Below are 115,343 nucleotides of genomic sequence, written 5' to 3'. Positions count from 1 at the left end.
TCGCCCGTATTAAAAACGCCAAACCTGCTTCTGAATACACATACCGATCAATACCTTTTGAATACCGTAAAGAAATTGATCCATCCAAACTGGTAACAGGTAAGTATTATACAGCAATTGTATTTTCGTCCAGTCTGGAAGGAGCATATTTCAGAGGTGCTATCGGAAGTACCCTTATCATTGATGAGGCTACAATTGAACTCGAAGACATAGAAAACATAGAAGACCATCTTAATTAAAACTATCAATGAACAAGAAAATAACCTTTATACTTCTGTGCCTGATTATAGCTACTGTTGCTCAAGCTCAGGAAGATCGCAACAAGAATATTCTTAAATCACTGACAATAGGACTTGAATATCGTTTAAAAGCCGGATTTAACATAGGTGGGACATCTCCTATCCCCCTACCTGTTGAAATAAGAAAAATCAATAGTTATAAGCCTACAACAGCCTTCTCTATAGAAGGAGATGTAGTAAAAACGTTCGATAATAAGTGGGGAGTTAGCGCAGGGATCCGTTTAGAGACAAAAGGTATGGAAACGGATGCTACTGTGAAAAACTATCACATGAAAATGATTGCCAGTGACGGCGGCGAAATGGAAGGACAATGGACAGGAGGTGTAACAACAACCGTTAAACAATCGCTGTTAACTGTCCCTGTTTTAGCTCTTTACAAAGTGAGTAAGCGTTGGGAATTAGAGTTAGGCCCCTGGTTTTCTTACGTTCTATCAGGTGAGTTCTTTGGAGAAGCCTACGACGGTTATCTCAGAGACGGTGATCCGACAGGAGAAAAAGCAAATGTAAGTTCTGCTACCTACAACTTTAATGATGATTTAAGACGTTTCCAATGTGGTATGCAATTAGGTGCGCAATGGAGGGCCTTTTCTCACCTAAATGTAACTGCCAGCCTTACCTGGGGAGTAGTACCTATTTTCAAAAAAGATTTTGACACCGTTACATTTAATATGTTTCCTATTTACGGAAACATTGGTTTCGGTTATGTGTTCTAAAGAATAAACGATAAAAGAAAAAGATTATGAAGAAAAAATTACTTACAGCAATTATTGCGTTCATAGCAATCACAATGTCCTCATCAGCTTACGCACAAGTAAGTCAGGAAGCAGCAGGAACTTACAACGGTACGCTGACAGTTTCGCAAGATGGAAATACAATGGGAAAACCCAGTACAGAAAATGTATACCTCACGGCAACAGACGATTCTCACGTTACGTTAGAAATAAGGAATTTCTCATTTAACATGGGAACAGTTCTTGAGTTAGGAGATATAGTAATCCCGGAAGTGGAAATACAGAAAGAAGGAAATGTAATTACTATTCTTCCTAAAGAATTAAAAATGACGCTGAACATAGTAGGTGAAGTTACTGTACACCTTAATACATCAACAATTGTTGATAAAAAGATAGTATTATCTTTAAATGTAGAAACCATTTTCCCTGTTGAATTATTCATTGATGTGGATTTTGAAGGAACAATGACTGCAACTGGTATCTCAGACGTAACTATAAATAAACCTACAGTTTATTATAATCCTTCAATAGATGCTTTAATGGTGCAAGGTGCAGAAAATCAAAAGTATGATATATATAATGTCACTGGTATGCAAATCCTATCAGGAGTTTTAAATACAGAAGAAGTTAGTGTATCTACTCTATCCAGAGGTTTGTATCTTATAAAGATTGGTAATACTACGGTAAAGTTTATAAAAAAATAAACTCAAAATATCTCTAAAATAAAAGCTCCCTACAGATTTAGAAAAATAATCTGTAGGGAGCTTTTATTTTGGTTCATTACTTCTCATTGCGTTAACACCGTTAACGAAGTTTTTAACATTCAAATTCTTACCTTACAAGATTGTACATTTTAGCACCACAAGAATGTACAACCTTATATGGCAAAAGTGTACATTTAACACTAACATAAGTGTACACTCTTATAGGACTAAAAATATAGGATCATAACTATCTGACAAACAAAATATTAAATCAACAAACATATTCTATTCCGGATTTTCTTCCTCCAATGTCTATAATTGCTTTTTGAACAACTATCCATATATCGAAGGGATTAGAATGAACACCTTCTTTCACTATCTGCTTTAGATAAAACTACGGTATTACACAAAAAACACAAGTTATATAGAATAGCGTAGTCCTTTTATCTATTTGAACCACCGCACTACTCTATATAACTTGTGCCAAAGTTAGATAGCAGCCAGCTCTTTTATCGCGCCAGCTGCTATTTCAATTATCTAACAACTATTTTAGCTACATAAGATCCAACACGTACCACATACATAACATCTTTATCGATATTAGTAGAAATCACGTTATCTGTTCCTTCGTAAACCTTCACACCTTGTGTTGTATACACTTCAATTGTTTCAGTAGCTTCATTATTAGCTACACAAATCGCTCCGTTTTCACTATATACGCGAACATCAGAAAGCGAATTGTTATCAATTCCGGTAGGAGCCGTTATCTTCAGTACACCATTTACATAAGTAACTTCATAATTGGCAGCTGTACCTTTGGTTATAGCAATTGCAAACTCGTCACCAACTTTCGCATCAGATAGAATTTCCTTTTCAAGAGCAGCAACAGGAACTTTTGTACCAAATGCTTTTGCTACATCTTCATCGTAAACAAATCCATCGTATGTCAACTCAAAGGTTTCAGGTGCCGGACTTCCAATAAGTAAAGCCACATCTTTAGCTGTAACTGTAAGCGGAGCTTTAGCAATAGGAATGTCTACACGTTTTGACAGAGCCATATATTCATCATTAGCAGCAACCTTAATGGTTACATAAGTAGATGCATATGCAGATTTAATAGTCAAAGTTTTACCAGACACAGTAAGTCGGCTGGTACTTGAAGGAGTAATGGTATAATCAACAGATTCACCCTTATCATTCTTCACGATAAAAGGAGCTTCAAAAGGAGCATCACCATATACTTTCTCTATCTTTTCCGCGTTTTCTACTGTATATGCCTTCAAAGCTTTTACAGTCAATCCTGTATAAGTCTTGAATTCATAATTATCCAATACCTTTTGAGGGAATTTCACTGTCAGAGGAACAACTTCTCCAACTGCTGCAGTTTTAGGTGCTTTGTCAAATACTACATTAACCGTATCATTACCTAATGCTTCCATCACAGCAGCATCCTCTTTATATACAAATCCACTATAAGTAATTCTATAGTCAATATCAGACCCATATACGAAAAGCCCCTGAGCATCATTCTTGTTCAAATTAACTTTCGTACCATCCAAGTCATAATAAGGATAGACTGTCAGGAATGTTTTCCGGATTTCGGCACCATTATTGACAAAAGTTACATTATAGTTATTAGTTGAAACGGTTGTCAATGGATCACTTGAACCGGTAAATGAGAAGACAATGGGACGATAGTTTCCTATAACCTCATCCGTTGCCTCTTTTCCGGCAGCACCACTTGATATATAAATATTCTTTGTATCAAATATCTTATGTACCACATCGACTATCGTACCCTCACCATCATCATTTTTCAGTCCTTCATATTCAAATTCAACCCCATAGTCCGTACCATTGGCAGCTACTGACGAAGAAGTATTGAAGCTTATCGTCTTACCACGCTGACACCATGCCTTCAAAGTCATAGTCAATGATGCTTTTTCAATGGTCACCGTCACTGGGTCAGAAACAGCAGGTAATGCACCTTCTTTCTCCTGATGTGCCACTACAGTAGTAGTACCTGCACCAATAGCATAGAATTTCTTCGTTTCGGAATCATACTTCAGCACTTTGTCACTTCCAATTGTATAAGTGAACGGCACCTCTGTATTGGTTGATGTAAATGGTATTTCAAATCCATCACCATATACTTGAGACATATCAGCAGGAGCGGTTATATCGCCCACATAACTTCCTTTAAAGGTCAACGTATAGACATACGTCTTATTCACATCAGAAGTAGCATTGTCAGCACAAGTCACAGTCAGAGTCTTTATTACTTCATTAGCATCTTCCTTTGTTGTAGCTTCAGTTACCACTGCATCTTTACCAAAGGCTTTAGCTACAATCACTTTATTGTGCTCGTTATAAGCCAGGTTATATTCAAACTTATCCGGATCGAATCCCGTAAGTTCTTCGCCACCCAACGTTACCGAACTCAATTTAGCATTATAAACAAGTGCAGCATCGTCTACCCACAATGTATTTTCTTTACCGATATCAGCACGTACCCAATAGTTACCTCCTGAGAATACTATATTCATCTTTTCAGGAACCAATTTTCCGTTTTCACCCTCTACATAGTTGACCGGAATAGAAAGACGTACCCAACCGTCTCCTTCAGTTTCTTTAGTAATGGTGTATTCAGTACTGGCAATCAAGACACCATCACCTTTTGTTTCGGCAGGGATAATTTCTTTTCCCAATATAGCCCGATCCTGATCATCCACCTCTACATAGGTAACATCATTGCCACTATGAGAATTAATTATTTTAGATTTAAAAGTTCCCTTCCACAAGTATACCAATATCTTAGCTGTCTCATTGGGCTTTTCTGTACCTAATTTACGTTTATAGTACACAGTCAGAGAATCCGGACGATAAGTGAAATCAATACCACCGTTTACTCCACCATTACTCATATCATTGCCCCCCAGCATACCGGACATATCAGCAAAAACCCACATTTTGCCTAAAGTGACAAAAGCAGGAGCATTAGCACCCAGTGTTCCAAGACCAACAAAATCATTCATGATTTTAGCACCGGTTCCTGTACGGCCTGCATCAGGAAATACAAACTCCTTACCTACTATCACCTGGTATACATTTGAAGCGGTCCACCCTACAGGTTGTTTACCTACCAACTTTCCCTCAGCAGGATAGCAATCCTCCCACTCTTCAAAATCTCCTTTAATTTGCTGTGCCAACGCACTTCCTGCGTACAACACAACACACATCATTAAAGTAATAAATTTCTTCATACACTTCTCTTTTTAATATAAATACAATCTTTCGTGAACCATAAACCGGAAATCCCCTATTGATTCACATCATTCATAAAAACGTTGCAAAGTAACAACCGTTTTTGTTTTCAGTCAAGGTCTATTTCTATAATCTTATATCCCATTACTAAGGTATTTTATCATTTTACCCTATAAATCACCCAAATAAGGGTATCTATTACCACTTTTTCATGTCCTATAACTAAAATAAAAATACCTATTCATAAAATACTTGTATATTTGGGCGTTGAAAAAAGAGAATACACATGAAAAAGGAATTACCCAAAATAGACATCAGTGAAGATTTTGTAATAGGCAGTAATGCTGATATAGATCCTAATATACTAAATCTCTATACCAGCTATCCATGCCGACTTAAAGCCGAAGTCTTTGTACTCTGTATGGGAGGGAGTATTGAAGCCAGCATAAACCTTTCGGACTATACCATAAAGAAATATGATTTCGTAACGCTCTCTCCGGCGAGTATTATTCAGATTAATAAGATAGAAGGTGATTTAAAACTCTATTTCATGGTATTTTCTTCCGATTTTATTAACGGGATAAGTAAAACCAAAGCTATTATTGACCTTATTTATATAACTAAAAATCACCCGGTATTATCGCTGCCTCAGGAGTTTGCCAATATTTATGAAGAGTTCTTTCTACTCATGATGAAAGTATATTATAAGAAGCGGTCTCCTTATAATCCAGAGATACTAAAATGTATGCTGTTATCTATTCTGTACAGACTGAGTGATATGTATCATGAACGCCCTGTTCGAAACAAAAGCAGTTTAAACAGAGGTGAAGATATATGTAAAGCATTTGGAAATTTGGTAATTCAGCACTACACACAGGAAAGAAATATTTCATATTATGCACAACAACTAAACATAACGCCTTCCCACCTGAGCAATACCGTAAAACATATCACAGGGAAGACCGTCATGGATATCATTTCAGAAGTGGTCATTGTTGATGCACAAGCACAGCTAAAGTCAACCAACACACCTATACACGAAATTGCAGATTCATTAAATTTTCCGAATGTATCTTTCTTTGGGAAGTATTTCAAACGACTCACAGGAATGAGTCCTCAGCAGTACCGAAACAGTGATAAATAGAAGTAAATATCCCGGAGATATTCATTTACAATAATTCAAGACATTTGGTTACCTGAAGATAAAAAAAGAGTATTTACACAACAGAAACACTCAACAAAATCAAAAGTATAATAAACTAAAAACCAATAAAGGTCCCTCTTCCTACTAATAAGAAAAGCCAGCTAATCCGATCAGCTGGCTTTTCGTTCATATTTATTTCAGGTTTACTTTGTCATTACGCGTGTTACATAAGAACCTATTTTTACAAGATAAATTGTATTTGAAGATAATCCATGGATAGTCATCGTACCATTAACAGTAGATTGTGCAACCAACATTCCTTGTACGGAATATACTTCAATAAGCTCTTCCAACTGTGCTCCTTCAATAACTACACCACTTTCTATACCTTTTATGCTCAATGAGTTATATGTATTTTGTTCAACACCTACACCGCCTTTGAATGTTAAAGTATAAGTATGATAGTTTGCAGCGTTATCAGCAATATCATTACCTTTCACTGTTATAGTTAGCACTTTGCCAGCAGCAGTAACTTCTACTGTAGCACCTTTACCATCTGCTTCTGCAACAACATCTGCCACAACAGGCATAGCACCATCTACTGCATATTCATAAGTATCTTTGTCGAAACCAGTTAATGCAGTACCACTAATAGTTATTGATTTGAGTTTAGAGTTATAAACGAAAGCTACATTGTCAGCACTCAGCGTATTGCCATTACCAATTCTGGTACGATTGAAATAATCCGCACTAGATATGATCACATTAGCCTTCTCCGGTTTCTCATCACTTACATAGTTCAATGGAACGGATATACGTGTCCAGTCAGCCAATTCCTTAACGGTTTCTTCGGCAGATGCAATTAAAGTAATGCCTCCTGCAGCCTCTCCGCCATTCTTTGTTCCGAGAATGTCGATATCGCGATCAATTAGCAACTGCCAGGACGAGCCTGTTGATGTAAATAGATCTCCTGTAGCCGGAGCCATGGAAGTAGATGTACCTTTCCATAAATAAGCAATAATTTTTGCTTCTTCATTAAGATTCGTACCTGCAAGTTTACTCCCTGCATCTGCATAAGTACGCTTGTAATAACCTATAATAGAGTCTGGCTGATAAGAGAAGTTAACCCCTCCGATAGTTCCACCGTCACTATCATCTGTATCCGGTATTCCACCTGGATAAATTGATGACATTAAACCTATCATATCTGCATACACCCAAGGCCTACCTAATGCAATATATCCCGGTGCATTAGATTCAATCCCCATTGCTCCCGGACGTCCATTAATCATCTTCACAGCCAATTTATCATCACCTACAACATGAGATTCTTTTTCAACCATGACAAAATTCATACTTCCCATCTGAGTTACATTGGATGAATACCAGCCATCTGCTACTGTGCCCCATCTTTCCTCATTCAGAGCATCGGGTCCCCACTGTACCTGCTTTTCAAAATCACCTTTGATCTGAGAACCATTCATTATTTTATCCGAAGGAGTGAATTTCAGTGTATATGTATGATCTGCCCCATTCACTTTATCTGTCACCACAATTGTAACAGTGTGTTCTGAAGTGCTCAGTTGCATGTCTACTGATGTCAAGTTAGGATCAGAATTAACCGATACCACCGGATAAACTCCATTAGTCATTTCAAGACCGTCATAAGAAGTGACAGCAGGATCAAAATCTTCAAGTTTAACATCATTCAATGCAATAGCAGTAGCACCAAAAGTAGTACCTTTTCTAACCAATGAATAGACATGCTGATTAGAAGCACCATCATTGCCGGTAACTACAATCTTCATAATATTATCACCTTCCTGAATGTCGACTTTAGCACCTTTACCATCAGAAATCGCTACGATATCATCCTTAGCAGGAAACTCGCCTTGAAGTACATACATATAGGTATCTTTATTAAACCCCTCTAAAGGTGTACCATTAATAGTAATTGATTTTAGTTTTGAGTTATAAATAAATTTAAAATCATCAGCCCATAAAGTATTACCTTTACCAATAGTTTTGTCATTAAAATATTCTGCACTGGAAATAATTACATTTGCTTTTTCCGGCACTCCATCTGTTAAATAATTCACAGGAAGACTAACATAAGTCCAATCTTCATAATCTCCTTCAATAAATTTATCAACAGTAGCGACTAATGAAAAATCTTCACTTTTAGTAACACCTTCTGTGATCATACCTAAAACATCCTTATCACGGTCAACCATTTCCTGAGGTTCTACATCCTCTTTCTCTTTTAAGCTCAATCCACTTTTTACTTGCGATTTAGTAGTTCCTGTCCAGAAATAAGCTAAAATTTGAGCTTTTTCATTCAAATTTTGTTCACCCTCCTTCTTTCCTGTATCCACACCGTGTTGTCTTTTAATATAACCCACAATAGAGTCTGGCTGAGAAGTGAATTCTACACCTCCATGAGTTCCTCCATCGCTAGCCAAAATCTTACTACCACTACCAAATAGGACTAATTTACACCATGCATAACTCCAAAACTCTCCTAAGCTAACAAAAGCAGGAGCATTTGCTCCCAACCCCATTGCACCGCAAAAATCGTTCACCATCTTTATACTTTTACCACCTGTAGTAGTACGATCTGCATCTCCAAAAACAATAGGAAATTTTAGCACGCGATCTACATTAGATGCATACCACCCTTCTGGATAGATACCATCTGTTTTCTCCCAAGTATTTTGAATATCAAAATCTCCTTTGATCTGTGACGATACATTTCCTTGTGCCGAAGCCCATGAACAACTTACTGCTGCACAAAGCACCATAAGTAACTGTTTCTTCATACTTTTTTTGTTTTTTAAATTAACTATTCCAATTCCATCTTTATTTCAAAAAAGACATTGCAAAATACGGTATTTTTGAATCTCCTCACAAGGTCTATTCCTTCTAATTTATGTTCTATTACTTAATTCTTTTATTTATCTCTCTATATATTACACAAATACAATAAATATATTCTTTTTTCATGTTCTATAACTTAAACGCCCATGTCTATTCATTAATTATTTCTATATTTGAACACACATTAAACATTTAAACAATTATGGAAAAGATATTGCCCAAAATTGATATAACCGAAGATTTCGTGATTGGAAGTAATGCGGACATAGACAATAGTATACTAAGCCTTTATACCCAATATCCTTGCCGCCTTAAAGCCGAAATATTTGTGCTTTGTATGGGAGGAACTCTGGAAGCCACAATCAACTTATCAGACTATACCATCCGGGAAAATGATTTTATCACACTCTCTCCCGGAAGTATTATCCAGATAAATAAGATTGAAGGTGATTTAAAACTCTACTTCATGGTATTCTCTTCCAAATTTATCGAAGGAATAAGCAAAACAAAATCAATTATTGACCTTATCTATATAACCAAAAACCATCCGATACTATCGTTACCAAAGGAATTCGCCTGCATTTACGAAGAATTTTTCACACTCATGATGAAAGTATATTATAAAGAACATTCTCCTTATAATCCTGAAATATTGAAGTGTATGCTTCTTTCAATTCTATACAGACTGAGCGATATGTATCACGAACGTCCCATACGGAGTGAAACAGCATTAAGCAGAAGTGAAGAGATATGTAAAACATTCAGTCATCTGGTAATTCAACATTATACCACAGAAAGAAATATCTTATATTATGCAAAGCAGATGAATATAACACCTACTCATCTGAGTAACACTGTAAAACATGTTACCGGAAAGACTGTCATGGATATTATATCAGAGGTTGTAATAGTAGATGCCAAAGCACAACTAAAATCAACCAATATACCCATACATGAAATTTCAGACTCCCTGAACTTCCCTAATGTGTCTTTCTTTGGAAAATATTTTAAGCGCCTTACCGGTATGAGCCCTCAACAATATCGAAACAGCGATAAATAAAAGTAAAGTTATCAACTATAGTGTTAGATAAATTGTTATATTTGCAATATACAATCTCTTAAATTACACAACATCATGTTCAATTCATTCGGAAACATATTCAGACTCACCAGCTTTGGAGAATCTCACGGGAAAGGCATCGGAGGCGTTATTGACGGCTTTCCGGCAGGTATCAGGATTGACGAAGAGTTCGTTCAAAAAGAACTCAGTCGTCGTCGTCCGGGACAATCGGCCATTACCACCTCACGCAAAGAAGAAGATAAAGTAGAGTTTCTTTCAGGAATCTTCGAAGGAAAATCTACCGGTTGCCCTATCGGATTTATTGTATGGAATCAGAATCAGCATTCCAACGATTACAATAATTTGGAGTATGTATATCGTCCATCGCATGCCGATTATACCTATAAAGTTAAATATGGCATTCGCGATCATCGTGGTGGTGGACGATCTTCTGCACGAGAAACTATTTCACGTGTTGTTGCAGGTGCATTAGCAAAATTAGCACTAAAGCAATTGGGCATTCATATCACAGCTTACACATCACAAGTGGGCCCTATCAAGCTGGAAGGAAATTATACTGATTATGATCTGGATCTGATTGAAAGTAATCCCGTACGTTGTCCTGACCCGGAAAAAGCAAAAGAGATGCAAGACCTTATATACAAGATAAAGGGAGAAGGGGATACCATTGGCGGAGTATTGACTTGTGTAATCAAGGGCTGTCCCATCGGATTGGGACAACCGGTATTCGGAAAGCTACATGCTGCACTTGGAAACGCCATGCTGAGTATCAATGCTGCCAAAGCTTTTGAGTACGGTGATGGATTTAAAGGTTTAAAGCAAAAAGGTTCGGAACAGAATGATGTGTTTTACAATAACAACGGACGTATTGAGACACGTACGAACCATTCGGGAGGTATCCAGGGCGGTATCAGTAACGGACAGGATATCTTCTTCCGCGTTGCGTTCAAACCGGTAGCGACAGTATTGATGCAGCAGGAAACCGTGAATATAGACGGTATCGATACTACTTTAAAGGCACGCGGACGCCATGATCCTTGTGTATTACCCCGTGCAGTACCTATCGTAGAAGCAATGGCTGCTATGACAATACTCGACTATTATTTACTGGATAGAATGACACAGCTATAGTTTAGCAGTCAGCAGTTAGTAGTCAGTAGCTGGAATCCTTTCGGGCATATCAACACTTACATGCTGCATAGATTCTATCTACTAACTATTAAATTCCAACTTCTTATTCTATCTACTAACTACTAAATTCTAACTTCTTATTCATTATGAGTTATATTAAAGACTATATTGCGGCTAATGAATCGAAAATGATGGAAGATTTGTTCAGCCTCATCCGTATCCCAAGTATCAGCGCTTTGCCGGAACATCATGATGATATGTTGGCCTGTGCACAACGCTGGAGTCAACTATTGCTGGAAGCCGGAGCAGACGAAGCTATCGTTATGCCTTCAAAAGGAAATCCAATGGTGTTCGGACAGAAAATTGTAGATCCGAATGCCAAAACAGTACTTGTGTATGCGCACTACGACGTAATGCCTGCTGAGCCACTGGAGCTTTGGAAGAGTGCTCCCTTTGAACCGGAAATACGTGACGGTCACATTTGGGCACGAGGTGCAGACGATGACAAAGGACAAGCATTCATTCAGGTGAAAGCCTTCGAGTATCTGGTCAAAAATGAGTTATTGAAAACGAATGTAAAATTCATTTTTGAAGGAGAAGAAGAGATTGGTTCACCAAGCCTTGAAGCATTCTGTGAAGAGCATAAGGAGCTATTGAAAGCAGATGTCATATTGGTATCCGATACCAGCATGTTAGGAGCTGATCTGCCTTCACTTACTACCGGATTAAGAGGTCTTGCTTACTGGGAAATAGAGGTAACAGGCCCCAATCGTGACCTCCATTCCGGACACTTTGGGGGTGCGGTAGCCAACCCTGTCAATGTGCTTTGTGGCATGATCAGTAAAGTAATAGATGCCGACGGACGTATCACAATTCCAGGTTTCTATGATGATGTGGAAGAGGTACCTCAAGCCGAACGGGAAATGATTGCACATATTCCATTTGATGAAGAAAAATATAAAGCAGCTATCGGCGTAAAAGAATTATCCGGCGAAAAAGGATACAGCACGTTGGAACGCAACAGTTGTCGTCCTTCATTCGATGTTTGTGGTATATGGGGAGGTTATACAGGAGAAGGTTCGAAAACCGTTCTTCCTTCAAAAGCATTTGCCAAAGTATCCTGCCGACTGGTTCCACACCAGGATCATCATAAAATATCAGAACTATTTGCCAATTACATCCGTGCTACCGCCCCGGATACCGTTCAGGTGAAAGTAACTCCCATGCATGGCGGACAGGGATACGTATGTCCCATCTCTCTCCCTGCTTATAAGGCTGCCGAAAAAGGATTTGAAATCGCATTTGGAAAAAAGCCACTCGCAGTACGCCGCGGAGGAAGCATCCCCATTATCTCTACATTTGAACAAGTGCTTGGCATCAAAACAGTACTGATGGGATTCGGACTGGAATCGGATGCTATTCATTCTCCCAATGAAAACTTCTCACTGGATATCTTTAGAAAAGGTATTGAAGCAGTGGTGGAGTTTTATAAGGAATATGGGAAATAGTGATTAACGAATAGTGATAAGTGATTAATGGCTGCGCTATACTCCGCATGGTACTAATCACTTATCACTATTCGTTAATCACTATTTCTCACGGCAATCTGAACAGGAACGTAAATGCCTTACCATTCTGGAAATCTTTATAAGCATCTCCTGCATAAATCTCTCCATTGGTCAATGACAATTTCTTCACACTTGCTTTCGGACTAAAATCTACTTTCTTCAAGTCTACCCAGAAAAGATTGGGAGTCAAGGTTGATTCAAAGTAATATACTTTATCTTTCTGATCGGATACAGAACGCCAGCGAGTGGAAGAAATATGAGGTTTATCCGGAGTAGAAATACCAAAAGGAACAGATACATTTCTCATTATGCTTAATACACTGGGAACGGCAATTTTCGGATCAGCTGTTTGAGGAATGGCATGCACATAGAATGAGGCACGTACAAAACGATCACTCGAACGGTTTGTACCGGGTAACATCTGCAACCCACCCACTTCTTTCCAGTAATCATTGACAGCTAACTGAAGATCATAACGTGGAGAATTCGTCATCACCTGATATTCTTTACCTTCGTGAATGATAAGATTCCCATCAATATATTCCAGCACAGCGCTATTTCCGGTTTCATCCGTAATAGCCATATGCAAAGTAGAAGCTGAACCATTGGGCAGATTAGGTGCGTCAATACGGAAGGTTTCTTTCTTTAACTCTTCCACGGCTTCACGTACAGTAGCAAAGTTATCAAGTACATATTGTGTCCAGATGGCAATTCCCATTGCCGGACGGGTATCATTCGGGCGAATGTAGTTAGATTCCGGCAAAAATAACAAGCTAGCTACAAGCCCCTTCTCATTCATTCCATCACAGGCGCCCATATCATAGGCGGAGGCGACAATACTTCCATATTTGGAAGTCCAATTCAAGGCCTCTCCCCTATCATAGCTCACCCGCTTAATGCCACGAGGAAACAGATAAAGATTGGACATTATATCCTCCTTCCAATCCATTGTTCGTCCGGTCACAACCATATTTTCCGGGCCAATGTATACAGCACGGGTACAAGCTTCGGACTTCTGCATTCCTATTGAGAACGCAGCAACAAGTGCCGTCAAGGCAACCATTTTCTTTGTTACTTTCATCATTATTATCTTATTAAAAAGTTTATTTCTAACATAAGTCAGATATATTTCACTACAGAGTAGCACAGAGTTTCACAGAGTTTTAAGTCTTTATTGAAACGCGAATGAACGCAGATTTTCGCAAAGGGAAACAAATGTATGATAAAGAACTACAGCCTTTTAATCTGCGTTTCATCAGATAAATAAAACTCTGTGTCCTCTGTGGTGAACTCAATCTTATATCTACTTCTTCAATAAGAACAATCAATAAGAAGAACTGGTTTATCAAAAGACAGGTTTATTTATACAACCCGTAAGTAGTACGCAATACCTGGAATTCAGTACGGCGATTGATAGCATTACAAATTTCCTGCTGCTCCGGAGTAAGAGTCTTTATGAATTCCTCTGTCAGCACATTACCTTCTTTAAGGAAAGGAGCCGATTTCAATACTGATTTATTCACTACTTTCGGCTTGCTCTCTCCATATCCTTTTGCAGTAAGTCGGTCTGTAGAAATTCCTCCCTTAATTAAATAACGGACAACAGACTCCGCCCGACGCTGAGAAAGGCGTTCGTTATAAGCATCATTTCCTTTATAATCACAGTGAGCAGCCAATTCAATAGTCACATTCGGATTATCATTCAGCAGACGAATCAGTTCATCAAGTGCAGTTGCCGATGCAGGAGTAAGGTCGGCACGGTCAAATTCATAAAAGATATTTTCGATAAGTACCGGACGGGTAATAGAAGCCAATGGAAATTCAACTTCATAGTTGCGGTCTACCTGAGCAGTATCTGTGATAAGTTCCTGTTTGCCATTCAAGTATCCACGGCAAGAAGCTAACATTACATAGCGTTGTCCCGGATTAAGACGTTGGACAAACGAACCGTTTTTCTTCACATCTATTTTCAGATACGTACCATCGTCACCCACCAATGTAACTACTGCTTCGGGCAATGCATCTCCCTCCTTGTCATACACCCAGCCGGTGAGAGTATGATTAACTTCAGGGAGCTCAAAACTATAGATATGATCCCAACCACGGGCATCTCCACGATTGGAAGAGAAAAAGCCCCGCTGACGTCCCGGTTCAAAGGTCATACCAAAATCATCTCCCATGGAATTAACCGGGAAACGCATATTTTCTACTTTCCACCTACCAGATACAGAATCCAGATCGGCACGGAAAATATCAAGTCCTCCCATACCGGGATGACCATTAGAAGAGAAATACAACTCTCCTTTAGGGCCAAATGTAGGAAACATTTCGTCACCCGCTGTATTAATATCAGGTCCCAAATTGTCTACATACCCGAAACCGTCCTTAACTACATTGATCCGCCACAAATCGAGTCCGCCATACCCTCCCGGCATATCAGAAACAAAATAAAGAAAATCTCCCTGTGGAGACATAGCAGGATGAGCCACAGAAGAGAGCGAATCATTCAGGATGGCACACTTAGTAGGCGTTCCCCAATTGGCTCCGGTTCGTGAAGAGGCATATATCTCAGCATATACCGGTGCCTCTGGCGATGTGCGGCAACGAGTAAGATACATGGTTTTACCATCTGCAGAAAAGGAGCAGGCACCGTCTTCAAATTCACTGTTTACTTCTGATTCCAACGGTTCCGGCTTTTGCCAGTTCTTTTTTTCATCCCGTTTAGAATAGAATATATCTGCGCTTTTCATGCCGGTGATTCCGTTCAAATCATTTCCCTTTGCTTCGTTTCGGGTAGAAGTAAAATAGACAATATCGGCATCTTCACCCGCATACATGGGAGAATAGTCACTACGCCGGGAGAAAAAGATGGGTTCCCGTTTTACGATATGTCGCGTAGGATGCTCTTTCCACTCTTGTGCCTGTTGGCAAGAAAAAAGTCCGTTCAACGCCAATGTGTCATTAGGCCGATATTGAAGATAAGTTTCATAAGAAGAGACAGCAGGTTTATATTCTCCATTTTTACGCTGACTCTCAGCCAAATAAAAGAAAGTAACTGAATCCGGATAATGATAACGGATCGCATTCATATAGGCCCCTTTTGCCCGAACATTATAATTTATCAGGCGATAACAACCCGCCATCTTATAAGCGATCTCGCCCCGGAGTTTTCGCTGCTTGGGAGGAGTACCGGCATAAGCTTTCCGATAATATTTAGCTGCATCAAAATATTCGCCACGGGCATAACTCTGCTCGGCTTTCTTCAAGCTACGCCCTGCTCCACAGGAAGCAAGCAAGAAAAGGGCAAGTATATAGATGAGTTTACGGTACATAGACATTATATATAAACAGAATAAAGGGAGAAATATTGTATTAGTGATGAGTGATTAGTGATAAGTGATTAGCGATTAGTACCATGCGGTATATAGCACCGCCGCTAATCACTAATCACTTATCACTAATCACTCATCACTATTCCTTAATCACTACCCTATATCCACATCCATTCTTCCATTCAGAACATCCGTAAGCTGTCTTACCTTTTATTATTGTTCCTTTGCCACAAAGAGGACAAGGCTGACCGATCAAAGAATCATTGTTTGCAACATTACCGGGAGTGACTGCCGGAGTTGAAGGAACATCTATAGACACTACGGGTGGTTGCTGTACGGATGATACCCCGGTATTTGAAGCCACTTTCGGTTTCTTTTCTTTAGCAGCAGCAGGCTTACGTTCTCTTTTCTTTGGCTCTTTCTTTTTGCCCGCCTCCTCTATCTGAACTGCTTCCTGAATGGTAATACGCCGATTGGTATTGTCAGACAGCACACTCGTCACAATCTCCGAAACCATCTGTTTCAGTTCCTCCAGAAACTGACGGGCATCATAAGTTTTTTTTTCTATCTCACGAAGTTTCTTCTCCCAGATTCCGGTTAGTTCAGCCGATTTGAGAAGTTCCTCATGAATAATCTGTATCAATTCTACACCTGTAGGCGTAGCTATCAGATTCTTCTTCTCTTTACGGATATAGTTACGTTTGAACAATGTCTCAATGATGGCAGCACGGGTAGACGGACGCCCGATACCATTTTCTTTCAATGCATCCCGAAGTTCGTCGTTATCGACTAATTTACCAGCCGTCTCCATGGCACGAAGCAGAGTAGCCTCGGTGTAAGGACGAGGGGGTTGAGTCCATTTCTCATTCAAATCAGGAATATGAGGACCATTCTCACCTTTTACAAAAGCTGGAAGTACATTCTCCTCTTCTCCTTCTTTCTCTTCGGTAGGGTCTTTCACATCTTTGGCAAAAACAACCCGCCATCCAGGTTCCAGAATCTGTTTACCGGTTACCTTAAATTCAATTCCGTCTACTTCACCCATTACGGTGGTAGTAGATATTTTACAATCGGGATAAAACACGGCAATAAACCGACGAGCAATCAGATCGAACACCCGGCGTTCCATATCCGTCAGGTTCTGTGGAGGTACTCCGGTCGGGATAATAGCATGGTGATCGGTCACTTTCGAGCTATCAAACACTTTTTTAGATTTGGGTAAAGTAACACCGGCCAAAGGAGCGGTCAGTAACTCATAGTCACGAAGCCCTTTTAGAATATTAGGACACTTCGGATAAATATCATCACTCAAAAAAGTAGTGTCTACACGCGGATAGGTGGTCACTTTCTTCTCATAAAGTGATTGAATCAGTTTCAATGTTTCGTCAGCCGAATAAGCGAATTTCTTGTTACATTCTACCTGCAACGAGGTCAGGTCGAAAAGACGGGGAGCATACTCTTTCCCATCTTTTTTGACTACGGAGGTCACTGTGAAAGGCAGATTCTTAATACGTTCTACCAAGGCTTCCCCCTCTTCACGACTGGCAATGGGATCAATGCCCGGATTCTCTGTCCGCTTTACTTTCCCTCCTGATTTTTCTTCTTCTGCAACCAGTTCTTCATCACTTTTCCGGATAAGAGCCGAAAAAACAGTATCCCGATAGGTTGTTTTCAGTTCCCAATACTGTTTAGGCTGGAAGTTCTCGATCTCCAATTGACGATTCACAATCAGTGCCAATGTAGGTGTCTGTACGCGTCCTATAGATAATACTTGCTTGTTCTGACCATACTTGATCGTGTACAGGCGAGTAGCATTCATGCCCAGAAGCCAATCGCCTATAGCACGGGACATTCCGGCTTCATAGAGCGATTGAAACTCTGCCTGATCCTTTAATTTAGCAAATCCCTCCTTTATGGCCTCCTCCGTCAACGAGGAAATCCAAAGACGCTTCACCGGACAACGGGCTCCGGCTTTTTGCATCACCCAACGCTGAATAAGTTCTCCTTCTTGCCCGGCATCACCACAATTTATGATTTCATCTGCGCTTTGCATCAGCCATTCAACTGTACGAAACTGCTTTTCATAGGTAGGATTACTTATCAGTTTTATTCCAAAACGGGGGGGGATCATCGGAAGACTACCCAGACTCCATGATTTCCAGTTAGGCGTATATTCATGTGGTTCTTTCAGTGTACAAAGATGGCCAAAGGTCCATGTCACCTGATATCCGTTTCCTTCTATGTATCCGTCTTTCCGTTCTTTAGCACCTAAAATATCAGCTATATCACGTGCCACTGAGGGCTTTTCGGCAATGCAAACTATCATCCTTTTATCATTTTTAGTGATGCAAAGGTAGATAAATTTAAGGTATAGCCCAAAAGAGTGTACACTTTTGTCTGATGAGAGTGTACACCGAAGATATTATATTTTCCACTAGGGACATTCTTATCTTATCTGCTTTACTAAAAGGCGAGGGATAGTTTGACTTATTCTCCAACCGTCTATTATTAAAGATTACCTTTTCTTAAAAATAACCCGTACCATGAAGAACATCCTTTTATTTACTCTATTATTATGCTGTGTTACACTCAGGTCACAAACGTATAGTATCTATCCCATTCCTCAAAAAACAACCATGAATGGCAATAGTATAGAAATGACCCGGGAAGTAAATCTTATTAAGGAACCCGGAATAAATGAAATGATCAGTAATCGCATTCAGGAGGTTCTGACCAATGCCGGGATCAATTTTACCATCAGTGATGTATTTACTGATGACAAAACAAATATTCTTATAGGAATCAATGGCTCTAAAGGAATCGCAGACAATTATACATCCGACCATTCACTCTCTAAAGATGTTTTCACCGTTACATCCAATAAATTCGACCCCTATCTGTTACAGATAAATAAAAACCATAACAAGGGCGATATACTCATTTTAGGTGATAACAGCGGATCGGCCTATTATGGACTGGCTACATTGGAACAAATACTGGAACAAGCCGATAACAACCACTTATCAACCGCCACTTTTGAGGATTATGCCCATTCCCAATACCGGGGTATCGTTGAAGGCTTCTACGGACATCCCTATAGTGTGGAAAGCAGACTTAGCCTGTTGGATTACTGCAAACGATATAAAATGAATATGTTTGTCTATGGTCCTAAAGCAGATCCTTATCATGCAGGAAAATGGCGGGAAGACTATCCGTCGACTCTAACAGATCAGCAACGCTATATGGGATTGATCACACAAGACGATTTACGCAGCCTGGCTGCTAAAGCCAAAGCCTGTAATGTAGATTTCGTATGGTCTATTCATCCGGCTCTGGAAGGTGGAGGTATAAATTTCAGTAATTTAGATCCTGGAATCGAAGACATTATACACAAATTTGATGCTTTGTATAAGTTAGGAATACGGCACTTTGGCGTATCTATCGATGACATGAACGGCCATCCGTACAATCAATCGGAATTGGCAGACAAGACTCAGACAAAACTATATGAGAAGTTCAACAAAACCGGAGTCACTGAAGATGACAAAGTGGGGCCTTTATTATTTGTTCCTACCCAATATGCATTGAATTACGGTACCGGAACACTTTCGGCCTTCAAAAACATACATAAAGATGTGGTGGTAGCCTTCACCGGTTATGACTGCTTTTCTAATATCCGGGGCAGTGCTTGCGATCGGATGGCAGATCTGATAGGACGCAACCCTGTCATGTGGTGGAACAATCCGGTAAACGATGATTATGACGAATTTCTTTATATGCACGGACTCACTGCACGTTGGAGTATAGAGGATAAAAGCCCGGTCTCTTCTCTGCAAGGACTGATATTAAACCCCATGAATCAGGGACAAGCCTCTAAAATAGCCTTATTCGGTACAGCAGATTACTCATGGAATCCTTCAAAGTTCAACGAATCCGATAATTGGGAAGCTTCACTTGCTTCTATAGTGAAAGAACCGGAACTGCAAGATGCACTTAAAACCTTTATTAATATAGTAAGCGCATATACCACTCATGATACGCGAACACCGGAAGGTGAAAAGTTCGCACCTCTTTATACTGCCTTTCAATCATCTTATTCCAAAGGCAATGTACCTGACGCGACGGAACTAATAAACGAGATGAAAAAAGCGAATGCTGCCTGCAAATTATTAGAATCATTAAAAGAGAGTGAAAACCAGGAGTACAACCTGTTTTATGAAGATATAAAAAGCTGGCTTGCCAAGGTGAAATCAATGACAGATATTGTTGTTAAGTCAATCAGTTTTATGAAAAACGATGCAGGGCTTTCTGCATGGACAGACTTTGCTGAGATTCAGGCAAAAGCACAAAAGATACACACTGATTCTGCCTTTCTGTTGAGTGTGTTTGAAGGTAAAGGTACCAGCACATACGAAGTGTTTAAAGAGGTTCAGCCAACTCCCAAATATCTGGACCCGTTTGTAGATTTCCTGGCTGATAAAATAAAGGATTATGCTCCGCAACTTCCGGACAGATCACGCGAGATGGAAATTATCACCAATATCTACAATTTATCGGGGGTATCCATTGAAACGAATGACATGACATTATTATCCGGTCTGAACACTGTTACATTAAAACCGGAAGAATACGTAGGCATCTATTTTAATGCAATCAAAGAAGTGGCAGTCGAGTTTCTACCCACAAATCTTACGAGTACGCTATCTACAGAGTATTCTATGAATGGAAAAGAGTGGAGTACTTTTATACCGGACCATAGCATTGCTCAGGAAATGGCCTATTTCCGTATCAAAAACAAAAGTAAATCCACACATGCTATTCCAATAAATGAAATATCATTCAGAATGCCAGCATCAGAAAGTTCAATTCCTATAAACGTAACAACGAATATGGGAACTTACCAAACATACAATATAAAGAATGTAATAGACGGAAATTACGCCACAAAATTCTGGAGTGACAAAGCACAAAAGGCAGGTGAATATATCCAACTGGACTTTGGTTCGTCCGCAGCCCGTTATCAGATCACCCTGCATTTTACCGAAGGAGATACACCTACAGGAGAAGCACAGATTCAGTTCTCTGATGATACACAAAGCTGGACAACTATAAGTACATTCACTTCTTCGGATATTTCAGATAAGCTATATACCTGCAATGCCAATGGTCGGTTTGCCAGATACGTTCGCTTGTATTTGCAATCTGTGGGAGGAGGAGACTGGTTCCAATTAGCAGAATTTGAAGTGACAGGTGCCCGTATCACTCCTGTCGCGGAAGACAATGAAGGAAACCCGGTGGCTTTATTGGACGACCGTAGCCTTTCGTCGGGTTATAAAGGTAAAGGAGAAGGGCATATTATCTATCGTTTTATTGAGAACATTGCAATAAATGAAATTCAAATCTTTCATAACAGCATGTTCACGTCCGCAAGCGCTAAGCCTACCATAATGATATATGCCAATGGGAAATGGATTGCCAAAGGAGAGCTGAATGCTCCCTGTACTTCCGTTCCAGTCTCCGATTTGAAGAATATCTCGCAACTAAAGATTAGTTGGAATAAAGACAATATACCGGTTCTTTATGAAATAATGCCTATCGGAGAGCCGTATGTGGAAGAAGTATCCCCTCCTACCGGTATCCTTTCTGAAACAAGTTCTTCAAATGCTTCAATTTTTATTGAAGGAAATTATGTACGGATAGAATCCCGGATATTAATAGAGAGGATAATCATTACAGATCTATCAGGACAAAAAATAAAAGATATAAACGTAAATCAGAACTCCATAGAAATTCCGATACATGAAAAGCAGGTTTTGATAGTAAATGCATATCTTAATAATAATAAGACGGTAACAGCCAAAGTAGCACGATGAAGCACTTTTATTAATCAACTTTTATCAAAGATATATTCTTTATGCTAATCAGTAGTTGAAATTCTATTTTAACCCAATCAGCATTGAGCTTAATAACCTCTGCTGTTACCATCAGGTTCTTACACCGTATCAATAAAGTCCTGTCTTATAGAGTTTCGTAGGAGGTCTCGGTGTGTAACATTGTTTTAGATGTACATGTAAAGCAGTACGACATGCACATGTGGGACAGTACGACATGCACATGTGGGACAGCACGACATGTACATGTAAAACAAGACTGCTCACCGGGAAAAGGAACGTTCCTTCCTGAGAAAGCCAAAGTACAACACCGAGCGGTGATGTGCTTCCCGCACGGGGAGGTACGCCAGACAATGGTTTATAGAAACGCGGATGAGAACAAATTCACGCAAAGCATATCATCGCTCAAGTATAGCGCAGCCATTTAATCTGCGAAAATCTGCGATCATTTGCGTTTCAATAAAACGCTGTCACATAGTATGAACTAAATTTGAAGTAGTGCTTAGAAAAGATACGCGCTGTTAATTTATCGTTTTCAGTCAGGTCTTTTCATCTGAATATAATATTTGTAATCACCGTAGCTCCCACCTTTTGATTCAGATTACGGACTAATAATTCACGCCCCATCATCAATTCCTGACGGAGTGCAGCAGAGGTAAGATGTACATAAAGTATTTGATTACGAATGTATAACTCTTTTGTATAAGAAGCGATTGCCGGTCCCAATATCTGTGGCCAGGCATCCAATAACCGTTGTTCATTCAGAGGAGACTCCAGACTTTCCTGGCGGAGAAACTGCTGAATCAGTTTTCCGATTGGCTCGGCATTATTTCTTTTCATATTTCCCTGTCTTTCATTTCACTGATTTCACCTTGCTCTACCTGGAACATTTTATAATCACTGCCTACTTTATATAATATGCGGTCCAGATGTTCCCGGTTCGTATCCGTTATAAATATTTGTCCAAAACTGTCGCCTGCCACCAATTTTACAATCTGCTCTACGCGCGATGCATCCAACTTATCAAAGATATCATCCAGCAGCAGCAGAGGAACAGTGCTACCGGTACGTTTCAAAAAATCAAACTGTGCCAGCTTCAATGCCACAAGATACGTTTTATTCTGTCCCTGAGAACCTTCTCTTTTTATAGGAAAATCTCCCAATAACATATTAAGTTCATCTTTATGAATGCCACGCAAAGAATATCCCATAATCCGATCACGTACCCGGCTCTCTTTCAATACTTCCAGCAAAGAGGCATCACGCGCATGAGAATCGTATGACAATCCTACCCTCTCCTTATCCTGCGAAATATAAGAATAAAAAGACTGGAAAATCGGAATAAACTCCCGGATAAACTCTTCCCGCTTACGATACACTACCTCACCAGCCTGTGCCATCATTTCTTCCCACACCAGAAACAATTCCTCTTCTACCGGAAGCTCACTTTTCAATAGTGTGTTACGTTGTGCCAATGCTTTATTATAACGGATCAATGCTTCCAGATATTCCTTATCATATTGAGAGATAACCACATCCATAAAGCGGCGACGTTCATCACTCCCTCCCGCAATAAGTTCCGAATCAGCAGGCGAAACCATCACCAAAGGCAAAAAACCAATATGATCGGACAAACGGCTATATTCCTTTTTATTACGTTTAAACTGCTTTTTAGCACGACGCTTCATACCACAGTAAATTTCCTCAGGTGTACCGTCCGGTGCCTCATAAAATCCCTGTATTACGAAAAAGTCCTGTTCATGCCGTATGTTTTGCGAATCAATCGGATTACCGGCACTCTTACAGAAAGAAAGAAAATAAACAGCATCCAGCAGGTTTGTTTTCCCCATTCCGTTTAGTCCAAAAAAGCAATTCAGCTTAGCAGAGAAATTCAGTTCTACCTGCTCCAGATTCTTATAATTCAGTATGGATATACGTTTCAGTATCATGTTTACGCATTAAGTTGGTTACAAAAGTAGAAAGATTTTCGTGGTTTTAGGGTGTAAAACAAAAAAAGATGCCTCTAAATTTCGTTTGTAGATATAAAAAAACTACTTTTGCGAGTCGAAATATCAAAGTCAGAATAATAACAAAAAAGAATCATATAAAAATGGCAGAACAAAAGCACCACAATGAACAAATGAATGTGGAAGATGCACTGACACAGTCGGAAGCATTTCTTATCAAAAACAAAAAAGCAATCATCGGCGGAGTTGTTGCCGTGATTATTATCGTAGCAGGTTTCATCATGTACAAACACCTTTATGCCGAACCTCGTGAAGAAAAAGCACAAGCTGCTCTTTTCAAAGGTCAAGAACTGTTTGAACAGGATAATTTCGAGCAAGCATTAAATGGTGACAGTATCGGCTACACCGGTTTTCTGAAAGTAGCCAGTGATTTCAGCGGAACTAAAGCTGCCAACTTGGCTAAAGCCTATGCAGGCATCTGCTATGCACATCTGGGCAAATATGATGAGGCGATTAAATATCTGAATGATTTTGACGGAACAGATCAAATGGTGGGTCCTGCCGTTCTTGCTGCCGCAGGTAATTGCTACGCACAATTGGATCAGCTTGACAAAGCAGCTTCTTCTTTATTGAAAGCTGCCGACAAAGCAGATAGCAATACATTGAGTCCTATTTACCTGTTGCAAGCTGGAGAAATCCTGGTAAAACAAGGAAAAATAGAAGAAGCAATCAAAGCATATACAACCATTAAGGATAAATATTTCCAGTCTTATCAGGCAATGGATATCGATAAATACATCGAGCAAGCTAAACTTCTGAAAAAGTAAATAAAGTATCAACCAATAGTGAAGAGTGAAAAGTACTCTGTAGCCTTGTAGCGCAGTAGCTTTTCACTCTTTATTTTTAACTCATAATGATTATGGCTACAGCTTATCACAATTTATCAGACTATGATTTCAATTCTGTTCCTAATGCAGAAGAGATGAAATTTGGTATTGTTGTTTCTGAATGGAACGATAAAATTACAGGTGCATTGTTGAATGGTGCAGTAAATACATTAAAGAAACATGGTGCAAAAACAGAAAATATTCTGGTAAAAACAGTACCCGGAAGTTTTGAACTTACTTTCGGAGCTAACCAAATGATGGAAAATTGCGACGTGGATGCAATTATAATAATTGGTTGCGTAATAAAAGGAGATACCCCACATTTTGATTATGTTTGTATGGGAGTAACCCAAGGAGTTGCCCAATTAAATGCAACAGGCGATATACCAGTTATTTACGGACTTATTACCACCAATACAATGGAGCAGGCAGAAGATAGAGCCGATGGTAAGCTGGGTAATAAAGGAGACGAATGTGCAATTACTGCAATAAAAATGATCGATTTTGTTTGGAGTTTAAATAAATAGTTGTATCTTTGCACCGCAATTGAGAAACAAACCAGCTTAAGTGAAAGCAAAAGGTACTCAAAAGCAAAAAAAGGGCAAATACCAGAGTGGCCAAATGGGGCAGACTGTAAATCTGCTGTCTTTCGACTTCGGTGGTTCGAATCCATCTTTGCCCACAAAAATTGCGGAAGTAGCTCAGTTGATAGAGCATTAGCCTTCCAAGCTGAGGGTCGCGGGTTTGAGCCCCGTCTTCCGCTCTCAAGAGAAGAGAATCTGAGGTATCAGGTTCTCTTTTTTTATTTAACTTCTTACAAGTATGGCACACACTCCAGAATCTTATAAAAAAGACCAATCTAGACTGCCTCCATAACAGTTTACCATTAGATATGGATATAGTATGATACTGCAAGAATAGTCATGTATTATTGAATCAAGTGAAAAGCTCATACTAAATGGCAGTTCACCAGTAGATATTCCCAACTTCACACGAGCTAACCGACAGACATTAGGGAAACTCACATTTGCAAAATAAGTATTACCCTTCTTCCTATAGTCCCAAATACAACACAGTCTCTCCCGAGATAAAAATTACAGAACATAAAAGGTATATTGACATAGCGCGTAGCCAATCAATCACATTAGTACATTTCCCACATTGGTAGATTGGCAATTACCGTGATTTTTCTCTTATCCCGTTATTTTGTCTTAAAAGAGCAGAGAAAAGACCGTGTATAGATTTGTAACTTCCTATATTTGTATCAGCATATTTATTATTTATTTTAAATACATGGAAAACATGAAAAAGAGACTGCACTCCCCCCTTGCTGGCATTCTTTTTGGTATCTGTAGCATGCTATCTTCCGACTTGCAAGCAACGGAAATTAACCCTGACAAGCCGTACTGGCAAGATGTACAAGTAGTATCCGTGAACAAGGAATATCCCCGTTCATCATTTATGACCTATGACAATCGTACGGATGCACTTACCGGAAAATTTGAAAATAGCCGCTATTACCAATTGCTCAATGGTACATGGAAGTTCTTTTTTGTAGATTCCTATAAAGATTTACCAGCCAACATCACCTCACCGGAAACAAGTACCACATCGTGGGATGACATACAAGTGCCTGGTAACTGGGAAGTACAGGGGCATGGTGTAGCTATCTACACCAATCACGGATATGAATTCAAAGCACGTAACCCTCAACCTCCATTGTTACCGGAGGCCAACCCGGTGGGTGTTTATCGCCGGGATATCGAGATTCCTGCCGATTGGGACGGACGGGATATCTATCTGCACATCGCCGGAGCAAAATCCGGAGTCTATGTTTACATCAACGGAAAGGAAGTAGGATATAGTGAAGATTCCAAAAATCCGGCAGAATTTCTAATCAACAACTACGTACATCCGGGTAAAAATGTACTTACTCTGAAAATATTCCGCTGGAGTACCGGTTCTTATTTGGAATGTCAGGACTTCTGGCGTATCAGTGGTATCGAACGTGATGTATTCCTGTATTCGCAACCCAAAGCGGCACTCAAAGATTTCCGTATAAAATCAACTCTGGACGATACATATAAAAACGGTATCTTTGCATTAAGCACTGATCTGCGTAACCATCGTCCGGAAGGTAGCAACCTATCGGTAATATACGAACTACTGGATGCTAACGGAAAAGTGATCGCAACGGAAGAAAAAACAGCCTATGTGCCTGAAGGCGAATTCCGCACTGTAAACTTTACCCGGACACTGCCGGATATACGTACCTGGACATCAGAACAACCTAATCTGTACAAATTATTAATGACCATAAAAGAGAACGGAAAAGTAAATGAAATTATTCCCTTTAATGTAGGCTTCCGCCGGATAGAAATAAAGCAGAGCGAACAACTTGCCGGAAATGGCAAGCCTTATACTTTGCTATATATCAACGGGCAACCTCTGAAACTGAAAGGAGTTAATATTCATGAGCACAACCCCAAAACAGGACATTATGTAACGGAAGAATTGATGCGTCGTGACTTCGAACTGATGAAGCAGAACAATTTGAATACAGTCCGCCTTTGCCACTATCCTCAAAGCCGCCGTTTTTATGAACTCTGTAATGAATATGGAATTTATGTATATGACGAAGCAAATATCGAAAGCCACGGTATGTATTATGACCTGCGCAAAGGAGGATCATTAGGCAACAACCCCGAATGGCTAAAACCCCATATGGACCGGACTATCAACATGTTCGAACGTAACAAAAACTATCCTTCACTTACTTTCTGGTCATTGGGTAACGAGGCGGGAAACGGTTACAACTTCTATCAGACGTATCTATGGGTGAAAAATGCAGATAAGGAGCTGATGAATCGCCCGGTTAATTATGAACGTGCACAGTGGGAATGGAATTCTGACATGTATGTTCCGCAATATCCGGGAGCAGAATGGCTGGCTAAGATAGGCAAACAAGGAAGTGACCGTCCGGTAGTTCCCTCCGAATATTCCCACGCTATGGGTAACTCTAACGGAAATTTATGGGATCAATGGAAAGAAATATATAAATATCCCAACTTACAAGGGGGATACATCTGGGATTGGGTAGATCAGGGTATTTTAGAGACTGATAAGAACGGACGGGAATACTGGACATATGGTGGCGATTATGGTGTGAATGCCCCGAGTGACGGTAACTTCTTGTGCAACGGGCTTGTTAACCCTGACCGTGCTCCCCATCCTACTATGGCAGAGGTAAAATATGTTCATCAAAATGTAGGTTTTGAACCAATCGATTTAAACAGTGGTAAAATTCTGGTAAAGAATCGTTTCTACTTCACTAACCTGAAAAAGTACATGATATCCTATACTATATCTGCGAACGGAAAGATTGTAAAAGGCGGTAAAGTATCATTAGACATTGAGCCGCAAGCCTCCAAAGAACTGAGCATTCCAGTTAGTGGTCTGAAAGCCAAACCGGGAACGGAATATTTCGTAAACTTCGTAGTAACCACTACCCAACCGGAACCTCTTATTCCCGCAGGGCATGACATCGCCTACGAACAATTCCGCCTCCCTATCGAGCCTCTACCCCGGGAAGCATTTGTCACAAATGGTCCGGAACTGAAAACAGAAACTGAAGGCGAAAATCTAATAGTAAAATCTTCTAAAGTTAACTTCGTTTTTGATAAAGCAACCGGGCTTGTCACTTCATATAGGATAAATGGCACAGAATACTTTAAAGACAGGTTTGGAATTCAGCCTAACTTCTGGCGGGCTCCAAATGATAATGATTATGGCAATGGTGCTCCTAAACGCCTCCAGATATGGAAACAATCAAGTAAGAACTTCAAGGTAGCGGATGCAAGCATAGTTATGGATAACAAAGTTGCTGTACTAACAGCCAACTATCTATTGGCCGCCGGTAATCTTTATATAGTAACCTATAAAATCTATCCTTCGGGGGTTGTCAAAGTTGATGCACGTTTCACTTCTGCCGATATGCAAGTTGCAGAGTCAGAAGTATCCGAAGCCACCCGTACAGCTACTTTCACTCCCGGTAACGATGCTGCACGTAAGGCAGCAGCCAAGTTGAATGTTCCCCGTATCGGTGTTCGTTTCCGTCTTCCGGCCGAAATGAATGTAGTTGAGTATTTCGGACGTGGACCGGAAGAAAACTATATAGACCGGAACGCAGGTACTCTCATTGGGCTCTACAAAACTACAGCCGACAAGATGTACTATAATTATGTTCGCCCGCAAGAGAACGGTCATCATACAGATACCCGTTGGTTGTCTCTCAGCAAAAAAGGAGGTAAAGGACTAACGATTGTAGCCGATAGCATTATCGGATTCAACGCTTTACGCAATTCTATTGAAGACTTTGATTCAGAAGAAGCCCTTCCTCATCCACGTCAATGGAATAATTTCTCTCCGGAAGAAATTGCCAATCACGATGAAGAAGCAGCCCGGAATGTATTAAGAAGAATGCATCATGTGAATGACATTACTCCACGTGATTTCGTAGAAGTATGCGTAGATATGAAACAACAAGGAGTAGCAGGATACAATAGTTGGGGAGCCCGTCCGGAACCCGGTTATACAATTCCTGCTAATCAGGAATACAACTGGGGATTTACACTGATTCCTGATAAATAATGAAAGGATGTACGATTCGATGTACGATTGAAGTAACTCTTTTAAAAGCCTGTTTCAGCAATGTTAGAGACAGAGTAATCCCAATCGTACATCGTAAATCGTCTAATCGTAAATAAATTCATTCCATTAAGAAATTAATTCATCAACTTTAAAAATAAAAATCATGAAAAATCTATTCGACATCGTTTCGCACTTCGAAACAAAAGGTACTATCAGCGAAATAAAACCGCTGGGTGCCGGACTTATTAACGACACATACAAAGTGAGTACTGCTGAAGCTGACGCACCGGACTATGTACTCCAACGTATCAACCATGCCATCTTCCAGAATGTGGAGATGCTGCAAAACAATATAGCAGCTGTAACCAGTCATATCCGCCGAAAACTGCAAGAACAGGGAGAAACAGATATCAATCGTAAAGTCCTGACTTTTGTAAAAGCTGACGGAGGTAAAACATATTGGTATGATGGTGAAAACTACTGGCGTATCATGGTTTTCATCCCCCGGGCAAAAACCTATGAAACAGTTAATCCGGAATATTCTTATTACGCCGGAGTGGCTTTCGGTGATTTCCAGGCAAAGTTAGCCGATATTCCGGAAACATTGGGAGAGACAATTCCCGATTTCCACAATATGGAGTTCCGGTTGAAACAGCTTCGTGATGCCGTAGCTGCCAATGCAGCCGGCAGATTGACTGAGGTTCAATATTATATCGACGAAATAGAAAAGCGTGCCGATGAAATGTGTAAGGCAGAGCGTATGTACCGCGAAGGAACCCTTCCTAAACGTGTATGCCACTGCGATACCAAAGTGAACAACATGATGTTTGACGAAGATGGAAAAGTACTCTGTGTCATCGACCTGGATACAGTAATGCCGAGTTTTATCTTCTCCGACTATGGAGATTTTCTACGCACAGGAGCCAATACCGGTGACGAAGATGATAAAGACCTGAATCGTGTGAACTTCAACATGGAAATTTTCAAAGCATTTACCAAAGGGTATCTGGAAGGAGCACATTCATTCCTGACTCCGGTAGAGATAGAAAATTTACCTTACGCAGCCGCTTTGTTCCCCTATATGCAATGTGTACGTTTCCTTGCCGATTACATCAACGGAGATACTTACTACAAAATCAAATATCCCGAACATAATCTGGTACGCACCAAAGCCCAATTCAAGCTATTGCAAAGCGTAGAGGAACACACTCCGGAAATGGTAGCATTTATTCACGAATGCTTAAAGAGTTGAAAGTTGAAAATGGAAAGTTGAAAGTTACTATGCAGTGCAACTTATTGTTCACTGTCAATTGTCAATTATCAACTGTCAATTGAAAAACCTCCTTCTTTCCAAATATAAACAATAGGACGGCGGATAAACGGTTTCAGTTTTTCCGCTGTTTCTTTTTCCATGTATTCAGGAGTGGCCAGTGTGAAAGTAAGCGTATGATCTGTTGCCGACAAATCGGCTTTCATAAGTAACATATCAGCCTGCAAACGAGCCTCACTATATCCATAAGATGAAGTCGAATCAGGAGTATTCAGAAAATTATTCATTACAGGCAGTGCCGTAATAAAATCAGATAAAGGAAGTTCTTTCCAGTCAGTGGTATAGAACTGAATACTACTATCACATGCCGGAGCACAAGCAGTAGACACCGTACAAATAACCTGTGTAGAATCATTAACAGCCAACAGTTTCATTTGCCAAGTACTTTGCGGAGTCATCTGAATACGAATATAATCTTTGTTCAGATCCGTCATTTCTGATTCTCCCCCAAAACGATTTTCCACCTTTGCTTTCATTTTACTCTCCAGAAAATCAATAAAATCAGCACGATTCACAGCCGTAAGCAGTGGAGAAAGAGAATCAGGCATACTGACAAATACTGCCTTGGCCTCCTGTTGCGCCCGGAGCGGAGCAAACGAAAACAAACCCAAGCCTAAAAAAAACACACCCAAGCTTACTCTTTTTTTGACTAAGTCCCATTTATCTATCTTTTCCATCCTTCATCATCTATTTATATTAATCTTAATCTGAGCCATCGCCTGCCGTACCTCCCCGTGCGGGAAGCACCGGGAAGCACCTATTTTGTTCCCAAATATAGGAAGAACATTCCAATCAGCACCAGAATAAGGTCAATTGCTTTACTTTTTAAATTCTTTTCACGGAAGAACAACGCTCCGAAAAGGAAAGACACAACCACACTACCACGACGCACCATAGAAACAATAGAAATCATGGAATCTTCGTAACTCAATGCATAGAAATATACAAAATCGGCAGCACATAGAAAGACTGAAATCAAGATGATCGTCCAGTCCCAACGGAAAGGAGTGGTCGTTTTACGCTTCGGCCACCAAAGTAATGCCAGGATAGGACACATGATAAACACCTGATACACATTGTACCACGACTGTACTAACATTGGATTGAGATGTTTCATCAGGTATTTGTCATACAGACCACTAACAGCCCCCATCACAGCAGCCAATACAATAAAAAAGATCCACTTATCGTGTTTAAAGTCGATACCTTCTTTTTTTCCCGACCGGCTCAGCATAAAAAAAGAGATAATAGCCATCAGTACTCCAATCCATTGATAGAGATTCAGACGTTCTCCGAATATCAGCATCGCTCCTACCAATACCATCACCGGACGGGTGGCATTAATAGGCCCTACAATGGTCAACGGTAAATGTTTCATTCCGAAATAACCGAATATCCACGAAGAAAGAACAATAAACGACTTTACTACAATATACTTGTGCACATCCCAGCCGGCAACAGGAACTTCGAACATTGTCCCGCCCAATACATCAGGAGTATATACAGACAAGAGTATAAAAGGCAAAAAGATCAGACTCGAGAAAATCGTATTCAAAAATAACACCGGAAGCACAGCATTGTCTTTGAGAGACTGCTTTTTGAACACATCATAAAATCCTAATAAAGCAGCTGAGAGGAAGGCAAGTAATAACCACATGAGTTTATTTACAATTAGACGATTTACTATTTACGATTGAAGATACTTTTTTCATATGAGAAAGAGATGTCGAGGATATTCTACGCTGACCAGAAAGAGGGCGTTACCAGGGGCAGAAGTACCCGCTTTACAACGGTCTTGCTGTTCGATGATCTGGCGGAAGCCTTCTACAGTAAGTTTACCACGGCCCACTTCAAGCAGAGTACCCACTATCGCACGCACCATGTTGCGCAAAAAACGATCAGCCTGGATAGTAAATACCCAGGTAGTATCATCTACCTGTGTCCACTCTGCATGCATAATTCTGCAAAGATTAGTTTTCACATCCGTATGAAGTTTACTAAAACTTGTGAAATCCGAATAATCAAACAAGGTTGCAGCCGCTCTATTCATCAGTTCAAAATCCAATGTGCCATAAACCCGACAGCGATACTGACGATTGAAAGGATATTTGGTGGTAGTGACATAATATTTATAAGTACGTGCCGTTGCATCAAAACGTGCATGTGCATCCTTCTTCACCCGGCAAACTTTAAAAACCGAAATATCCGGAGGTAATAAACGATTCAGTTTATCGGTAACAATCAACGTATCGAGTTCTTCTTCATTGTCAAAGTGTGCTACCATCAACGAGGCATGTACACCTGCATCCGTTCTTCCGGCTCCTATCACTTCTACTTCCCTTCTGAGAAAAGTGGACAATGCTTTCATCAGACACTCCTGCACACTGCTTCCATTGGGTTGAATCTGCCAACCGTGGTAGTTGGTTCCGTCGTAAGCCAAATAAATGAAATATCTTTGCACGCTTTTATCCGATTATTGGTTTTCGCGTGCAAAGGTAATTATTTTAATCGAGAATCAGGAATTATCCGTTGAATTCGCATAAGTAGAGGGTGTCGAACCAAATGTATCCACAAAGTGCTTACGGAAAGTAGGTATATCATTATATCCCACCATCTCAGCCACTTCCTGAACAGCATACACCTTCTGTTTCAGCAGTCCAGCCGCTTTTTTCATACGTACCCCTCTTATCAGCTCTATAATCGTGAAGTCCGTACTCTGCTTTACTTTTCGATACAACGTAGGTTGACTCATATTCATATCTGATGCCAATCGCTTCACATTGAAATCCGCTTCACGGATATTCTCTTCTATAATTTTCACCAACGAAGCAATGAACGGATCTTCCATTTTTACCTCTTCTGTACCCTCATCTGTTTCACTATTACCATGTTCAGGCAACACCAGCAATTTGGTATACATCTGTTTCAGGTTCACACGCCCATTTATCAAATTCCGTACTTTTGCTTTCAGTATACTCGGAGTAAAAGGTTTCAGAATATAATCATCTGCACCCAGTTCAAGTCCTCTGACGATGTCTTCGTCTTCCACCTTCGCTGTCAGCATGATAAACGGAATATGACAAGTATCCAATCCTTCCTTCACCTCCTTGCAGCATTCAAATCCGTCCTTAACGGGCATCATCACATCACAAAGAATCAGGTCCGGCTGCTCCTTGATGGCCATATCCACACCTTCCTGTCCATTGGTAGCCATTATTATGTTATAATCCTTCCCAAACAGAACTTTCAGATAGAGACGGATATCTTTATGATCTTCTACAATCAATAAGTTCTTCTTTGCTCTCGCAACAGCAGGGGTTTCAACAGGTATATGCACCACAGTCTCTTCCGGTCTGGGCACTTCCCGAGGCACTTCTGCCTCAACTACCGGCACTACCGCCTCCTCTACTTCCTTCGGTTCATCCTCTTCCACGAACAAAATATTCGGATCATTTTCCAGCACTTCTTTTCCAATAGGAATATTTACAGTAACCTCCGTTCCTGTTCCTTCTTCACTGTTCAGGCTTATTGAACCATGATGAAACAGAATAACTTGTTCCATCACATCATATCCCAATTCAATCCCTGTCAGATCTGTCTGAAGTTCTTCATCCACTGTCTGCCTGACCTCCTTCACCTGGCTTTTTCCACTATCCGACACAGTAATTGTACAATAAGCTACTCCGTTGTTCACCGTCTCCTGCATTGACAAATGTACTGAACCTGACAGACGTACATGATTGAACGCATTAGAGAGCAGATTATGCAACACAAATCGGATTCTATTACTATCTACCCAGATCTCAAGTTCTTTTTTAGTCTTTTTATCATAATGAAAGTCAATCTGATTCATGCGTACCAGTTCGCTCACCGCAAAAACTACTTTGTCCAAAATCTTATCAGCAGTATTACGAGATACTTCCAGCTTTTCCGCCAAAGGGCGTTGAGTATAAATAGCTAATAACTGATTACATGCATCCAGCATCCCAAGAGAGTTTCTGTATGCCACACGTACCTTCGACAGAATTCTGGTCGACAAATCATTCTCCTGCGACATTTCCTTCAATGGCGCAATAATCAGTGAAAGTGGCGTACGCAATTCCTGTACAAACAACGTGAGCAGCTGATTGCGCATCGCTTCTATTTCTTGTTTTTGTTCTTGTTTCATCTTTGCAAGATTTAGTGTTTCTTTCAGCTCCATCTCACGAGCTTTATGCATCTCACGTTTTTTCCCCTTACGCTCCATGTAATAATATACAATGAAGAGTATCCCTAAAAACAGGGCCATATATCCCAGATAGGCCCAACCTGTTTTCCACCAATGTGTATTCACACGAATAGACATTTCAATCATTTCTCCTTCACTGGCATCCGGATAGATCAGTTTCACTTGCAGTGTATAGTCTCCTACAGGCAGATGTCTGTACGAAATACCATTTTCCAGCGTTCCTATTTTCCATGCCTCATCCGGCAATAACCGATAAGCTATTTTCCGTTGCATCATGCCAAACTGCAAATCTGAAAAATAAAAAGTGAAATCATTATTATCAGCATCAAATACAAACTTCTGCTGCAAATTGGGCGAGGTAGTCAGCAATATCTGCCCATTCCTCTTTTCTCCCACAGGTACAGATTCACCATTTACCCACAATTCCGACACCACCAACCGACTTTTATTTCGGGTACTCTTAGCCATCAATGGGTCAAAATAAATCAATTCTCCCGAATTCCCCCACAGCAACCGACCGTCCCGAAGACGGCATACTTTATCACAATCTCCAAACAAAGCATAATCATAAAATGTAGTCCGGTCATTTCTTATTGTCATAATCCCCGAATTACTTCCCAACCAGGTATTTCCATTCTGATCATCAACCATACAGAAAATATGTCCGCTACTCAAACCATTCATCAAAGTAAACACACTTTCCACTTTATCCTTTTCACGTCCGTCTATGCGAAATATTTTATCAGAGTAAGAAGCAAATATTTGATTGTAACTATTAACATAAATAAAATTTACCGGCGATACATTCAACCCGGCATCCCGTTCATAGTTTCCAAACAAAGTAATATCGGTTCCCTGTACATCAATACGCTTCAATCCAAGATTCGTACCCACCCATATATTTCCTTCTTTATCTTCTGCTACGGCACGCACATCTTTCACCTTCACGCCTTTATCTTCCAATTGTACCAGCCGACTGGTATTTCCTTTGTTATCAAAAAGAATCAGTCCCTCTGCTGTAGCAATCCACAAGCGATTTCTGGAATCCAGGCAGAACTGACGGATAGAAGCTGAAAAATTAGTCCTACCAGCAGGAGCCAACTTATAAGATTCCACCTTTTCTGTTACCGGATCAATATATAAAACTCCGGCATGCTCATCACCCAGCCATAAGCATCCATTTCTATCTTTATAAATCCTGTAGTTCTCGTTTACCTTTATCCCTTTCGTCCATGGTACAAAAGAAGTATTTTCTGAAAGAACCGTTGAAGTACTTCTCCATACTTGTCCTTTATTCGTAGCGATCCACACACAGCCTTTCATATCTTCCTCAATGGCGGTAACATCTGCATTAAACCGTTGTTGCAGACGATTGCATGCATCTTTAGTAAAATCAACTTTAAGTGCCCCACCTCCAAACGTACCTACCCACAACATTCTTTGCGAATCATCCCACAGCAAACTCGTCACTTTTTTCGCCACCTTAAAATTATATGGTTGCTCTACATAATCCATTCTATAAGCGGATTTAGTCAGATCTTTAGAATCGAATTCCAGACGAAACAACCCTGTCCAGGCAGCTACATAATAAGTATTTTCATCCAGACAGATAACATCCGTCACATACGTATCCTGCAATGGCGAATACCCACCCGCCTCATGCAAGGTATGAAATGTTTGCTGTTTGAGATTATAACATTCAATGTTGGCCCTCGACGAACAGATCCACAAATAATCTCCATGTTGATAGAGAGTTGTTATTTTGCTATACTCCGCTTTAAGCATCTCAACTTTTCCGGAGATAACATCATAAATCGCCACTTTCGAATTGTCTACGCTGACAAAAAGAGTCTCACTGCCTATTCCGCATAGTTCTGAAATGTTTCCCTTTACTATAGGCTCAACCGATAAAGTAAATGTAATACACTCCTCTCCCTCCTTTTCAGAACGGACAGCTTTCCCTATATAGAGCCCACTGCTGGTTCCGACACAAACAAAGTCTTTGCTTACTATATATAAAGAGGTGATACTTTTCGTATCAAATGACGAATCAAAGTTTACAGATAGATAAACCTCTTTATTCGTATCAAAGCAGACAATCCCCCGTAAAAGACGGAGGTAAAGCAAACCATCAGTATCTTCTGAAATAGAATAAACGGCATCCAACACCGGTTGTGAAGAAGAATCATAACGAGAAGTCAAAGGGTAATTCAACAATCGAAAACCGTCATAACGACTGAGGCCCATATCTGTAGCAAACCAAACAAATCCTCTCTTTCCGTTATGGATATCATAAATAGTATTGTTATTCAACCCACTATTCATCGTAACAGGAAGCATGTTACCATAAAATGAGAAGGAATAAGAAAAGTACGGAGCCCCCAAAAGGCAGAGTATTAGCAATGAAAATTTAATCAAATGCTGTTTCATCTGTGTGGAAATAGTGATAACTACATTATTATTTATCTGTATCAAAACACAAATATATACAAAATCCATCAGATACAAAACAAATAATAAATAAACTTATATTTATTATCCATATCGAAATGCTCAGTCAAAAAAGCAATGTCTGCATTATCATAATAAAATCCCCTGCAGGCAAAAACCTACAGGGGAATAGTTTGTTCTTGTTTTCGGTGTCCCTCAACTATTTATACAAAAAGAATCAATTGTTTGTTTCAGTGTTCCCCACCTTATTATTTTTTTATCGTACAATAAATAATTACTTGCTATATTTTAATAGTTGAAAACTATATGTTCCTTCTTCTGTCAGAAAATTGTAATTGCCTTTGAATACCACCGGTACTTTCACCAATACATTACCTTCATCTTTTACTTTGAAATACAGGTAGCTTTCTGATTCGAATCCATAGGTATTACCGTCACCACCCTTCACCGGAGAGAGTGACAAACCTTGTGCACGCCAGTCGAATAAATTGGAAGAGAAAGAATAATCAGTACCCCAATAATATACCTTATTATTATCAAAGCTGAATTTTAGCTCAACGCTCAGTGCAAAACCTTCATTCACACTGCTACGGGTAGAAGCCTGATAGTTGCCGGACATGACCACTTTCTCATAACCATTCTCCGAGGTACGTATACAATTGTGTTGAGTATTGCTGTTCTGACGCAAAGCCTCGAGAACATTACGCATATCTTCTGTTGAAACTGATGGAATATTGTCAGCACCTGTAATACTATATGTAACGTTCTCTACGCCATAAGCACTCCTTACTGATTCGAAAAGGGAAGTTTGTTCTACTATGTCATTGTCTGCACTTGTGCAAGAAGTAAAACCAAATACTAATACAATTACGATAAAAGAATAAATAGTCTTCATAATGGGGTCCTCCAATTTTTTTTTATTACTAATACTTGTTTGTTATCACCAAAGTTTGTTTTGTTTGTATTCCTCGTGGGGACCTTCATTTGTTTGTTTCTGATGCAAACGTAAAGACTTTATTTGATTAAAAAAACTTTTTTGAAGAAAAAATGAATGATTCACCCATCTTTTTTGAATGATACACACCCCATACAAGCACTTGGACAGAATATACAACTTATTAAACACCCACCATCTCTGAATTAAACACAAATGAGTACAAAAACACCACCTATAAAAATATGAATTATACACCTATTAATAAGATTAAAATACACACTATACGAAATCATCCCTCCGAAATGATATATCAATTGCAAGAATCACCTCCGAACAAAGATGAATATGCCAATTAAAGGATAAAAAGAATCCGGTTACCTTTGCACTAAAACAAAACAAAACCTACCACGCATAATGGAAAATAAAAGAAAACTGTTTTTATTCGTTTGTTTGTTCGCTTCCACCTTATTATATGGGCAGGTAGTGGGTATAAAAACAAATGTGTTAATGGACATTACCAAAACCATCAATCTCGGAGCTGAAATCGGCTTGAGTAAAAAATCTACTCTGGACCTGTATGCCAACTACAACCCCTGGGAAGACAGTAACAACAAAATGTTCAAGATGCTCGCATTCCAACCGGAATACCGCTATTGGTTCTGCGATCGTTTTAACGGGCATTTCATCGGCATACATGCACACGGAGGCATTTATCAGGTAGCCGGTATCGATATGCCCTGGGGAATCTGGAAGGGCCTGAAAGACCACCGTTACAAAGGACATTTCTATGGCGCCGGTATTTCCTATGGTTACCAATGGATCATGAGTAAACACTGGAATATCGAAGCCAACATCGGTGTAGGTTATGCCCGTGTCAAGTATGAGCAGTTCTCCTGTGTAGAGTGTGGCGGTAAACTTGGCGAAGGCTACAAGAATTATTTCGGCCCAACCAAAGCTTCGCTCAGCTTAATCTATTTATTTTAAACAAACGCTGCAAACGATATGAAAAAAGTAATATACCTCTTATTATTAGTAATATTGCCGAGGCTGAGTGCCCAGGCACAAACTGTGTACAAAGATCAGGTACGTGTTGAGAATCAATCCATCACCCGGAGTGACGACAATCGCCTTACGATTGCCATGGATATCATCATGCAGGCAAACATGAAGATTTCATCCAACCGTTCTGCCACCCTCACCCCGATACTGGAAGCCAACGGTCACACAAAGGCACTTTCTCCGATTGTAATTTACGGACGCCGCCGTGCGCTTGTCAACGAACGTGGCAACACAGTACCCAAAGACGCTTTCGTTATTCTACGTCGCAAACGCAAAACAGAGCAACGAGTTAGTTACCTCGTACAGTTTCCTTACGAAGCCTGGATGCAAAAGGCCAATCTTGTAATGGATGCCGATCTTTGCGGTTGCCGCAATATCGTTGAAGCCAATACACTCGATCCGATTACCACATTAAATATTGAACGCATTAAATTGCAACCGGCCATCGCTTACATCACGCCCAAAGCCGAAGAGGTCAAACATCGTGCTGTGGAAGGTAGTGCTTTCCTCGATTTTCCGGTCAACAAAACAATAATCTATCCGGAATACCGTCGCAATCAGGCTGAATTAGCTAAGATACGCGCCACTATTGATACCATTCGTAACGATAAGAACATCTCCATCACAGGGATTCGCCTCGAAGGATATGCCTCTCCCGAAGGTAGTTACGCCAACAATGATCGTCTGGCCAAAGGTCGTACCGCTGCTCTGCTGAATTATGTACGCAATTACTATGATTTCCCGGAAGGGCTACTCACCATGGCTTCTACTCCCGAAGACTGGGCAGGATTCCGCAAATTTATAACGAACTCTGCACTGCCACAAAAGGAAGAGATCCTACAAATGATTGATTTGGACGAAAAAGACATGGATGCCAAAGAGAAACGCATCGCCCGTCTTGTAGGCCCCGAAACATACCGCTTTTTGCTAAACGAATGCTATCCGGCTTTACGCCACTCAGACTATACAGTGGCATACACCGTACGCGGATTCAATCTTGATGAAGCAAAAGAGATTATCAATACCCATCCGCAACAGCTGAGCCTACAAGAGATATTCAATGTAGCACAAACCTACGAACAGGGTAGCGAAGAGTTTAACCATGCCTTCCAGGTAGCAGCACTTATGTTCCCGAATGACCCGACAGCTAATCTGAACGCAGCAGCTATGGAGATTCAGCGTGGTGGTGATCTTACTATCGCCAAAAAATATCTCACTAAAGCCGATGCTAACGAAGGAGCTACTCAAAACAATTTAGGGGTAATAGCACTGATAGAGGGTGATCTTGATACAGCACAACAATATTTCACTCGTGCCAAAGAAGCAGGAGTATCAGAGGCAGAAGCCAATTTACAGGAAGTAGCCAAACAACGCAACTTCCCGGTAGAATAAAGAAAAGATACTTTTTTTCTCATTTCAAATATCTCAATAAATTGTTTTTAAAGAAACCGCCGGATGAATATTCCCCCATTCATCCGGCGGTTTCTTTTAGTTGTCAAATAAGCAAGTATCCCACTCTCCGAAAAGACAGACCAAAGAACACAAAAGTAACTATCAACCCATACAACCAGCTTATTTTCAGCGATATAAAACCCATTTATATTATATACGCAAGATTGTACACTTTTGCATGTGTTAACTGTACGTTTTTGCACTATAAAAGTGTACTAACATACTTTACAAAAGTGTACAAACTTGCCGAACAGGAATCTGGCGTTAACACTTAGTGTTAATAATATTAATTCAATCCGTCGTATTTTGATACTTATTAAAATCACAACTATCTTTTCAGCACTCCTTCCACCTCCAAAGAACAAAGTCCGGACAAATTCTATTACTTAGTGCTAATACTCTTGTATTCAGCCAACAACAAAGTCTATTTCCTGATTTTAAAAAACCTATTTTAAGGACTCGTTAAATACGTACTTATTGCATAGAAAGGATGGATAGTTTAACTTCAAAAATACTATACCTTATATTCCTAAATACAAAAGCCTCAAATGGAGTGTTAAAAAGCTATTGACAAGGAGACAAGTTAACAGGTTTTGAACATATTTCACCACAGAGTAGCACAGAGTTTTATTATCCGGACAAAACGCAGATTAACGTGAATGATCGTAGATTTAAAATTCCCCCCACATACCATGTTAAATTCATCATCAGATTCTCATTGAATCCAAACAAAAAAAACAGATATAATTCAGCAAAAAAGAATCTGTTTTAGATGAAAAACATGAGTGAGAAATGCGTGAAAACACCCCTGTACCATGAGAATTAAGTCGTATTTCATTCATTTTTGACTGAAATACACACTACAAGAACCCTACTTTACATTTTGCAGAAAACATCGCACATTTTTGAAAAAAACACCAATGAGCGGACTCATGACTTCCCTCTATCTTTGCATTGTCGAAAGACAAGAAGGACATGCCTCTCCTTAAAATATAAAAGCATGAAACTTCTTTTCCTTATATAATAGAAGTTTCTGCAAAACAAAAAAGAGCATAGTTAAAGAACAAAACAATAGTAAACAATAAAACAAACAAAAAACATTTCAAAGAAAAAAGAAACTTTTATTCGGAAGCTCTCTCCTTATTAGATAAGACACTTCCAAATCTACCGAACTCCACACATGAACAGAACCCACATTATTATACTAAATAATAATGTCGCTCTCTCAAAAAAAGTAAGGACCGCACTCCTTGAAAGTGCAAAATCAAAAACAAGAATCAAAAAGTATTAATATTTAATTTTATAGATTATGAAACTAAGAAGTTTATTTTTAGCAGGATTAGCAGTAATGGCTATGGCATCTTGTAGCAATGAAGATGATGCAATCGTTAATGGTGGTGAAAATGCAGCAAAAGATGCAGCATTACAATTCTCAATTGGTTTTCCTCAAACCACAAGAGCTACAACAGCATCAGGAGACAAGTCAGATGAGGGTTTAAGTTGCGAGCAAAAAGTAAACACAATCTCCTTTGTGTTAAAATACAACGATAACACCCCTACAGCTGTTTATGACTTTGACAATAACACTGAAGCAGCTCCTGGCTTTACTCAAGAAGGCCTAATTATTAAGACCGAAAAAGTTGAAGTAAATTCAGGTATTGCAAAAATATTTGTATTCATTAATCCTGTAACAAAGATTACTACTGAAAATTACGCAAATCTTCAAGAAACTGCTACATATAGCAATATGGATGATTTAGGTGATATTGCTAATCCAAAAGATTCAAAATTCTTAATGTTTGGAGAAGGTTCATGTACAATCAAAGGTGGTCAAGACAATGAAGCCGATGTTACTGTATCCCGTATTGCTGCAAAACTTGCAGAACAAACAGCAAAAGATAAAGAGTTTACTATTGAAAATAGTACAGATAAATTCGGTTCTACAATCAAAGTAAAATTATCAGAATATTCATATGTAAATTTGAACAAAACTACTAACGTCACAAATAGTACTACCATTTTTACTCCGGCAAATACAGGATATTTCCAATATTTTAAAGAAGAACAAGCTTATCAAACATTTGATGGACTTACTACGATCAAAGAAATGAATGTTGAGGAAGCTAATAAAGTAACTTATTGCTTAGAGAACAATAATGCAGCAGCTCCTACTATGATACTTTACAAAGCTCAAATTACAGAATTCCCCAACTATACAGAGGGTAACAACTTCTACATAGATGCTGACGGTATATTGTATCCAAGTTTTGATGTTATGAATGCTAAAGACGGCAAATTCTTTGGTCAATTAACAAATAAAGAAATATATACCGGAATAGATAATCAAACAGCATTAAGCGATAACAGTTCTTACGAAGATTTCAATAAATATGGTATTCAAAAATACACAAAAGGAATTTGTTACTACAGAGCAGAAATAAAAACAGGTGCTGAAACTAAGATTGTTCATAATAACTATTACAAATTATCAGTATCAAAAATTACAGAGTTAGGTGATCCAGGTACTAATATCCCGACTCCAGGTAATCCACTTACTTATCTGAAACTTAACATAACAGTTGCACCTTGGACTGTTTGGAATAACGATATTATTCTCTAATTGCATCACACATAAACAAACTCCAAGCGGGGGAACAAGAAGTTCCCTCCTCCTTCTTTCCCCCGCTTCTCTTTTTTCTCTCAAGGTTTGATACCTAAAGATCCCAAACAAGACAATAAGCTCATAGCAAAAAATAAAGAAAGCATGAAACGAATACTCACTACCATACAAAAAGAAGCAAACAAAATACTGCTACTAACAGTATTGGCTGGTGCAATGGCATCCTGTGATTCTATCCTGGACTTCGAAGAAGGCGATTGCAGCATCGAATACCGCGTAAAGTTTGTGTATGACAGAAACATGGCTTTTGAAGATGCTTTCGCAAAAGAAGTAAAAACTGTAACACTATATGCCTTCGACGACGAAGGAAAATTCGTCTATCAGAAGACAGAAGAAGGTGAAGACAGATTAGGAACCGGAGAATACACGATGTCTGTAGACATCGAGCCGGGCGACTATCACCTCGTAACCTGGGCCGGACTGGATGACCAGTCTTTCGCCGTCCCTTTGATGACTGCCAACTCCAGAATTGAAGACCTCACCGCATTGACTTTACGTAATAAAGAATCTCAAACTCGTGCTAACGGCGAAGAAGGAAAATACATCGTAAAAGATCCGCTCTCACCCCTCTGGCACGGAGAAGTTACCAAGCAATCATTCACTCGCAGCGGCAGACAGAATATCGTTACCGTTCCTTTGACAAAAAATACCAATACCATACGTGTTGTAATTGCACAAGTCAATCAAAATCCCGATAAACCTATCACCCGTGCCAACGCTATCAGTAAAGAGCGGTTTTCATATACCCTCTATGATGACAACGGCTGGATGAACTACGATAATACACTGCTGAAAGACAACCTGCTTACCTATCTTCCCTATGTCACAGAAGATACAAGCATTAGCACACGTGCTTTCAGTGCAGATGGTACTACAGAAAGTGAATATCCTGCAGCTGTAGCCGAAATTAGTGTAGGACGTCTGCTCAAAACCCAAAAGCCGGAACTGAGAATTGTAGACCAGCAAACAAACAAGAATTTACTTGCCAATGGTTCACTGATCGGATATCTGAGCCTACTGCAACCAAGCCAACTCAATATGCCCCTCGAAGAATATCTGGATCGCGAAGATAATTTCGGAATGATTTTCTTCGTCGACGAGAACATGACACTGATCAGTACCAAAATTCAGATCAATGACTGGATCGTGAACATAAACGACTTCGAACTCTAAAAAGAACAAAGCAATGAGATATTCAAAACTAACATATTGTCTGTTGGCATTCCTCTGCCTGGCTACTACATCCTGTATACAGAATGAGCTGATAGAAGAGTACCCTATAGAACAAGAGAATCCGGTTCAGGTTCATCTCACGTTGAATATGCCACAGGCTACTTCAACAGACATTCAAGCCGGTACAGCAGGCGAACAGTATATAAATGATGTACATGTATATGTTTTCAGTCAAAATGGTTCTTTTATAGAAAAAGCCAGCAAAGTATATATCAGCGGAACAGATGGAGATGCTACCCGTACCATCATTGGAGTACTGGAAAGTGATTACCAACATCAGAGTAACGGTATAGAAATAGTAGTACTTACTAATTTGACGGCAAGAAGTATAACGGCTCCGATTTCGGTAGTAAACAAAAAAGCCCTATACAACCAATTGGAATATGCATATACCTCTGGTCAAGGTGATTGGGTATTTCCAACACAGGGCACTAATAAGAAGTATATCCCGATGTGGGGCACTTGTTCTCTTGATGCCATTCAAGAAAAGAATATCAATCAAGCAAGCTTATCACTCATAAGAGCCATCGCAAAAGTAGACGTAACACTGAATAGTGGAACCGGGTTTGATCACTTTAAATTAAAAACAGTCAAAGTATGCAATTACAATACAAAAGGATATTGTATACCTGTCAGTGATGAAACAATGACTACTCCTTCCATACCTCAGAGTGCTTTAATGCAAGGAAATATAACATTCACAGCAACCACCGATGAGCAAAAAGCTGGCATACAAAATAAAATCTACATCCCCGAGTATAAGAATAAAGGTGTAAGCGACAACCAAGTTTCCTATCTTGAGATAACAGGTGAACTGACTACATCACTCTCGGAAACAATACAGAAAACCTACAGAATAGATTTTAAGGTAAACGGCAAAGGAGATACCTTTGATATACTTCGAAACAATTGGTATAAATTCAATATCACAAGTATAAGCCAGGATGTTGATGTAGAGACTCAATGTAGCTACGAAGTAGAAAGATGGGACTATATTAATGTAGATGTACCACCATTTAATTAAAGGAGAATTTACGCATGAAAAAGCAAAACAATATATTTGCATACGCAAAACAGACATTCAGCCTTATACTGGTAATTCTTTTCTGTACAGCCTGTTCAGACGAAACCTATCAGGACGAAAACCAAGTGGAAGAAGGGATACCGGTAGAAGTTGATTTCCAATTCAACACATCGGAGATGCAGAAAATCAATACACGGCTCAGCGATGCCGGAGAATTTCAGGTAAATGACTTATATCTGTTTATTTTCAATTCTCAAGGTAAAAAAAAGCAAGGTAGCCACTATTATAATAGTGATGCACTAACCGGTTTTGGGCATACCAATGGAGATCAATCCTCTCCAACCAAGGGTACAATAACAGGCATACAAACCACCAGTGGAAAAAGTTATATTTATGGCATAGCCAATGTTGAAGGTAATGAGTTATATAGAAACGGAGAATTAAAAGCTAAACTGGATCGAGTTAATTCAGTCAATGAATTAAAAGCTATTTTTACAACATTAAATAATGATGGAAATATAAACCGCGAAACTCCCCGTTTACTAATGAGCGGAACATTTGAAAGTGCGGATAACACTATAACAAACGAAGCAAAGGTAGAAGGTACCTGTTATATACCTGTTCGTGGTGGTGCTATAAATGGAACTTTACGCCTATGCCGTTTGGACTCTCATATCCAATTTAAAATTAATTTAGGAGACAAAATAGAGAAATTTGAATTGACAAGTTGGCAAGTTTACAACATTCCTACCAGCTCTTACCTTATAGCTCATACTAACAATTATCCTGAAACAACTTATTCAAACAGTGGAGAACAAAACAGTGGCATTACTATAAATAACAATGTATATTCTTTTGGTTTCTACATGCAGGAAAATCTAAAAGAAGCCATAACACAGGATAGAGAGGGAAATATTCTCTCTAAATATACAGATAGAGAAAAAGAATATAAAAACGAAAACGGAGAAAATACAGGTGAATACAGGCATGTAGAAAAAAATGCTACCTATGTAGAGATAAAAGCCAAAATGAATATAAAAAATGCATCAAATCCGGATGGAATAAGGACTGCGGAGGTTAAATATATCATACATTTAGGAGGAGGAGCAGATGACATTGAGAACTTCAAAAGCAAACGTAACAAAAAATACACTTACAATGTTACAATCAACGACGTAGAGAGCATTATTGTTGAAGTACAAGGTGGTGAAGATAAAGAAGGTGCCAATCCGGGAGTTGAAGGCGATGTAGTAGATGCTAAGACCATTGTATACTCTTTGGATGCCCACTACAATTGCATCAATTTAGGATTTACTTACGAAGAAATCAAAGAGTTGTCATTCATCATACAATCGCCATTTGCTGATGATGCAATATATAGTGAAACAAATAAACTGCCAGGAACAGAAAAAGAAGCAGGAGATTACAAATGGATTAAACTCCAAAGAACAACAGATGCACAAACATTGGCAAAATACAGAGAAAAGGGAACAACTCCTATCTATTTGTATGATTTAAAAAAAGACATGGAATCCCGTGGAGCAAGTTCAAAATATAATCAAAAAAAGACTTATTATTACACAATCTTCATAGATGAATATTATTATGATACTCCCCCCACAGACAAAGCTGCCAAAGAATGGACGGACAAAAGTCATTACTGGAAGTATTTTGTGAATAAAGAGAACCGTAAACTACTATTATTCCTCTCACCCCAATACAGTGCAGACAAAGAAAGTAGTTATTCGGAAGCCAAATATATGTTTACCCAAAGATCAATTCAGACTTATTACAGTACTACCGACCTAAACGACGATGGAAATGCTTTGGGTATGGAACATGTGAATGAAACGGGGGCACCATCCTGGAAGTTAACAAGCAGTAACAGGCCATATGGCGACCAGGCCAGTAATACTTTTGGACACGATACATATGGTTCATGGTCTGTGGATAATGGATTTTACAATACATATAGTTACATAAAAAACAGTACGTGGGATTCATATATAACATATACTGCTGATGCCAAAGGATATACATATACCATGAAGGATATTGCAGCTATAGCCGAATGCCTCTCCAGAAATAGAGACGAAAATGGAAATGGAACTATTGACATGGATGAAGTGAAATGGTATTTGCCAGCCAGTGCACAATTAATGAGTATGTTTTTAGGTGCAAAAAGTTTACCGACTCCATTATTTGACGATAGTTCTATCACAAGTGGAGTAACCGGTGACGACTCCCGCTATCATTACATCACAAGTGACGGATTAAAAATCTGGTCAGAAGAAGGATGCTCTTTTAGTGGTTTTAGAGGAGGTACCGAAGGAAATACCAAGTTCAATTCTCCACAGCAACTAAGATGTGTCCGCAATTTGGGTTTAACCAATGCAAATGCAGATCAAAAGGCTAAGACAGTATCACCTGCCTATACAAAGAGTAACAATAATTTCAGAATGAGTTATATGACCCCTCAAAACATACGACCGGGAAAAGTAGAAACAGAATTAGAACGTCATGATAATTTTAGTGATACTAACAGGCCTTACAAAGCATTTCAAATGGCAAACAGTTTTGTAGATCAAAGAGAGGGGAGTAACGTTGTATGGAAAAGTATTTTTGATATTGACACCTATCATAATAGTAAATGCAAAAACTACACAGAAAGTGGTTATAAATGGAGAGCTCCTAATCAGCGCGAGTTAATGATCATGTTTCTCAATGATAAAACGAACGTTATTCATTCATATGATTATGATTATTATAGCGGAGGATATAAATATACTGACAGATCCTTTTCCCGTACCCATTGGAGATTCGGAGATACTAATATAGATAAAAAGAGACACTTTGGTATAGATGGAGAAGTTTTATTCTTAGACAACTATAATAAGTCTTATCAGATGACTATACGTTGTGTACGCGATATAGATTAACAATCAATAAAATACAATATTATGGAAATACTCGATATCTTAACTCGCGAATCAGAAAATACACAGCAAGTGTATCTGTACGAAGAAGAAGGTCACTGGTATGCCTATGAACGTTCTGCACAACTTATAAAACAGTTATTTAAAGGACTTGTAAAAATCAAACAATTTGTGAACACAACGTATGATATTATACTTGACCGCGTAGAAATTGACTTAGGTACACTTATTGAGAAATGTCCTATCACCTTGTGCTCCGATTCGGAAATGATGATAGAATATCCTAAATCATGATAAAGATCATCCCTTTTTAACAAGAATATATTGTTTGTTTTGTTTGTGTTCCTCATCCCACTTACCAATACCGTCTGAGAAGATAGTGGTAAGTGGGTGGGGATTTTCAACATTTATCACACAGGCAATAAGATAAGAAGTATTATCTTTGCTTAGTAATTTATACAATCCACAAATAATCAGAAGCTATGAAAGGAAAAAGCGGAAGAAGAAAAGGTTGAAACAAAGGAGCCTAAAACAAAAAAGAAAGTCAGTAAAACACTTGAAGCTGCAAGAAAACTGAAGGGAAGTCTTATTGTAAATGACACAAAGTTTTTATTATAGAACAATGAGATATTTGATAGACACAAATATTTTTGTGTATTTGGCAACCGATGTAGATTCTTTAAGTAGAGATGTATTATCTTTACTCGAAGAACCGAATACTTTATTGTATATCAGCGTAGAATCAGTGCGTGAATTGATTGTAGGATATAGAAATAAAGGACTGTGTTCCAAACGTTGAAACTCTATAGAAGAAATGGTCACTGCCATCGAGAAAGAATATTATATCAAAAATACTCCCCTTAAAAGGGAGCATATGGGTATTTATGCCCATATGGAAATCAATGAGAGCCAAGGACATAAGGATCCTTCAGATCATGTTATTATAGCACATGCATTAACTGAACATTTACCACTTATATCAAGCGACACGCGTTTTGAGCTTTACCGTAAACAAGGACTCGATCTGATCGTCAACAAGAAATGAAGATCCCCCTGACAATATCGTCGACGGATATAATGGTAAGTGGGTGGAGATTTATTATAAAATATATAGGTTCGTATCCGCTAAAGTTGTATATTTGAAAAGTAAAATAACAACAAATCACTAATACAAACGCCATGAGTAGTAATATTTTTCTAATCATCGCACTTGTCACAACAGGTATTTTCGTTGTTCAGTTCATTCTATCCATCTTTTTTGGTGATTTTGATGCTGACGCAGATATTGACACAGACATAGGCAGTGTAGTTTCTTTCAAAGGGTTAACTCATTTTGGTATCGGATTTGGATGGTATATGTATCTGCAACAAAGTACAGATGCAACAGCATATATTATTGGCATACTCGTCGGATTGCTATTCGTATTTGCTGTGTGGTATCTCTACAAAAAAGCTTATCAGCTACAACAAGACAACCACTCAGAAAAAACAGAACAGCTTGTAGGGCGGGAATGCACTATCTACTTCAGCCGGGGCGAAGGAAAATATACCGTACAGGTGAAACGTGATGGCGCAATGAGAGAAGTGGATGTCATATCTGAATCAGCCAAGAATTACCAAACAGGAGATAAAACTGTTATTGCCTCTTATAAAGAAGGAGCGCTTTATATTAGTTGACAGTGGACAATGGACAGTTGACAATGGACAGTGGACAGTGAAAATCTTAAGAACTCAGAAACTCAAATAACTTAAAAACTCAAATAACATGACTCAGGAAATGATGATTATGGCTGCTATTCTGGTGGCAGTTATTTTACTTACATTTATCGGAATTCTTTCCCGCTACCGTAAATGTAAAAGTGACGAAGTACTCGTAGTTTACGGTAAAACAGGTAAAGACAAAAAATCGGCAAAACTCTATCATGGTGGCGCGGCTTTCGTATGGCCTATCCTACAAGGATATGAATTCCTGTCGATGAAACCCATGCAGATAGACTGCAAACTGACAGGAGCACTTTCAGCACAAAACATCCGTGTAGATGTGCCAACCACTATTACTGTAGCTATCAGTACTGATCACGAAGTAATGCAGAATGCAGCAGAACGTATGCTGGGCCTTACAATGGATGATAAACAGAACTTGATTACAGATGTGGTATACGGACAGATGCGTCTGGTTATTGCCGACATGACAATTGAAGAACTGAACTCCGATCGCGATAAATTCTTGTCAAAAGTAAAAGATAACATTGATACTGAACTGCGTAAATTCGGTTTATATCTGATGAATATCAACATCAGTGATATCCGTGATGCAGCCAACTACATTGTCAATTTAGGTAAAGAGGCCGAAAGTAAAGCACTGAACGAGGCACAAGCGAACATTGAAGAACAAGAAAAATTAGGTGCTATCAAGATTGCAACTCAGATAAAAGAACGTGAAACCAAAGTTGCCGAAACTCGTAAAGACCAGGACATCGCCATTGCCGAAACAAAGAAGTTACAGGAAATTTCGGTCGCTAATGCAGACAAAGACCGTATCTCACAAGTAGCAATTGCCAATGCGGAAAAAGAGGCGCAGGTGGCAAAAGCAGAAGCAGATAAGAACATACGCATTGAGCAGGCGAATACGGAAAAGGAAAGCCGCGTGGCAGAACTAAATTCTGACATGGAAATCAAACAGGCAGAAGCTGCCAAAAAAGCAGCCATCGGGCGAAATGAGGCACAAAAAGAAGTTGCCAAATCGGACGCTGAACTGGCTGTGACACAAGCCAATGCCGATAAAGAGGCCGGAGAAGCTGCTGCAAGATCAGAAGCTGCCGTGCAAACAGCCCGTGAGACTGCACAGAAAGAGGTGGAAGAGGCCAAAGCGAAAAAGGTGGAATCCTCTTTGAAAGCAGAAAAAATAGTTCCGGCAGAAATAGCCCGACAAGAAGCTATCCTGCAAGCAGAAGCCGTAGCAGAAAAAATAACCCGCGAAGCGGAGGCGCGTGCAAAGGCTACTTTAGCGCAAGCAGAAGCAGAAGCAAAAGCTATTCAGATGAAGCTGGAAGCAGAAGCGGAAGGTAAAAAGCGTTCGTTGCTGGCAGAAGCAGAAGGCTTTGAAGCTATGGTGCGCGCAGCAGAATCCAATCCGGCTATCGCTATCCAGTATAAGATGGTAGACCAGTGGAAGGAAATTGCCGGTGAACAAGTGAAAGCATTTGAACATATGAATCTGGGAAATATCACAGTATTTGACGGAGGAAACGGTAGCACAAGCAATTTCCTTAGTTCGCTGGTAAAAACGGTAGCACCAAGTTTAGGAGTTCTTGATAAACTGCCCATTGGAGAAACTGTGAAGGGAATTATAAACCCGGAAAGTAAAGAAGAAAAAGAAGAAGAAAAGAAAAAATAATGTGCCAATATAATCAATGTGCCAATTGGCTGCGCAATGTATGTACAGCTTAATTGGCACATTATTAAATTAGAAATAGAATTTATCATGCGTTTTCATCATTATCCAGTCTATTTATTCTTATTTATAACTTTCATTAGCTTTGCCGGATGCAAGGAAAAAGACAAATCGCTCAAACTAAACGAGCCACGAAATATAAAAGGGGTTATCAGTTATAAACGTTCATTTGGCGATCTGAACGATATTCACCTTAAAGCAGCACAAAGTTTAGGAATCCGCCCGTTAACTTCACGCGAAGAAGCTGAACGCATGAAAGGAAAACTGGTACACATCAAAAACAATGATTGTTATACCGTTGATTCACTTACACATTCCATCCCCTTCCTGGTACCACGCGCCAGTGACTTACTTAACACAATAGGAAGTAATTTTCTTGACTCACTCACAGCAAAAGGATTAAATCCAAATCAAATAGTCATCACTTCTGTTCTCCGTACAGAAGATGACGTAAAACGTTTGAGGCGCAGAAATATAAACGCATCCAAAAACTCGGCCCACTTCTATGGAACAACATTCGACGTTAGCTGGAAACGCTTCAAAAAAATTGAAGAAGAGGACGGACGACCTTTACAGGATGTCAGTGCAGACACATTAAAACTCGTACTGTCGGAAGTGTTGCGCGACCTGAGAAAAGAAGACAAATGTTATATTAAATATGAGCTAAAGCAGGGTTGCTTCCATATCACAACAAGATAATGAGGCATTGCACCACAAAGATCTATTTATCTGATGAAACACGAATTAACGCAAATTGACGCGAATTAAAAAAGATGTTATTTTATCTTTTAAGTCTCTGCTTTAGCGAGAATTTGCGTTCAGCTGCGTTTTAATCAAATATCACCTGCCGAACCTCTCCGTGCGGGAAGCACTCGTAACCATACGTTGTAAATTTATTCTGCCGGAACACCTAAAGTATCCAAACCTTTTCACTAAATTTGCAGATATTTTTCTTTAATACAACTCAATGATAGAAAAACTGATTGTTCTTGAGGATATTGATCCGGTTATTTTTTATGGTGTAAACAACGCCAACATACAGTTAATTAAAGCTTTATATCCAAAGCTACGCATTGTTGCCCGCGGCAATGTTATCAAAGTTCTGGGCGATGAGGAAGAAATGTGTGCCTTTGAAGAAAACATCATTAAACTTGAGAAATATTGTGCCGAATATAATTCGCTGAAAGAAGAAGTCATTATCGACATCATTAAAGGAAATGCTCCACAGGCTGAACAGACCGGGAACGTGATTGTATTCAGTGTAACCGGAAAACCTATTATCCCCCGCAGTGAAAACCAACTGAAATTAGTACAGGGATTTGCCAAAAACGACATGGTGTTTGCCATCGGTCCTGCCGGATCGGGAAAAACTTATACAGCGATAGCGCTTGCTGTTCGTGCACTTAAAAATAAAGAAATCAAAAAAATAATCCTTAGCCGCCCTGCCGTAGAAGCCGGTGAAAAATTAGGTTTTCTTCCCGGCGACATGAAGGAGAAGATAGATCCGTATTTGCAACCTCTTTATGATGCCTTGCAAGACATGATTCCTGCTGCAAAACTAAAAGAATATATGGAGCTTAATATCATCCAGATCGCTCCGCTCGCTTTCATGCGCGGACGTACACTGAATGATGCCGTCGTAATCCTGGACGAAGCACAAAATACAACTACTCAACAAATAAAGATGTTTCTTACCCGCATGGGTATGAATACCAAAATGATCGTGACCGGAGATATGACACAGATTGATCTCCCCATTTCACAAACATCGGGTTTAGTACAGGCACTCCGCATATTGAAGGGGGTAAAAGGTATCAGTTTTGTAGAACTAAACAAAAAAGATATCGTACGCCATAAATTAGTAGAGCGTATTGTAGATGCCTATGAAAAGTTTGACAAAGAGAGAAAAACAGCTAAAGAGGGAGCAAGAGTTACCAATGAGAAAACAGAAGTTATCAATAATAAGCCTAAAGCTAACTGATAATAGAATTCTCTTGTAAATCAGTTCAACTCCTGTCGTAAATCGTCAACAGACCTATAGTCATGACCGTAGAAAACAAATTGTAAATTATATAAGATGAAAGCATTAACTAAAACTGAATTCAACTTTCCGGGACAGAAAAGCGTATATCACGGAAAAGTACGTGATGTTTATAACATCAACGGTGAAAAACTTGTTATGGTAGCTACCGACCGTATTTCGGCCTTTGATGTGGTGCTACCTGAAGGTATTCCTTACAAAGGACAAATGCTGAACCAGATTGCTGCCAAATTCCTTGATGCAACAACTGACATCTGCCCGAATTGGAAACTTGCTACCCCCGACCCAATGGTTACGGTAGGTGTACTTTGCGAAGGTTTCCCGGTTGAAATGATTGTACGTGGCTATCTTTGCGGTAGTGCATGGCGTACTTACAAAAGTGGTGTACGCGAAATCTGCGGAGTAAAACTTCCGGATGGAATGCGTGAAAATGAAAAATTCCCGGAACCAATCGTAACTCCTACTACCAAAGCAGAAATGGGATTGCATGACGAGGATATCTCCAAAGAAGAAATTCTGAAACAAGGGTTAGCTACCCCTGAAGAATACGAAATTCTTGAAAAATATACATTGTCCCTCTTCAAACGCGGAACAGAAATCGCAGCAGAACGTGGGTTGATACTCGTTGATACGAAATATGAATTTGGTAAACACAACGGCACCATCTACCTGATGGATGAAATCCACACTCCGGATTCAAGCCGCTATTTCTACTCTGAAGGTTACCAGGAGCGTTTTGAAAAAGGTGAAGCACAAAAGCAACTCTCTAAAGAATTCGTACGCGAATGGTTGATGGAAAACGGATTCCAGGGAAAAGACGGCCAGAAAGTACCTGAAATGACCCCGGAAATTGTACAAAGCATTAGTGACCGCTATATCGAACTTTTCGAAAACATCACCGGAGAAAAATTTGTTAAGGAAGATACGAGCAATATAACGGAACGTATATTTAAGAACGTTTCTACGTTCTTAAAATAGTTGAAAACTGAAAGTTGAAAGTTGAAAATTAGCTGCACTATTATACTGTATAATAACTTCCAATTCTCAACTTTCAACTTTCAATTTTTAACTTTCAATTTTCAATTAAATATGAATTACCCCCAGGAAAAAATCAAGCCTTACGCCACAGACGGCAAGAAAAGTGAACAGGTAGAACAAATGTTCGATAACATCGCTCCTGCGTATGACATGCTTAATCATACCCTCTCATTGGGTATCGACAAAAGCTGGCGACGTAAAGCGATCAACTGGTTACGTCCCTTCCGCCCACAGCGTATTATGGATGTAGCTACCGGTACTGGTGACTTTGCTATCCTCTCCTGCCGTATGCTCCAACCCAAGCAACTTATCGGGACGGATATCTCTGAAGGCATGATGAACGTGGGGCGTGAAAAAGTAAAAAAGGAAGGTCTCGCAGAAAAAATCTCTTTTGCCCGTGAAGACTGTACCTCTCTCTCGTTCGCTGATAACAGTTTTGACGCTATCACCGTTGCCTTTGGCATTCGCAATTTTGAGGATCTGGACAAAGGACTTTCCGAAATGTGCCGTGTACTCACTCCTGGCGGGCACTTGGTGATACTGGAGTTAACAACCCCTGACCGTTTCCCAATGAAACAACTATTTGCTATTTACTCCAAAATTGTCATCCCTGTTTTAGGCAAATTATTCTCTAAAGATAACAGTGCTTACCACTACCTGCCACAAACCATCAAAGTTTTTCCGCAAGGCGAAATCATGACGGGTATTATATCAAGGGCAGGATTTAGTCAGGTACAGTTTCGACGACTGACATTCGGCATCTGTACGCTTTATACAGCAACCAAATAATATACCAATGTGCGCTGTTACAGACAATAAAAAAAGATGTAACACACAGTAATTGGCATATTAAATAATTATTAATTCTATGCAAAAGTACGGCTTAATTGGTTATCCGTTGAAGCATTCGTTCTCTATCGGATATTTCAACGAAAAATTCCGCTCAGAAGGGGTTGATGCTGAGTATGTGAATTTTGAAATCCCCAGTATTAATGACTTCATGGAGGTCATTGAAGAAAACCCCAACCTATCAGGATTAAACGTAACAATTCCTTATAAAGAACAAGTGATTCCGTTTCTGGATTCTTTGGACCCGGACACAGCCAAAATCGGTGCAGTAAATGTGATCAAAATAATCCGTCAACCCAAAGGTAAGGTTAAGTTGGTTGGCTATAACTCCGATATTATTGGCTTTACACAATCAATACAACCGCTATTACTCCCTTCGCACAAGAAAGCTTTGCTTCTGGGCACAGGTGGTGCATCTAAAGCTGTATTTCACGGACTAAAAAATCTGGGTATTGAAAGCGTATTCGTTTCGCGTACACATAAACCGGGTATGTTGACTTATGAAGAGCTAACCCCCGAAGTTATGGCCGAATATACAGTTATTGTTAACTGTACTCCTGTAGGCATGTATCCCAAAGTTGATTTTTGTCCTAATATTCCTTACGAGTATCTCACACCAAACCATTTGCTCTACGATTTGTTATATAATCCAAACGTCACGCTTTTCATGAAAAAAGGAGAAGAGCGGGGCGCTATCACAAAAAACGGATTAGAAATGCTCCTTCTGCAAGCATTTGCAGCTTGGGAGATATGGCATAAGTAAGATATATGAGGAAAAGAAATAAAAAAAACTGGATAATAGGTGCAATTGTTTTTTTGCTGGTGCTCACCGGCTGTACTGTTGGTGGAAGTTATTATATGCTTAACTTCTCACTAACCCCCAATGCAAAAATACGTGCCAAAGACGCCGACTCATACGAGTATATGTATGCTAACTATCCCTTCCTGCGTCCTTGGGTGGACAGCCTCAATAAGGTAAATGCCTTGAGAGATACATTTATCCTAAATCCCGAAGGGATACGGCTACATGCATATTACATTGCCGCTCCCAAACCAACAAAGAAAACAGCTGTCATTGTACATGGTTATACCGATAATGCCATACGTATGTTCATGATTGGTTATCTGTATAATCATGACTTGCAATTTAACACTCTTCTACCGGACTTACAACACCAGGGCGAGAGTGGTGGTCCTGCCATACAGATGGGTTGGAAAGACCGGCTCGATGTAATGCAATGGATGCACGTAGCTAATCATATTTACGGTGACAGTACACAAATGGTAGTTCATGGTATTTCAATGGGTGGTGCCACCACTATGATGGTAGCCGGAGAAGAACAACCGAAGTTTGTACGATGCTTTGTTGAGGATTGTGGCTATACCAGCGTATGGGATGAATTTTCACATGAATTGAAATCATCATTCCACCTGCCCAAATTCCCTTTGATGTACACTACAAGCTGGCTTTGCGAACAAAAATACGGATGGAACTTTAAAGAAGCATCTTCACTGAAACAAGTAGAAAAAGCAAAACTTCCCATGTTCTTTATACACGGTGATAAAGATACCTATGTACCCACATGGATGGTTTATCCTCTTTATGAAGCAAAATCTGATCCTAAAGAGCTTTGGATCGTTCCGGGAGCTACCCATGCCGTCTCTTATAAAGAGAACAAAACAGAATACACGAACCGTGTAAAAAACTTCGTTGACAAATATATCGAATAAAAGAGAATAGTAGCTATATTTGTGGCAATAATAAAGACCATTATGAAGCAAATACTCACTTTTATACTTCTTACACTACTCTATCTGCCCTTACAAGCACAAGAAAAGGTATACACAGTAGATAATATCCCCAAAGTACATTTACAGAATAAGTTTCAATATGTATGCAATCCCGTCGGTATCTTGTCACAAGCCGCATGTGACAGTATTGACCGCATGCTTTACAATCTGGAAGAAACAACAGGTATAGAGACAGTAGTTGCCGTAGTACCTTCGATCGGTTCGGAAGATTGTTTTGAGTTCGCTCACCAACTACTTAATAAGTGGGGAGTCGGAAAGAAAGGAAAAAACAACGGACTGGTTATTCTTTTGGTAACCGACCAACGTTGTATTCAATTCTACACTGGCTATGGACTGGAAGGCGATTTGCCAGACGCAATCTGCAAACGAATACAAACGAAATCAATGATTCCCTATCTGAAAGTAGAAAACTGGAACGAAGGAATGGTGAATGGTTTACGCGCTGTGTGTCAACGTCTTGATGGTTCAATGGTAAATGAGGATACCTCCGACGAAAATGAGGTTTCCGGACTGGCAATCCTATTGGCAATCATAGGTTTTATTGGAGTAGCATCCGTCATCAGTATCCTGGCCATCAGGGCAAGTACCCGTTGTCCTCAGTGTGGGAAACATAAGCTACAACGCACAGGCAGTACAATGATATCCAGACGCAATGGAGTAAAAGTAGAAGATGTAACATATACTTGCCGCAACTGTGGGCACACAGTGGTACGCCGTCAGCAGTCATATGATAATGACTATCACGGAGGAGGCAGAGGTGGCGGAGGTCCGTTCATCGGCGGCTTCGGAGGCGGTAGCTTCAGTGGAGGTGGAGGTGGTTTCAGTGGAGGCAGCTTCGGTGGTGGAATGGGTGGCGGCGGCGGAGCCGGCTCACGTTTTTAAAACTTCGTTCTCCCCTTTAGAGACCAAGAGGTAGAAATAAAGAATGGAAATACAATAATAATAACAAAGAAGAAAATGAAAAAATCAATTATCATTATCATTGCAGTAGTGGCAGTTATCGTTATATGGGCTGTCAGTATGTACAACGGATTGGTTACAATGGACGAGAATGTAAATAGCCAGTGGGCAAATGTAGAAACACAGTATCAACGCCGTGCCGACCTTATCCCCAATCTGGTGAACACAGTAAAAGGATATGCTTCTCATGAGAAAGAAACGCTTGAAGGTGTAGTAGAAGCACGTAGTAAAGCTACTCAGATGCAAGTTAATGCGAGTGATCTTACTCCCGAAAAATTAGCTGCATACCAGAAAGCACAGGGAGCAGTAACTTCAGCATTAGGTAAATTACTTGCCATCACAGAGAACTATCCTGATTTGAAAGCCAATCAAAATTTCCTTGAACTTCAGGCCCAACTGGAAGGTACTGAAAATCGCATCAATGTAGCACGTACTAATTTCAATAATGCAGCACAGGAATATAATACAGCTATCCGCCGTTTCCCAAAAAGTCTGTTTGCAGGTATGTTTGGTTTCGATAAACATGTCTATTTTGAAGCAGCCGAAGGCACTGAAGCAGCTCCGGAAGTGAAATTTTGAACTAAAAAGAGTGAATTGCTGAAGGAACGGGAAGCTATAGAGTCGCTTTATTAAGTCAGACAGCAATTCGATTGAAACGCAGATTAACGCCAATTATCGCAGATTGAAAGTTTATCTTTTTTGCGAGAATCAGCATTAATCTGCGTTTTATTGTAATCTCTTATTTCTACCTGTTAACACACCCCAAACGACCTGTAAAATATGACTTATGTTCCGGTTAACTGATTAACCGGTTAACTTGTTAACTTATTAACTTGTCCGTACAAAAAAAAAGCCGTACTTTTGCCGCCGTATACAAAATCCTATAACTCATGAGTAATCAACGATACATGATGCGGGGCGTTAGCGCATCAAAAGAAGATGTGCACAATGCCATCAAAAACATTGACAAAGGTATCTTTCCTCAGGCATTCTGTAAAATTATTCCTGATATCCTGGGAGGAGACCCGGAGTATTGCAACATTATGCATGCCGACGGTGCCGGAACAAAATCTTCTCTAGCCTATATGTACTGGAAAGAGACGGGTGATCTCTCCGTATGGAAAGGCATTGCACAGGATGCACTGATTATGAATATCGACGACCTGCTTTGCGTGGGGGCTGTTGATAATATTCTCGTATCATCCACTATCGGACGCAATAAACTTCTCATTCCCGGAGAAGTGATTTCTGCCATCATCAACGGTACAGATGAGTTACTTGCCGAGCTCCGTGAAATGGGGGTAGGGGTATATGCAACAGGCGGTGAAACTGCCGATGTGGGTGATCTTGTACGTACTATCATCGTAGACAGTACTGTTACCTGCCGCATGAAACGTTCCGATGTTATTGATAATGCCAATATCCGCCCGGGTGACGTTATTGTAGGCCTCGCCTCTTACGGGCAGGCTACTTATGAAAAAGAATATAACGGAGGTATGGGTAGCAATGGATTAACCAGTGCCCGCCACGATGTATTCTCCAAATATTTAGCAGAAAAATATCCTGAGAGTTACGATGCCGGTGTTCCCGAAGAGCTTGTTTATTCAGGTGGCTTGAAGTTGACAGACGAGGTGGTAGGTTCTCCTGTTAACGCCGGAAAGTTAGTTCTTTCTCCTACCCGTACGTATGCTCCGGTTGTGAAAAAATTGTTGGATGCTTTGCGTCCTGATATCCATGGTATGGTACATTGTTCAGGTGGTGCACAAACCAAAGTGTTGCATTTTGTTGATCAGGTACGCGTAATAAAAGACAACCTATTCCCTGTTCCTCCCCTGTTTAAGACTATTCAGGAGCAAAGTGGAACAGACTGGGCAGAGATGTACAAAGTATTCAACATGGGGCATCGCCTTGAAGTATACATCTCTTCCGAACATGCCGCAGAGGTGATTGCCATCAGTGAATCATTCGGTATCCCGGCACAGATTGTAGGACGTATTGAAGAGAGTGATAAAAAAGAACTGATAATAAAGAGTGAATTCGGAGAATTCAGATATTAAATAATATGCCAATTAAGTAATGTGCCCATATGCCAGTTAATAATGGTATCAATGTATCTACGGCATATCGTTATAGCGTAGTCAATTGATACATTGACATATTGCACATTATTGAATTAGCACATTATTCCCCATTCTTATGACAGATAACAATAACATATTAGAGAAATTAGATGGCCTCGTAGCCCGTTTTGAGGAAGTATCGACCCTCATCACCGACCCGGCAGTGATTGCCGACCAGAAGCGTTATGTAAAACTAACCAAAGAATATAAAGAACTTGACGACCTGATGAAGGCCCGCAAGGAATATATACAGACCCTGGCCAATATCGACGAAGCCAAAGATATACTTTCCAACGAATCGGATACGGAGATGCGTGAAATGGCTAAAGAAGAGTTAGATAAGAGTCAGGAGCGTCTGCCCGAATTGGAGGAGGAAATCAAACTATTGCTCGTACCTGCCGATCCGCAAGACAGTAAAAATGCCATCCTTGAAATTCGTGGCGGTACAGGTGGTGACGAAGCTGCAATCTTTGCTGGTGATCTTTTCCGTATGTATGCCAAGTTCTGTGAAACTAAGGGTTGGAAATTAGAGGTATCCAGTGCCAATGAAGGAGCCGCAGGTGGATATAAAGAAATTATTTGCAGTGTCACGGGAGATAATGTATACGGAACTATGAAATACGAATCCGGTGTACACCGGGTGCAACGTGTACCTGCCACCGAAACACAAGGTCGTGTGCATACCTCTGCTGCTTCTGTAGCTGTACTTCCCGAAGCCGAAGAGTTTGATGTTGTTATCAACGAAGGAGAAATTAAATGGGACACTTTCCGTTCCGGTGGTGCCGGTGGTCAGAACGTAAATAAAGTTGAATCCGGCGTTCGCTTGCGTTATATCTGGAAAAATCCAAATACAGGCGTAGCCGAAGAAATACTTATTGAATGTACTGAAACCCGTGACCAACCCAAAAATAAAGAACGTGCCCTTGCCCGTCTGCGCACATTTATCTATGATAAAGAACACCAAAAGTATGTTGACGACATTGCCTCCAAACGTAAGACAATGGTCTCTACCGGTGACCGTTCTGCCAAAATCCGTACTTACAACTATCCGCAAGGTCGTATTACCGATCACCGTATCAACTATACCATCTATAATTTAGCTGCTTTCATGGACGGAGACATCCAGGAATGCATCGATAAATTGACGGTAGCAGAGAATACAGAACGACTTAAAGAGAGCGAACTTTAGCAAATAGTGAGTAGCGATTAGTGAGTAGTGATAAGTGGTTGCGCTATTACACTGCATAGCACTAATCACTAATCACTAATTACTAATCACTTATCATTAACCCCTAATCCCTATTTCAAAATGAATAAGTTAGAATTATTTGAGAACATTAAACGTAAGAAATCATTCCTCTGCGTTGGTCTCGACACAGATATCAAGAAAATACCTGAACATCTTCTCAAAGAAGAAGATCCTATCTTCGCTTTTAATAAAGCAATAATTGACGCAACTTCCGACCTGTGTATTGCTTACAAACCCAATTTAGCTTTCTATGAGAGCATGGGTGTAAAAGGTTGGATTGCCTTTGAGAAAACAGTAAAATACATCAAAGAAAATTATCCGGACCAATTCATCATTGCAGATGCAAAACGTGGTGATATCGGTAATACATCTGCTATGTATGCCCGTACATTTTTTGAAGAACTGAACATAGACTCTGTCACAGTAGCCCCATATATGGGTGAAGATAGCGTGACACCATTTCTCACTTACGAAGGCAAATGGGTAATCCTTCTCGCTCTTACCAGTAACAAGGGTTCACATGACTTTCAGCTGACAGAGGATACTGATGGTGAACGTCTCTTCGAAAAAGTGCTGCGTAAATCACAAGAATGGGCCAATGACGAACAAATGATGTATGTAGTAGGTGCTACTCAAGGACGTGCTTTTGAAGACATTCGCAAAATCGTTCCCAACCACTTCCTGCTTGTACCAGGCGTAGGAGCACAAGGCGGTTCACTCGAAGAAGTATGTAAATATGGTATGAACAGTAGCTGCGGGCTAATCGTAAATTCTTCCCGTGGTATTATCTATGTAGATAAAACAGAAAAATTTGCAGAAGCCGCAAGAAAAGCAGCACAGGAAGTACAAATGCAAATGGAAAAAGAGCTGAAAAGAGTGATCACTCCCTTATGACTTACGAAAGAAAGATAATAAACGATCCTGTATTTGGATTTATCAACATACCAAAGGGGCTTCTGTACGATATCGTACGGCATCCCCTTTTGCAACGTTTAACCCGTATCAAACAGGTAGGTTTGTCGTCCGTGGTATATCCCGGAGCACAGCATACCCGCTTTCAACATTCATTGGGTGCTTTCCATCTGATGAGCGAAGCTATCATGCAGCTTGCTTCCAAAGGGAACTTCATCTTTGACAGTGAGGCAGAAGCTGTACAAGCAGCTATTCTGTTACACGACATCGGTCATGGCCCTTTCTCACATGTACTCGAAGATACTATCGTGAAGGATGTATCTCACGAAGAGATTTCCCTCATGCTTATGGAACGCATGAACAAAGAAATGAACGGGCAACTCAGCCTTGCCATCCAGATATTCAAAGACGAATATCCCAAACGTTTCCTTCACCAACTCGTCAGTGGGCAACTCGACATGGACCGTCTGGACTATCTGCGACGTGACAGTTTCTATACCGGTGTCACAGAGGGGAACATCGGTTCGGCCCGTATCATCAAGATGCTTGATGTGGCCGATGATCACCTCGTTGTTGAATCCAAAGGCATCTATTCGATCGAAAACTTTCTCACAGCCCGTCGTTTGATGTACTGGCAAGTATATCTGCATAAAACCTCAGTTGCCTATGAACGGATGCTTATCAGTACCTTATTGCGTGCTAAGGAACTTGCCAGTCAAGGAGTAGAATTATTCGCCTCACCAGCGTTTCATTTCTTTCTGTATAATAATATCAGCCCCGATACATTCCGTAATGATCCTGAATGTCTGGAGAATTTTATCCAATTGGACGACAACGACATCTGGACCTCTCTTAAAGTATGGAGTAATCATCCGGACAAAGTGCTCTCCACACTCAGCCTCGGAATGATCAATCGCAATGTTTTCAAAGTTGAAATTTCTCCTGTCCCCATTAGTGAAGAACGGAAAAAAGAATTAACTTTGCAAATAAGCCAGCAACTAAACATCCCACTTTCCGAAGCGAACTATTTTGTTTCTACCCCCAGCATCGAAAAGAATATGTACGAACCGGCAGATGACAGTATTGATATCATTTATAAGGACGGCACTATTAAAAATATAGCCGAAGCATCGGATATGTTGAATATCTCATTGCTCTCTAAAAAGGTAAAGAAATACTATATCTGTTACCATCGTTTGCATAAGTAGGTATAAAATATTCATTAAAGAGTAAGGAAATATAAAAAAAAAGTCCGTTATTTGTGCTCTGATAGAGATATACGTGCAAATGTAGCCTCTATTTGCTATATTAAAAACGGAAAAAAATCATATAATAATAGAGTAAAGACATGGAGTTCTCGGCTAAGCAAATTGCAGCATTTATCCAAGGTGAAGTTATAGGAGATGAAAACGCAACCGTACATACGTTCGCTAAAATAGAAGAAGGAATACCCGGAGCGATTTCATTTCTTTCCAATCCGAAATACACATCTTATATATATGAGACACAATCCAGTATTGTACTGGTGAACAAAGATTTTGAACCGGAACATGATATAAAGACCACACTGATCAAAGTAGACAACGCCTACGAGAGTCTTGCTAAATTGCTCAATCTCTATGAAATGAGCAAACCGAAGAAGCAAGGTATAGATTCGCTGGCATTCGTATCTCCAAGTGCCAATATTGGTAAAAATGTATATATCGGAGCATTTGCTTATATCGGTGAGAATGCCATTATCGGAGACAATACTTTAATCTATCCACATACTTATATAGGTGATGGTGTGAAAATAGGCACCAATTGTACCCTCTACTCCAACGTAAACGTATACCATGATTGTCACATCGGTAATGAATGTGTTCTACACTCCGGTGCGGTTATCGGTGCAGACGGTTTCGGTTTCGCCCCTACCCCCCAAGGGTATGAAAAAATCCCTCAAATAGGAATTGTAATCCTTGAAGACAAGGTAGATATAGGTGCCAATACTTGTATAGATCGCGCCACAATGGGAGCTACCGTAGTACATAGCGGTGTTAAGCTGGACAACCTGATACAAGTGGCTCATAATGACGAAATAGGTTCTCACACTGTAATGGCAGCTCAAGTGGGTATCGCCGGATCCACTAAAATAGGAGAATGGTGTATGTTTGGCGGACAAGTCGGTATCGCAGGACACATCAAGATAGGTGACAAAGTGAATCTTGGTGCACAATCGGGCGTACCGGGAAATATCAAAGCCGGTAGTCTGCTGATAGGTACTCCTCCTGTAGAACCCAAACAATATTTCAAGTCATTCATCATACAAAAAAAACTGCCTGAACTGCAGAAAGAAGTAAATAGTCTGCGTAAAGAGCTTGACGAACTAAAACAACAACTATTAAATAAGTAACCAATGCTGAAACAAAAAACTCTGAAAGATAGCTTTTCACTGAGAGGAAAAGGTCTTCACACTGGTCTTGACCTGACTGTAACGTTTAATCCTGCCCCCGACAATCACGGGTATAAAATACAACGCATTGATTTAGAAGGACACCCCACTATCGATGCTGTAGCAGACAACGTAACAGAAACAACCCGCGGTACTGTATTGTCTAAGAATGGAGTAAAAGTAAGCACCGTTGAACATGGAATGGCAGCACTCTACGCCTTAGGCATCGACAACTGCCTCATTCAGGTAAATGGTCCGGAGTTCCCTATTCTGGACGGTAGTGCACAATATTACGTACAAGAAATTGAAAGAGTCGGAACAGAAGAACAAAGTGCTGTAAAAGACTTCTATATCATTAAATCAAAAATTGAATTCCGTGATGAAGAAACCGGATCGTCTATTATCGTATTGCCAGACGAAAACTTCAGTCTGAATGTACTGGTTTCTTACGATTCGACTATCATCCCTAATCAGTTTGCTACACTGGAAGACATGGCCAAGTTCAAAGACGAAGTGGCTGCCAGCCGTACTTTCGTATTTGTTCGCGAAATCGAACCGCTTCTCTCGGCCGGACTAATTAAAGGTGGTGATTTGGACAATGCTATCGTCATTTACGAACGCAAGATGTCACAGGAGAATTACGATAAACTGGCAGATATAATGGGAGTTCCCCATATGGATGCCGAACAATTAGGATATATCAATCACAAACCGTTGGTGTGGGCTAATGAATGTGCCCGTCACAAACTTCTGGATGTTATTGGTGATCTTGCCCTTATCGGCAAACCTATTAAAGGCCGTATCATAGCTACTCGTCCGGGGCATACCATCAACAATAAGTTCGCCCGCCAGATGCGTAAAGAAATTCGTTTGCACGAAATACAGGCTCCCATATACAATTGTAACGAAGAACCGATCATGGACGTAAACCGCATCCGCGAACTGCTTCCTCATCGTTATCCGTTCCAGTTAGTAGACAAGGTTATCGAGATCGGTGCTAACTATATCGTAGGTATCAAGAACGTTACTTCCAACGAACCATTTTTCCAAGGACACTTCCCCGAAGAACCGGTAATGCCGGGTGTTCTTCAAATAGAAGCAATGGCGCAAATTGGAGGTTTGCTTGTGCTCAACTCTGTAGACGAACCGAACCGTTACTCTACCTATTTCATGAAAATAGATGGTGTGAAATTCCGTCAGAAAGTAGTGCCCGGTGATACTCTTATCTTCCGTGTAGAATTACTCGCTCCTATTCGCCGTGGTATCTCTACAATGAAAGGGTACGCATTTGTAGGTGAAAAGGTAGTATGCGAAGCGGAATTTATGGCTCAAATAGTAAAAAACAAATAATTACTGAATTGAAAGTTAAGAGTTGAAATACTGTTTGTTTCAACTCTTAACTTTCAACTCTCAACTCTCAACTAATTATGATAAGTCCCTTAGCGTATATTCATCCCGAGGCTAAGATCGGGGAAAACGTAGAGATTGGTCCTTTTGTTTACATTGACAAAAACGTGGTTATTGGTGATAACAATACCGTTATGCCCAATGCCAACATTCTATACGGTTCTCGCATCGGCAACGGAAATACCATTTTTCCGGGTGCTGTGATTGGTGCTATCCCACAGGATCTCAAGTTTCGTGGTGAAGAAACCACAGCCGAAATTGGTGATAACAATATCATTCGTGAGAATGTAACTGTCAATCGCGGTACAGCAGCCAAAGGTAAAACAATTGTAGGTAATAATAACCTGCTGATGGAAGGAGTACATGTGGCACATGATGCTATTATTGGCAATGGCTGTATCATTGGAAACTCTACGAAAATGGCAGGAGAAATCATTATTGATGACAACGCAATTATCAGTGGTGCCGTACTAATGCATCAATTTTGCCGTGTAGGCGGATATGTAATGATACAAGGAGGAAGCCGTTTCAGTAAAGATATCCCTCCTTACATTATTGCCGGACGTGAACCAATTACTTATAGTGGCATTAATATCATCGGCTTGCGCCGTCGTGGTTTCAGCAACGAAGTAATAGAAAACATTCACAATGCCTACCGCATCATTTACCAAAGCGGACTGAATATTACAGACGCATTGGCTAAAATAGAGACGGATGTTCCAATGAGCCCGGAAATTGAATATATTGTAGGATTTATTCGCAATTCAGAACGTGGAATTATAAAATAAGTTATAAGGTTATGATGTTATAAAGTTATAGAGTTATAAAACCATTATACACTTTATACTCACTATAATAACTATAACTTTAGAACCCTATAACTTTATAACAATTATAACACTATAGCATTAAAACTCTATAACTTTATAACATTATGATATACAGATTTACAATCATATCTGATGAAGTAGATAATTTTATCAGAGAAATACAGATTGATCCGGAAGCAACGTTTTATGACCTCCATGAAGCGATACTAAAATCAACAGGTTACACTAATGACCAGATGACCTCATTCTTCCTTTGTGACGACGACTGGGAGAAAGAAAAAGAAGTCACTTTGGAGGAGATGGACGATAATCCTGAGATGGATAGTTGGGTAATGAAAGATACCACTCTGAGCGAGCTGATTGAAGATGAGAAACAAAAATTACTCTATGTATTTGACTACATGACAGAACGTTGTTTCTTTATCGAATTATCTGAAATCATCACCGGTAAAGATATGCAAGGTGCCAAATGCACCAAGAAGTCCGGAGAAGCTCCTAAACAGATTATGGACTTTGAGGAAATGGCTGCCAGCACCGGTTCACTCGATCTGGACGAGAACTTTTATGGCGATCAGGACTTTGATCTGGAAGACTTTGATGCCGATGGTTTTGACATGGGCGGCAGTGCTGCAGATGTAGGAACGTTCGAAGAAGAAAAACTTTAATTAATTGACAATTGATAGTTGACAATTGACAGTTAGCAGCTGTACGCTGCATAGTAATTGTCAATTGTCAACTATCAACTTTCAACTAAAATAATGGTAACTCTCATAGTCCTCATAGGTCCTACCGGCGTTGGAAAAACAGAACTTAGTCTCCGGTTGGCGGAACACTTCCACACGAGCATTGTTTCTGCCGACTCAAGGCAACTCTATGCCGACTTGAAAATAGGTACAGCAGCTCCTACCTCAGAGCAACTCAATCGTGCACCTCATTATCTGGTAGGCACTCTAAAACTGACAGATTATTACAGTGCTGCCCGTTATGAAGAAGAAGCATTAGCCACACTTGACAATTTATTCCGCCAACATGACACTGTTATCCTTACAGGAGGCTCTATGATGTACATAGACGCTATCTGTAAAGGTATCGATGATATCCCCACTGTAGATACGGAAACCCGCGAACTGATGTTACAGAGATATGAAACGGAAGGACTCGAAAAACTCTGTGCAGAACTAAAACTATTAGACCCCGAATATTACAGGATAGTAGACCTAAAGAATCCCAAACGCGTGATTCATGCGCTTGAGATTTGTTACATGACAGGGAAGACTTATACCTCTTTTCGTACGCAACAAAAAAAGCAACGCCCTTTTCGCATTATCAAGGTAGGACTGACCCGTGACCGTGCCGAACTTTACGACCGTATCAACCGCAGGGTAGATATCATGATAGAAGAAGGATTGCTTGAAGAAGCACGAAGCGTATATCCCTACCGTACTCTCAACTCGCTCAACACCGTGGGATACAAAGAAATGTTCAATTATCTGGATGGCACCTGGGAACTGCCTTTTGCCATCGAAAAGATAAAACAAAATTCGCGTATCTACTCGCGTAAACAAATGACATGGTTCAAGCGGGACGAAGAGATACAATGGTTTCACCCTGAACAGGAAACTGAAATACTGGATTATATCAACACAAAAATACAATAAGAAACAAGTATTCAAAAAGACTCTTAGATTCCTTTTTAACACAGACTTAAATACATTTATTATGAAGAGATTAATACTCCTTTGTCTCAATATCCTTTTGTTTTTCACCGTTCATGCACAAAATAAAGAACAACAACAGTATGATTCTATCATGACTATCATGAAAGACAAATCTATTCCTGTGTTAGAACGATATTACATGACCGGAGATATAGAGTACCTTTCGCGTGAGCACCAGATTGAAGTAATGAAGCAGCTAATTCCGGAAGCAAAAAATCTGGAAGATAAAGCTGTTGTAACGCGTTTATATTCCATTATCTCTCTCTTCAGAACCCAGTTGAGCCATATGGAAATCGCTAAAAATTATCTGGACAGTGCATTTGTTTATGACGGAAAATTTGCCAACAATAATATTTCGGGCATGATGCATTTTGTAGCAGGGAATTATTATATGGCACAAACTGATTTTGTCGAAGCTCAAAAGAATTATTACAAAGCTGCTGAATATTTTAATAAGAATGAGCAAAAGCCAAGTATCCTGACAGATGTCTATTATGATTTGTCCACGATCTATATTCTATGGAGAGATGAAAAAGGATTAGCCGAATTGATGAAAGATATGGAGCACTCTCCTGTTGATTTCCCCTTTCAGCATATTTTAAAACTAACTGTACAATCACAGTATTATTATGCGCATTACATAAACACGGAAAACACAGCTTATTTAGACTCTGCTGCTATCTACAACAATCTGGCATTTGATGTTTACAACACAACAGATAATCCGTATGATGTAGGATACCAGATTGCCGATAATTATCTCTCACAAGCACTTATTTATTGTTTGCAAGGGAAAATAGCAGAAGCACAAAAATGTTTAGCCACAGGACAAAAGCTTATAAATCCAAAGTTATTAGATTCAGATGCCCGAATCCTTTTCATTTCGGGGACCATCTCATTCTATCTGAAAGATTACCCAAAGGCAGAAAAGAACTTATTGGCAGGATTACAAAAGTTAGAGACGCTGAGTGAAGAGAAGAAAATTAATTATGATGAATCTATTAGTTCTTCCTATCAGATATTAGCTCAAATATATGAAGAACAGAAACTTTATGATAAGGCATTGGCAGCAGAACGCAAATCAATTGATTATGCCACCCGCCTAAACGATAAAAATAATCGGAAAGAAATAAACACACTACGTGTGAAGTATAACTTAGATCAGGCTGAACGTAGCGTAAAACAGCTTTCAGTGCTCAACGAACAAAGAAAACGCGTCAACCTGCTTGCAATAGGAATGATAATACTGGCATTAATCACTATTATTCTGTTAGTGATTCGTCATCGCTCACGTCAAAAACTGAATGCTCATTTATTGCAAATTGCAGAACTAAAGCAACAGGAAGCAGATTTAATGATTGAACTCCAAAAATCTAAACTGGAAGAAAAAGAAAACGAGTTTCAAACCATTCTCAATGAGTCCAAACAACGTCATGTACAATCTTATCTTGAAGGTCTGGAAGCAGAACGGGAACGGTTGGCAACCGAACTTCATGATGATGTATGTAACAATCTTATGGCGCTTGAAATACAAATACGGGCACAGTATAAAGAGCTAGAGGGTGCAACACCAACGATAGTAGAGACGCTGACAGAAATACGCAATCGGGTCCGTACAGTTTCACATGAACTGATGCCTCCTACATTCCAATATGCAACACTGGACGAAATGCTGGAAGATTTCATAACTCACCTCAATCTGCCTGAAAAAACAAAAGCTGAGTACCGGTCAACTCCGGGTACGGATTGGAACAGTATCCCTTCAGAGATTGGTTTTGAATTCTACAGAATAACTCAGGAAGCTATTAACAATGCAATAAAATACGCTTCAGCCCACAAAATATCAGTAGAGCTGAAACTTGAAGATCATCAACTCTCTATTACAATAGAAGATGACGGCAAAGGGTTCGATACAGAAAAGAAAACGAAAGGAATCGGGCTGCATACCATAGCACAACGTATTCAATCCATCAAGGGTACGTTTGAACTGATATCGCACATAAATGCCGGTACAAAAATAGTAGCAAAAATCTCACTTGCATAGATATAAATACCATTTATCTCCTTCTCAATTTTATTAATCTGTGACTTAAATTCGTAAGTCACAGACTGATAAATAAAAAAAAATCAGTAGCTTTGCTATCTCAATATGTTTAATCAAAAACCTGCAAACATGAAAAAAGGTCTGAAAATTACAGCAATCACATTAGGAGCACTCCTGCTGCTGATGCTTATTCTTCCTTTTGCTTTCCGCGGTAAAATAGAAAGCATTGTAAAAACAGAAGGAAACAAGATGCTTAATGCACAGTTTGACTTCGGTAGTCTGGATATTAGTCTGTTTCGTAACTTCCCCAAGGCATCAGTCACTCTCAATGATTTCTGGCTGCGTGGTGTAGGCGAATTTGAAAAAGACACCCTTGTACAAGCGGGTGAAGTAACAGCAGCTATCAACCTTTTCTCTCTTTTTGGAGATAGTGGTTACGACATTTCTAAAGTACAAATAACAGACACCCGGCTACATGCCATTGTACTTACAGATGGCCGGCCCAATTGGGACGTAATGAAACCCGACAGTACAGTTACCGATACTGCAGAAGAATCAAGCAGTTCTCCGTTTAAGATACAACTTCAACAGTTTGTTATCAAAAATATGAATCTCATATACGATGACCGTCAGGCAAATATGTATGCAGATATCCGTAATCTGAATGCACTTTGCTCAGGAGACCTGGGAAGCGACCGTACGACCTTACAACTGGAAGCAGAAACGGAAGCGTTAACCTATAAGATGAACGGCATCCCCTTCCTTTCTAATGCCAATATTTATGCAAAAATGGATGTAGATGCCGATCTCGCCAACAATAAATATACATTGAAAGAGAATGAATTCCGTTTGAATGCTATCAAAGCAGGTATCGATGGTTGGGTAGCACTGAAAGATCCTGCCATAGACATGGACCTCAAACTGAACACCAATGAAGTAGGGTTCAAAGAAATTCTATCTCTGATCCCTGCTATTTATGCCAAAGATTTTGAAGGATTGAAGACAGAGGGTATTGCCACACTTTCTGCTGACATAAAAGGTACGATGGTAGGTGACAGCATTGTACCTCAGTTCAATGTAGCAATGACAGTGAAAGATGCCATGTTCCGTTATCCTTCTCTTCCGGCAGGTGTAGATCAGATTAACATCAATGCAGAAATAAAAAATCCGGGAGGGGCTATTGACCTCACTACAGTGAGTATTCGCCCGTTTAGTTTCCGACTCGCCGGAAATCCGTTCAGCGTGACTGCCGAAATAAAAACACCGATCAGTGATCCGGACTTTCATGCCGAAGCAAAAGGAGTACTCAACCTGGGCATGATCAAACAGGTATATCCATTGGAGGATATGGAGTTAAACGGTACTATCAATGCAGACATGCAACTCGCCGGAAAAATGTCGTACATCGAAAAAGAACAGTATGAACGTGTACAGGCTTCCGGAACAATCGGCCTCACCTCAATGAAACTGAAGATGAAGGATATGCCGGATATAGATATCCACAAGTCACTCTTTACATTCACTCCCAAGTACCTGCAACTGAGCGAAACAACCGTCAATATCGGTAAGAACGATCTGACTGCCGATAGCCGTTTTGAAAACTATCTGGGTTATGCACTGAAAGGAACGACACTAAAAGGAACACTCAATATTCGCTCCAATCATCTCAACCTGAATGATTTCATGACAGCCACAGCAGACACCACTACACAGGTGGCAACTACTCCGGCAGATAGTATAAGTGGTATCATTGAAGTGCCCCGTAATATTGATTTCCAAATGGATGCTAATCTGAAAGAGGTACTATTTGATAAAATGGCTTTCACTAATATGAATGGAAAGTTGGTCGTTAAAGACGGGAAGGTGGATATGAAGAATCTTTCTATGAACACGATGGGTGGCAATGTGGTTATGAACGGCTATTACTCTACGGCTGATGTTAAAAAGCCGGAGATGAATGCAGGATTCAAACTCAACGGCCTGAGCTTTGCCCAGACATACAAGGAGCTTGATATGGTACAACAACTCGCCCCTATCTTCGAAAATCTAAAAGGCAACTTCTCCGGTAGTATGAAGATACAAACCATTCTGGATGCCGCAATGAGTCCTGTGCTCGAAACAATGCAGGGTAACGGAAGTCTTTCTACCAAAGACCTCAGTCTGAGCGGAGTAAAAGTGATTGACCAAATAGCTGAAGCTGTGAATAAACCGGATTTGAAGGAGATGAAAGTAAAAGATATGACGCTGGATTTCACCATCAAAGACGGGCGAGTGGCGACACAACCATTTGACATCAAACTGGGTGACTATGTAATGAACCTCTCCGGAAGCACCGGATTGGATCAGACAATAGACTATTCCGGTAAAATCAAACTACCCGCTTCTGCAGGCGACCTTGCCAAGCTGACAACACTCGACCTGAAGATTGGTGGATCGTTTACTTCACCCAAAGTGTCTATTGACACAAAGAGTATGGCAAACCAGGCGGTAGAAGCCGTAGCTGATAAAGCAATCAGTGAGTTAGGAAAGAAATTGGGACTGGACTCTGCCGCTACAAATAATAAAGAGGACCTGAAAGAGGCAGTAAAAGAAAAAGCTGCCGAAAAGGCGCTGGACTTCTTAAAGAAAAAACTAAAATAGTGGTTAGTGATTAGTGATAAGTGATTAGTGCCATGCGGTGTAGTGATATAACTCACTATTCATTTATCACTAACCACTTATCACTAACCACTTATCACTAATCGCTTATCACTAACCACTACTTATCATGCTTCTGAAACTTTACGAAAAGAATAATAATCCACAAGACCTGCAACAGGTGGTGGATATTTTGAATGATGGCGGCCTCATCATCTATCCTACCGATACGATGTATGCAATTGGTTGTCATGGATTGAAAGAGCGTGCCATTGAACGTATTTGCCGTATCAAAGAGATTGATCCGCGTAAGAATAATCTTTCTATTATCTGTTATGACCTGAGCAGTATCAGTGAATACGCGAAAGTTGATAACAATACGTTCAAACTGATGAAACGTAATTTGCCCGGACCATTCACCTTTATTCTGAACGGGACAAACCGGCTTCCCAAGATCTTTCGAAACAGGAAAGAAGTAGGTATTCGCATGCCGGATAACAATATCATTCGTGAGATAGCCCGCCTGCTTGATGCACCGATTATGACAACTACCCTACCGCACGAAGCACATGAAGACCTGGAATATGCAACAGATCCGGAACTGATAGACGAAAAGTTCGGAGAGATAGTAGACCTCGTGATTGATGGAGGGATAGGAGGAATAGAACCGTCAACAGTGGTTAGTTGTACAGAAGGAAGCCCGGAAATAGTCCGGCAGGCCAAAGGAATACTGGAAGAGAATTAAAACCGGAAGATTAAAAAAATGAAAGCTGCGCAGTGGATAAATAATTCCTACTACGCAGCTTTTAATTTTTAACTTCTAATTCTTACTTAATCAAAGACTTTGGATCCAGATGATCGGCTTCGATATCTTTGAAGTAGCGATATGTTCCTACTTTCAGTTCTTCTGTAGCAGCATCGTCACAAACGATGATACCTTTCTCATGCATCTGTAATGCACTGATTGTCCACATCTGAGTGATAGCTCCCTCTACTGCATGATACAATGCGCGAGCTTTGTTATGACCATTCACGATAATCATCACTTCTTTTGCAGACAGGACAGTCCCCACACCTACTGTCAAAGCAGTCTTAGGCACTTTGTTGATATCGTTGTCAAAGAAACGTGAATTAGCAATGATTGTATCCGTAGTCAGCGTTTTCTGACGGGTACGTGAAGTCAGTGATGATCCCGGCTCATTGAACGCAATATGTCCGTCCGGTCCGATACCACCCATAAAAAGATCTATACCACCGTATGACTTTATTTTTTCTTCATAACGGGCACATTCAGCATCCAGGTCAGCAGCGTTTCCATTAAGGATATTCGTGTTTTCCGGTTTGATGTCAATATGGCTAAAGAAGTTATTCCACATGAAAGAGTAGTAACTTTCGGGATGTTCTTTCGGCAATCCTACATATTCGTCCATGTTGAAAGTGACTACGTTCTCAAAAGAAACAATACCTTTCTTATTCAAATCGATAAGTCCTTTGTACATGCCCAGAGGAGAAGAACCTGTAGGACATCCCAATACGAATGGTTTCTCTGCTGTAGGATTGGCTGCCTTAATTTTAGCAGCAACATAGTGGGCTGCCCACGAAGATACGGACTGATAGTCCGGCTGAATAATTAATCTCATAAGTTTATATTTTTAATCGGTTAGTAATAATGTTATAGGGAGAGTTATAACCTTCCCTATAACCTTATAACTCTATAACTTTATAACTCTCCTTAATTCTTCTTTAAGCGCTCCGCCATTGCCCGTGCCAGATTTTCACACTGCGCGTAAGTTATGTCCCTCATCGCCTGTTTCATCTCTACCGGATCTCCCACTACTTCAAACTTGCTCTTTTCAGCAAATTCAGCCATACGCTTCACGGCAGCACCTGCCCAGGTGAAAGAACCAAACAATCCCAGGTAACGTCCTTTCAGCTCACGTATCAATATCTTCGAAAGTAAAGACTCTATTTCCGGAAATATCTGATTACTATACGTCGGCGAACCGATGATCAACCCTTTATATTTAAAGATATCTGCCAGGATATAAGACGCATTGGTCTTGCTTACGTTATGCATTACGATATTTTTAATACCTTGTGCCGACAGTTCCGCAGCAATAGCTTCGGCCATTTGCTCGGTATTGCCGTACATACTTCCATAGGCAATGACCACACCCTCATCGGCATCATAACGACTCAGTTTATCATAGATACCTATTACCTTCGGAATATTATCGGTCCACACCGGACCATGAGTAGAGCAAATTACAGAGATAGGCAGTCCGCCCAGTTTTTGCAAAGCCTTTTGTACGGGACTACCATATTTTCCTACTATATTAGAATAGTAACGTACCATTTCATCCCAATAGTGATCTGTATTGATACGGGTATCGAGGAAACCACCATCCAACGTGCCAAAGCAGCCAAATCCATCTCCGGAGAAAAGAATGCCATCTGTTTCGTCAAAAGTCATCATTGTCTCCGGCCAATGCACCATTGGAGTGAGATAAAAACGAAGTTTGTGTTTTCCCAATGCAAGGAAGTCACCGTCTTTCACCAGATATTGTTCACCTGTTACCCCATAGAAGCCCTCAATCATTCCAAAGGTTTGCTTGTTACCTACAATTACGATATCAGGATAATGTTGTTTGATCAGCCGGATCGAGCCCGAATGATCCGGTTCCATATGATTTATAATTAAGTAGTTGATAGGACGCTCACCAATCACTTGCTTTATCTTGTGAAGAAAAACCTCAAAATAGCAGATATCTACTGTATCGACCAAAGCTACCATTTCATCATCAATCAGATAAGAGTTATATGAAACTCCGTATGGCAGCGGCCACATCCCCTCGAAGAGATGTTTGTTACGGTCGTTTACTCCTACATAATGGACGTTTCCTTTAATTCTTGTTTTCTGTTCCATCTTAAAATTAATGTTTAATGATTAATGAATAATGTTTAAAATCAAAGTTTAATGATTAATGTTTAATGATCAATACCATGTACAATAGCACAGTCCATTGATCATTAAACATTAATCATTGATCATTATTCATTCCGTCCTGCAAAGATACTTTTTTTTTCGTAACTCCGTATCTCTTGCCTTGATATGCCCCCCTTTCTTTCATTCTTTTTTGAACTCGGGCTGTAAATTCATAATTTTTTAATCCCCAGTCGGGGGCTATTAATAATTCACGGGGAGACTGTGAGACGAAACGCTCTATGACGAGATCGGGCCGTAGATGTTCCACATAATCTATTACAAGATCTATGTATTCGTTCACATCATTAAAAAGGTAGAAATCAGAAGGGTTTTGTTCATATTCGTGAGCCATACGTGTGCCGCGGATCAACTGTAGCTGATGCATTTTCAAAGTGGTAAGCGGCAATTCTGAAAGCACGTCGGCTTGCGCCACAATAGCCTCATGAGACTCTCCCGGGAGTCCTAAAATCACATGCCCGCCAGTAAGAATACCACAACTGGCTGTACGTCGCACCGCCTCCACAGTAGCGGCATAAGTATGCCCCCGGTTGATACGCCTCAGCGTTTCATCACAAGTAGTTTCAATGCCGTATTCCACAAGAAGAAAAGTCTGGCGGTTGAGTGTTTCAAGATAACGAAGAAGATCCTCCGGCATACAATCCGGACGAGTGCCGATGACAAGACCTACTACCCCGTCAACACTCAGCGCCTCTTCATATTTCCGTTTTAAACTTTCGAGTTCCGCATAGGTGTTGGTGTATGCCTGGAAATAGGCAAGGTATTTCATCGAAGGATATTTATGGGCAAAGAACTGTTTTCCTTCTTCCAACTGTACGGAGACCGTTTTTTCGGTCCGGCAGTATTCCGGATTAAACGTTTGATTGTTGCAATACGTGCAACCTCCCTGCCCCTTGGTTCCATCCCGATTGGGGCAGGTAAAACCGGCATTCAGGGATATTTTCTGTACTTTATAAGGGAAATAACGCCTCAGAAACTGCGGGAATTCGTTGTATAAAGGTTGCTCAGTCATATGCTTCGTTGCTTAGAGAGAACAAACATAAGAAAATCCGGGGAATACTACAAGTCTAATCGTGTTTTCAGCAGCTTATAGCCGGAAAGGCTCACCCGGAGCTTGTCTCCGTTCTTTAGCAGCAATCTGTAAGTCTCTTTCCCGAAAAGTTCTACACGTAATATTTGCGCCACGTTTACGATGGTAGATCGATGTACCCGTACGAATTGGGTTACAGGCAGATGTTTTTCAAGATACTTCATTGTCAGTTCCTTTACGAATTGCCCTTCTGGAGTAAATAATGTAACATAATCTCCACACGCCTGAACATAAATTAAATCATTCGTTGCCACCAGATGAATACGCGCTCCATCCTTTACCGTGATGCGATCCAGATATTCTTCCACCGATTGAGAAGAAGCATCCGCAGCTTCTTCTTCATTTTGCCGGTCTTCAACTTCCGCTATTTCTTCGGCAGGAAGACGAAGTGCCTGCAAAGAGTAATATTTGTACCACATCATTACATTCGTCCAGCACAATGCACCAACCAGTGCCCGGAACGGCAGGGTTTCGGCAAAAGGTAAATAAGAACTTCCGGCCATCGTCTCAATCCATCCTTGCAAGGCAAATCCGCCCGCCAGCCAAAAGAGTATCGCCAATACGGATACTATTATTTCTGTTTGCACCGATGATACAAAACCGATAACAAACCATGATAAATAAGCCAAACCACAAAACAGTCCTATCGAAACCGCTCCGTCCACAAGTGCAGACAATAAGTCAACACCGGCATAAGCTGTCAACAGCCATGCCTGTACCCCTATGGCAACTAATACCATCAACAAAACAGGTATCCATCGTCGGGAAGATTCCATTATAGGATGTGCTTGCATCTTCGTTTATCAGCCTTTAATTTCTACTCCTCCGAAAGAGACATTTCCCATTACTACAAGGCTGCGGCTTTGGTCTATATTTACTCCCGGAATACGTTTATCTTCGCAACCTCCCAGAAAAGCATTGGCTTGCAAATCAACCCGCCAGTCGAGAGGCACATAAATTTCTATCCCACCAAAATTACATTCTACTTCAATGTAGGTTTCCCCTTCGGATATATTTGTACGCCGCAAGTCGAGCACAGTTCCACCAAAAGTGTTACGGATTGTTGCCCCCTTGAATACCTCATCAAGTACCACCTGCTTTACGCCCCCGAATACATTGTCCGAGCGCACAAAGCCATCGGCCGAGCTGGTCTGCTTATTACCGAAAGTCTGTTCGCCCCGCGTTTTCCACTCCTTATGACGATTGGGACGATAAAAGAAGAAGATGCCCAGGCATACCAATACAACAGGCCAAAGCACTGCACCCGCATTGACGGGCATCCAAGGCAACCACCCCAGACGAGGCATAATGAAACAAAAACCAACCACAAACAAGATCAATCCGGTGAACATCTGACGGCGAAGAATCGAATAGGCCCCCAGCACAATCAAAAGCATCGGCCAGGATACAACGATACGAAATAAATCATTGGGAATAAATCCCAGATTACGACCCAACAGCATAATTCCGCAGGCTATAAAAATGCTGGCCACCAGTTGCCTGCCCGTCAACCCCGAAGGAGATGTAGATTTCTTTTCCATAATTCTATTTTCTATTTTAATTCGATGATACGTTTCGAGTTTTACTATTTGATGTTGCAAAGATAAACTGTTCAGGGACTTTCGGGAACACTTTACCGTTTATTTCCGTGCAAAAATCGATGAATGCAGGAGTATATCCGGCGAAACAGGGAAATAAAGAAAGAAATCTGCTCCTCGTTCAGCCAATCTGTTAGGGGAGAGCGACAAGATTCACTCGTTCCGGCATACCCTCACCGACGTTCGTTGGTTAGGTCACCGGGGAAGGTTCCTTTTCTCACCGGGGAACATTGTTTTAGATGTACATGTAAAGCTGCTCCACATGCACATGTCGTACTGCTCCACATGTACATGTCGTACTGCTTTACATGTACATCTAAAACAAAGAAGCACTACGACCTTCGATACATTCGATTACGACTAACCGGACGAAGCCCCTAACAGAACACCAATATGCCTTACTATAATAAAATCTGTAAAAGGGAATTAATAAAGATAACGAGTACTGGCGAACGACAGATAAAAAAGTATCCTTTCTTTGACGAATTTCAGTTTATTACTAACTTTGCAGGAATAAGAAGCAAAAACTGAGAAATAATGAAAAAGATAACCCTTACCCTTCTACTTTTCCTTGCTTGCGTGGCAGGCATGGCACAAGGTAGTAAAAAACTCGACCTGAAGGATATAACTTCCGGTCAATACCGCCCTACAAGCATTCGGAACGTAGTCCCAATGCCCGACGGTGAGCACTACACTCAGATGAATGACGAAGGTACCCAAATCACCAAATACTCTTTCAAAACAGGAGAACCTGTGGAAGTGATCTTCGATGTGGCTAAAGCCCGCGAATGTGATTTCAAACACTTTGACAGTTATCAGTTTTCTCCGGACGGGTCCAAACTGCTGATTGCAACTAAAACAACGCCCATTTACCGGCGTTCATATACAGCCGTACATTACTTATACCCCTTAAAACGCAATGATAAAGGGGTAACGACAAACAACATTATTGAACGGCTTTCTGACGGGGGCCCTCAACAAGCCCCCGTTTTTTCTCCGGACGGAACAATGATTGCTTTTGTACGGGATAACAACATCTTCCTGGTAAAAACACTCTATGGCAACAGTGAGAGCCAGGTGACGGAAGACGGTAAACAAAATGCAGTACTCAATGGTATTCCCGATTGGGTATATGAAGAAGAGTTCGGCTTTAACCGGGCACTGGAATTCAGTGCCGACAACTCAATGCTGGCTTTTATCCGTTTTGATGAAACGGAAGTTCCTTCGTACCAGTTCCCACTCTTTGCCGGAGAATCACCGCACATCAACGGGCTGGAAGATTATCCGGGAGAATACACTTACAAATATCCGAAAGCCGGATATCCGAACTCCAAAGTAGAAGTACGTACTTTTGACATCAAATCAAAAGTTACCCGCACGATGAAGTTGCCATTGGATGCCGACGGATACATCCCTCGCATCCGTTTCACGCAAGATCCTAACAAGCTTGCCATCATGACACTAAACCGTCATCAGAATCGCTTCGACATGTACTTTGCTGATCCGCGTTCTACAGTTTGCAAGTTGGCATTACGCGATGAATCACCTTATTATATCAGCGAAAACGTATTCGACAATATTCAGTTCTACCCCGAAAACTTCAGTTTCCTTAGCGACAAAGACGGATACCCGCACCTCTACTGGTACAGCATGGGAGGAAATCTGATAAAGCAAGTGACTAAAGGTGCCCATGAAGTAGAATCGTTTTTAGGATATGACGAGGCCGATGGCAGCTTCTACTTCATCAGCAACGAAGAAAGCCCTATGCGACAAGCTGTTTACAAGATAGACCGTAAAGGTAAAAAGACCAAGCTGTCTCAGAAAGCAGGTATGAACAGTGCTTTGTTCAGCCCCACAATGAAGTATTACATCAACACATACACCAACCTTGACACTCCGGCTGTTATCACCCTGAATGACAACGAAGGCAAGACGCTGAAAACGTTGGAAGCCAACAATGCACTAAAACAAAAGTTGGCACAAGTAGCACTTCCCCAAAAAGAATTCTTCAAGTTCAAGACTTCCCAGGGAGTAGAGTTAAACGGCTGGATGATGAAACCGGCAGACTTCTCTGCATCCAAAAAGTATCCGGTACTGATGTATCAGTACAGCGGTCCGGGATCACAACAAGTGTTGGACAACTTCGCCATCAGCTGGGAAACCTATATGGCAAGTTTAGGTTACATCGTTGCCTGTGTAGATGGACGGGGTACCGGCGGACGGGGTACAGAATTTCAAAAAAGCACTTACCTGAACCTAGGTGTAAAAGAAGCCAAAGATCAGGTGGAAGCAGCCAAATATCTGGGTACATTACCTTATGTGGATAAAAACCGTATTGGCATCTGGGGATGGAGCTACGGCGGATATATGGCAATAATGAGTATGAGCGAAGGCACTCCGGTATTCAAAGCAGGTGTAGCTGTGGCTGCACCAACCGACTGGAAATTCTATGATACCATCTATACGGAGCGCTTTATGCGCACGCCAAAAGAAAATGCAGAAGGATACAAAGCTGCATCTGCTTTCACACGTGCCGATAAGCTACACGGTAACCTCCTGTTGGTACACGGTATGGCAGATGATAATGTTCATTTCCAGAATTGTGCCGAATATGCCGAGCATCTGGTACAACTGGATAAACAATTCGACATGCAGGTTTACACCAATCGTAATCATGGTATTTATGGTGGCAATACCCGCCAGCATTTATACACGAAACTGACCAATTTCTTTTTGAATAACCTATAGAGTTATGATTTATGAGGGTGTCAAAAGCCGGATCAAATTATCAATATGTAACTTTAGAAACACAGATTAACGCAAATCAGCGCAGATTAAACTTAGCGTTAATCAGCGTTCTAATAATGAGTGATTTTACTTTTGACACACCTTCCTAATTCATAAATCATAACTCTCAAACCATAAATCATACATCCAATGAGAAAGCCCGAATGGCTGAAGATAAGTATCGGCGCCAATGAACGTTACACAGAAACAAAGCGTATTGTAGAAAGTCACTGTTTGCATACCATTTGCAGCAGCGGTCGTTGTCCGAACATGGGAGAATGCTGGGGAAAAGGTACAGCAACCTTTATGATAGCCGGCGATATCTGCACCCGCAGTTGTAAGTTCTGCAATACACAAACCGGGCGCCCGCTCCCACTGGATGCCAACGAACCAACGCATGTGGCAGAGTCCATCGCACTAATGAAGTTATCGCATGCCGTAATAACCTCCGTGGATCGTGACGACCTCCCCGACCTTGGAGCTGCACACTGGGTACGTACCATCACCGAAATAAAAAGAATAAACCCGGAAACAACTCTTGAAGTACTGATACCCGATTTTCAGGGACGGATGGAATTAATAGATACTATTATTTCGGCGCATCCGGAAATCATTTCACACAATATGGAAACCGTACGACGTATCAGTCCGTTGGTGCGCAGTGCAGCCAACTATGATACCAGCCTTAAAGTTATCCACCGGATAGCCAGTAATAACATTACCGCTAAAAGTGGCATCATGGCGGGATTGGGAGAAACCCCGGCAGAAGTAGAAGAACTCATGGATGACCTTCTGGCGGCCGGATGTAAAATTCTCACCATCGGACAATACCTGCAACCCAGCCACCGGCATTATCCGGTAACAGAATACGTCACTCCCGAACAATTTGCCGCATACAAGAAGATCGGACTGGAGAAAGGCTTTGAGCAAGTAGAAAGCGCTCCGCTCGTACGTTCTTCCTATCATGCGGAGAAACATGTGAGCAAATTTTAACTTTCAACTCTCAACTTTAAGCCGTATTAGTTTGTTTTATAGGAAACAGACAAAATGTATACTAAAATGAGCCATAAAGGAATATTATCTTCCGCATTTAACATGTCATTGGGATACATCCCCGTTATCATTTCCATAGTCTTATGCGAATTTATAACGCAAGACACCGCAATCTATATCGGAACAGGTATCGGATTGCTTTATTCATATTACTCAATGCATCGTAAGGGAGTGCGGATTCCAAATTTTATCCTTTACATCTCCACAGCCATCCTGGTATTACTAACCATAGCAGCATTAATCCCTGGTGACTACGTTCCTCCCGGTGCTCTGCCGCTTACAGTGGAGGTAAGTATTCTTATTCCAATGCTGATTCTCTATCTTCATAAAAAGAGGTTTATCAATTACTTCCTGAAGAAGAAGGAGGTTTGCTCCAAGCGTCTGTTTGCCCAAGGTGCAGAATCAGCCATTGTATCTGCACACATCGTACTAATATTGGGGATATTGCATTTTATCGCGATCAGTCTGGTGATGTTTTTTGTACACCCTCTGGAAGATCCGGCAAAGTGGATCATATTCAACTTTCTTCCTCCCGCCATTTTTGTTTTAGCCATCATCTTCAACCAAATCAGTATTCACTACTTCAATAAGTTGATGGCACATACCGAGTATGTCCCCATTGTCAATACCCAGGGAGATGTAATTGGAAAAAGCCTGGCGCTGGAAGCTCTCAATAACAAAAACAGTTACATTAATCCGGTAATACGCATCGCAGTGGCTTCACACGGAAAACTATTTCTTTGCGAACGCCCCCAAACAGCCACCTTGGATAGAGGTAAAATGGATATTCCAATGGAATGTTACCTCGGCTTCGGAGAGTCGCTTGCCGAAGGATGCCGGAGAATCATGCACAACACTTTTCCCGGTATTAACGGGTTAAAGCCTACATTCAGCATCATGTATCATTTTGAAAATGCTGTGACCAACAGGCTCGTCTATCTTTTTGTTCTTGATGTAGAAGATGACTCCATCCTTTGCAATCCGCAATTTAAAGGCGGAAAGCTTTGGCAGTTTCAGCAGATAGAACATAATTTAGGGCACAACTTCTTTAGCGAATGCTTTGAAGACGAGTACGAACACCTAAAAGATATTATTGGTATAAGAGAAAAATACAGGGAATTTTAGATAGTTCAGGAACCTTTCCTTTCCATTCTTTCACCGTTTTTGTGCGAATGTATTCTCCTTCACAAGTTATATTGGCAGCAATGCAAAGCCGGGTCTGTGGACGGCAGTTCTGCAAAATATCTTCAACCATTTTGTTATTACGGTAAGGTGTCTCAATAAAAAGCTGTGTCTGGTGTTCAGCATAGACACGCTGCTCAAGCATCTTTATCTTCTTGATGCGCTCGGCTGGTTCGATAGGCAAATAACCGTGAAATGCAAAACTTTGTCCATTGAAACCGGAAGCCATCACAGAAAGTATAATAGAAGAAGGTCCTACCAACGGAACCACTTTCAGATTTTTGCGCTGGGCAATGGCAACAACATCTGCTCCCGGATCTGCGACAGCCGGACAACCTGCTTCCGAAATCACCCCCATAGAAGCTCCCCCGATCAACGGTTTCAGATAGCCGGAAATGTCTTCAGGAGAAGTATGCTTGTTCAGCGTATAAAACGTTAGAGCATCAATATCAATCTCCCGTTCTACTTTCTTTAGAAAACGACGTGCCGAACGAATATCTTCAACGATAAAATGGCGGATACCAAGAATGATTTCTTTATTATAAGAAGGTAATACGGACTCGATAGTTGTATCACCCAAAGTTACGGGAATGAGATAAAGAGCAGTTTCCATAAGAAATAATGAGTTAAATAATGTGCCAATATGCTATTATTTATAACCTGATTCTTGCAGCATACGATGATAGTCAGTAGTCTCCAGCAACTGCTGTAAGCTGACATCTTTATGCTTTTTCATATACGAAGAAACAATACATGTACCCATCCAGGTACCAATCAATGCCGGAGCATTCTCACCAAAGAAGGCAGTAAACGGTGCAGGTTTCATATACTTACGCACTATCATCGGATCACGGGCATAAAGATGCTGATTTGCCAGCATATACTCCCATACGTTCCTCTCATTCTCCTGGCACCACTTTTCTTCTGCATCGTCATAGCCCATTGCCTCACCCGTAGAACGGTATCCTAATAATTTTTGCACTACATAATTTATCTTACCGTAATGCAGCATCATATCGAGCAGGCAACTCCCTTCCTGAAAGGGGAAAGCATACTTGCTCAGCAGATAGAACACAAAACAATCAGGCACAATACGGTCAGGGCGCATAGAACGACACTGATAATCGTAATAAAAACGCTTATATAAAGGATAATCCTCCCCCATATACTTATCCAGACTAATACCGAGCAAAGTATCCGAAAGAACTACCGATTCATTGAATGCCGAGATTTGTGAATAAACATTCGGTATTTTGATATCGGGAACCTCTTTCTTCAGTCTTTTAAAACCTTTGGTCAGCCCTTTCTCCACCTCTCCCAGATCAGGGAAACGAGTTTCTACATCTGCCATCAGCCGAAGCAAAGTAGTATCCGAATAAAAAGTCCGGAGCCGCAAAGAAATGGTATCATCATTAACCTGCCCTAATCCGAGAACTTCTTCAATCAAAATTTTGGTAGGCTGGCGGTACTCCATATTCATCTTTTGCAGAGCGGAGAAACTATTGGAACGTACATACTCGTTCTGCAACTTATCATAGCGAACTATAGAAATCCCATTCTCCTCATTATGTAATAACGCATTCTCTCCCGTACCCATCCGACAGGCTACGGCAAATACACATAATATAATAAGGAGAAGAGGATTTCTTAGTTTCATCATTTTTATAACTTAGTACGCTTCTTATCCGTAAATGATATTTCCTTCTTCATCTTTATACTCATCGAGCCCCTTCTCATAAGTAGCCATTGCACGAAGACTCATACCTACACTGGAGAAACCACCATCGTGATAGAGATTCTGCATAGTCACTTTACGAGTGAGGTCGGAGAACATTACGATACAGTAGTCGGCACATTCGTCGGCAGTAGCATTCCCCAATGGAGACATACGATTAGAAAAATCGAACAGTTTATCCATTCCTTTCACACCCGAACCTGCTGTAGTGAATGTAGGTGACTGCGAAATAGTATTCACGCGCACGCTATGTTCACGTCCGTAAATATAGCCAAAACTACGGGCAATAGACTCAAGCAGTGCTTTTGCATCAGCCATGTCATTATAACCATAGAATGTACGCTGAGCAGCCACATAACTCAAAGCAAGAATTGAACCATAATCAGCAATAGCGTTCAACTTTTTAGCAGCCTGAATCATTTTATGGAAAGAAACAGCTGATATATCCAACGTTTTCTCCAGCATTCCATAATCAAGATCATCATAAGTACGTTTTTTACGTACATTAGGAGACATACCTATAGAATGAAGAACAAAATCAATCTGACCGTGCAACACATCCATAGAAGTCTTAAATACATTCTGCAAATCTTCTACACTGGTAGCATCAGCTGGGATAACTTCACAGTTCAGTTTTTCAGCCAGAGCATTTACTTCGCCCATACGTATGGCCATAGGAGTATTTGATAATGTAATAGTTGCACCTTCTTCTACGGCTTTCTCTGCTACCTTCCAGGCAATAGACTGATCGTTCAGAGCACCGAAGATAATACCTCTTTTTCCTTTCAACAAATTGTAACTCATACCTTTTAAATAGTTAAATTAGGTTGCAAATATAGGAACTTTCTGCATAAAAACACGAGAAGTGTGCAAAGAAAAGACGAAAATGACAAAAAATCCACCTAAACCAACAGATTGTACACATCTAACGGGATTATCGACTCTATATTTGCACCAGATAATTAAGAGGTTTTTTCATAATATTTATTTTAAGGTTAGAATTAGGTTAACATGAATCTTATTATCCATTCCGGTAGATCGCTCGGGAGAGTAGTCTGCCAAAGGATAATAAACCTCTTCGGTTATCAAGTGAAGACAACCCTTAGTATTAATCCATAGAAACATAATTTAAATGAACACATTAACGAAAAAGCTCTTGCTGCTAACAGCTATATGCCTTCCCTTCTCGTACGGGAATCGGACATGCGCTCAAGAAGGAAATGTAATTGACAACAGCATTTATAGTGATCTCCCTTTTGAGATGCCTATTGTAGAACAACCTGCATTTCCGGACTATACAATAAGTATTGTTGCATTTGGAGCTCAAAATGACGGAAAATTTCTAAACACAAAGGCCATCAATGAAGCGATTAAAGCCGTCCATGCCAAAGGCGGAGGTAAAGTTGTTATTCCGGAAGGATTGTGGCTAACAGGTCCTATTGAACTTCTGAGTAATGTAAACTTATACACAGAACGCAATGCAATGATTCTTTTCACAGATGATTTTGAAGCATATCCTATTATAGAAACATCCTTCGAAGGATTGGAAACACGACGTTGCCAATCCCCCATCTCAGCACGTAATGCAGAAAACATAGCTATCACGGGCTACGGAACTTTTGACGGCTCAGGAGATAGTTGGAGACCGGTTAAAAGAGACAAACTAACTGCTTCTCAATGGAGTAAGCTTGTTAAATCGGGCGGCGTAACCGATGCAGCGGGAAAGATATGGTATCCAACAGCCGGTGCATTGAAGGGCGCTTTAGCCTGCAAAGACTTCAATGTACCCGAAGGAATAAATACAGACGAGGAGTGGGATGAAATCCGGCCTTGGCTGCGTCCGGTACTACTCAATATTGTAAAGAGTAAGAAAGTGTTATTGGAAGGCGTTACGTTTAAGAATTCTCCCAGCTGGTGTCTGCATCCATTGTCATGCGAACATATTACAATCAACAATGTAAAGGTATTCAACCCCTGGTATTCTCAGAACGGGGATGCACTCGATCTGGAATCCTGTAAAAATGCATTGATCATCAACAGCCTGTTTGATGCCGGAGACGATGCTATCTGTATCAAATCCGGGAAAGATGAGGACGGTCGCCGTCGTGGAGAACCTTGTCAGAATGTATTGGTAAAAAACAATACTGTACTACACGGCCATGGTGGTTTCGTAGTAGGAAGCGAAATGTCCGGAGGTGTGAAAAATATATACGTTACAGACTGTACGTTTCTAGGTACGGATGTAGGTCTTCGTTTCAAAAGTACCCGCGGACGTGGAGGAGTAGTAGAGGGAATTTACATCAATAATATCAACATGATTAATATCCCGAATGAACCATTGCTCTTCGATTTATTCTATGGCGGCAAGGGGCCGGGAGAAGAAACAGAAGAAGAACGTGCAGCAAATACGAAAACAGATTTGCCACCCGTAACTGAAGAGACTCCTGCATTCAAAGATATCCATATTACAAATGTTAACTGTAAAGGATCCGGGCGTGCCATGTTTTTCAATGGGTTACCCGAAATGCCTATCCGGAATATAACAGTGAAAAATGTTGTAATCACAAATGCTGCCGAAGGTGCTGTTATCAGCCAGGCAGATGGTGTGACTTTGGACAACATCTACATCGAAACGCAAAGTAACGGACCTACACTCCAAATGAAAAATGCAAAGAACATTCGGATAGATGGTAAACTACATAAGCAAGTAGATGCTCAGGGAACCAATCTAACCCTAAAGTAAAATCACATTTACATAGATTAGATCAAAGCAGACAGTCCTTTTGTCATCACTAACAGGACTGTCTGCTTTTTTTAGCTTACATTTGCAGAGGAGTTCGCTACAAAAGCACAGAGTCTATTATTGACAATCAGATAATTCTCGGTACAGCTCTGTGGTGAGCAAACGACATTGACATTCACTCAACAATAAAACAATAAAGAAAGACATGAAAAGAAACCTTTTTACCGCTTTATTATTTCTGTGTTCCTGTCCGTTAGTAGTCCTGGCACAGAGCAATGAAAAAACGATCACAGTAGAAGTGAGTAACCCTTGGAAACAAGCCAAATCTGATGAACCGGTAGTAATCAACCTAAACGATATCAAACCCGGATTTCGCATTAAATCAGCAACAGTAATAGATGGTACTACAGAAATTCCATCGCAACTGGATGACCTGAACGGAGACCGTCGTGCAGACGAGCTTGCATTTGTTATCGATTTGCCTGCCAAAGGTAAGAAAACACTGAAAATCACCCTGTCATCAGAAAAAAGTAATAAACAATACGAACCACGTGTATATGCGGAAATGATGGTAAGTGATAAAAAAGGAAAGCATGTTCCTGTTCATTCCGTAACCATCCCGGGTACTGCCAACATCTATAACCAGATGCACCACCATGGTCCTGCATTTGAATCGGAACTGGTGGCCTACCGTTTATATTTTGATCACAAGCAAACTGTAGATATCTACGGAAAATTCAATAAAGGCTTTGAGATTAAAGAATCACAGTTTTATCCTACCGATGAACAATTGGCACGTGGTTTTGGTGATGATGTACTACGTGTAAGCGGTAGTTGCGGTGTAGGTGCGCTAAAGGGTTGGAATGGAAAAAAAGCACTGCACATAGAACCTGTAAGTACACTCACAGAGAGTATTATTGCTTACGGTCCTGTCCGTACTATTGCCGAAATAAAAGTAACCGATTGGCAATATCAAGGCTCTGAATTAAACATGACTACGCGTTATACCCTCTATGCCGGGCATCGCGACATGAAAGTAGAAGCCCTTTTTGAGGAACCTCTGAAAGACGAAGTGTTCTGTACAGGTGTACAAGACATTGCGGGTTCCGTATCTTATTCCGACCACAAGGGACTTATCGGTTGCTGGGGTACAGACTGGCCCGTAAATGATACTGTAAAATATGCAAAAGAGACTGTAGGATTAGCTACTTGCATTCCACAAAAATATGTAGTAAAAGAAGTGAAAGACAAACCCAACTATCTCTATACCTTAACAGCCAAAGGAGATAACTATTTTTCCTATCACACCACATTTACTTCAATGAAAGAAACATTCGGTTACAAGACTCCGGAAACATGGTTTGCCTATATTCGTGAGTGGAAAGAAGGGTTGGAACACCCTTGTGTGATCAAAATAAAGCAATAAAAACAAATATTACCCCCTATTCGAACAAATATTACCCATTGCGAGAGGCAATACTTCATACTTTTGTACAGTAATAAACAAAGAACATTATTGTATAACTTAAAAATTATTATTATGAAGAAACAATTACTTCTCGCAATGGCTTTTGTGGCTACAACTCTCACCGTTAATGCACAAACTTATGCAATTCAAGCCAATGATGCAATTACAAAAGACACAGAAATTACTTCTGTTGATGGTGTTAAGTTAACATTTGGAAATGATACATACACCATAAAGGCAAGTACTGATATTGACGGAGCTGCAATATATGGAGCTTATGCTTCCGGAAAAGCAAATCCAGTAGACGGAAATAATTTGGCTTTTGATAAAGCCGATGCAGGAGTTCCAACAGTTGGTACATTTTATAATCTGGAAGTAAGTAAAGATGGTACAATAGAAATAGCTATTGTATTAAATCCCGGTAAGAAATTCTATATCTTGGAAGATGGAGTAGCTTTGGACGGATATGACGCATTAACTGTTGTTGATAAATACTATGGTACCTATAGTTTCCCAGTAAAAGCAGGTAAAACTTATACCACATTCTGCACAGGTTCCAAATTAGGTTTTTATGGTTTTACTTTTACCGCAGGTGGTAGTTCTACCGGTATATCAGACATAGCTAATAGTAAGGAAATCGTAACTACTGAATACTATAATGTGGTAGGAATGAGATTAAACGAACCTGCTAAAGGATTGAACATTATTAAAAATATTATGAATGACGGTTCTGTAGAAACTAAAAAAGTGTATTTTGAATAATATTCATTCAAACAAAAAAACATACGAATACCCAGCTCAATATATGAGTTGGGTTTTTCTTTTTTACACAATTATTCCACATTTATGCACAATAAATCCTCCAAAGCAATCGATTATTCACCTCTAAATTTATACAGAACACCTATATTTGCAATCAAGAATTTTATAACATAACTAAATAATAAGAACAGTCTATGAAAAGATTAGCACAGACCTTAGGCCTCTGCCTATTAATGACAACCCCGGCCATAGCACAGGAAAATTATGTGTCCGAAGTATGGGTTGCAGACCAGGGAAACGGGACATATAAAAACCCAATCCTCTATGCCGATTATTCCGATCCGGATGCCTGTCGGGTAGGAGATGATTTCTATATGACCTCTTCAAGTTTTAACTGCCTCCCCGGTCTACAAATACTCCATTCAAAAGACCTTGTAAACTGGAACATCATAGGTGCTGCCGTTCCATACGCCCTCCCTCCCATCGAAACTCCCGAACGTCCGGAACATGGGAATCGAGTATGGGCACCAGCCATCCGCCATCATGACGGAGAATTCTATATCTTTTGGGGAGATCCGGACCAAGGTGCATTCATGGTGAAAGCACGTGATCCGAAAGGACCTTGGAGTGAGCCAGTACTCGTAAAAGCAGGAAAAGGTATCATCGATACTTGCCCGTTGTGGGATGAAGACGGTAAAGTATACCTTGTGCATGCTTATGCTGGAAGTCGTGCCGGGCTAAAAAGTGTCATTGCTATCTGTGAACTGAATGCGGATGCTACCAAAGCCATCTCACAGTCAAGAATTGTATTTGACGGACACGAAGCCCACGAAACCTGTGAAGGACCTAAATTCTACAAACGAGGTGATTATTATTATATCTTTCATCCGGCAGGTGGTGTACCAACAGGTTGGCAGGTTGTTCTTCGTTCTAAAAATGTCTACGGTCCATATGAGTGGAAAACAGTATTAGCACAAGGTAATACTCCGGTCAATGGTCCTCACCAAGGAGCATGGGTAGATACTCCAACAGGAGAAGACTGGTTCCTGCATTTTCAGGATGTAGGTGCATACGGTCGTATCGTACATCTGCAACCGATGAAATGGATAAACGACTGGCCTGTAATCGGTAATGATACAGACGGAGATGGTTGTGGCGAACCCGTACTAACTTATAAAAAACCAAATGTCGGTAAAACCTATCCTATCTGTACACCACAAGAAAGTGACGAATTTAATGGATACACGCTTTCTCCGCAATGGCAATGGCATGCCAATATCAATGAAAAATGGGCATATTATGCAGGTGATCATGGATATGTACGTCTCTATTCTTATCCGGTAGTGAATGAGTATAAGAACCTTTGGGACGTAGCCAACCTACTACTACAGAAAACTCCTTCAAATAACTTCACGGCAACAATGAAGTTGACTTTCAAGCCTACAACCAAATACAAAGGTGAACGTACCGGACTTGTAGTTATGGGCATGGATTATGCCGGGTTAATTCTTGAAAACACGGATAAAGGGCTTGTGCTCTCACAATTAAACTGCAAGAAAGCAGATAAAGGAACACCGGAAGAAGTAAATGAAGCTGTTGATTTACAAAACAACACAGTATATCTGAGAGTTAAATTCAGCAGTGACGGTAAGAAAATCGGCAAGAGTGAAGGCGGATATGACCTTATAGTAATGTGCGACTTCAGTTATAGCACCGATGGTAAGAAATTCCAGAAAATAGGAAAACCATTCCAAGCCAGAGAAGGCAAATGGATCGGAGCTAAAATAGGAACATTCTGTACCCGTCCTGCCTTGGTAACGAATGACGGTGGCTGGGCGGATGTTGATTGGTTCCGTATCACAAAGAAATGAAACGAGAAGCCTTAAAATATAAATAACAGCTTCAAGTAAATGAATTTATGCCTCTGCAAAAAGAAACTATTGCAGGGGCATATTTGTTTTCCTACATTTGCAGAACGATTATTAAAATAAAAAAAAATGAAGAAACTTGTTATATTCGATTTAGATGGAACACTACTAAATACAATCGCCGATCTGGCAAACAGTACGAACCATGCACTTAAAAAATTGGGATATCCTATACATAAAATAGAAGAATACAACTTCATGGTTGGTAACGGAATTAACAAGCTCTTTGAGCGTGCCCTGCCGGAAGGAGAAAAAACAGAAGAAAATGTACTCCGTGTACGTCAGGAATTCGTACCCCATTACGACAAACACAATGCAGACGAGAGCAAACCATATCCCGGAATTCCAACCTTATTAGAAGCACTACAAACCAAAGGAATACAGTTGGCGGTTGCGTCTAATAAATATCAGGCAGCTACAGAGAAGCTCGTAGCTCATTATTTTCCAAACATCCGGTTCATAGCTGTACTGGGACAACGGGATGGAGTGAAAGTAAAACCGGATCCAGCAATTGTAGAAGATATCCTGCGAATAGCAAACGTTGAAAAAAAAGAAGTTCTCTATGTCGGAGATTCGGGTGTAGATATGCAGACTGCCATCAATGCAGGAGTCACCTCTTGTGGAGTTACCTGGGGATTTCGTCCACGTACAGAATTGGAAGGCTTCCACCCGGATTACATTATAGACACAGCGGAAGTAGTGAAATCAATGATTAATGATTAATGATTAATGATTAGCGGTTAGTGATTAGTGATTAGTGATTAGTGCTATGCAGCGTGATTATAATGCCGCCCGCTAATCACTAATCACTCCCTCCAGCCATTCCTCTGCCAGTATGGGCCATTGATTAGTTGTCCCCGGATTATTACGTAAAGCGATACTATGCCCTCCTTCCGGAAAAACATGCAGAGTTGTTTTCTTTATATCCACTCGTTTCAATGCAGTATAGTAGAGAATGCTGTTGAGAGAAGAAACAGACCGATCATCAGTAGCATGTACAATAAAAGCCGGTGGAGTCTGATTTGTCACACGTTCATCACAAGAAAACTGATGCAACAATTCCGGTGACGGGTCCCTTCCCAAAAGATTATCCCGACTTCCTTTATGAGCCATTTCCCTCATTGAAATCACAGGAGAAATAAGTATCGTAAAGTCAGGACGGAAAGACTCTTTATCCAATGCATCTCCTCCTGTCCCCCAATCTTCTGAAAATGTAGAAAGACAAGCCGAAAGATGTCCTCCTGCCGAACACCCCATCACTCCCACCTTATCAATATCAATGCCATAATCTGCCGCATGAAAACGAATGTACCTCATTGCCCGTTGTGCATCTTCCAAAGGAGCCTGATAACTCACTATCACATCCGGTGATTGTGGCATACGATGATTAAGAACAAAAGCAGTAACGCCAAACGTATTAAACCATTTAGCCAACTGCCATCCACTAATTTGATAAGCCAGACGTGCATATCCCCCACCCGGAATAATTAACACGGCAGTCTTCTTATTTTCTGCTTTCGAAGGTTCAAAAACATACACTCCAGGTGTACCTACCTGGTATACCCGCTCATTAGCAATACTATCTTTCACAGTAATACCTTTACTGTTTGGCATGTTATTATTCCATATAGGATAAAAAGTCTGTGCAACACCTATTTGAAATATTCCTGCCAATAACCAAAAACATAAACTTCTTTTCATTTCATTTATACGATTAATAAACTCAGAGTGACAAAGATAGTATAGCTTTTTTATTTCAAGGTAGAATAATTGGTACATATACTCGCAAAAAGAAACATTATTTCTACAAAAAACTACGCAAACTCCATTAACTTTGTTTCAACATTTAATCATTATATCATGAACCAGAAAAGCATACTACTCATTCTTACTTTATTGTATTGTCACGTAGCATCTTTCGCTCAAAAGACAAATATCAAAGACTACGTCCATATCGAGATTACTCCCGATCACGACGATTGGACATACCGCACAGGCGAACAGGCATCATTTACTATTCGAGTTATACGTGGAAACATAATGCTCAAAAACATTCCACTCATCTATGAAATAGGTCCAGAAAAACTCCCCCCTAACCAAACAGGAAGTAGCGATCTGAAAAATGGTAGCTTCAAAGTGAAAGCCGGTACAATGAAAACACCTGGTTTCATCACTTGTCTTTGCCGTACAGAGGTAGATGGTATTACCTATTCCAACTATGTAAATATAGGTTTTAGCCCTGAAAAGCTGAAACCAACAACAACACTTCCCGAAGATTTTACCAAGTTCTGGGAACGTGCCAAAGCAGAAACAGCCAGTATACCAATGGAACCTCTAATTACTCTGTTGCCCGAACAATGTACTCCGGAAACCAATGTATACCATGTCCGTTTACAACACTATCAGAAAGGAAGTTACTTCTATGGCATTCTCTGTATACCTAAAAAGCCAGGCAGATACCCGGCTGTTCTCCGTGTACCGGGAGCCGGAGTAAAGAAGCAGCCGGCAGAAATGACACTTGCAGAAAAAGGAATGATCACCCTCGCCATCGGTATTCACGGTATTCCGCAAACACTACCGGATAACCTGTATGCCAATCTGAGTAAAGGTGTATTAAACAACTATGCCTTCTATAATCTCGATAGTAAAGATCACTATTACTATCGCCGTGTATATACCGGCTGTATACGTGCGCTCGATTTTTTGTGTAGCCTGCCCGAATATGATGGAGAGAACTTAGGTGTCATCGGTGGAAGCCAGGGCGGTGCATTGGCAATGGTTACTGCCGGATTAGACTCCCGAGTTAAGGCACTCGTAGCTTTCTATCCTGCTCTTTGTGATGTGACCGGTTATCTTCATGGGCGTGCGGGAGGATGGCCAGCCATGTTTGCCCCTCAAAATCAGTTATTGAACAATAAACCCGAAAAGATTGAAACGTCCCGTTACTATGATGTGGTCAATTTCGCACGCTTTATTCAAGCACCCGGATATTATTCGTGGGGATACAATGACCCTACCTGTCCTCCCACTTCCACTTTCTCTGCCTACAATGTCATCACTGCTCCCAAACAATTGTTTATCGCTCACGATACAGGTCACTGGCGTACAAAAGAGCAGGACATAGTGACCAATAATTGGTTCTGTAAACAGCTGATTAAGTAGTACTTTTCGTCTTAAAACAAAAAATACCACCCTAAAAACAAATATTGCACATCTCATAGTTCACATCCGTATACTTTTGTAGCGATCAATTAACACTCTACATGGGTGTAACTAAGAAAAACAATCATTTTAATAAACTAAAAGTAAACATGCAAAGAATGTCTAACCAAGTGAAAAACATGCGAATCGTGCTGCTTATGTTATTTGCAGCTCTATCGCTCAGCGTTTCCGCGCAAACGATTACTCTCAAAGGTAATGTGAAAGATGCGACCGGTGAACCTATAATCGGTGCTTCTGTCGTAGAAAAAGGAAATACTTCCAATGGTACTATTACCGACTTGGATGGTAATTTCAGCCTAAAAGTTCCTTCCAAAGCTAATGTTATCATATCTTACATAGGTATGAAAACTCAAGATGTTGCAGTCAAAGGACAAAATTCAATTAATGTGATATTGTATGATGACGCCCAATCCCTTGATGAAGTGGTAGTTATCGGCTACGGAAGTGTTAAGAAAAAAGATTTAACTGGTTCTGTCAGTACCGTACAAGGTAGTGAACTTGCCAAGATTCCTGTAAGTTCTGCAGCACAAGCATTAACCGGTCGTCTGGCTGGTGTACAAATTACAACATCAGACGGTTCTCCCGATGCAGAAATGATTATCCGCGTACGCGGTGGGGGGTCAATCACCGGAGATAACTCTCCTTTGTACATCGTAGACGGATTCCCTGTATCGAGTATTAGTGACGTAGCTCCGGGAGATATTCAAGACATCACAGTACTAAAAGATGCTTCTTCAACTGCCATCTATGGTTCACAAGGTGCAAACGGTGTAGTATTAATTACAACCAAAAGTGCAAAAGGAGGAAAGACTCAAGTTTCTTATAATGGATACATTCAAGGCAAAAAGCTATTAAGAAAAATCGATGTAATGAATCCTTACGAATTCGTAATGTTCAACTACGAAAAAGCTGCTATGAGAAACAGTATTTCAAGTTTTGAGAAACGTTTTGGAGCGTTTGGAGACCTTGACCTTTATAAATACCAAGAAGCAGCCGATTATCAAGATGAAATGTTCGGTCATCCCGACTTATCACAATCGCACAATATCAGTATAACTGGTGGCAATGACAAAACTAAATTCTCATTAAGCGGTACTTACATTAATGATGGTAGTTTGATGAAAGACAACGGTTATAACCGTTTTAATCTGAATTTCAAGTTAAATCACGAAATTACCAAAGGTTTAAAACTTGATTTCGGTACGCGTATATCTGACACTACTGTTAAAGGCGTAGGTACAGGTGGTGGTACTTATAAGATCCGTTCTTACGATGCTTTGATGAAAGCACCAGTTAACGGTTTCTATGATTTCACAGATGTAGATACAAGTGACATGAGTGACGAAGAGCTCGAACAATACCAAAATGATACAATGACTTTACAAGAAAAAGTAGATCAATATTGGAGAAGAAAACAAGAACGACGTTTCAACTTTACAGGAGGCGTAACTTGGAATATTCTGAAAGGTCTTACTTACCGTCTTGAAGGAGGATATGATTATACATTTTTCCAACAAAAAGACTGGTATGGTGCAAAAAGTAGTAAAGCTATTCAGGATGGTAATAAGTTGCCAATGGGCGAATGGAATAAAAAAGACACTTATAAATACCGTATTACCAATACAATAAACTGGAAACATTCGTTCAATCAAATACATGACGTTGATTTAATGGTCGGACAAGAAATTGTAGTAAGTAATAACGAATCTAACACCATGGTCGGAAAATATTTCCAAAGCGAAATTACTCCAGAGAAAATGTTTGCAAGTATGGCATCCAATTCTGGTGAGACAGGTTCAAGAACTATCAGTAGTACATTGGGACAACCTGATAAAACAGCTTCTTTCTTCGGTCGTTTAAATTATGGCTATAAAGACAGATATTTAGCAACTGTTACTGTACGTGCGGATGGTTCCAGCAAATTCATAAGAGGCAATCGTTGGGGTATATTTCCCGCTACCGCCCTCGCATGGCGAATTAGTCAAGAGGAATTTATGGAACCAACCCAAAATTGGTTATCGAACTTAAAGCTTCGCTTCAGCTATGGGCAAGCTGGAAACAACCGTATTGGTAGTGGTATGTACGAAACACTTTATAAGGCATATTCATCATCCAAATATTATGGAGCCGGAGGTTACCTAAATCCTCACTACACGCTTGCCAATTCGCAAATGGCCAATCCTAACCTGAAATGGGAAACGACAATCACACGAAATGGCGGTTTAGATTTTGGATTTTTACACGAACGGATATCAGGTACACTGGATTTCTATTGGAATACAACAAAAGATTTGTTAGTTGAGAGACAAATTGTAGCTCCGGGATACTCCAGCGTACAAGAAAACATAGGCCAAACTTCAAATCGTGGTGTCGAACTAAGTTTAAATGCAACCATTATTCAAACAAAAGACTTCATGTTATCTGCCAATTTCAATATTGGTATCAACAGAAACAAGGTTGACAAATTAGCCGGTACAAACGAAATGTCCTACAACTCAGGTGGTTTTTCATCAGATACCAAAGAACAAGACGATTATCGCGTAATAGTAGGTGAGCCATTAGGATTGGTTTATGGTTTCGTTTATGATGGAATTTATGGAGTAGATGATTTCGTGACCTACACTGATGCAAATGGTAGAACTCAATTCCAGTTCGATAATAAAGGTAATTTTATACTAAAAGAAGGAATACCTAACAATAGTTATCTATCTGGATCAAATGCTGGAGTACGTCCCGGCGCTATGAAACTAAAAGATCTTGATAAAAGCGGTGACATAGACAAAAATGATCGTCAGATCATTGGTCGTACTGCTCCTAAACATACAGGTGGTTTTGGTCTTAATGCAACTTGGAAAGGTTTAGATTTATCAGTTATGTTTAACTGGGTATACGGTAATCAGATCTATAATATGGACAAAATTGCAAGTACACAATCCTACCGAACAACTTACGCCAATCTACGTGAATATATGGGCGCTGGTTCTGCCTGGACATACTTAGATCGTACATCGGGTGAAATAGTAACTGATTATGAAACATTAAAATCGATGAATGAAAACAAAAGTTACTGGTCTCCTTTGACAATTCCGGACGGAAATCCATTAGTTACTTCATGGGCTATAGAGGACGGTTCCTATCTACGTTTGCAAAACCTAACATTAGGATATACCTTACCTAAAGAATGGACAAAAAAATTTGCTTGTAGTCAATTACGTCTTTATTGTACATTAAATAATGTATGGACTTGGACCAACTATAGCGGATATGACCCAGAAGTCAATTCTTCTATCCGTAATAGTAAAACAAGTGGTATTACTCCAGGTGCTGATTATTCAGCCTATCCTAAGGCTTTCTCGTGGACAGCGGGTGTTAACATTACATTCTAATCATTTTCAATTAACATTATTATAAAATGAAAAAGCGACTATTATATATTGCAGCTATAATAAGTACAATGTTCCTGAGTACTTCATGCAACGACTTCCTTGATACGGAAACTCTATCAAATGATTCCCAAGAGTATCTGTGTTCAAACCCTACGGACGCCCGTAAAATGGTTAACCATATTTATTCATTCTTCTGTGAAGATACATATACCTCCCGTATGTCTAACGCCTGGATGCAGAATACCGACGTCGAGATGTTCTTTGTTAGCAAAGCACAAGCGATTGCTCATAATGACCGTCGTGGTATTTGGGCATTAAACGCCGGAGATTTTAATGACATCAAAAATTGTTGGGAGCACAACTACAATGCTATTGACTTCGCCAATCAAGTAATAGAAGGAATAGAGGCCAGTGACATGTATAAAAATGGAAATGCAGAAATGAGTCAATTATTGGGTGAAGCTTATTGTTTGCGTGCCTATCGTTATTTTCTGCTTTGTAATTTTTGGGCAGATGTCCCCTTCTCCATCACTCCTTCTAAATATGGAGAAAACAACAATACCCCTCGTGTAGACAAGAATATTATTTATTCTCATATCATTCAGGATCTTATTAATGTAGAAGGTTCAATGAAATGGGCAGATAAACTCGAGAATGGTGTAGAACTAATGAACCGTGAGTTTGCTATGGGCTTTATAGCTAAATTAGCAATGTTCCGTGCCGGATATTCTATGCAAGCAGATGGCACTATGAGCCGTTGTACTATAGACGGCCAAATCACTCCTGTTACCTATACAGACGAAAATGGCGTTAAACAGACTGCAAGTGCCAGTGATGATTTCTATAAGTTGGCACAAGCCTATTGCCGCAAATTAATCAAAGAAAAGGACCGTGCTCTGACTAATGATTTCAAAAGTATCTTTTATAATCAAATAAACTCATCCAGCAGTGCTAATGGTGATGTTCTTTACGAAAATGGTTTTGTTCAGAATGGTGGTGGCGATGTTGCTTGGTGTATAGGTGTTACCGTAACAGGAGGTAGTAAAGGTACAACAACTATTCAAGTAGGCCTTTCTCCTAAATATGCTTGTTCATTCGATAAAGAAGACCAACGTCTTGCAGTAACTTGCGCTAATTATAAATTCTTAGGAGATAATACGCAAAATGCATGTGATCCTACTGGTATTACTATTGGTAAATGGTGTCGTATGGATATGACTACCTCTAGTGCAACTAAAAATACAGGGGTTAACTGGCCAGTACTTCGTTATGCAGATGTACTGTTATTACTTGCCGAAGCTGACAACGAAATTAACAATGGGCCGACAGACGAAGCTAAGCAAATGTTGAAACGGGTACGCGAACGTGCATTTGCAAATGCAGAAAGTAAATCTCAGAAAGTTGATGAGTACATTAATCAACTAACATCCTACAACGATTTCAAGCAGGCGATCATAAACGAACGTGCATGGGAACTTGGAGGTGAATGTATCCGTAAATTCGACCTTATACGTTGGAATGAATACGCTAAAGCAGCTGTACAGACTATTGAATGGATGATTGAAGAAGGGAAGAACGCCCAACAATTGGAAGAAGCTAACGGAGAATTTATATACAACAAAGATTTGGAAATAGCAGATACTGGTGTGGCCAACTCCCTTTACTTTCAATTCGAGAATGGAATGTTAAAGTTTGACAATGATATCTTCACGGCACGTGATGCAAAAGTTGAACCTTATAAGAGCGCAGAAACAATCAAGGATGACGAGATTAAATCAGGATTTACCAGTGCAAAAGATAAAATGTATCGTATAGATTTTGCTAAAAAGTTTATCTCTTCATCATCTACTGACCCAACAACTAATAAACCTTACGGACAAGACGAAAATGGTAATGACATAAAAAAAGGTACGGTATTAGAAAGTGCATTGTATAGTTTCTATGGGATTACCGATGGAGTATTAATCAATGGAACAGAAGATCTTTCTTCTTTGGTGAACAAACCGGCTCCTTACGTTATGCCTATCCCTTCATCTAAGGTTTCTAACAGTGCAGGAGTTTTGTCTAACGATGGATATGGAATCCGTAATAAATAAAAAAGAACGATATGAAAGCGATTAAATATTTCAAATATATTGTATTAAGTCTGCTCATTGGAGCAGGCTTAGCAAGCTGTAACGATGATGATCTGGGAACGACTCCCCGCCTATTCAGACCTGTGGCCACTATTGAATCACAAAATAATAATATAGTTGTTACCTGGGATAATATAAAAGGTGCCTCCTCCTATGAAATCATACTCTTTAAAATGACAGGAGAAAACGAAGACGGTACATTGATCGGCACGAAATATGACGAAGCCACTACTTCTACTTCTCCTTATACTTTCGAAGGAGTAGAATGGGATGAGAAGTATGGTGTTAAGATCAAAGCTATCGGTTCAGAACTCCAATCTGAATATTATGAGACAAAAGCAATCAGTGTAGTATACCCTACAAAATTAGTTAGTATCCGTACAATTGATATTGCTGCCCTACCTACCTGGTCAAGTGGGGGAAATCAAATTACAGCGCTAGAAATCACTCCAACAGAGATTGAAGGTGAACCAATCATCGTTTCTATTACCGACGAAGAATATGCTTCCGGACAAAAGGTTATTTACGGTTTGAAACCCAATACTGCCTATACCTTAACAGCATATTCGGGAGAAGAACTGATTAGAGCCAACTATGAAGGAAAATTGAACTTTACCACTCGAGAATCCGAAAATTTCGATGAGAAATATGGAGAAGGAATGTATATAGACTTACGCGGTTATGATGATCCTAACATTCTAATTTCAGAAGAAGTGAAAGCAAAATTAGATGAAACAGAAGGATTGACCGTTGTTCTTCAAGGAGGATACCAATACAAAACAAGTAGTGATACTCCGCTAAAATTCAAAAAATCAGTTAACTTCATTACTGGTTTATCTCTCGAAGGTAATGCGATTATTGTACAAAGTGGAGCAATGCAATCAGAAAGTGGAGCGAATATAGCAAAACTTTCATTCACCGATATTGACTTCATTAGTGATAAAGCAAACGAATTACCTATAGCTGAATGGACAGATAAAGGGTTTGGAGGCCGACAAGTATATAATGTAAACGGTAGTAAATCGATGGTAGGAGAACTCACCTTCAAAAACTGTCGCATTGAAGGATATCGTGCTATTGCACGTCTCCAAGGTGAAGATGGTATAAACAGAGTATTATTTAACAGTTGCACCATCAATGGTATTGGTGACCAAGCCGTTGTCACGACCAACAATAAAGCTGCTGCCACAATGGATGAAATTGATTTTATTAACTGTACTATTACCAATATCGTACAATTATGCGACTTACGTTCTAGCAAGAATTCACCTACACTGACTGTTAGCGATTGTACATTTTGTTATGCTCCGGTAGACAGAACTGATAAAGCAGACTGGGCCCTGTTCCGTATGGGAAGCAATACCGTTTCTTTAATCGTCGAAAATACAGTATTCGGACCTTCGATGCAGGCAACAGCAGCAGATGGTTCTGTAATTACTCCGTACGTTGCAGGTAAAGGCTCTATCTTCCTTAATGGAACAGATGGAACAGCCGGAGTAAAAAACTCTTATCGTACAAATTTTGAATGGACTAAAGTAGGAGATAAAGCTCTAACTTATCCTTTAGATGGGCTTATTACCATAGCTACAGACGAAAAAGGTTTATTCACTGCCCCAACCGCGGAAGAAGAAAACTATATGTTTAATTTCACCTTTGATGGTATATCCTCATCAGGAGCCCTCAAATGGAGAAAATAGAATTTAAGTACCCGTAACAAGAAAGGGAGTAGATTGGTGATCTGCTCCCTTTCTTCTTTATCACCTAAATTTATAGAAAAAACAAATCATGAAATATACATTTACTCATATTTTACGAACAGCAACATTAACTATCATTATTGGTTTAACCGCCACTACCTATTCCCAATTACCTTATCAAGATCCCAATTTGACTCCTGAACAAAGAGCTACCGACCTATTACAACGTCTCACTATAGAAGAAAAGGTATCATTAATGCAAAACAACTCACCTGGCATTCTCCGGTTAGGAATTAAACCATACGAATGGTGGAATGAAGCCTTACATGGTGTAGCACGTGCCGGGCTGGCTACCGTCTTCCCGCAAACCATCGGTATGGCAGCATCTTTTGACGATACACTTATTTATGAGGTTTTTAATGCTATATCTGATGAGGCAAGAGCCAAAAACAGACACTTCAACACATTAGGACAGTACAAACGCTATCAAGGACTAACTATGTGGACACCTAATATTAATATTTTTCGTGACCCACGTTGGGGACGCGGGCAAGAAACTTATGGTGAAGATCCTTATCTGACAAGCCGCATGGGAGTAGCTGTAGTAAAAGGTCTACAAGGTCCAGATAGCGCCCGTTATAATAAGTTACATGCTTGTGCGAAACATTTCGCCGTTCATTCTGGTCCAGAATGGAACCGGCATAGTTTCAATGCCGAAAATATCATTCCAAGAGATCTATGGGAAACCTATCTTCCGGCATTCAAAACATTAGTACAGGAAGCTGACGTTAAAGAAGTGATGTGTGCTTACAATCGTTTTGAAGGAGATCCTTGTTGTGGCAGTAATCGCCTGCTGACACAAATTTTACGTAACGAATGGGGATTCAAAGGGATTGTCGTATCTGATTGTGGGGCCATATCAGACTTTTGGGGAACAAAAAAACACAACACTCACCCAGATGCTGCGCATGCATCCGCTGAAGCCGTGTTAAATGGAACTGATCTGGAATGCGGAAGCAATTACCGAAAGCTTACAGAGGCCATAAAAGCCGGAATTATTTCTGAAAAACAAATAAACGTTTCTGTAAAACGATTGTTGAAAGCCCGTTTTGAACTTGGAGAAATGGAAAATATTCATCCATGGACACTTCCTTATAGTATTGTCGACAGCCCTAAGCACCGGTGTTTGGCATTAAAAATGGCTCATGAAACGATGACACTCCTACAAAACAAAGGAAAAGTTCTACCACTTGACAAACAGGCCCGAATAGCAATAATCGGGCCTAATGCAAACGACTCAGTAATGCAATGGGGTAATTATAATGGAACACCATCGCATACAAGTACTCTGTTATCTGCATTTCGAAAGAGACTACCAATTTCCCATCTTATTTATGAACCGGTATGTGGACTAACTGACAGTATTACTTACAACAGTTTATTTGATCAATGTAGTTACAATGGAAAACACGGATTCTTAGCCTCTTATTGGAACAATCCAGATTTTGAAGGAGAAGCAAATGCTATCACTCAACTCTCTACACCATTCCGTTTCACTACTTTAGGAGCTACAGCATTTGCACCCGGAATAAAGTTAACAGAATTCAGTAGTTGTTATCAAACAGTGTTCCGTCCTCAAAAATCGGGAAATGCGATTTTCCGTTTTCAAACGAACGGAAATATCCGAGTAAGTATTAACGGAGAAGAAGTCATTAAAACCGGTAATATTAAGAATCCGAAAAATCTATATACTCTACAAACCGAAGCCGGGAAAAGCTATAAAATCAAAATTGATTTTAAGCAAGTAAAAGATGAAACTTATTTCAACTTCGACTTAGTTGAAGGACTTCCTCTCAATATAAGCAACACACTCGAAAAACTCAAGGATATTGATATTATAATCTTTGCAGGAGGTATCTCCCCATCATTGGAGGGTGAGGAGATGAATGTATCTGCCACCGGATTCAAAGGAGGTGATCGAACAGATATCGAATTTCCAGCTGTCCAACGTAAAGTATTAGCAGCCTTAAAAGAAGCTGGTAAAAAAGTTATACTTGTCAATTTTTCCGGCTCAGCTATGGCACTAACTCCAGAAACAAAAAGTTGTGATGCTATCTTACAAGCATGGTATCCGGGTGAGGAAGGTGGAACGGCTATTGTAAATGTACTTTTCGGTGATTATAATCCCGCCGGACGACTTCCTATCACATTCTATAAAAGTATCGATCAACTTCCAGACTTTGAAAACTATTCAATGAAAGGACGTACCTACCGTTATATGCAGGAAGAACCTCTTTTTCCTTTCGGTTACGGACTCAGTTATACTACCTTTGCCTTCGGTAAAATCCATATAAACAAAAATAGCCTTTCTGCCGGAGAAAAGGTTACACTCCATATACCTATTAAAAACATTGGCGATAGAGATGGAGTAGAAGTGGTACAAATCTATATTCAAAGACAAGCCGACAAAGAAGGTCCAGTGAAAACACTACGTGCATTCAAAAGAGTAGAAATACCCAAAGGAAAAACGCAGGAGGTAAAGATAGAGCTACCATATGTAGCTTTTGAATGGTTCGATCCAACTACCAATACAATGCGTCCTATTCAAGGAGAGTACAATATATTATATGGAAATAGTTCCAGAATGAAAGATTTACAATCTGCTAAAATACAAATACAGTAAGAAAGAAATATGAGAAATTTAATGATTACTTGCTTTATTGTTCTAACAGCTAACAATATACAAGCACAAGACAAACATCTGAAACTATGGTATGATCGCCCTGCTACCCAATGGGTGGAGGCTCTGCCATTAGGAAACGGACGGATCGGAGCCATGGTTTATGGTGACGTGTTACACGAAGAGTTTCAATTGAATGAAGAGAGTATATGGGGAGGCTCTCCTTACAACAATGTCAATCCAAAAGCGAAGGAAGCTCTGCCTCGAATTCGTCAATTGATATTCGAAGGTCGAAATAAAGAAGCACAAGAAATGTGTGGACATGCTATCTGTTCACAAACAGCCAATGGAATGCCTTACCAAACTGTAGGTTCATTACATCTTGATTTTGAAGGAGTTAATAATTATTCCGATTATTACCGTGAACTCGACATAGAGAAAGCAATAGTCACTACGAAGTTTACCTCTGAAGGAGTAACTTATACCCGAGAGGCTTTCACTTCTTTTCCCGATCAACTACTTATTATTCGCCTGACAGCTTCCCAAAAAAGAAAAATCTCTTTTACAGCACGATACAATACTCCGTATGGCAAGGATATAATACGAAATGTATCTTCCCGAAAAGAACTTCAGTTGCATGGAAAAGCCAATGACCACGAGGGTATTGAAGGTAAAGTACGTTTTAGTACTTTAACACGAGTCGAACATAACGGTGGATACACAGAGGCTATTGCCGACACTCTGTTACGAATAAGTAATGCCAACAGCGTAACATTGTATGTATCTATAGGAACAAATTTTATAAATTACAACGATGTATCCGGCAATGCTTTAAAAACAGCACAGAATTATTTGAAAAATGCTGGAAAGAATTATCAAAAAGCCAAAGAAACTCATTGCTCTACTTACAGAAAATGGTTCAACCGTGTTTCACTTGACTTAGGTAGCAATGCACAATCTTTTAAACCGACCGATGTACGAGTGCGGGAGTTTACTTCCACATTTGATCCTCAGCTGGCAGCTCTTTATTTTCAATTCGGGCGCTATCTTCTGATATGTAGCTCCCAGCCCGGCGGACAAGCTGCTAACCTTCAAGGTATCTGGAACTATCAATTACGTGCTCCGTGGGATGGAAAATATACTACCGATATCAATGTGGAAATGAACTATTGGCCGGCAGAATCCACTAACTTACCAGAAATGCACGAACCCTTCCTGCAACTCATAAAAGAAGTAGCCGAAAAAGGTAAACAGAGTGCCGCCATGTATGGTTGCCGTGGATGGACACTTCACCATAACACAGATATCTGGCGATCAACTGGTTCGGTAGACGGCCCGGGATATGGCATCTGGCCTACTTGTAATAGTTGGTTCTGCCAACATTTATGGGACCACTATCTGTTCTCCGGCAATCGCGATTATCTCACAGAAATATATCCTCTCATGCGTAGTGCTTGTGAATTCTATCTTGATTTCTTAATACGTGACCCCAAAAACAACTGGTTAGTAGTATCTCCTTCCTACTCTCCGGAGAATCGTCCAGTAGTGAACGGTAAACGTGATTTTACAATAGTGGCCGGAGCCACTATGGATAATCAGATGGTAAACGACCTCTTCCGTAATACTCTGGAAGCAGCTTCTCTGATAGGTGAATCTTCAGCTTTTATAGATAGCCTGCAAACCGTAATCCAAAATCTGGCTCCCATGCAAGTAGGACGCTGGGGGCAATTACAAGAATGGATGGAAGATTGGGATAATCCTCAAGATCGCCATCGTCATACTTCACATCTATGGGGATTATACCCGGGACGTCAGATTACTCCCCGCACACCTATCCTCTTCGAAGCTGCTAAACGTACGCTTGAAGGACGTGGAGATCATTCCACTGGCTGGTCTATGGGATGGAAAGTCTGTTTTTGGGCAAGACTCCTCGACGGAAATCATGCCTACAAACTAATTACCGAACAACTTCATCCTACTACTGACGAGAAAGGACAAAACGGAGGAACTTACCCTAATCTTTTTGATGCCCATCCTCCTTTCCAAATTGATGGGAACTTCGGTTGTACAGCCGGTATATCCGAAATGTTTGTACAAAGCCATGCAGGTAGTGTGCACCTGCTACCTGCATTACCCGATGTATGGAAAAAAGGAAGTATAACAGGGCTTCGCTGCCGTGGCGGATTCACAATAGATGAATTGAACTGGGAGGATAACCAATTGCAATCCGTTCGAATCACTTCATCTATAGGAGGAACACTGCGTATCTGCACGACTACTCCATTAATATTCAACGGAGAAAAGCTTGAGGTGACTCAAACTCCGGAATGTGATAATCCACTGTTGAAAAGTCAGCCAATACGCCGTCCGCTAATTGCAGTCAATGCTCCAATCAATACAACCACATTGAATAAAAACTATATATATGATATAAAAACAGTAGCCGGGAAAAGCTACCTATTAAGAAAAGCAAAATAATAAAGTAGATTATAAGGATAACTGCGGACAAGCCAACCATATAAAAAATCAACTCATCTTTGTGTGACAATAAAACAAGCATTACAGTTATAACTTGAATTCACTCTTTTCTGTGAGTTGTTTTTACAAACACTTCTCATCCTCCGTTTTTTTGATATGAATATCAAAAACGGAGGAGAAGATAACCTCTGATTTAGTCCTATTTACAACCAATCCGCAACTACCCAATAGATCCGTCTGCTACCCCATTCTCAACATACAAGTCAGCCAAACAAAATATTATATCCTCTTCTTTGCCCTAATCCCATAATATTTGTACATTGCGACGACTAAAACCTCAAAGACCCAATTATTATGGAAATGAATAAAGAAAACTTCGAAAAACTACTCAACCAAATCAAAGCGTCCGGAAAACCTGCTACCGAATGGTTTGGCAAATATACACACGATATATTAATGCATCCCGATAATTGGTGGGAAGCTCTTGCTGTATGTGAATATGCATTAGATAGTAAAGAAGATGAGAAACAAATAGCCGAATTCTTTCACCACATATTTCAGGCCTATGATTGTAATGTAGAGGTAGACCTGAACGACGAAGAATATACATTCTGGTGGGAGAAAGTACAGGAAACTTGTGATCGTGTAGGTGAGTTTGCAGGTGTAGGACTTGTGCAGAAAGGCTCGCAATATGCCGAAGCACGTTATGGTCTGCGTGATACCAGCAAGTTAGTACCTTATTACGAAAAAGCTGCTGATATGGGAGATGAAAATGCACAAGCCACTTTTGCCTTTTGGAAATATATGGGTTATTACTGCGAAGCAGACAAAGCAGAAGGGGAACGTCGTTTTGCCACTCTTACCACTCCCGAAGGACTGCACTGGAAGAAATTCTATGAAGCTTGTATAGAGAATTGTGCAGGACATGAAGAAAAAGCATGGGAACTCCGCCAAGAGTTGCTGAAGGAACTGCCTGAAGGAGACAAAATGCGTGCCAATATATATGCTATTATCGGCGATGAGCTTGATAATGACGAAACAAAAGTTGCCGAACAAGCTGAGTATTATGAAAAGGCATTGGCTGTAGTACCCAATTTCTATGTTCAGAAAAACCTGGGTACGCTCTATTTTCGAAATCCGGAATTAGGAAAAACACAGGAACAAGCTTTCGAGTTATGGGAAGGTGCATGGAAAGCCGGTGTATGGTCAGCAGCCAACTTTTTAGGATATTACTATCAGGAAGAGCCTTGGACAGATATCCCCAAAGCTATTGAATGGTTGGAAAAAGGGATGCTTTATTGTGAGTCGTATTGTACGTATGAGCTTGCATTAATCTACCTCTATAATGAAGAGTATCAGAATGTAGAACGTGGATTATACTGTCTCGAACGATGTGTGGAAGATAATTACATACAGGGTATTGAAAGTCTCGCCATGGTTTATTTTAATGGAGAACTGGTGGAAGAGAATATCGAACGTGCTCACGAACTATTACTGAAAGCTACCGAACTGAATTCCGGAAGCGCTGCATACCGCATCGGATGGATGTATGAACGTGGTATCCTCTCAGAAAATCCTGATTATGAAAAAGCTCTGGAATATTATGAAAAGTCTGCCGCATTGGAGAACAATGACGGATATTGCAGGGCCGCCCTCTATTTGGCAAACGGTTATGCCGGAATAACAGATGAAGCTAAATCTAAAGAGTATTACGAAAAAGCAGCTGCACAAGGTTCTCCTTATGCACTTGTGGAGTTAGGTTTTCTCCAAGAGAATGAACAGAACTATGAACAGGCATTCGAATTGTTCAGTAAAGCTGCCGAACAGGAATACCCCTATGGCATGTACCGCGTGGGTTACTACCTGAGTGAAGGAATAAAAGGTGATGCCCAACCCGAAGAGGGGGCAGCCTGGTACCTCAAAGCTGCCGAAGCCGGTGATACAGATGCCATGTTTGCCATGGGGCGTTGTTACAAAAACGGATATGGTGTAGAAGAAGATCCGGACAAAGCACTCGCCTGGTACCAGAAAGGAGAAGAAAAAGAAGACCCCCGCTGTATCACCGAATTAGGATTAGCATATGAAAACGGTTACGGTGTAGAGGAAAACCCACATAAAGCAGTGGAATACATGACCAAAGCCGCCGAACTAAACTATGGATATGCCCAGTTCAAAATGGGTGATTATTATTTCTACGGTTACGGTCCCTGCCTGGAAGATAACAAACAAGCAGTGGAATGGTACGAAAAAGCAATAGCCAACGGCAATGCACTCGCTATGCTCCGCTTGGGAGAATATTATCTCTACGATTACGATAAACTAAATGAAAGTGAAAAAGCATTCACTTATTTCAAACAGGCGGCAGAACAGGAATTCTATAATGAAGGAATAGGTATCTGCTATGAAATGGGCATCGGAGTAGAAGAAAATGAGACGGAGGCCTTCAAGTACTACACCCTTGCCGCAAACAATGGCAATACAATGAGTATGTACCGCACCGGTCTCTGCCATTATAATGGTGTAGGCGTTAAACAAAACCTTCAGGAAGCCTTCCGTTGGTTCAATGACGCCGCCGGAAATGAAAACATTCATGCCTGCTATTATGTAGGTAAAATGCTAATGTACGGCGAAGGATGTACCCCAAATCCAGAAAACGGCTTGCAATGGTTGCAAAAGGCAGCAGAAGCCGGTAGCGACAAAGCCCAGTTTGAGCTGGGAAATGCTTACCTGAGTGGCAATGGTGTAGAAGAGAATGATGAGATCGCCATGGAATGGTTTGAAAAAGCTGCTGAGAACGGAAACGAAAAAGCATTAAAAATAACAGGAAGAAGAAAAAGATGATGAGATTTATGATGTATGACTTATAAATCCCATAAATTCTAAAAATCATGGAGAACGAAAATAATAATCTATTCCAGGTCAATCTAAAGGGGATGATTGCCCTGCTATCGGAACATATCTATAGTAACCCCAACACATTTGTCCGCGAACTGCTTCAAAACTGCGTGGATGCTATTACCGCCCTGCGCAATATTGACGAAAACTATTCCGGACGTATTGATGTATACCTCAACGACGACGGTTCACTGACTTTCCAGGACAACGGTATCGGACTGAAGGAGGAAGAAGTATATCGTTTTCTGACCGTTATCGGTGAAAGCTCCAAACGAGAGACTCCCGATGCCGACGATTACATTGGTCGTTTTGGTATCGGTTTGTTGTCATGTTTTGTAGTAACCAATGAGATTACAGTAGAAAGTCGTTCGGCAATGGGCAAACAAGCCGTTCGCTGGTGCGGAAAAGTAGACGGAACCTATCAGACCACCCTTCCCGCTGAAGAATGGCCTATCGGTTCACGTGTCATTCTGATCCCGAAAAAAGAATGGAGCCATCTCTTTGAATACGAGACCTTCAAAAAGATTCTTCAAAACTACGGAGAAGTACTGCCCCACCCTATTTATCTGCATAATCAAGGTAAAGAAGAGTTGGTAAACACCCCTGCTCCCATCTGGCTGGATCCCAAAGCCACCCGTAAAGAACTTCTTGATCACGGGACCAAAGTATTTCAATCATCTGCTCTCGATGTCTTCCGCATTCATACAGAAAATGGTAAAGTGAACGGAGTACTCTATATACTTCCGTTTCGTACCCAATTCTCTGTACGCAACTCCCATAAAGTCTATTTAAAACGCATGCTGTTGAGCGAAGACGATTGTAACCTGTTACCTCCCTGGGCTTTCTTTATCCGTTGTCTCATCAATGCTGACGGCCTGTTGTCTACCGCTTCAAGAGAGTCTTTTGTCAGTAACGACCTGCTAAAAGATGCACGAAAAGAGATAGGCAACGCCATTAAAGAATATCTGAAGGGGCTGATAGAAAACAACCGGGAAATGTTCAACAAGATTCTCGACGTACACTACTTTCATATTAAAGCAATTGCAGCAGAAGACAATGAACTTCTCCGGCTCTTTATAGACTACCTACCATTTGAAACAAGTAAAGGAATGCGCAACTTCGGAAATATTCGTTCTACAGACAACGTTATCCGTTACACCCGTAATATTGAAGATTTTCGTCAGGTTCGCCGTATTGCAGGTTCACAAGGTTGGTTGGTCATCAATGCAGCCTATACCTTTGACGAGACATTGCTGAAAAAATCGGCCCGTCTCTTACCGGAACTGACTCTGGAAGAAGTCTCTCCCGCCCGCCTGCTCGAACAGTTCGCAGAAGTAGAAGCCAGTGCAGAACATATTGATTTTGAGAAGAAAGCCAGCGAGTTATTGAAGCCCTTCGGATGCATCTGCCGTTTAAAGCACTTCACTCCGGCCGATACTCCTGTTATCTTCGTTGCCGAAGAAAAAGAAACCGGTACTAAAGCGGCCAATAATCCACTGGCAGCCGTATTAGGTGCTATTAACGCGCAAAAACAAACTCCTCCGACACTGACATTCAATGCCGACAATGAAATGGTACAAACATTACTGAAAATCAAAGGAGACAACAAACTGTTTCAGCACATCATACATATACTTTACGTACAGGCATTGTTACAAGGCCGTTACCCTGTAAATAGCGAAGAGATGACCCTCTTCAACCATTCACTCAGTGAGCTTATGACTACTAAAATGAATGACTTTATAAACTTCCTAAATTAAGAAAGCCTTATGAAATATACCCTTGAAATACAAAAAAGATTGTTACAAGTAGAAAATGGTAACCTGTCTCCTCACGAAAAAGCCCTTTTATTGAAAGAAGCTATCCGCATAGCCGATGAGAATGATGATCCGCAATGGGCAGTAGAGATGCGTCTGGACTTGATTTACGAACTGAATCTACTCTCTCAGGCCGAAGAAGAGATAGCCGTATTCTCCCGTATACTGGACGATTACGAAAACAATAAAGATCTTATCTCTGAAAACGATATTCTCTGGAAATATAAGTGGATATGCGGAGCAGCTTTCGACGTACCTGAGGTATCCCAATCACAGATAGATGCCATACTGGAAGATTTTAAAATCCGCACGTTGCGCAACGGATATTCGGCCCGTGCATACTATCATCTCTTATTCCTGCATTACAACAGAATGCGACAGTATGATCTGGCTAAAGAATATGCAGACAAAATGCTAAGCGAAAAGTTAGATGACATGATATGTGAAGCTTGCGAGCTGAATCTTCTGTTAGATTATTACCTGGAAACAGGACGGTTTGACGAAGCCTATCAGCGTGCACAACCGCTTATTAATAAACAAGTCACTTGTTATGAAGCTAATTTAAGAGCATTTCTTAAACTCGCTTATTATGCACAGAAAGCCGGAAAACCTGAAATAGCTTCCGATATGTGTGCCCGTGCAGAAGAGGCATTGGCAGGGCGGGAAAAAGACGAATACCTGTTACTTTATATCGGACAATTTATTATCTATAACTTTATGGTCAACCCACAACGTGGCTGGGAATATGCCGAACGTTGTATCCCCTGGAGTCTGAGAACAAGTAAATACAAGAAGTACCGTTTTGGTTGTGACATGACCGAAGCCCTGAAATATGAATCACGCCCGGAAGTGAAACTGGAGTTACCGGAAGAGTTCCCACTCTATAATGATAGTGGGATATATAATGTGGAAGAATTACGTACTTATTTCTATAACCAGGCAAAAGAGCTGGCACAACAATATGACGCACGCAATGGAAATAAAGGACATATGGAAAGGTTAGAATATTAATTTAATAATGTGCCGATATGCACATCGGCACATCCTCTTATTTTCTACAATACCTTCGATCTCAAATTATCAAAACAGGTATTATCTTCTCTATGGAAAATACCCGAAAAGATATCTAAACGCATTCCACAAGTTATAATTCTGTCTTTATAGCATTGATTAACAAGCTATTGAAAACATGCATTCTTTGTATTACAAGAGTACGTACTTAAGTATGTGTTAAATGTACACTTTTATGGTTCTTCTTCAATTTAGTTGAAAAGAGCTGTCTTATAATCCAATTTCCATAAATTAACGATCTATGAATTTAAAGA

At 40.3% G+C, this 115,343-nt stretch carries 80 protein-coding genes and 2 tRNA genes (1 of these 82 running past the window's edge); 61 read left to right on the top strand and 21 right to left on the bottom strand.

Annotated features, from left to right (window positions below; translation table 11 throughout):
- The 3 genes in view from ACESQI_RS15865 to ACESQI_RS15855 are tightly spaced (at most 26 nt apart) and all read left to right on the top strand, a layout consistent with a single transcriptional unit that may run on beyond the window.
- A protein-coding gene (locus tag ACESQI_RS15865) for a PCMD domain-containing protein (RefSeq protein WP_226812787.1) crosses the window boundary here: on the top strand, positions 1 to 239 show its final stretch. It extends 760 nt beyond the left edge of the window; 239 of the gene's 999 nt are visible here — the last part of the coding sequence; its start codon lies beyond the left edge, outside the window; its stop codon occupies positions 237 to 239.
- Between the two features lie 8 nt (positions 240 to 247).
- Positions 248 to 1,012 (top strand): porin family protein, encoded by a 765-nt coding sequence (locus tag ACESQI_RS15860; RefSeq protein WP_122200898.1) that lies wholly within the window; start codon positions 248 to 250, stop codon positions 1,010 to 1,012.
- Positions 1,013 to 1,038: 26 nt separating this feature from the next.
- Positions 1,039 to 1,734, top strand: coding sequence for a calycin-like domain-containing protein (locus ACESQI_RS15855; RefSeq protein WP_025866519.1), 696 nt, complete (start codon positions 1,039 to 1,041; stop codon positions 1,732 to 1,734).
- Positions 1,735 to 2,267: 533 nt separating this feature from the next.
- Here the strand turns inward: ACESQI_RS15855 and ACESQI_RS15850 are convergent.
- Positions 2,268 to 4,997, bottom strand: coding sequence for an MBG domain-containing protein (locus ACESQI_RS15850; protein WP_373126549.1), 2,730 nt, complete (start codon positions 4,995 to 4,997; stop codon positions 2,268 to 2,270).
- Between the two features lie 287 nt (positions 4,998 to 5,284).
- Between ACESQI_RS15850 and ACESQI_RS15845 the strand changes: the two genes are divergently transcribed.
- Positions 5,285 to 6,142: an AraC family transcriptional regulator gene (locus ACESQI_RS15845; RefSeq protein WP_025866521.1), complete on the top strand. Its 858-nt coding sequence runs from the start codon at positions 5,285 to 5,287 to the stop codon at positions 6,140 to 6,142.
- Between the two features lie 203 nt (positions 6,143 to 6,345).
- On the opposite strand, the gene ACESQI_RS15840 is transcribed toward ACESQI_RS15845, so the two are convergent.
- Positions 6,346 to 8,961 (bottom strand): hypothetical protein, encoded by a 2,616-nt coding sequence (locus ACESQI_RS15840; RefSeq protein WP_320934781.1) that lies wholly within the window; start codon positions 8,959 to 8,961, stop codon positions 6,346 to 6,348.
- A gap of 260 nt (positions 8,962 to 9,221) precedes the next feature.
- Here ACESQI_RS15840 and ACESQI_RS15835 point away from each other — a divergent pair, with 260 nt between their 5' ends.
- The 3 genes from ACESQI_RS15835 to ACESQI_RS15825 all read left to right on the top strand — a co-directional run bounded on the left by ACESQI_RS15835 (position 9,222) and on the right by ACESQI_RS15825 (position 12,739).
- Positions 9,222 to 10,079 carry an AraC family transcriptional regulator gene (locus ACESQI_RS15835; RefSeq protein ID WP_122200897.1) on the top strand — a complete coding sequence of 286 codons (858 nt, stop codon included), beginning with the start codon at positions 9,222 to 9,224 and terminating at the stop codon, positions 10,077 to 10,079.
- Between the two features lie 75 nt (positions 10,080 to 10,154).
- Positions 10,155 to 11,231, top strand: a complete 1,077-nt coding sequence (aroC, locus tag ACESQI_RS15830) for a chorismate synthase (protein WP_002559432.1) — start codon at positions 10,155 to 10,157, stop codon at positions 11,229 to 11,231.
- 146 nt (positions 11,232 to 11,377) lie between these two features.
- A complete protein-coding gene (locus ACESQI_RS15825; protein ID WP_007484232.1) occupies positions 11,378 to 12,739 on the top strand; it encodes a dipeptidase in 1,362 nt (453 codons plus the stop codon).
- Positions 12,740 to 12,827: 88 nt separating this feature from the next.
- On the opposite strand, the gene ACESQI_RS15820 is transcribed toward ACESQI_RS15825, so the two are convergent.
- From ACESQI_RS15820 to ACESQI_RS15810, 3 genes are all read right to left on the bottom strand, one after another.
- The gene (locus ACESQI_RS15820; RefSeq protein WP_373126552.1) at positions 12,828 to 13,862 is read right to left on the bottom strand and encodes a linear amide C-N hydrolase; all 1,035 of its coding nucleotides are present in this window, start codon (positions 13,860 to 13,862) and stop codon (positions 12,828 to 12,830) included.
- Positions 13,863 to 14,157: 295 nt separating this feature from the next.
- Positions 14,158 to 16,131: an OmpA family protein gene (locus tag ACESQI_RS15815; protein WP_122200894.1), complete on the bottom strand. Its 1,974-nt coding sequence runs from the start codon at positions 16,129 to 16,131 to the stop codon at positions 14,158 to 14,160.
- A gap of 139 nt (positions 16,132 to 16,270) precedes the next feature.
- Entirely contained in the window at positions 16,271 to 18,457 is a 2,187-nt protein-coding gene (locus ACESQI_RS15810; protein WP_195448628.1) for a DNA topoisomerase 3, read from the bottom strand.
- A 217-nt stretch (positions 18,458 to 18,674) separates the two neighbouring features.
- Between ACESQI_RS15810 and ACESQI_RS15805 the strand changes: the two genes are divergently transcribed.
- Entirely contained in the window at positions 18,675 to 22,004 is a 3,330-nt protein-coding gene (locus tag ACESQI_RS15805; RefSeq protein ID WP_373126548.1) for a beta-N-acetylglucosaminidase domain-containing protein, read from the top strand.
- A gap of 567 nt (positions 22,005 to 22,571) precedes the next feature.
- Here the strand turns inward: ACESQI_RS15805 and ACESQI_RS15800 are convergent.
- Positions 22,572 to 22,862, bottom strand: coding sequence for a DUF721 domain-containing protein (locus ACESQI_RS15800; protein ID WP_002559425.1), 291 nt, complete (start codon positions 22,860 to 22,862; stop codon positions 22,572 to 22,574).
- On the bottom strand, positions 22,859 to 23,971 hold the full coding sequence (locus ACESQI_RS15795; RefSeq protein WP_002559424.1) for a DNA replication/repair protein RecF: 1,113 nt from the start codon (positions 23,969 to 23,971) through the stop codon (positions 22,859 to 22,861). Before ACESQI_RS15795 ends, ACESQI_RS15800 begins: the two co-directional genes overlap by 4 nt.
- Positions 23,972 to 24,132: 161 nt before the next feature.
- Here ACESQI_RS15795 and ACESQI_RS15790 point away from each other — a divergent pair, with 161 nt between their 5' ends.
- The 6 genes from ACESQI_RS15790 (at position 24,133) to ACESQI_RS15765 (ending at position 30,778) form a co-directional block, all read left to right on the top strand.
- Complete coding sequence (locus tag ACESQI_RS15790; RefSeq protein WP_025866528.1) at positions 24,133 to 24,816, top strand: tetratricopeptide repeat protein; 684 nt, start codon at positions 24,133 to 24,135, stop codon at positions 24,814 to 24,816.
- A 92-nt stretch (positions 24,817 to 24,908) separates the two neighbouring features.
- Entirely contained in the window at positions 24,909 to 25,403 is a 495-nt protein-coding gene (gene ribH / locus ACESQI_RS15785; RefSeq protein WP_373126547.1) for a 6,7-dimethyl-8-ribityllumazine synthase, read from the top strand.
- Between the two features lie 72 nt (positions 25,404 to 25,475).
- Positions 25,476 to 25,558, top strand: a tRNA-Tyr gene (locus tag ACESQI_RS15780).
- 8 nt (positions 25,559 to 25,566) lie between these two features.
- Positions 25,567 to 25,639, top strand: a tRNA-Gly gene (locus ACESQI_RS15775).
- A gap of 593 nt (positions 25,640 to 26,232) precedes the next feature.
- Entirely contained in the window at positions 26,233 to 29,526 is a 3,294-nt protein-coding gene (locus ACESQI_RS15770) for a glycoside hydrolase family 2 TIM barrel-domain containing protein (RefSeq protein WP_373126551.1), read from the top strand.
- Positions 29,527 to 29,689: 163 nt separating this feature from the next.
- A complete protein-coding gene (locus ACESQI_RS15765; protein ID WP_373126546.1) occupies positions 29,690 to 30,778 on the top strand; it encodes a phosphotransferase enzyme family protein in 1,089 nt (362 codons plus the stop codon).
- A 68-nt stretch (positions 30,779 to 30,846) separates the two neighbouring features.
- Here ACESQI_RS15765 and ACESQI_RS15760 read toward each other — a convergent pair whose 3' ends face one another.
- The 5 genes from ACESQI_RS15760 to ACESQI_RS15740 all read right to left on the bottom strand — a co-directional run bounded on the left by ACESQI_RS15760 (position 30,847) and on the right by ACESQI_RS15740 (position 38,430).
- Positions 30,847 to 31,533: a DUF3256 family protein gene (locus ACESQI_RS15760; protein WP_320997069.1), complete on the bottom strand. Its 687-nt coding sequence runs from the start codon at positions 31,531 to 31,533 to the stop codon at positions 30,847 to 30,849.
- Positions 31,534 to 31,613: 80 nt separating this feature from the next.
- A complete protein-coding gene (locus tag ACESQI_RS15755; RefSeq protein ID WP_320935510.1) occupies positions 31,614 to 32,513 on the bottom strand; it encodes a DMT family transporter in 900 nt (299 codons plus the stop codon).
- 51 nt (positions 32,514 to 32,564) lie between these two features.
- On the bottom strand, positions 32,565 to 33,317 hold the full coding sequence (gene truA / locus ACESQI_RS15750; RefSeq protein ID WP_002559417.1) for a tRNA pseudouridine(38-40) synthase TruA: 753 nt from the start codon (positions 33,315 to 33,317) through the stop codon (positions 32,565 to 32,567).
- A gap of 54 nt (positions 33,318 to 33,371) precedes the next feature.
- Positions 33,372 to 37,514 (bottom strand): two-component regulator propeller domain-containing protein, encoded by a 4,143-nt coding sequence (locus ACESQI_RS15745; protein WP_373126550.1) that lies wholly within the window; start codon positions 37,512 to 37,514, stop codon positions 33,372 to 33,374.
- Positions 37,515 to 37,809: 295 nt separating this feature from the next.
- Positions 37,810 to 38,430, bottom strand: coding sequence for a DUF5033 domain-containing protein (locus tag ACESQI_RS15740; protein ID WP_234130760.1), 621 nt, complete (start codon positions 38,428 to 38,430; stop codon positions 37,810 to 37,812).
- Positions 38,431 to 38,886: 456 nt separating this feature from the next.
- Between ACESQI_RS15740 and ACESQI_RS15735 the strand changes: the two genes are divergently transcribed.
- From ACESQI_RS15735 to ACESQI_RS15590, 30 genes are all read left to right on the top strand, one after another.
- Positions 38,887 to 39,456, top strand: coding sequence for a DUF3575 domain-containing protein (locus ACESQI_RS15735; protein ID WP_002559414.1), 570 nt, complete (start codon positions 38,887 to 38,889; stop codon positions 39,454 to 39,456).
- An 18-nt stretch (positions 39,457 to 39,474) separates the two neighbouring features.
- Positions 39,475 to 40,923 carry a DUF3868 domain-containing protein gene (locus tag ACESQI_RS15730; protein ID WP_007484206.1) on the top strand — a complete coding sequence of 483 codons (1,449 nt, stop codon included), beginning with the start codon at positions 39,475 to 39,477 and terminating at the stop codon, positions 40,921 to 40,923.
- 1,369 nt (positions 40,924 to 42,292) lie between these two features.
- The gene (locus tag ACESQI_RS15725; protein ID WP_373126545.1) at positions 42,293 to 43,603 is read left to right on the top strand and encodes an Mfa1 family fimbria major subunit; all 1,311 of its coding nucleotides are present in this window, start codon (positions 42,293 to 42,295) and stop codon (positions 43,601 to 43,603) included.
- A gap of 144 nt (positions 43,604 to 43,747) precedes the next feature.
- Positions 43,748 to 44,836, top strand: coding sequence for a FimB/Mfa2 family fimbrial subunit (locus tag ACESQI_RS15720; protein ID WP_002559411.1), 1,089 nt, complete (start codon positions 43,748 to 43,750; stop codon positions 44,834 to 44,836).
- Positions 44,837 to 44,849: 13 nt separating this feature from the next.
- Positions 44,850 to 45,920 carry a FimB/Mfa2 family fimbrial subunit gene (locus ACESQI_RS15715; protein ID WP_007484202.1) on the top strand — a complete coding sequence of 357 codons (1,071 nt, stop codon included), beginning with the start codon at positions 44,850 to 44,852 and terminating at the stop codon, positions 45,918 to 45,920.
- Positions 45,921 to 45,934: 14 nt separating this feature from the next.
- Entirely contained in the window at positions 45,935 to 48,859 is a 2,925-nt protein-coding gene (locus tag ACESQI_RS15710; protein ID WP_007484199.1) for a DUF4906 domain-containing protein, read from the top strand.
- A 21-nt stretch (positions 48,860 to 48,880) separates the two neighbouring features.
- Positions 48,881 to 49,150 (top strand): hypothetical protein, encoded by a 270-nt coding sequence (locus ACESQI_RS15705; RefSeq protein ID WP_007484197.1) that lies wholly within the window; start codon positions 48,881 to 48,883, stop codon positions 49,148 to 49,150.
- Between the two features lie 520 nt (positions 49,151 to 49,670).
- Positions 49,671 to 49,901 carry a hypothetical protein gene (locus ACESQI_RS15700; RefSeq protein ID WP_044166158.1) on the top strand — a complete coding sequence of 77 codons (231 nt, stop codon included), beginning with the start codon at positions 49,671 to 49,673 and terminating at the stop codon, positions 49,899 to 49,901.
- Between the two features lie 134 nt (positions 49,902 to 50,035).
- A complete protein-coding gene (locus tag ACESQI_RS15695; protein WP_007484191.1) occupies positions 50,036 to 50,533 on the top strand; it encodes a hypothetical protein in 498 nt (165 codons plus the stop codon).
- Between the two features lie 88 nt (positions 50,534 to 50,621).
- A complete protein-coding gene (locus ACESQI_RS15690) occupies positions 50,622 to 52,253 on the top strand; it encodes a flotillin family protein (protein WP_007484190.1) in 1,632 nt (543 codons plus the stop codon).
- 87 nt (positions 52,254 to 52,340) lie between these two features.
- Positions 52,341 to 53,009 (top strand): DUF5715 family protein, encoded by a 669-nt coding sequence (locus ACESQI_RS15685; RefSeq protein WP_007484188.1) that lies wholly within the window; start codon positions 52,341 to 52,343, stop codon positions 53,007 to 53,009.
- Positions 53,010 to 53,277: 268 nt separating this feature from the next.
- Positions 53,278 to 54,291, top strand: coding sequence for a PhoH family protein (locus ACESQI_RS15680; RefSeq protein ID WP_002559402.1), 1,014 nt, complete (start codon positions 53,278 to 53,280; stop codon positions 54,289 to 54,291).
- Between the two features lie 96 nt (positions 54,292 to 54,387).
- Positions 54,388 to 55,329 (top strand): phosphoribosylaminoimidazolesuccinocarboxamide synthase, encoded by a 942-nt coding sequence (locus ACESQI_RS15675; RefSeq protein ID WP_002559401.1) that lies wholly within the window; start codon positions 54,388 to 54,390, stop codon positions 55,327 to 55,329.
- 111 nt (positions 55,330 to 55,440) lie between these two features.
- Positions 55,441 to 56,178: a bifunctional demethylmenaquinone methyltransferase/2-methoxy-6-polyprenyl-1,4-benzoquinol methylase UbiE gene (gene ubiE, locus ACESQI_RS15670; RefSeq protein WP_007484184.1), complete on the top strand. Its 738-nt coding sequence runs from the start codon at positions 55,441 to 55,443 to the stop codon at positions 56,176 to 56,178.
- A 79-nt stretch (positions 56,179 to 56,257) separates the two neighbouring features.
- Positions 56,258 to 57,001 carry a shikimate dehydrogenase gene (locus tag ACESQI_RS15665; RefSeq protein WP_002559399.1) on the top strand — a complete coding sequence of 248 codons (744 nt, stop codon included), beginning with the start codon at positions 56,258 to 56,260 and terminating at the stop codon, positions 56,999 to 57,001.
- 5 nt (positions 57,002 to 57,006) lie between these two features.
- The gene (locus ACESQI_RS15660) at positions 57,007 to 57,969 is read left to right on the top strand and encodes an alpha/beta hydrolase (protein WP_002559398.1); all 963 of its coding nucleotides are present in this window, start codon (positions 57,007 to 57,009) and stop codon (positions 57,967 to 57,969) included.
- A 42-nt stretch (positions 57,970 to 58,011) separates the two neighbouring features.
- The gene (locus ACESQI_RS15655; RefSeq protein WP_373126544.1) at positions 58,012 to 58,932 is read left to right on the top strand and encodes a YgcG family protein; all 921 of its coding nucleotides are present in this window, start codon (positions 58,012 to 58,014) and stop codon (positions 58,930 to 58,932) included.
- A 75-nt stretch (positions 58,933 to 59,007) separates the two neighbouring features.
- Positions 59,008 to 59,589, top strand: coding sequence for a LemA family protein (locus ACESQI_RS15650; protein ID WP_002559396.1), 582 nt, complete (start codon positions 59,008 to 59,010; stop codon positions 59,587 to 59,589).
- Between the two features lie 311 nt (positions 59,590 to 59,900).
- Positions 59,901 to 61,067, top strand: coding sequence for an AIR synthase related protein (locus ACESQI_RS15645; RefSeq protein WP_007484181.1), 1,167 nt, complete (start codon positions 59,901 to 59,903; stop codon positions 61,065 to 61,067).
- Positions 61,068 to 61,206: 139 nt separating this feature from the next.
- On the top strand, positions 61,207 to 62,319 hold the full coding sequence (gene prfA / locus ACESQI_RS15640) for a peptide chain release factor 1 (RefSeq protein WP_002559394.1): 1,113 nt from the start codon (positions 61,207 to 61,209) through the stop codon (positions 62,317 to 62,319).
- A 120-nt stretch (positions 62,320 to 62,439) separates the two neighbouring features.
- Positions 62,440 to 63,273: an orotidine-5'-phosphate decarboxylase gene (gene pyrF, locus ACESQI_RS15635; RefSeq protein WP_256143131.1), complete on the top strand. Its 834-nt coding sequence runs from the start codon at positions 62,440 to 62,442 to the stop codon at positions 63,271 to 63,273.
- Positions 63,270 to 64,499: an HD domain-containing protein gene (locus ACESQI_RS15630; RefSeq protein ID WP_007484179.1), complete on the top strand. Its 1,230-nt coding sequence runs from the start codon at positions 63,270 to 63,272 to the stop codon at positions 64,497 to 64,499. Before pyrF ends, ACESQI_RS15630 begins: the two co-directional genes overlap by 4 nt.
- Before the next feature lie 140 nt (positions 64,500 to 64,639).
- A complete protein-coding gene (gene lpxD / locus ACESQI_RS15625) occupies positions 64,640 to 65,683 on the top strand; it encodes a UDP-3-O-(3-hydroxymyristoyl)glucosamine N-acyltransferase (RefSeq protein WP_002559391.1) in 1,044 nt (347 codons plus the stop codon).
- Between the two features lie 3 nt (positions 65,684 to 65,686).
- Positions 65,687 to 67,072, top strand: a complete 1,386-nt coding sequence (locus tag ACESQI_RS15620) for a bifunctional UDP-3-O-[3-hydroxymyristoyl] N-acetylglucosamine deacetylase/3-hydroxyacyl-ACP dehydratase (RefSeq protein WP_002559390.1) — start codon at positions 65,687 to 65,689, stop codon at positions 67,070 to 67,072.
- A 77-nt stretch (positions 67,073 to 67,149) separates the two neighbouring features.
- Complete coding sequence (lpxA, locus tag ACESQI_RS15615) at positions 67,150 to 67,917, top strand: acyl-ACP--UDP-N-acetylglucosamine O-acyltransferase (protein ID WP_002559389.1); 768 nt, start codon at positions 67,150 to 67,152, stop codon at positions 67,915 to 67,917.
- Between the two features lie 146 nt (positions 67,918 to 68,063).
- Entirely contained in the window at positions 68,064 to 68,624 is a 561-nt protein-coding gene (locus tag ACESQI_RS15610) for a hypothetical protein (RefSeq protein ID WP_002559388.1), read from the top strand.
- A 93-nt stretch (positions 68,625 to 68,717) separates the two neighbouring features.
- Positions 68,718 to 69,617: a tRNA (adenosine(37)-N6)-dimethylallyltransferase MiaA gene (miaA, locus tag ACESQI_RS15605; RefSeq protein WP_196039628.1), complete on the top strand. Its 900-nt coding sequence runs from the start codon at positions 68,718 to 68,720 to the stop codon at positions 69,615 to 69,617.
- Between the two features lie 61 nt (positions 69,618 to 69,678).
- A complete protein-coding gene (locus ACESQI_RS15600) occupies positions 69,679 to 71,721 on the top strand; it encodes an ATP-binding protein (RefSeq protein ID WP_373126543.1) in 2,043 nt (680 codons plus the stop codon).
- Between the two features lie 129 nt (positions 71,722 to 71,850).
- The gene (locus tag ACESQI_RS15595) at positions 71,851 to 74,361 is read left to right on the top strand and encodes an AsmA-like C-terminal region-containing protein (RefSeq protein ID WP_373126542.1); all 2,511 of its coding nucleotides are present in this window, start codon (positions 71,851 to 71,853) and stop codon (positions 74,359 to 74,361) included.
- 127 nt (positions 74,362 to 74,488) lie between these two features.
- Positions 74,489 to 75,103, top strand: coding sequence for an L-threonylcarbamoyladenylate synthase (locus tag ACESQI_RS15590; protein ID WP_002559384.1), 615 nt, complete (start codon positions 74,489 to 74,491; stop codon positions 75,101 to 75,103).
- An 82-nt stretch (positions 75,104 to 75,185) separates the two neighbouring features.
- Here the strand turns inward: ACESQI_RS15590 and nagB are convergent, their stop codons facing one another.
- The 5 genes from nagB to ACESQI_RS15565 form a co-directional block, all read right to left on the bottom strand.
- Positions 75,186 to 75,998, bottom strand: a complete 813-nt coding sequence (gene nagB, locus ACESQI_RS15585) for a glucosamine-6-phosphate deaminase (protein ID WP_002559383.1) — start codon at positions 75,996 to 75,998, stop codon at positions 75,186 to 75,188.
- A gap of 92 nt (positions 75,999 to 76,090) precedes the next feature.
- Positions 76,091 to 77,284 carry an FprA family A-type flavoprotein gene (locus ACESQI_RS15580; RefSeq protein ID WP_002559382.1) on the bottom strand — a complete coding sequence of 398 codons (1,194 nt, stop codon included), beginning with the start codon at positions 77,282 to 77,284 and terminating at the stop codon, positions 76,091 to 76,093.
- Between the two features lie 115 nt (positions 77,285 to 77,399).
- Positions 77,400 to 78,374 (bottom strand): TIGR01212 family radical SAM protein, encoded by a 975-nt coding sequence (locus tag ACESQI_RS15575; RefSeq protein WP_256143126.1) that lies wholly within the window; start codon positions 78,372 to 78,374, stop codon positions 77,400 to 77,402.
- Between the two features lie 47 nt (positions 78,375 to 78,421).
- The gene (locus ACESQI_RS15570) at positions 78,422 to 79,246 is read right to left on the bottom strand and encodes a LytTR family DNA-binding domain-containing protein (RefSeq protein WP_373126540.1); all 825 of its coding nucleotides are present in this window, start codon (positions 79,244 to 79,246) and stop codon (positions 78,422 to 78,424) included.
- A gap of 9 nt (positions 79,247 to 79,255) precedes the next feature.
- Positions 79,256 to 79,993, bottom strand: coding sequence for a LiaI-LiaF-like domain-containing protein (locus ACESQI_RS15565; RefSeq protein WP_373126538.1), 738 nt, complete (start codon positions 79,991 to 79,993; stop codon positions 79,256 to 79,258).
- A 594-nt stretch (positions 79,994 to 80,587) separates the two neighbouring features.
- Between ACESQI_RS15565 and ACESQI_RS15560 the strand changes: the two genes are divergently transcribed.
- The 3 genes from ACESQI_RS15560 to ACESQI_RS15550 all read left to right on the top strand — a co-directional run bounded on the left by ACESQI_RS15560 (position 80,588) and on the right by ACESQI_RS15550 (position 85,015).
- Positions 80,588 to 82,798 (top strand): S9 family peptidase, encoded by a 2,211-nt coding sequence (locus tag ACESQI_RS15560; protein WP_122200880.1) that lies wholly within the window; start codon positions 80,588 to 80,590, stop codon positions 82,796 to 82,798.
- Positions 82,799 to 82,987: 189 nt separating this feature from the next.
- Positions 82,988 to 83,830 carry a lipoyl synthase gene (gene lipA, locus ACESQI_RS15555; RefSeq protein ID WP_370789564.1) on the top strand — a complete coding sequence of 281 codons (843 nt, stop codon included), beginning with the start codon at positions 82,988 to 82,990 and terminating at the stop codon, positions 83,828 to 83,830.
- A 66-nt stretch (positions 83,831 to 83,896) separates the two neighbouring features.
- Positions 83,897 to 85,015, top strand: coding sequence for a hypothetical protein (locus ACESQI_RS15550; protein ID WP_373126536.1), 1,119 nt, complete (start codon positions 83,897 to 83,899; stop codon positions 85,013 to 85,015).
- Here ACESQI_RS15550 and ACESQI_RS15545 read toward each other — a convergent pair.
- From ACESQI_RS15545 to ACESQI_RS15535, 3 genes are read right to left on the bottom strand one after another with little or no spacing between them, the layout of a single operon-like run.
- Entirely contained in the window at positions 84,981 to 85,685 is a 705-nt protein-coding gene (locus ACESQI_RS15545) for an SAM-dependent methyltransferase (protein ID WP_002559375.1), read from the bottom strand. The two genes, ACESQI_RS15550 and ACESQI_RS15545, sit on opposite strands and share 35 nt — an antisense overlap.
- Positions 85,686 to 85,721: 36 nt before the next feature.
- Positions 85,722 to 86,729, bottom strand: coding sequence for a hypothetical protein (locus tag ACESQI_RS15540; protein WP_002559374.1), 1,008 nt, complete (start codon positions 86,727 to 86,729; stop codon positions 85,722 to 85,724).
- Between the two features lie 24 nt (positions 86,730 to 86,753).
- Positions 86,754 to 87,611: an enoyl-ACP reductase gene (locus ACESQI_RS15535; protein WP_002559373.1), complete on the bottom strand. Its 858-nt coding sequence runs from the start codon at positions 87,609 to 87,611 to the stop codon at positions 86,754 to 86,756.
- A 328-nt stretch (positions 87,612 to 87,939) separates the two neighbouring features.
- Between ACESQI_RS15535 and ACESQI_RS15530 the strand changes: the two genes are divergently transcribed.
- From ACESQI_RS15530 to ACESQI_RS15510, 5 genes are all read left to right on the top strand, one after another.
- Positions 87,940 to 89,550, top strand: a complete 1,611-nt coding sequence (locus ACESQI_RS15530) for a glycoside hydrolase family 28 protein (RefSeq protein ID WP_196040050.1) — start codon at positions 87,940 to 87,942, stop codon at positions 89,548 to 89,550.
- A 205-nt stretch (positions 89,551 to 89,755) separates the two neighbouring features.
- Positions 89,756 to 90,976, top strand: coding sequence for a DUF4861 domain-containing protein (locus tag ACESQI_RS15525; RefSeq protein ID WP_122200878.1), 1,221 nt, complete (start codon positions 89,756 to 89,758; stop codon positions 90,974 to 90,976).
- 114 nt (positions 90,977 to 91,090) lie between these two features.
- Complete coding sequence (locus tag ACESQI_RS15520; RefSeq protein WP_007484156.1) at positions 91,091 to 91,780, top strand: hypothetical protein; 690 nt, start codon at positions 91,091 to 91,093, stop codon at positions 91,778 to 91,780.
- A gap of 194 nt (positions 91,781 to 91,974) precedes the next feature.
- Entirely contained in the window at positions 91,975 to 93,651 is a 1,677-nt protein-coding gene (locus ACESQI_RS15515; RefSeq protein ID WP_002559368.1) for a glycoside hydrolase 43 family protein, read from the top strand.
- 126 nt (positions 93,652 to 93,777) lie between these two features.
- Entirely contained in the window at positions 93,778 to 94,431 is a 654-nt protein-coding gene (locus ACESQI_RS15510) for an HAD family hydrolase (RefSeq protein WP_007484153.1), read from the top strand.
- Positions 94,432 to 94,503: 72 nt separating this feature from the next.
- Here the strand turns inward: ACESQI_RS15510 and ACESQI_RS15505 are convergent, their stop codons facing one another.
- Positions 94,504 to 95,409 carry an alpha/beta hydrolase gene (locus ACESQI_RS15505; RefSeq protein WP_278509034.1) on the bottom strand — a complete coding sequence of 302 codons (906 nt, stop codon included), beginning with the start codon at positions 95,407 to 95,409 and terminating at the stop codon, positions 94,504 to 94,506.
- Between the two features lie 159 nt (positions 95,410 to 95,568).
- On the opposite strand from ACESQI_RS15505, the gene ACESQI_RS15500 reads away from it, so the two are divergent.
- The 9 genes from ACESQI_RS15500 to ACESQI_RS15460 all read left to right on the top strand — a co-directional run bounded on the left by ACESQI_RS15500 (position 95,569) and on the right by ACESQI_RS15460 (position 115,029).
- Positions 95,569 to 96,870: an acetylxylan esterase gene (locus tag ACESQI_RS15500; protein WP_007484150.1), complete on the top strand. Its 1,302-nt coding sequence runs from the start codon at positions 95,569 to 95,571 to the stop codon at positions 96,868 to 96,870.
- 149 nt (positions 96,871 to 97,019) lie between these two features.
- Complete coding sequence (locus ACESQI_RS15495; protein ID WP_373126534.1) at positions 97,020 to 100,316, top strand: SusC/RagA family TonB-linked outer membrane protein; 3,297 nt, start codon at positions 97,020 to 97,022, stop codon at positions 100,314 to 100,316.
- Between the two features lie 26 nt (positions 100,317 to 100,342).
- Positions 100,343 to 102,412, top strand: coding sequence for a RagB/SusD family nutrient uptake outer membrane protein (locus ACESQI_RS15490; RefSeq protein ID WP_007484146.1), 2,070 nt, complete (start codon positions 100,343 to 100,345; stop codon positions 102,410 to 102,412).
- Between the two features lie 11 nt (positions 102,413 to 102,423).
- Positions 102,424 to 104,148, top strand: coding sequence for a hypothetical protein (locus ACESQI_RS15485; RefSeq protein WP_007484144.1), 1,725 nt, complete (start codon positions 102,424 to 102,426; stop codon positions 104,146 to 104,148).
- An 88-nt stretch (positions 104,149 to 104,236) separates the two neighbouring features.
- Positions 104,237 to 106,831: a xylan 1,4-beta-xylosidase gene (xyl3A, locus tag ACESQI_RS15480; RefSeq protein ID WP_234130744.1), complete on the top strand. Its 2,595-nt coding sequence runs from the start codon at positions 104,237 to 104,239 to the stop codon at positions 106,829 to 106,831.
- Positions 106,832 to 106,840: 9 nt separating this feature from the next.
- Positions 106,841 to 109,306 carry a glycoside hydrolase N-terminal domain-containing protein gene (locus ACESQI_RS15475; RefSeq protein ID WP_007484141.1) on the top strand — a complete coding sequence of 822 codons (2,466 nt, stop codon included), beginning with the start codon at positions 106,841 to 106,843 and terminating at the stop codon, positions 109,304 to 109,306.
- 354 nt (positions 109,307 to 109,660) lie between these two features.
- Complete coding sequence (locus ACESQI_RS15470) at positions 109,661 to 112,147, top strand: tetratricopeptide repeat protein (RefSeq protein ID WP_373126532.1); 2,487 nt, start codon at positions 109,661 to 109,663, stop codon at positions 112,145 to 112,147.
- A 47-nt stretch (positions 112,148 to 112,194) separates the two neighbouring features.
- The gene (locus ACESQI_RS15465) at positions 112,195 to 113,961 is read left to right on the top strand and encodes an HSP90 family protein (RefSeq protein ID WP_223381891.1); all 1,767 of its coding nucleotides are present in this window, start codon (positions 112,195 to 112,197) and stop codon (positions 113,959 to 113,961) included.
- 9 nt (positions 113,962 to 113,970) lie between these two features.
- A complete protein-coding gene (locus tag ACESQI_RS15460) occupies positions 113,971 to 115,029 on the top strand; it encodes a hypothetical protein (RefSeq protein ID WP_237977116.1) in 1,059 nt (352 codons plus the stop codon).
- The last annotated feature ends 314 nt before the right edge of the window (positions 115,030 to 115,343 follow it).

The organism is Bacteroides sp. HPS0048 (assembly GCF_964240755.1).
GTDB classification, from domain to species: Bacteria; Bacteroidota; Bacteroidia; order Bacteroidales; family Bacteroidaceae; genus Bacteroides; species Bacteroides nordii.
Note: the sequence above shows the minus strand (reverse complement) of the source record. Positions and strands in the feature narration are given on the sequence as shown.

Excerpts from the sequence above, each read along its gene's own strand:
- ACESQI_RS15730 (WP_007484206.1), top strand. The coding sequence starts at position 39,475 with ATGAAAAAAGTAATATACCTCTTATTATTAGTAATATTGCCGAGGCTG.
- ACESQI_RS15545 (WP_002559375.1), bottom strand. The coding sequence starts at position 85,685 with ATGGAAACTGCTCTTTATCTCATTCCCGTAACTTTGGGTGATACAACT.
- ACESQI_RS15855 (WP_025866519.1), top strand. The coding sequence starts at position 1,039 with ATGAAGAAAAAATTACTTACAGCAATTATTGCGTTCATAGCAATCACA.
- ACESQI_RS15595 (WP_373126542.1), top strand. The coding sequence starts at position 71,851 with ATGAAAAAAGGTCTGAAAATTACAGCAATCACATTAGGAGCACTCCTG.
- ACESQI_RS15790 (WP_025866528.1), top strand. The coding sequence starts at position 24,133 with ATGGCAGAACAAAAGCACCACAATGAACAAATGAATGTGGAAGATGCA.
- ACESQI_RS15510 (WP_007484153.1), top strand. The coding sequence starts at position 93,778 with ATGAAGAAACTTGTTATATTCGATTTAGATGGAACACTACTAAATACA.
- ACESQI_RS15715 (WP_007484202.1), top strand. The coding sequence starts at position 44,850 with ATGAGATATTCAAAACTAACATATTGTCTGTTGGCATTCCTCTGCCTG.
- ACESQI_RS15695 (WP_007484191.1), top strand. The coding sequence starts at position 50,036 with ATGAGTAGTAATATTTTTCTAATCATCGCACTTGTCACAACAGGTATT.
- ACESQI_RS15850 (WP_373126549.1), bottom strand. The coding sequence starts at position 4,997 with ATGAAGAAATTTATTACTTTAATGATGTGTGTTGTGTTGTACGCAGGA.
- ACESQI_RS15495 (WP_373126534.1), top strand. The coding sequence starts at position 97,020 with ATGCAAAGAATGTCTAACCAAGTGAAAAACATGCGAATCGTGCTGCTT.
- ACESQI_RS15550 (WP_373126536.1), top strand. The coding sequence starts at position 83,897 with ATGAGCCATAAAGGAATATTATCTTCCGCATTTAACATGTCATTGGGA.
- ACESQI_RS15475 (WP_007484141.1), top strand. The coding sequence starts at position 106,841 with ATGAGAAATTTAATGATTACTTGCTTTATTGTTCTAACAGCTAACAAT.
- ACESQI_RS15535 (WP_002559373.1), bottom strand. The coding sequence starts at position 87,611 with ATGAGTTACAATTTGTTGAAAGGAAAAAGAGGTATTATCTTCGGTGCT.
- ACESQI_RS15530 (WP_196040050.1), top strand. The coding sequence starts at position 87,940 with ATGAACACATTAACGAAAAAGCTCTTGCTGCTAACAGCTATATGCCTT.
- ACESQI_RS15655 (WP_373126544.1), top strand. The coding sequence starts at position 58,012 with ATGAAGCAAATACTCACTTTTATACTTCTTACACTACTCTATCTGCCC.
- ACESQI_RS15725 (WP_373126545.1), top strand. The coding sequence starts at position 42,293 with ATGAAACTAAGAAGTTTATTTTTAGCAGGATTAGCAGTAATGGCTATG.
- ACESQI_RS15845 (WP_025866521.1), top strand. The coding sequence starts at position 5,285 with ATGAAAAAGGAATTACCCAAAATAGACATCAGTGAAGATTTTGTAATA.
- ACESQI_RS15570 (WP_373126540.1), bottom strand. The coding sequence starts at position 79,246 with ATGCAAGCACATCCTATAATGGAATCTTCCCGACGATGGATACCTGTT.
- lpxD (WP_002559391.1), top strand. The coding sequence starts at position 64,640 with ATGGAGTTCTCGGCTAAGCAAATTGCAGCATTTATCCAAGGTGAAGTT.
- ACESQI_RS15745 (WP_373126550.1), bottom strand. The coding sequence starts at position 37,514 with ATGAAACAGCATTTGATTAAATTTTCATTGCTAATACTCTGCCTTTTG.
- ACESQI_RS15575 (WP_256143126.1), bottom strand. The coding sequence starts at position 78,374 with ATGACTGAGCAACCTTTATACAACGAATTCCCGCAGTTTCTGAGGCGT.
- pyrF (WP_256143131.1), top strand. The coding sequence starts at position 62,440 with ATGAATAAGTTAGAATTATTTGAGAACATTAAACGTAAGAAATCATTC.
- ACESQI_RS15660 (WP_002559398.1), top strand. The coding sequence starts at position 57,007 with ATGAGGAAAAGAAATAAAAAAAACTGGATAATAGGTGCAATTGTTTTT.
- ACESQI_RS15835 (WP_122200897.1), top strand. The coding sequence starts at position 9,222 with ATGGAAAAGATATTGCCCAAAATTGATATAACCGAAGATTTCGTGATT.
- ACESQI_RS15685 (WP_007484188.1), top strand. The coding sequence starts at position 52,341 with ATGCGTTTTCATCATTATCCAGTCTATTTATTCTTATTTATAACTTTC.
- aroC (WP_002559432.1), top strand. The coding sequence starts at position 10,155 with ATGTTCAATTCATTCGGAAACATATTCAGACTCACCAGCTTTGGAGAA.
- ACESQI_RS15490 (WP_007484146.1), top strand. The coding sequence starts at position 100,343 with ATGAAAAAGCGACTATTATATATTGCAGCTATAATAAGTACAATGTTC.
- ACESQI_RS15735 (WP_002559414.1), top strand. The coding sequence starts at position 38,887 with ATGGAAAATAAAAGAAAACTGTTTTTATTCGTTTGTTTGTTCGCTTCC.
- ACESQI_RS15460 (WP_237977116.1), top strand. The coding sequence starts at position 113,971 with ATGAAATATACCCTTGAAATACAAAAAAGATTGTTACAAGTAGAAAAT.
- ACESQI_RS15610 (WP_002559388.1), top strand. The coding sequence starts at position 68,064 with ATGATATACAGATTTACAATCATATCTGATGAAGTAGATAATTTTATC.
- ACESQI_RS15630 (WP_007484179.1), top strand. The coding sequence starts at position 63,270 with ATGACTTACGAAAGAAAGATAATAAACGATCCTGTATTTGGATTTATC.
- ACESQI_RS15805 (WP_373126548.1), top strand. The coding sequence starts at position 18,675 with ATGAAGAACATCCTTTTATTTACTCTATTATTATGCTGTGTTACACTC.
- ACESQI_RS15600 (WP_373126543.1), top strand. The coding sequence starts at position 69,679 with ATGAAGAGATTAATACTCCTTTGTCTCAATATCCTTTTGTTTTTCACC.
- ACESQI_RS15500 (WP_007484150.1), top strand. The coding sequence starts at position 95,569 with ATGAACCAGAAAAGCATACTACTCATTCTTACTTTATTGTATTGTCAC.
- lpxA (WP_002559389.1), top strand. The coding sequence starts at position 67,150 with ATGATAAGTCCCTTAGCGTATATTCATCCCGAGGCTAAGATCGGGGAA.
- nagB (WP_002559383.1), bottom strand. The coding sequence starts at position 75,998 with ATGAGATTAATTATTCAGCCGGACTATCAGTCCGTATCTTCGTGGGCA.
- ACESQI_RS15705 (WP_007484197.1), top strand. The coding sequence starts at position 48,881 with ATGGAAATACTCGATATCTTAACTCGCGAATCAGAAAATACACAGCAA.
- ACESQI_RS15720 (WP_002559411.1), top strand. The coding sequence starts at position 43,748 with ATGAAACGAATACTCACTACCATACAAAAAGAAGCAAACAAAATACTG.
- ACESQI_RS15795 (WP_002559424.1), bottom strand. The coding sequence starts at position 23,971 with ATGATACTGAAACGTATATCCATACTGAATTATAAGAATCTGGAGCAG.
- ACESQI_RS15515 (WP_002559368.1), top strand. The coding sequence starts at position 91,975 with ATGAAAAGATTAGCACAGACCTTAGGCCTCTGCCTATTAATGACAACC.
- ribH (WP_373126547.1), top strand. The coding sequence starts at position 24,909 with ATGGCTACAGCTTATCACAATTTATCAGACTATGATTTCAATTCTGTT.
- ACESQI_RS15620 (WP_002559390.1), top strand. The coding sequence starts at position 65,687 with ATGCTGAAACAAAAAACTCTGAAAGATAGCTTTTCACTGAGAGGAAAA.
- ACESQI_RS15690 (WP_007484190.1), top strand. The coding sequence starts at position 50,622 with ATGACTCAGGAAATGATGATTATGGCTGCTATTCTGGTGGCAGTTATT.
- ACESQI_RS15765 (WP_373126546.1), top strand. The coding sequence starts at position 29,690 with ATGAAAAATCTATTCGACATCGTTTCGCACTTCGAAACAAAAGGTACT.
- ACESQI_RS15760 (WP_320997069.1), bottom strand. The coding sequence starts at position 31,533 with ATGGAAAAGATAGATAAATGGGACTTAGTCAAAAAAAGAGTAAGCTTG.
- ACESQI_RS15565 (WP_373126538.1), bottom strand. The coding sequence starts at position 79,993 with ATGGAAAAGAAATCTACATCTCCTTCGGGGTTGACGGGCAGGCAACTG.
- ACESQI_RS15820 (WP_373126552.1), bottom strand. The coding sequence starts at position 13,862 with ATGGTTGCCTTGACGGCACTTGTTGCTGCGTTCTCAATAGGAATGCAG.
- ACESQI_RS15465 (WP_223381891.1), top strand. The coding sequence starts at position 112,195 with ATGGAGAACGAAAATAATAATCTATTCCAGGTCAATCTAAAGGGGATG.
- ACESQI_RS15665 (WP_002559399.1), top strand. The coding sequence starts at position 56,258 with ATGCAAAAGTACGGCTTAATTGGTTATCCGTTGAAGCATTCGTTCTCT.
- ACESQI_RS15755 (WP_320935510.1), bottom strand. The coding sequence starts at position 32,513 with ATGTGGTTATTACTTGCCTTCCTCTCAGCTGCTTTATTAGGATTTTAT.
- xyl3A (WP_234130744.1), top strand. The coding sequence starts at position 104,237 with ATGAAATATACATTTACTCATATTTTACGAACAGCAACATTAACTATC.
- ACESQI_RS15650 (WP_002559396.1), top strand. The coding sequence starts at position 59,008 with ATGAAAAAATCAATTATCATTATCATTGCAGTAGTGGCAGTTATCGTT.
- ACESQI_RS15505 (WP_278509034.1), bottom strand. The coding sequence starts at position 95,409 with ATGAAAAGAAGTTTATGTTTTTGGTTATTGGCAGGAATATTTCAAATA.
- ACESQI_RS15590 (WP_002559384.1), top strand. The coding sequence starts at position 74,489 with ATGCTTCTGAAACTTTACGAAAAGAATAATAATCCACAAGACCTGCAA.
- ACESQI_RS15815 (WP_122200894.1), bottom strand. The coding sequence starts at position 16,131 with ATGTACCGTAAACTCATCTATATACTTGCCCTTTTCTTGCTTGCTTCC.
- ACESQI_RS15470 (WP_373126532.1), top strand. The coding sequence starts at position 109,661 with ATGGAAATGAATAAAGAAAACTTCGAAAAACTACTCAACCAAATCAAA.
- ACESQI_RS15770 (WP_373126551.1), top strand. The coding sequence starts at position 26,233 with ATGCTATCTTCCGACTTGCAAGCAACGGAAATTAACCCTGACAAGCCG.
- ACESQI_RS15840 (WP_320934781.1), bottom strand. The coding sequence starts at position 8,961 with ATGAAGAAACAGTTACTTATGGTGCTTTGTGCAGCAGTAAGTTGTTCA.
- ACESQI_RS15860 (WP_122200898.1), top strand. The coding sequence starts at position 248 with ATGAACAAGAAAATAACCTTTATACTTCTGTGCCTGATTATAGCTACT.
- ACESQI_RS15540 (WP_002559374.1), bottom strand. The coding sequence starts at position 86,729 with ATGAAACTAAGAAATCCTCTTCTCCTTATTATATTATGTGTATTTGCC.
- ACESQI_RS15825 (WP_007484232.1), top strand. The coding sequence starts at position 11,378 with ATGAGTTATATTAAAGACTATATTGCGGCTAATGAATCGAAAATGATG.
- ACESQI_RS15560 (WP_122200880.1), top strand. The coding sequence starts at position 80,588 with ATGAAAAAGATAACCCTTACCCTTCTACTTTTCCTTGCTTGCGTGGCA.
- ACESQI_RS15680 (WP_002559402.1), top strand. The coding sequence starts at position 53,278 with ATGATAGAAAAACTGATTGTTCTTGAGGATATTGATCCGGTTATTTTT.
- ACESQI_RS15800 (WP_002559425.1), bottom strand. The coding sequence starts at position 22,862 with ATGAAAAGAAATAATGCCGAGCCAATCGGAAAACTGATTCAGCAGTTT.
- ACESQI_RS15525 (WP_122200878.1), top strand. The coding sequence starts at position 89,756 with ATGAAAAGAAACCTTTTTACCGCTTTATTATTTCTGTGTTCCTGTCCG.
- ACESQI_RS15700 (WP_044166158.1), top strand. The coding sequence starts at position 49,671 with ATGGTCACTGCCATCGAGAAAGAATATTATATCAAAAATACTCCCCTT.
- ACESQI_RS15710 (WP_007484199.1), top strand. The coding sequence starts at position 45,935 with ATGAAAAAGCAAAACAATATATTTGCATACGCAAAACAGACATTCAGC.
- prfA (WP_002559394.1), top strand. The coding sequence starts at position 61,207 with ATGACAGATAACAATAACATATTAGAGAAATTAGATGGCCTCGTAGCC.
- ACESQI_RS15485 (WP_007484144.1), top strand. The coding sequence starts at position 102,424 with ATGAAAGCGATTAAATATTTCAAATATATTGTATTAAGTCTGCTCATT.
- ACESQI_RS15675 (WP_002559401.1), top strand. The coding sequence starts at position 54,388 with ATGAAAGCATTAACTAAAACTGAATTCAACTTTCCGGGACAGAAAAGC.
- ACESQI_RS15580 (WP_002559382.1), bottom strand. The coding sequence starts at position 77,284 with ATGGAACAGAAAACAAGAATTAAAGGAAACGTCCATTATGTAGGAGTA.
- ubiE (WP_007484184.1), top strand. The coding sequence starts at position 55,441 with ATGAATTACCCCCAGGAAAAAATCAAGCCTTACGCCACAGACGGCAAG.
- ACESQI_RS15810 (WP_195448628.1), bottom strand. The coding sequence starts at position 18,457 with ATGATAGTTTGCATTGCCGAAAAGCCCTCAGTGGCACGTGATATAGCT.
- ACESQI_RS15740 (WP_234130760.1), bottom strand. The coding sequence starts at position 38,430 with ATGAAGACTATTTATTCTTTTATCGTAATTGTATTAGTATTTGGTTTT.
- lipA (WP_370789564.1), top strand. The coding sequence starts at position 82,988 with ATGAGAAAGCCCGAATGGCTGAAGATAAGTATCGGCGCCAATGAACGT.
- ACESQI_RS15645 (WP_007484181.1), top strand. The coding sequence starts at position 59,901 with ATGAGTAATCAACGATACATGATGCGGGGCGTTAGCGCATCAAAAGAA.
- miaA (WP_196039628.1), top strand. The coding sequence starts at position 68,718 with ATGGTAACTCTCATAGTCCTCATAGGTCCTACCGGCGTTGGAAAAACA.
- ACESQI_RS15520 (WP_007484156.1), top strand. The coding sequence starts at position 91,091 with ATGAAGAAACAATTACTTCTCGCAATGGCTTTTGTGGCTACAACTCTC.